The sequence below is a fragment of the Sporosarcina sp. D27 genome, from assembly GCF_000586555.1.
Classification (GTDB): domain Bacteria; phylum Bacillota; class Bacilli; order Bacillales_A; family Planococcaceae; genus Sporosarcina.
Window position 1 is genome coordinate 1 of sequence record NZ_AZUC01000047.1, and the last position, 115,343, is coordinate 115,343.

The following is a 115,343-nucleotide window of genomic DNA, read 5'->3' on the forward strand; positions in this document are numbered from 1 at the left end:
CCCTCGGAAAGCGTCCGCTCGGAGCGGAAATCAACTTTTCCTAGTCAATACTATTGTAAAAGAAAAAGACTGTAGACAAACCCCGTGATTTCTGGAGTTTGTCTACAGCCTGAAGACCGAAGCTTTCGCTTCGGTCCTTTTTTTATGCTTTCACTAATTCTTCTTCCGTTGCAGGAGTGTAACGAAGTACTGGCTTACGCGCAGCTTTCGTTTCATCCAAACGATTAATGACTGTTGTATGAGGTGCTTCTTGAACGATTCCAGGGTTTTCTTCCACTTCTTTTGCGATTTGAATCATCGCATCGATAAAGGAATCGAGCGTCTCTTTAGACTCTGTTTCAGTTGGCTCGATCATCATGCCTTCTTCGACATTGAGTGGGAAGTAGACTGTTGGTGGATGGAATCCAAAATCGAGCAGTCGCTTCGCCATATCGAGCGTCCGAACACCAAGTTTTTTCTGACGACGCCCTGATAAAACAAACTCATGCTTACAGTGCTGTGTATATGGAAGATCGAAAAATGGCTCCAAACGACGCATCATATAGTTCGCATTCAGAACTGCATTCTCCGTGACTGCTTTCAAACCATCTGGTCCCATCGAGCGGATGTACGTATAAGCACGCAAGTATATTCCGAAGTTCCCGTAAAACGGCTTTACACGACCAATGGATTGTGGAACGTCGTAGTTGAATGTGTAGACACCATCGTTCTTTTCTAATACAGGTTTTGGCAAGAAAGCAACTAGATCTTTCTTCACACCAACTGGACCAGAACCTGGACCGCCACCGCCGTGTGGCCCTGTGAACGTTTTATGCAAGTTTAAGTGAACTGCATCAAAGCCCATATCACCAGGTCGAGCCTTTGACATGACTGCATTCAAGTTGGCGCCATCGTAATATAACTTCCCACCTGCGCCGTGGACGATTTTGGCCATTTCCATAATGTGTTCTTCAAAAAGACCAAGAGTATTCGGATTTGTTAACATTAGAGCCGCAGTATCGTCTCCAACCTTCGCCTTTAAGTCTTCGATATCCACAAGACCGTTTTCATCAGAGTTAACGGTAACCGTATCAAATCCTGCAACCGTTGCAGATGCTGGATTCGTTCCGTGTGCAGAGTCTGGAACGAGCACTTTAGTACGCCCTGTATCTCCATTTGCTTCATGGAATGCACGAATCATCATCAATGCAGTCCACTCACCATGTGCTCCAGCTGCTGGTTGAAGTGTAACTTCATCCATACCTGTAATTTCACATAGATGTTCTTGCAAATCGTAGGCAATTTCCATTGCACCTTGTACAGTTGACTCATCTTGCAATGGATGAATGTTCGCAAAACCTGGAATTCGAGCAACCGCTTCGTTTATTTTCGGATTGTATTTCATCGTACATGATCCCAGCGGATAAAACCCTGTGTCAACTCCATGATTTCGGTTCGATAAAGCGGTATAGTGACGCATGATATCCAACTCAGAAACTTCTGGAAGTGCAGCATCTTCTTTACGAACTAACGAATCGGGCAGGAGCGCTGACAAATCTACTTGAGGAACATCCAAATCAGTTAGGCTGTATCCAATACGTCCTGGTTTTGAGACTTCAAAAATGAGTGGTTGGTTTTCGTTATGCATGGACGGCCTCCATTTCCTGCACAAGTGCATCAATCTCTTCTTTCGTCCGTTGCTCAGTCACTGCAAATAATGCGTGATTTCCCATTCCTTCATATGTCAAACTGAGATCATATCCGCCGATAATACCTTGCTCTAGCAATTGTTTGTTCAACTCTTTCACTGAACGCTTGCAATCTACTACGATTTCGTTAAAGTGTGAATTCCCTCCAAGAACTGTAAAACCAGCTTTTTCAAATGCTTGCTTAGCATAATGAGTTTTTGCATAGTTTTGGTAGGCAATTTCACGTGCACCAGTTTTACCTAGAGCTGTCATCGCGACAGAAGCTGCAAGTGCGTTCAACGCTTGGTTTGAACAAATATTGGAAGTGGCTTTATCGCGGCGAATATGCTGTTCACGTGCTTGCAATGTAAGTACATAGCCCCGTCGACCTTGATCATCTGTCGTTTCGCCGACAAGACGTCCTGGAACTTTACGCATAAGTTTCTTAGTTACTGCGAAATAGCCGCAATGCGGCCCACCGAACTGCTCAGGGATACCGAAGGGTTGTGCATCCCCAACTGTGATGTCTGCCCCGAGTTCGCCTGGAGGTGTTAAAATACCAAGTGCCAATGGATTGGATGATACGACAAACAAAGCACCATTGTCGTGCGCTAACTCACCGATCGCCTGTAATTCTTCAACTTGACCGAAGAAGTTTGGATATTGCACCAGAACAGCAGCCGTATCATCAGCCAACAATTTCTTTAATTCTTCGACATCTGTCACGCCATCTTTTTGCGGAATTGTGATTACTTCAATCTGCTGACCATCCGCGTATGAGCGAACTACATCTCGGGATTCCGGATGAACGGCTGCAGAAACGAGTAGTTTCTTTCTTTTCGTATGTCCTGCAGCAAGGGTTCCGGCTTCAGCAAGCGCAGTACCGCCATCATACATAGAGGAATTTGCAAGATCCATACCCGTTAACTCACAAATCATCGTCTGGAATTCAAAAATCGCTTGAAGTTCCCCTTGAGAAATTTCCGGTTGATACGGCGTATATGCTGTGTAAAATTCAGATCTAGAAATAACATGGTCGACAATGATTGGCTTGTAGTGATCATAAACGCCTGCTCCAAGGAAGGATGCATACTGTTTGGAATCCGCATTTTTCGCTGCTAATCTAGAAAGCTCTTTAAGTAATGCAGATTCGGATTTTGCTTCCTTAATGGCTAAATCCCTAGTGAAACGAACACTTTCAGGTATGTCTGCGAACAGTTCGTCGACGGAAGAAATTCCGATAACATTCAACATTTCTTCACGATCGGCTTCAGTCATTGGCATATAACGATGCATCATAAATAGTTCCCCTCTTTCCCTTTGTACGGAAATAGTATCCGTTTCACTTCATGAGCGCTTATAAAATGGTGTTTCTATAATTAGAGCTTTCAGCTTTTTATTTCTGACTTCCACTTCAAGTTCTTGTCCAAGTTCAGATACATCTTGGTTCACTAGCGCAAAGCCTATATTTTTTTTCAATGTAGGAGATTGTGTTCCAGTCGTTACTTCACCGACCAATTCGTCATTGTGATAAACGGGATATCCGGTACGCGGAATTCCTTTGTCTATCATTTCAATTCCGACAAGTTTGCGCGGAACGCCATCTTGCTTTTGTGCAGACAAAACTGATTTACCGAGGAAGTCCTCTTCCTTTTTCAATTTCACAACAAAACCAAGTCCAGCTTCCAGTGGTGATATTTCTTTCGACAATTCTTGTCCGTACAATGGTAAACCCGCTTCAAAACGAAGTGTGTCCCTTGCACCGAGACCTGCTGGAACTAATCCATCTTCTTTCCCTTCGGTCAATATTCGATCCCAGAGAATAATTGCCGCTTCAGGAGAACAGTAGATTTCAAAACCATTTTCTCCAGTGTATCCGGTACGCGATAACAACGTTTTTTCACCAGCAATATCCACATTGTCTTTAAAACGGAAGAAACGAATTTCTGCCAGTGGTTCATCTGTAAGGCGTTGTAGAATGGTTTCTGCTTTAGGTCCTTGCAATGCAAGTAACGCCCAGTTCTCCGACTGATTGTCAATTTGCACGTCTTCATTAGCCTGTTCTTTCATCCAGCTAACATCTTTTTCAATATTGGATGCATTTACAACTAAAAGATAGTCGTTTTCTCCCCGTTTATAGATTAACAAATCATCGATTGTGCCGCCATCTTCATAACACATAGCAGTATACTGCGCTTGCCCGTCTACTAATTTTGCAACATCATTCGTCACAAGCTTTTGCAAGAAAGGTAATGCGCCTTCTCCACTCACGAGAACTTCACCCATGTGGGATACATCGAAGAGTCCAGCGTTTGTTCGTACAGCTTCATGTTCTGCTTTTATGCTAGAAAACTGGACTGGTAGTTCCCAACCACCAAAATCGATAGTTTTTCCATTATACCGCACATAACTATCAAAAAGCGGTGTTCGTTTTAAAGTTCCTGACAACACAATCTCCCCCATTCATCTAAAAAAAAGAAAGAGACCCCCTTTTTTAAAAGAGAGCCCCTGTCCATCCTTCTGAACGCTCCATACTGCGGAAGCTAACTTCAGAGGTCGGCCACAATTGACCAACACTGTTCAGAGATGCGTCCAACATGAGTCTTTTTGCCTGAGAGATTCATGACGTTGTCACTTGCTCCTTCGGCGGCGCTTTGTGCGCTCTCTCCCCATGCATTCATCCGCACTATTCAATTGTTGCAAGATAGTTTAAGATTCCGAAAACTAATATCTTTCGACCCTATCTTACCAGTTTGCCGATTGAAGTGCAATTACTTTTGAGAGCCGCTTAATGGATCTTAAGGGATTTCAATTGAATCTGTCTCACTAGATAAACGTTCCATTTGGAATGCGATGTACTCTGTGACTTTACTAAGAGATCGCTGCCTTGTCTGAACTATGAAATGTGCAGATTGTTTATACGCATCGTAGCGTTTGTGGTAAAGTTGCTCGATTTCTGCACGGGATGAGCGCTGAACAATTGGCCTGTTTTTATCCGTTGCAATCCTTCGCCAGATATCTCGAAAAGGGGCGTCAAGGAAAAACACCAGTCCAGTTGCACGCATGAGCTTTCGATTTTCTTTACGCATAGCAACACCACCACCCGTTGCGATGATACACTTTTCGTCTCGAAAGGTTTGAAGAAATTCCGTTTCCATCTCACGAAATCGTTCTTCCCCAAAGGTTTCAAAAATTTGTGGGATCGTCATACCTGTTTTCTGTACGATTTCATGATCCATGTCATAAAAGGGGAGCTTTGTGAAAAAACTCAATCGCTTTCCGATTGCACTTTTTCCACACCCCATGAATCCAACTAGGTATACTTTGTTCATAAAATCATCCGCCCTGCATTTTTGTTATCGCTGCCTTCTCATAAACCGTTCCCAGCGAATCATACGTTCCATATAAACTATCATGCCACGAAACGAATGTAAAAAGAAAGAGGGAGACGAAAAATAATAATGCAAGTGCCATTAAAAGGACGACCCCATGTTCATCTTTCACTAAGACCAACCGCAACCCTCCTTTGGCGTTTGGTACCATCTTGAAGCGTTACAGAGACTACGAGTAATGGACCTTCATCAACGAAATTTACTTTTTGTACATTTGTTAGCAATGGAACATGACCCTGACTTCCAACTCTCCTTCGTATGACACCACCTACGTTGCTATACTCGGTATTAGCAGATGTATCCATCATAAAGGCGGTTAAAACCGTTCCATCAGTGTTGACGCCAATCGTTTTCACTGCCGAGAGATCTGTTTGCAAATCCACCATAAACAGCTCCCATTCAGTAGTTTGACTATCCGTTAACTGGTTATGTGTGGATTCTTTAAAGAGCAGGAACAGAATGATGAGGTGTAGGAACGCGGCCGCAATGAGCAGTTGAAACAAACTTTCAAGCAACGTATATCCTGACTCATACCGGTCTCCCTTCAAGGTATACAAATCATTTCTGTATTGTTGGCTGTTGGATAATTAACGCACAACCGATCATTTACTACTGTCCATTCATATTCGGTACCGTCTTCAGTTCGAACTCCTTCGCTAATTCCATAAGTCGTATAGAGCAAAGCCCCTTGATACATCGTTTCTTTTGCTCTCATCTCATGTTTTTTGTTTTCTAATCCTGATAGCATCCTAAACGATAAAGGCAGTAACGTACTAAAAATGACCATCATAATAGTTAAAGTTAAAATGGCTTCCGGCCAGGAATAACCCGATTCATTCATAGAGTAGCATCCTCCCCCTTTGGAACTGAAATTTAATCTTTTTCAATCCGCTTGAAGTTTCAAAAGTCATGGTCCCTGTTTTATACATATTTCCGTTTTTCTGAAAACTGATATTCCGTAATGTACTCGTGTTGTCAAATTTTAAGGTTGGTGGAAAGTTGGTTATTGTCATCACATTAGTATCAGAGTACGTCACCGAATACGTTTTCCCATCATTCGTGAAACTAAGCCACGTAGTCGTTTGATGCGCAATTGAATATGCCTGCATCTTTTGAATCGTCGCCTTAAATGCTTCTAGCCCGTCCCGTTCCGACTGCACGGTTGTCCAGCCACTGCTAACCGGCATAATAATTGCAGTTAGTACCCCTAAGATTGTGAGTACCAGGAGCAACTCCAAAAACGTCATACCTTGTTCAACCGAGTTGTTCATTCAGTTCCAGAAGCTGATTTAGGATTAATCACTTTTCCCTCAGCATTTATTGTTAGCTCGGTACCATCCGGACATTTCGCCTCTGCAGGTAAATAGTCTTTAGCAGTTAAATCATCAAGACTAGTAGGAATTTGTTTCGTATCCATTTTGTAAGCCTGCACTTGCCCTTCCACCATTTTCAAGTAGGCATCACATCCCTTTGTGTCAATGGATTTCGAGTGCTTTGTTACGTTAGGAATCGCAACTAAAATCAGCACAGAAATAATTAATAGTACAATCATCATTTCTATTAAAGTGAATGCTTTCTCATTGCGTAGAAATTTCATTGAATTTGCTCCTTTTACATGTTTTTTATCATTCCGTACACGGGCAATAAAAGTGCTAAATAAGCTGCGATTATACAAACGGCTAGAGCGACAAACAAAACTGGTTGCAACATGGCCATCATCCGATTCACCTTTCGATCGATTGTGCTCCCTAACTGCTCACTATAGAGCAACAATTCCTTAGCTAAATGGCCACTGTCAGATCCGTGTTTTGCAAAGAACGATAAGTCTCGCGTAAGTCCATCTGTAAGATTTATCGCGATATGAAATGGTTGTCCTTTTCCTGCTTCTTCATGAATTGATTGTGCAACTTGCGCTAGAATAGGATCCGTTTTTTGTTTCGTTAAAATAGTCATAGCTTCTTGAATTGAATTACCCGCTGCGAGTAAGTTTCCGGTTTCAGAAGCAAATAATCGCGTCAAAATGCTTCTATACATTTCACCAACTAACGGAAGCGCTACTACTCTTTTGATTTTTGCTGCTGGACTTAATCGTTTCAAATAGACTCTAGTAAATACTAACAAAGCCCCACCAACTGCGATTCCTCCTAATAACATATCAGGTGCCTTCGCTACAACACGGGGTAAGTACTTTTCAATACCTTGTGTTGTCACCGATCGCGAAGTTGCTAGCGTCTCGAAGTTCGGTAAAAAATAAATCTTGAATGCAATTAGCAATAACGCCATCGCAAACATGAGTACAACTGGGTAAGTCGCTGCTTGAATGAATTTCTGTTTTCTTAGTTGTGCTGCTTCTAGACGAAGGGACGCACCATTCAAGGCTTCTGCTAACCTTCCATCAGTCTCGGACAACTCCACGGACAATAATATCCTGTCTGGAAATCCGAGAACTCTGAGTACTTCTGAAACGTTGGCTCCTCCTCTAAAAATGTCATCGATTTCTTGTATCAAGCTCAAACTATTTAAACTGTGATGAGGAAGCAATAACGAAAAACATTCATGAATGGTATAGCCTTCCTGCAGTAATTCAGAAGCACGCAAAAGAAACATCGACTTGTTTTTTACAACGAATAACGAGTCCCTTTTGAGTGAAAACCAACGCTTATGGTGAATAGCTGGAGCTACTGTATTTTCTCGCAACTGCCTCTACGCTCCCTTCTTCAGAGAGATAAATCGGTTCTTTCTTACTAAGTGAGTCTTTAAGATACTCTAATTCTTCATCTTGATAAATCTCAAAAACAGCAGCCAGTTCGCCATCAGATTTACGAATGAGACGCTGAGCTGATATGCAAACAGCCGTCTGCCGTAGCTCCTCTGCTGAAATACCGAAATCCATCATCCTGTAAAAGCAGCCTAAAGGATCTTTTGCGTGGACGGTAGTTAAAACTAAGTGACCAGTTAAAGATGCTTGCACAGCAATTTTCGCTGTTTCAGCATCGCGAATTTCACCGATCATAATAACATCCGGCGAATGACGTAGAATCGCTTTAAGTCCAGCTGCATAAGACATACCCGCTCGTTCATTCACTTGAATTTGTAGTAAATGATTATGAGGATTTTCAACTGGATCTTCTAACGTAATTACGTGACGCTCTAACTCATTAACACAGTGTGCAGTTAACGAATAGATTGTCGTGGTCTTGCCGGAGCCAGTTGGACCTGTGATCATGAAAAGCCCTTGTTGCTGAGTAATAGAGTTTTTCAGCATTTCAGCCCATGATGGTTCGATACATAATTGATCAAGTGATACAATCCGGTCATGTTGTTGAATTCGTATAACTGCACTTTCATTTAAATGTATGGATGGAATTGTTGAAATACGAAATGAGTAGTTACTTTTGTTGAATTGTTTGTGGAAAGAACCGCTTTGAGGTTTTCGGCGGTCACTAATATCGAGGGAAGATAGAAATTTGTAAAAAGAAATCATACGGGTCGCTAACTGTGGGGGGAGTTTACCGATCCGTTCCAGCTTTGTACTTTTTTTGTGGAACAAGCCATAACCATCTTCAGTTGGCACAAGGTGAATATCTGTTGCATCCACATCAATTGCTTTTTGCAATAGTTGAAAGCATTTTTGTTCGATCACATTTTCTTGAGTTTCCATGTACACCCCTCTCTCTATAAACATAAGACCGCTTTATGTCTTGCCCATAGTATAATGCCCCTTATGACAAAAAGGAATAGTTTGAGCGAAAGTAACATTTTGGATACCCATAGTCGTATGTCGATTCAATTTTCATTTAATTTAAATTATTTTAAAATCACGGATCTGTCACATCGTGCCCTTTACTTTGAGTTTACTTTTGACAACACTATCCTATATAATAGAGAGGAGTTTATTGTATTGTTGTAAGGAGGGACGCACTTATGGATAATATGTTCAAGCTGTGTGGTTTCTGGACAGGGATTTTCGCAGTTATGTTTTTTGTTGGTCACATGGACCAAGTCGCACTTTTATTTGTCGCAAGTACTATTTTCTTCATGCTGCTCGGCTACATGAAACTTACGGAAAGAATGTACTTGTATATGTTTGGCGCGTACTTAATGTTATTTACAGTTGGGTTCACGTACTATGCAACATTCATTCACGTACCAGGAGCAGGACACTAAAAGTAAAAACAGCCGAAATTCGGCTGTTTTTTTAAAATCCATTTAGAAATGGATTTGAGTCCATCTCGTCTTTAGGAGTTGTTTTGGGCCCATGACCCGGGTAGACTTTATAATCTTCATCTAAAGTTAATAACTTCTGCTCAATCGCTGTCAGCAATTGATGTGTGTTCCCTCCAGGAAGGTCTGTACGACCAACTCCTTGGCGGAACAACGTGTCTCCGACAATAACGAACCGATTATCATGGAAGACGTAACTTACGCTTCCTGGTGAGTGGCCTGGAGTATGACGTACTTCGAATTCAAAGGGACCAAGTTGCATTGAGCCCTCACGTTCAATAATATGATCTGCCAGTTGACATACAACAGGTGTTAACATTGGATATTTCGCAGATCCATTTAACTCTGGATTGCGCAACCATAAATTTTCATCTTTATGGATGTATACCGGAATGTCGTATTGCTTACGTATCGGCTCAAGTGCTCCAATATGATCGAAGTGAGCATGTGTCAGTAAAATCCCTATCGGCTTCATATTTGCAGCTTCGATTGCTTCAATAATTTTCTCTGGCTCTTCTCCTGGATCGATTATTAGGCAATTACCGTCGGGATTACTAATCAGATAACAATTCGCTTGTATAGGACCGAGCGGTAAGGTTTTAATTTTCATAAGAATCGCCTCCTCTACTTTATAGTACGGAATCCTTGCAAAAATTTCAAACAATCGTCACGTTTACAACTCGACAAACTATCACCGAAACAGTACAATAGAAGGTGAGTATTGCTAACTAGGCATTCATCTGTTCTTTTTTGAAAGGAGTGTCATCATTCATGAATCTTTTAATGGTTATTTTTGGTCTTATTGCAATTTTAGCTGTAGTTGGTACCGTGCAAGGATTCAAAGAGCGTAATTTGCTCAGTATTGTATTTAACCTATTGGCAGCCGTAATTTTTGGTGGCTTTACAATTGCTACAATTGTTTTCCAAGGCTATCCACCATCCCTACATTAATGTCAATCGAAAAACATCTTTTGCTTAATTGCAAAAGATGTTTTCTTTTTTTATCTCCATATTAGACAACACACAAAACCCGATTGCGCGGTATAGCTCGCAATCGGGTTATTTTTTATTCTTCACCTTTTATTTCTGTCTGCTGTTCTGAATGATTACCTTGCCCATCTTTAAATCTTAGCAAGTCACCGTTAATGATGGTATCTGAGTACTCAAGCTCTTTGCTTGCTCGCTCTACATAAGGCGCACATAGCTCTCTATCTGTCGGTTCACCCGTTTCAGCATCATAACAAACCTCATGTGCATAAACGTATTTGTCAGTTATAAATCTGCCGTCTCTAAATATTACAAAGTCCTCATGTTCTTTCGAGAACAAGTCAGAACCGAACTGTAAATCATCTTTCGTATCAATTCCGGCCAAATTTAGTACTGTTGGACGAATGTCCATTTGACCTGCAAGTTCATGCATCACTTTCCCTTTACCATTGCCAGGAATGTGAATGAAGAATGGAACTTTTTGAAGTTCAGCATTATCATACGGCGTAATCTCTTTATTCAAATACATTCCCATTGCTTTATTATGGTTCTCAGAAATACCGTAGTGATCACCATACATCACAATAATAGAATTATCGTATAGACCATTTGCTTTAAGTTCTTCGAAAAATACTTTGATTGATTCATCCAAGTAGCGAGAAGTTTGGAAGTATTTGTTTAATGTTTTCGAATTTGATGTGTATGGAGGAATTAGCATATCCTCATCATCCAAATCGAAAGGATGGTGATTGGTTAAAGTCAGCATCCGAGTAGAAAATGGCTGTGGCATCTCTTTCATCATCTGTACAGACTGTTCAAAGTATGGAATATCTTTCATTCCCCAGTTTACAGCTTGACCTTCACCAATATCGTAGCTTTCCACATCATAGAACTTTTCTATACCAAGTGCTTTGTACATGATGTCACGGTTCCAGAAGCTCCGGTTATTCGCGTGCATAACGTTAGTAAAGTAACCATTGTCAGCTAGTTTTTCTGACATAGAATCGAATGTATTACCACTGTGTGTAAAGAACACGGCACTACCATTTCTCGGATATATCGAGTTTTCTACAATGAATTCTGCATCCGATGTTTTACCTAATCCTGTTTGGTGGTAGAAGTTATCGAAGTAGAAAGTATCTTTATCCTTTGTCAATTCGTTAAGGAATGGTGTAATCTCATGACCATCCATTTCTTCGTTAATAACAAAACTTTGTAGGGATTCAAGAGAGATTGTAATAATATTACGACCTTTTGCATCTTCGAACATTTCTACACTTGGTTCTTTGTGGTTCGCATGTACATAGTTTTCAACTTCAGAAAGCTCACTGCCATCAGCCAGGACACGCTGTGCATGCGACTTCGACTGGATGATCAAGTCATAAATGTGATAGTTGTACGTACCAATGTTTTTCACAAGTAGTTCGCGGTCAAAACTTCGTGTCAATAATTGAGGACGCTCTGCTTCAGCAAGACCTAAGTTCACCATGAACAAAGCTGCTGTTGCGATGAAATATAACCGACGACTCATTTTGAATTGATTTACAGTCTCAGTCGGCTGAGGAATAAATTTCACAGCAAGTGCCACAATAATTACATCCGTGAAAAAGAAAATATCAGTTCCGTGAATGTTTGCCATAACCGATGAAGACAAGTCTCCGAAGTTATTTGTTTGGAAAAGCGTTGGAATCGTTATGAAATCACTGAAGAAACGATAAAACACTGCGTTTGCAAACATTACAATCGATGTTAACGCACTGACAGTAATTATATAAATATTACGGCGTTTCGTTGTTTTGATGAATAGTGCTACTCCATAAACTAACAATAAAAAACTAAGCGGGTTTATAAAGAGAATGAATTGTTGAACCATGTTGTCTATACTCATATTAAAACTTGTCAAATAACCGAAGTAGGTTGTTAGCCAGGTTGCAAGAACTGCAATCACTAGCACAGAGTGTTTCGGCCAGTTAATTCTACTCATTCCATCTCGTCCTTTCTAAATCGTAAACATGTATCTCCTTATTTTAACGTTTTAGGACACACAAAAGTTTCACTTTAACAAAATTCATTGGAATGATGTGGTTACTTTTCAGGAGTTTCCACACATTTAGACAACTCATTTCGTATGAGTAATGATGCACTGATATAGTCCTCTTTCATGATAAGATTGTCATCATACAAATCTTTCAATTCTGACTGCATTAATAATATATCTGCTCTTCTATCACCCGTATAGATATATGCACCAAAACGCTTCATAAGTCTTATGACGTCCCAAAATTCTTTCAATCCTGTTTGTTGCATTGAATTTCACGCTCTTCTGTGATTATTTTCTTCACTGGTATATCATGACTTTCAATCGGTAATTGGTCGACAAGCTGAAGTTCAAAAGCTAAGGCTACAGTTTCTCCGGTGTAGGTTGAAAGATAACGATCATAATAACCGCCTCCATAGCCTATGCGGTACCCCTCTTTTGTGAACACAACTCCGGGAACAATCAGTAAATCGATTTCAAACTTATTCACAGATTCTGTTATGAATGGATTAGGTTCTTGTAAATCCAAGTAAACTGTCTCTAGTTGTTGAAAGGAAGTAATTTTTTTAAAATCCATTGTTTTTTGTTCCGGATTACATTTCGGAACTACAACATTTTTACCTAATTTCCAACAAGCTTCAATAATTGTACGTGTTTGAACTTCAGTCGAACGTGACATAGTAATAGCTACCGTTTCAGCTTTTATAAATTCTGCGGTTTCAAGGAAGCGCAAACGTATACAATCTGACTTTCTTTTATATTCATCCGCAGACATATTTTTCAATTTCAATAAACAATTTTTCCTGATTATAGTTTTCATTATATACTCTCTTCCCTTCTTTTTGAAAGAAAAAACCAAAACCGTGATAGGTTTTGGCATGAGCAATTATTTCGTTTCACGGTGAAGCGTTTGCTTCATTTCACGTGAGCAATATTTTTTCATTTCAAGACGTTCTGGATTGTTACGCTTGTTTTTCTTTGTGATATAGTTACGCTCACCACATTCTGTGCAAGCAAGTGTAATATTTACGCGCATTGTTGTCCCTCCCACTCATCAGCGATAGTAGAGTATTTATGAGCATGATTTATACGACTGTTCTATTGTATCATAAATCCAATGATTGTCTAGCAAGAAATCAAAATTCCTAATTGGTTTTTGATATGGTACCATTAAGTAAACTAACTAACCAAGGAGGGCGCTAATGTGTCACTGCCTATCACCCTTATGATTGTCGGGATAATCGCTTTATTCGTCTCCATCTTTTTTGGATCAAAACAATCGAATACCGACGAAATCGAAAATATTTCAATCAGTTTACACCAAGAAACTAGCCACTTGAAAAAAAGGTTGAAAGCACTAGAAGAGGAGCTAATGGTAGAGCCTGCCCCCCTCACTCATTCATCCCGATCTACCGAAATGCCAAAACCGGTACATACGATTATCGTAAGCCAGATTATTGCGCTTCACGGTCAAGGATACTCTATTGAGGATATATCCAAACGCTCTTCCCTCCCTTCTGAACAGGTACTCTCAGTCCTTCGCTCGAAAGGTGTGCGCGTATGATTCGACAACTCCTCCAACTTATAGGCGTCGGATGTTTAACTGCAGGCGCTGTTTTATTTTTCACTAACGGGGATATTTCTTCAGAAGACAAAGAGTATGTGAATCAGGACAAGGCAATTGCAGAGCTCAATCGAGAATTAGCGACTGTTAAAGCTGCTTTAGCGGATGCTCAAAAAGGAACCAAAGCTGATAAAGAAACTACAGTATCAACTCAAAAGTCCGACGAATCTGGGAATAAGGAATCTGGTATCAAGATGATTCTCACCCTATCATCCGGTGATACTTCTAAAGATGCTTCTGATTCACTTGAAAAATCGGGAATCATCAAAAGCGCATCAGAATTTGAAGGGTATCTAACAAAGAATGGTTTATCCGGAAAGATGCAAATTGGGCAGCACGAAGTGGATTCATCTATGGATTTTGCAGAACTTGCCAAAGAACTTACAACTGTAAAGCAATAATAAAAAGACAAGCTTAGTATCACTAAGCTTGTCTTTTTATTTTCGAATTCTATTTTTCAGTTCCGGCTTCCACTTTTATCGGCGGCTTAATAGTCTGTGTCTCTGTAGAGAAAATTTCAGACTCAGCTCTTTTTTTCTTCAGTGCAAAATACTCTTTGACAGCCGCTTGGGCAATGTCATTATTCGGATGGGCATAACCAGTTGTATAGGTTGACACGTGCGGCACAATAACGGAATATGCAATTTCAGGGTTCTCATATGGAGCAAAACCTACGTGAGCCACAGAAACTGTTTGAGTCCCCCATAGAGATCGGTCTTCGCCTTCATAATACCCTGCCTGTGCAGTACCCGTTTTCCCTGCAGCATCGAAATCTTCACCTTGGAAAATGTTGTATGCAGTTCCCTTTGGCTGATAGTACGTATAATGCATCCCTTTTTTAACTCGGTCAATTTCTTCAGGAGTATTATTAATTCGGTTGAGAATCTTCGGATCATTCTGTTCCAAGAGAGCTCCAAATTCTTTCCCATCTTTTGAAGGCTCATATACAGCCTTCAGTACTTGTGGTGCAATTCTATAACCACCATTTGCAACAGTGGAAACATACTGCGCAAGTTGAAGGGGGGTGTACGTATCATACTGCCCAATTGATAAGTCGAGTAATTTACCAGGTTCTTTGCGGTTTGGTTCTGGTGATGACCCAGACACTTCGCCTGGCAAATCGATTCCTGTTTTAACACCTAAACCGAATGAGGCATAACTGTCTCGTAATTTGTTGAATGCATCAAAATCGATTTTCAAGCTACCGCCTTTTACATAATTATAGTTTGCTATATCCATTGCAATTTTGAACATGTACACGTTGGAGGAGCGTCCAAGTGCTTCAATGTCATTAACGGGAATACGGGAATTTTGGTTAAAAAGAGATGCTTTGCGTTGTTTACCTACATAGATAGGTTCATCAATTTTCGTTTCTCCTATACGCAATGCATCATGCTGATAACCACTTAAAACAGTAGCTAACTTCACAGTCGATCCCACTTCATATGACGTACTGAACGTACCGAATGTGTAGTCTTGTACTGATAATTTACCCGTTTCTTTGTCTTTCACAATCCTTTTTCCAACCATGGACAATACTTCACCTGTATTCGGGTCCATCATCACTAAGAAGGCTCGATCTAATAATTGAGAGCCACCCATTCGTTTTGCTTTCAACAAATTATCTTCCACAATTTTTTCAAGATTTGATTGCAGTTCAGTATCCAATGTCAACATCAGATCTTTTCCTGGTTCCCCTTCACGAACTGTTTTGGTTTCTACGACTCTCCCAGTTCTATCCTTAATATTTTTCACAACTGTCTTCTGACCTTTTAGCAAATCTTCATAATATCGTTCAATGTAACTTTTACCTACTCGGTCATTCCGCGAATAACCACGTGATAGGAAATAGTCCAGATCAGTTTTAGGAATTCCTTCTAACGGGCTAGTCGTCGTTCCAAGGATTGCGCTATCTGACATCTTGACACGTTCCCAATCTGTTGTCGTATTGACTCCCGGAAGTGATCCAAGTTGTTCAGAGACCGTTGCAAATTCTATATCGGTCACATCCTCACTCTTAACGATTTGCGGAGTGTAGGCGTACCCTGACATCATTTCCCTGTAAATCGCGAGCACTTCAAGCTCACTTTCTGTAAATGAATCCAATTCTTCGTCTGTAATGCGATCCCGTGTCATCTTCGTAATTTCACGTTGCGCATCCTTTTTTGAGATGGATTCGTCATTTTGAAGCGCCAACTGCTCTTCCTCCGTAACTTTTTCCATCGCTTCATCAGGATGTAACAGAATCCAAAAGTCTTTTTTGTCACCCAGAGTGACTCTCGTCGTAGGTTTGTCAATTAACTTCGCAAGTTTTTTAGCAGTTTTCAACATCTCTTCAGACGTTGTAGAAGTTGTCTTCGTATATGTAATCGCATTTCGTGGTTCGTTATCAACGAGCAAATGACCGCTCCGATCAAAAATCCGGCCTCTTGGAACACTTGTGTTTACTGCGATTTCTTCTTTACGTTCTAATTCACTCTTATATTCTTCCCCTTTAACAATTTGCAAATATCCTAAACGAAAAATTAGCAACGAAAACAAAACGAATATAGAAAAGAACAAAAAGTTCATTCTGAAGGAAGTCAATTTGCGCTGGCGTACTTTTGCCTGATCGACTTTACGCTGATTTTTCCTCACGTTTTCCCCCTCCTTCATTAGGTGCACATCAAATGAATTATAGCATTAAAAACGAAAAAGCACACATCTTGACGAACAAGATGTGTGCTTGGTTGCATCATTCACTTACTTATTTTCTGTATAATGCTTTTGTACTTCATCCCAGTTAACAACATTCCAAAATGCTGAAATGTAATCAGGACGACGGTTTTGATAGTTTAAGTAATAAGCATGCTCCCAAACGTCAAGGCCAAGAAGTGGAGTCTTACCTTCCATTAATGGATTGTCCTGGTTTGGTGTAGACATGATTGAAAGTTCTCCGTTATCAAGAACTAGCCAAGCCCATCCAGAACCAAAGCGAGTTTTTGCAGCATTCGCAAACTCTTCTTTGAATTTGTCTAAGCTTCCGAACTTCTTGTCAATTGCTTCAGCTAGAGCACCAGTTGGCGCTCCGCCACCGTTTGGTGAAAGAAGTGTCCAGAATAAGGAGTGGTTCGCATGACCTCCGCCATTATTGCGAACTGCAGTACGGATATCTTCAGGAACTGCATTCAAATCTGAGATAAGCTCTTCAACAGATTTAGCAGCAAGATCAGCATGTCCTTCCAATGCATTATTTACATTGGTAACGTACGTATTATGATGCTTCGTGTGGTGAATTTCCATCGTTTCTTTGTCGATGTGTGGTGCTAGTGCATCATATGCATAAGGCAATTCAGGTAATTTATAAGCCATTTCCAATTCCTCCTTGAATGATTGAATTCTTTCCTACCCTTCAAGATTATCAAACTTCCCATAGTCATTCAATTATCTTGTCTTTTATGTGACGAAGAAGATGAAAATACCGATCATAACAATCATGACAACACCTTTGACGATAACAGATGTTAAAAATCCGACCAACGAACCAATTCCTGAACGAAAGGCTTGTTTAAAACCAGCACGCGTAATGAGTAATTCCGCAAAAACAGCACCAAGGAATGGTCCAATTAGAATTCCTGCGACCGGAATGACGAATGGCCCTATGAGAAGCCCAATCGTACTCCCCCAACCTCCAGCATTAGATCCTCCAAAGCGTTTAATACCGAAAAGGTTTGCAATCGTATCTGCTCCAAACAATAAAATAGTGAATAAAATTTGTATTGTCCAGAACTGCCAGCCCATGGAACTGAATGTATCAATTAGCCCGTAGAGCAAAAAGCCGCCAATGATGAAGAGAACGGAAGGAATGACCGGATAGATTAAACCAATAAAAGCAACAACGAAAAACAAACTTGCTACAATCCATGCAATCCAATCCATCCAACTTCCTCCTCCCTTATGCGCGTTTTCCTAAAACCGCTTCTGCAATATTGACAGCATGGTCTCCAATTCTTTCCAAGTTAGAGACAATATCGACAAATACAATACCAGCTTGTGCAGAACAGCCACCTTCATTCAGACGAATAATATGGCTCTTTCTACATTTGCGTTCCATTTTGTCTATTAACTCCTCTTGTTTAGCAACAGTACGTGCAAGCTCCCAATCGTTCGTATCTAATGAATCCACTGCTTTTTGTACTGTACCAATAGTCAGTGCAAACATCTCTGAAAGTTCTTCCAGAGCATCTTCAGAAAGCTTCACCTTATTAACTTCTCTAAAGTCAATGAGTTCGATGATATTCTCAAAATGATCTCCAATTCGCTCGATGTCGCGAACCGTATCCATCAACATGACGTGTCGAACGGATTCCACTGGCGAGATATTGACTGCAGAAATCTCAACTAGATAGTCCGTGATTTTACGGTCCAAATTGTTAATGGCATCTTCAATTTGATACGCCGTTTCTGCATGGCTCTTCTTACTACTCTTCAAGTATTCGAATGTTTCTTCTAATCCTTGGACAGCAAACGAACCCATACGAATGATTTCTTCTTTTGCTTGTCCAATAGCAACGGCTGGAGACTGAGTGATGAAATGAGGATCCAAATGTTTCGGTTTATATTCAATCGTCACATCCTCACCAGGAATGAGTTTCGTTACAAAATACGCCCAAGCACCGATGAACGGAAACTGGATTACTGTGTTCACAACGTTAAAGGTACCATGTGCGAACGCAATTTGCATTTTCTTATCGAGTCCAATTGTACTTGTAATCCATTCCACGTAAGCAGTGAAAGGAACAAGGAGAATCATGAATATGGCCGCTCCAAGAATATTGAACAAAACGTGGGTTGCAGCCGCACGACGGGCAGCAACAGACGCGCCAATTGAAGCTAAAATTGCGGTTATCGTAGTTCCGATATTGTCACCGAACAAAACAGGCAAAGCAGCTTTCAAATCGATAAGATTTTCCGCATATAAGCCTTGCAAAATCCCTACAGTCGCACTGGAACTCTGAACGATTAAGGTGAACACCGTCCCTGCAACCACTCCAAGCATCGGGTGGTCTGCCATCGAAACGGTCAAATCGGTAAAGGAGTCAAGTGTTTGTAAAGGTACCATCCCTTCACTCATGAGTTCAAGCCCTAAGAACAGTCCTCCAAACCCGAACACAACCTCACCAAAATGTTTTACCGTCAGTTTTGGGATGAAGAAAATCATGAACGCACCAACCGCCATAATTGGCAACGCGTAAGCACCTACGTCCAAACCGATGATAAATGCAGTAACGGTTGTACCGATATTAGCACCCATAATGACTCCAATTGCTTGTCTAAGCTTCATGAATCCTGCACTTACGAGACCGACTGTGATAACCGTAGTACCCGAACTAGACTGTATGAGACAAGTTACAATAATACCCACTAGGACACCCATGAAAGGGTTGGTTGTAAAACGGTCGAGAATTGAACGTAGCCTATCTCCAGCTACTTTCTGAAGACCGTCCCCCATGTATTTAATGGCGAAAAGAAAGATACCTAGTCCGCCAAGAAATTGAAACGCCACTTCCTGCCAATTAATATCCATGTAATGCGCAACCTCCAATAACGATATGTATACTCCCCTATTATTGTCGCCGACTTCTCATATGTAAATAGACAACGGTCAATCTTTACAATCCCTTAACATTTGACATGCTAAACTGGCTAATGTTGTGACAATCCCTACCCAATTACATAGTACCGATGCTAAACTAGCGATATACCCAGAAAGGAGTCACCGTTTTGAAGAACTATCAATTGTTTTTTGCTTCCATCCACGAGCCAAAAAAACTCGCAGCTTTCCGATTGCTACCTATCGGAAAAGTATTTCAATACGTATTTCTATTTGTAATTCTTTCAACCTTGGTGTCTTTTATACGATTCCTTACGGGAGATATTGATTTGTTCGGCTCTTCTCAAGAATTGATCGATTACGCAGCAACTGTCGGTGGTTTGCTCTATCCAATGGCATTTGTCCTTCAGCTTGTCATTAGCACGTTTTATTTATTCATCCGAGTTAGTTTCTTCGGGCTTGTTGGGCTTGGGCTTTTAAAAATTTTCAAGCGGCGCGGAGAATACAGGCATATGTGGCGTACTTCAGCTGTTTCACTCTCTGTCCCTATTTTAGTTTCTTTAGTTCTTGATATCGCCCACGTTGAAAATGCCTTTAATTTCCCAATAACTGCTGCGATACATATTGTGTATTTGGCAATGGCTGCAAATTATTACCCGAAACAACCACAATCAAAAGTAAGTCGCGCATAAATGTCTCCCTTCACGCATATCTTGTGCGAAGGGAGGCTTTTCTTATGAGACTACTATTCACCGCGCTAGCTGTATTCGCGCTTATCCATATGCTAAAAAGTGATTTGACAGAAGGTACGATTCAACTTGCAGCTTTCGCATCAGATGAACCCACTTGTGAAGAAGTGGACAAGCCAGTATCTATTGTTGTCACAACGGTTCAAGGCGATACGATTGAAACACTATTTGCACTCTATCCAGATCCAAGTTTGACTTTCATCGATCGATTGACGGTTTTTTATCAACTCAACCCTCATTTACAACTTCAGGACATTGTAGGTGGAGAGCAGATTGAAATTCCACTTAGTAGTGAAACCGTCACATTTTGCTCAAAACAATAGAGTGCGGAGGGCAGTTCCTTGTCTTTTTAGCACAATGATTGATAAAATGTACTATAGGAAACAGTAGTAATTCGAAGTAAGGAGAGAAAATAATGACTGAAATGATACATCGATCCAACACTCGTCCTGTTAAAGTCGGGAATCTTACAATTGGAGGAAGCAACGAACTATTCATCCAAAGTATGACGACGACTAAAACACATGACGTGGAAGCAACTGTTGCAGAAATTAAGCGTTTGGAAGAAGCAGGAGTTCAGATTGTCCGCGTTGCTTGCCCAGATGAGCGCGCAGCCTATTCAATCGGCGCGATTAAAGCACAGATTAACATTCCACTCGTTGTCGATATTCACTTTAACTATAAACTGGCACTGATTGCGATTGAGCAGGGTGCTGATAAGATTCGTATTAATCCTGGTAACATCGGGAAGCAAGCAAAAGTGGAAGCTGTTGTTAATGCAGCGAAAGCAAAAGGAATTCCTATTCGTATCGGCGTAAACGCTGGATCTCTTGAGAAGAAAATCCTTGAGAAATATGGCTATCCAACTGCTGACGGTATGGTTGAAAGTGCCCTGCACCACATTAAAATCCTTGAAGATCTCGATTTTCATGACATCATCGTTTCGTTGAAGGCATCTGATGTGAACTTGGCAATTGAAGCTTACAAGAAAGCTGCAGCTGCATTCGACTACCCTCTTCACCTTGGTATTACTGAATCAGGTACACTCTTTACTGGTTCCATTAAGAGTTCTGCAGGTCTAGGAGCGTTACTATCTGCAGGTATCGGTAACACTATGCGTGTATCATTGAGCGCTGACCCTGTCCAAGAAGTTAAAGTGGCACGGGAGTTATTGAAAGTATTCGGACTTTCATCGAACGCAGCAACGCTCATTTCATGCCCGACTTGTGGACGCATTGAGATTGACTTGATATCTATTGCAAATGAAGTGGAAGAATATATTTCACATATTAAAGCACCTCTTAAGGTAGCCGTTCTTGGCTGTGCGGTTAACGGTCCAGGAGAAGCTCGCGAAGCAGATATCGGAATCGCAGGTGCCCGCGGCGAAGGTCTTCTGTTCATGCACGGAAAAACAGTTCGTAAAGTTCCTGAAGAGACAATGGTTGAGGAATTGAAGATGGAAATTGATAAGCTTGCGGAAGAGTATTTCGAGAAAAAGAGACAAGAAGAACTGCTTGAAGAAAGTGGAGCGTCTAAGTGAAAAACTATCGATTCGGTATCGATATTGACGGAACTGTAACGACTCCATCCTCTCTACTTCCGCATATAAATAAAAAATTCGGATGTGAGCTCGTTTTAGATGATATTAAAGAGTATGATCTGACAACCGCTTTCGATGTCGATCCTACAGAATTTTACAAGTGGTATAAAGAGGCTGAACCAGAGATTTGTCTAGCATCCTCTACGCAAGAACAAGCTAAACAATTTTTGACAGACTGGCAGAAACAGCAAGCAGAGTTGTATTACATCTCTGCTCGCGGTTCTGAAGTGATGGATGTCACAATGGAATGGTTCAAGCGTGAGCAACTCCCCTATGACCATGTCGAGCTAATCGGCAGTCATCGGAAAATTGAAACCGCCCGCAAATTCGGAACAGACGTGTTCTTCGAAGACAAACACGATAATGCTGTCGATCTCCACGAGGAGCTCGATATTCCTGTCCTCCTTTTTGACACTCCATATAATCGGAACGCTATTCCCAATGGTGTCATCCGGGTCAATAACTGGAACGAAGCTAATGAATGGATACAGCATAATTTCTTTACAACTCGAGTGAACTAAAAAAGGAAAGGCTCAGTTTTTGAGCCTTTCCTTTTTTATTGGCATTGAGGACATTTTCCGTACACTTCGAACTTGTGCCCTTGAATTTCCACTCCAGGTAAGTTAACCGAGATGTGATCCATAGGACAAGATGGTATGTGCTTCGTTTTTCCACACACCGTGCATATAAAGTGATGGTGATGCACGCCCGGGTCACAGTGCATCCGATATTGACGTTCCCCATTCAGATCAGTTTCTTCCAGAATATCAAGTTCCGCAAACGTGGTTAAGTTTCTGTAAATTGTATCAAAGCTCACACCGGGATTGTCTTTTTTTAGAAATTCACCAACATCCATTGCAGCAGTATATCCATCTCGCTCTGCAAGAAACTCTAAAATCGCTTCTCTGTTTTTTGTTCTTTTGAAAGAGTGTTTCTTTAACGTTTCCCATGCCTTTTCTACATTCACAGTACTTCCCCCTTCCTTTTCGACGTACTTTGACCCGCCAAACGTTTACCCATTAACACAAGTAGTAATATGACTATCGCCGTCACTACAATCGTTCCTCCTGGCGCAATATCCAAGTGATATGCAGCGAATAGCCCAGTAACGACTGATATTTCTCCAAAAAGAATTGAAAGTAACATGGCAGATTTAAAACTTTTTGCCACCTGAATTGCAGCGGCAACCGGTAGGGTCATAAGAGACGATACAAGAAGGATTCCGACAATCCGCATCGAAGCCCCAATTACTAACGCCGTGAGCACCATGAAAAACATTTGGATCCCGCGACCTTTAATACCCGATGCCTGAGAATAATCCGCATCGAAGGATAACGTGAACAATTCTTTGTAGAACAAATAAATGAAAGCAAACACCCCGACTGCAAGGATTGAGACAACTAGTAAGTCTTGTCTGCTTACCGCAGAGACCGAACCGAACAAATAGCCTACAAGGTCTGAACCGAAGCCTTTAGCTAACGAAATGAATATCGCCCCGAAACCTATTCCTGCTGAGAGTATTATTGGAATCGCAAGTTCTTCAAAATTGCGGTAAACCCTTCGTAATCGCTCGATTAATAGCGAGCCGCCCACTGCAGCCGCCATTCCTAAATATATCGGATTGAGCCCTGCGAAAAACAACACTTGCTGACTTAAATACAAGCTTCCTGCAATCCCTGCGAGAGAAACATGACTCAGGGCATCAGCGATTAGAGCAAGACGCCTCACAACGATGAAGAGCCCAAGCATGGGTGCAATCACTCCGATAATTAAACCCGAGAAAAACGCATTCTGCAGGAATTCATAAGTAAATAATGCATCAATCATTGGAAGGGTCTCCTTCCTTCTGATGAACGAGACGGACAGAATGACCATACCAGCGCGATAGATCGTTATCATTCAGCTTCGCAAAGTCTCTTCTTCCACCATGGAAGTGCATCGTCCGATTCAAACAGGCAACGTGGGAAGCAAGATCAGTCACAAGGTCAATTTCATGGGAAACTAAAATAATGGCTATGCCATTGTCACGATTCAATTTTTCAAGCATAGAATAGAAAGAAGCCGAGTTTTGCTGATCCACCCCGACAGTCGGTTCATCCATGATAAGCAACTCTGGTTTTGCCGCAAGTGCTCGTGCTATGAAGACACGCTGTTGCTGTCCTCCAGAGAGCTCACCTATATTACGATCAGCGAATTCTCTCATATCCACTTCCATAAGCGCATTCAAAGCAGCTTCTGTATCCGCTTTTGAAAACCGCTTGAACAATCCCGTTTTTTTCGTCAAACCACTTCTCACAACTTCCAAAACAGTAGCTGGAAATCCTCTATTGAAAGAGTTTGATTTTTGGGATACGTAGCCTACCCGTTCTTTGTGGCTGACTGAAGAAATCGGCTCCTCGAATAGCTCCACTGATCCTTTATTCGGCTTTAGCAATCCTAATAGAATTTTTATGAGCGTCGATTTCCCAGATCCGTTCGGACCAATAAGTGCCCAGAATTCACCTGGTTTCACAGTTAAGGTGATATCTTTCAACACCGACGAATTTCCATAATTAAAAGTTACATCTGTTAATTTCACTAGACTTTCTTGCATACAACCATCCTTCTATTAATAGTAATGATTACGATTCACTTCAATGAGTATAAACGAAACGGCGCGGGCTTACAAATTTAAAGAAAGCTAGGTGACAATTTGGATTACACACGTTTGCTACTGGAGATGAAAAAAAGAAGCGATGAAGAGATGTTGAAGATGTCCAAGTCGTATGGATTAGACTTTACTGTAGAGGAAATCAGAATGCTAAGACCATTGTTAGATGAGATCTCGATGCATTGGATTTTGACAGGAGTCCCTGAAAGTTTCATTTCAAAGGTGGAACGGGTTTTAGGACAGAAACGTACGAATCAGTTATTGGAGGATTATTTGAATATGCGAAAGTAAGAAGAGACTGTTGAGCAAATCAGTAGTTACCGATTTGCTCGACAGCCTATTTCTTATCATACAAGTATTTTAAGCTGTAATGATTTCTTAGCATATCCACATCTAATCACCATTAAAGGCGACGACTATTAGGCGTTAGACTCTTCTTTCAATAGTGCGTCACGGTATTTAGTAGTGAATTCCCCACTTTTCAGCATCATAATTTCTTCTTTGTATGGTGCTGTTTTGTTTTTCTTGTCCGTACCGATGAATGGGGTTTCCAATATTTTTGGAACGTTTGTGAATGATGGATGATGAACGATATAGTGCAGTGGTTCAAAACCGATGTGACCAAAACCTATGTTTTCGTGGCGGTCTTTCCCTGCACCACGGACGTTCTTACTATCATTGACATGGACAACTGAAATTCGATCTCTACCAATGAAGTGATCAAATTCTTCCAGCACACCTTCGAAATCGTTTACGATATCATAACCAGCATCATGAACGTGGCAAGTATCAAAACAAACCGAAAGTCGATCGCTGTTTTTAACACCATCAAAAATCATTGCAAGTTCTTCAAAGCTTCTTCCGCATTCAGTTCCTTTACCTGCCATTGTTTCCAAGGCAATGCGGACATCCGCGTCTTCAGCTAATACCTCATTCAAACCTTCAATAATTTTTGCAATTCCCTTGTCTCTTCCTTCACCTACGTGCGCTCCAGGATGCAATACAATCTGATTTGCACCAAGTGCTGCTGTACGTCTAATTTCTTCCTGTAAGAAATCCACGCCCAGTCTGAAGGTTTCAGGTTTCACCGTATTTGCAATGTTAATGATATAAGGCGCATGGACGACCATAGAGGATAGTCCGTGTTCCTTCATATGCGATTGACCTGCTGCAATGTTCAACTCTTCGATTGGTTTACGTCGCGTGTTTTGAGGAGCTCCTGTATAGATCATGAAAGTCGAAGCACCAAATTCGAGAGCATCCTTACTTGAACCAAGTAACATATCCTTCCCACTCATCGATACATGGGACCCGATTAATATAGGTTGTTCACTCATTTTTTCTTATTCAGTCTCCTTTCACGCTTTTTAAAGCGATCCACTTCCGCAGCCCGCTTCTTTTTATAACCCGGTTTCACCTTTGCAGGTTTCCGTATTAATGAAGCAGCTTTTTTATCGATTTCGTCCTGTTCTTTCGGTCGATTTTTTCTTGAATGACGTTCTTTAAGCTGTGTCCATTCTCCATTTTTCACATCTTCATGTACGAATGGAATACCCATTTTCTCGATTTTAACGATCGCATCATCTTCAGAAGGATCAAATAATGTGATTGCGACCCCTTCCAACCCAGCACGCGCTGTACGTCCTACGCGGTGAATATAGAACTCTAAGTCTTCAGGAAGCTCATAGTTGATGACGTGACTCACGCCTGGGATGTCTATTCCTCGTGCTGCTAGATCTGTCGCTACAATGAATTGGTACTCCAGGTCACGAATTTGTTTCATCATCCGAGTCCGTTCGCGAGCGTTTAAATCACCATGGATTTTCCCTGTTTTTACACCTTGCGCAGCAAGATAGCCCGCAAGCTCATCTGCATTTTGTTTGGTATTTGTAAAAATAATTGCCAAATACGGATTAATCGCCTGGATGACGTTCATAAGCTTCTTTTTGCGGTCCATTCCTCTTACCGGGACGAGAGAATAGTGCATGCCTTCTGTCAAAGGTTTTTTTGTACCGAGCTGAATATGAACAGGTGAGTCCATATACTTAGCAAGAAATGGCTTCAGTTTTTCTGGAATTGTCGCAGAGAAAACATACATTTCCAAGTCACTTGGCATTTTTCCGGCAAATTGGTCGATGTCTTCAATGAAGCCCATATCAAACGCAAGATCGGCTTCGTCAATTACAAGGATTCGGGCTGTATGAATCGATAGCGCACCTGTATCCGACATATCCCGGATACGTCCAGGCGTTCCAACAACTAAATGAGGATTCGATTTCAATTTGTCAGCAGAGCGCTTCTTATCCGTTCCGCCAATCAATAAACTTGTGCGAACCTCTGAAGAAGCCGTCAGCTTTTTCAACTCATCAAATAACTGGATAGCAAGCTCGCGTGTTGGAGCCGTGATGACTGCTTGAAGCTCATCTGCATCTGTATTGATGCGTTGTAAAATTGGAATTAGGAAACTGTGGGATTTCCCTGTTCCTGTATGTGCTTGCCCGATTGCGCTCTGACCTTTTAATATGAGCGGAATCATTTCCTTTTGGATGGGGGTTGGACTTGTGAAGCCCAACTTTTCTATCGCTTCACGAAGAAAAGGTTTAAATTGGTAATCAGTGTATCTAGACATGTTCGTGTCCTCCTATCATTCGTTCATTGTAGCACGAAACTGTACCGCTGGTTGCTTTTTTCGCATAGGATACATTATCGACAAAGTACTCTTTGGGAAAGGAGATAATTATGAGATATCAATCTTTTTATCCATTTGCTAATCAGCAGCGGCAAGCTCCTGCTGGCCAACAGATGTTTCGCGGAAACTTTCAGCAGGCGAAACCCTTTACACAGGGTCCTGCAGCACCATTTGCACAAGGCCAAGCGAATCAGCAACCTTCCCCATTCGGAATGGATCCTGGGTTTGGTGGTCAACAGCAAACACAAGGTGGAGCACCTACAAGGGCAGGTCTTTCAAAACCTGAAATGTATATGGAAACCGCCAATCGTTTTATGACAACTGTGCAACAATATGCACCCATGGTACAACAGTTTGCACCAATGCTTCAAAATATACCCGCCATGTGGAAATTGTACCGAGGATTTCAATCTCTTCCGGATGCAGGGATAGCAGGAGCATCTGCAGCAGCATCTGTTGCACGCGGGGCAGCACCAGTACCCTCAGGACCTCGACCTTCTGTGCCTAAAGTGTTCCAGCCACCAATCTAAGACTTTGAACCTTTGAGTCATCTCCGCTATAATAGGGGTAGATCCCTTTAGAGGAGTGAGCTTAAGATGGAAGTAATGAAGATTTCCCCACGGGGTTATTGTTATGGGGTCGTCGATGCAATGGTGATTGCTAGAAATGCGGCACTCGACGAATCATTGCCGAGACCGATTTATATATTGGGCATGATTGTACACAACAAGCATGTGACGGATGCGTTCGAGGAAGATGGCATCATCACATTAGAAGGAAATAATCGTCTCGAGATTCTCAACCAAGTCGAGACAGGTACTGTAATATTCACAGCACATGGAGTCTCTCCTGAAGTACGTGAACTTGCACGTAAAAAAGGGCTAGTTTCAATCGATGCTACCTGTCCTGACGTAACTGTCACACATGACTTAATCCGTGAGAAGACGGCTGAAGGCTACGATATCATCTATATCGGCAAGGCACATCATCCGGAACCTGAAGGTGCTCTTGGTGTTGCTCCAGGCAGAGTTCATTTAGTTGAAAATGCACAGCATATTGAGCAGTTAACTCTTCAAAACGACAAATTACTTGTCACAAATCAGACTACTATGAGTCAGTGGGACGTCATTCACCTCATGGAAGACTTAAAAAAGAAATATCCTCACATTGAGGTCCATAAAGAAATTTGCATGGCGACACAAGTTAGACAAGAAGCAGTTGCCGAGCAAGCAGGCGAAGCAGATTTGCTGATTGTTGTCGGTGATCCGAAGAGCAATAACTCCAATCGGTTGACACAAGTTTCAGTCGAAATTGCTAATACCCCATCCTATCGAATTTCAGATGTCTCCGAAATTGAGTTAAGTTGGTTGGAAGGCGTCGACCGCGTGGCCGTCACAGCAGGTGCTTCTACACCTACATTGATCGTTCGTGAAGTGATCGAATTCCTTTCGAAGTTTGACCCTGCAGATCCGTCTACACACATTGCAGAGCGCAAGTTTGACTTGAACCGACTGTTACCGAAGATTAAGAATCCAACACCCGTTACACGGATTGAACCATATGTTTAAATGACTAAATCCCCCACTTCTCACTTGAGAAACTGGGGGATTTTTTTAAATAAAGGCAAAGGGTTCTGTATTTTGTTGGGATTGTAAAAACGTCACTTTGTAGTTTCGGTGTTCACATTTTGCAGCCATATGCTCTGCAACACCTTGAATCATCACTTTTTCAACATTATGACCAGGATCTACAACACATAAGTCAATTGCTTCAGCGTCTTGGGCGACATGGTAATACAAATCACCTGTTACTAACACATCTGCCCCAGCACGTTTAGCGGCATATATATATTTGTTTCCATCTCCACCTAAAACGCCTACTTTATGTATCAATCGATCCTTATCTCCTACAAATCTAACTGCAGGCACATCTAGCTTCTCCTTCACGTGGAGAGCAAACTGTTCAAGCGTCATACTCGACGGAAGCTTACCGACTCGACCTATTCCATATTCTTGATCTGATTCAAAAGAAGTTCGTTCAAGAATTTGAATCTGAGTGAGCCCTAGTTTCTCTGAAAGCAGATCATTCACACCGCCATTTGCTATATCTAGGTTCGTATGAGCTGCATACACGGACAAATCATGTTTGATACACTTCTCAATCATTCGTCCTTGTGGGGTATCTGTCCATATGTGTTTCGCAGGTCTAAATAAGGGAGGATGGTGTGCAATGATAAGCGTTGCCCCTCGCTCAATCGCTTCGTCGACAATCGATTCATTCACATCCAATGTGACTAAGACAGTGTCAACTGGTCTATTCAATTGACCAATATGGAGACCGATTGGGTCCCCTTCCATGGCTAATTTTTTTGGTGCCCACTCTTCAAATACTTGAATGATTTCATGACCATTCACGTTTTTCATGACTTCAACACCCTTTCAATCATATCCTTCGTTGCACTCAATTGTTTACGTTTCGCTTTTGCTTCTTCAGATTGCGCAGACTGTGTTAGCACACTAATCACACGTGATATCTCATTTAACTCACCTTGCCATTTATCTTGGAAAACGGCAGAACGTTCCTGTAAAAGAATCGGCCCCATTAGTAACTCTTCAGGGGTATAAGACTGATCACCTCTCTGCAGGACAAGGACTTCATAGATTTTATGATCCTCTTTAAGAATCGCTTCGTTCGATACTTTCCATGAATTGCTGACCGCCCAAACACGGATTGCCATTGCATGTATGTTCGGCTGTACGATAATTCGTTTGACCCCTTTTAACTTATCCGCATCGTTTTCTAAAATAGAGGCAATTAAGGAACCACCCATACCTGCAATGGTCACTGTTTCAACACCATCATCAGGATGAATAGCTTGCAGCCCATTAGCGAGACGTACAACAACCTTATCCGTTAAGCCTTCCTTTGCAACATTTCGCTTTGCTGATTCAAATGGTCCTTTAACCACTTCTCCTGCAATGGCTCTGGATATTTGCCCTTTTTGAATGAGCCAGCAGGGTAAATAAGCGTGGTCACTTCCTATATCTGCAAGGACAGTTCCTTGTTCAGCAAATGATGCGACCAACCGCAATCGTTCTGATAAATTTTTCGCGTTCACTCTTTGTTCCACCTTTCAGCAGACGGACAAACTGTCGTCGACTTCTTCCATTAATCTTATCGAAAATCAGACCTTTTTGCACGTATCAAACAAAAGAGCAATCAGGCAGCGGAGTTCCGCCACACTGATTGCTCTCTAGATTATCATTTAAGTGTTAGAATGTAATCGACCATTGCGTCAATGTTCTCATCTGGGATGAGTCCAGGTGGCATACCGCCTTTACCATTCTTGATGATTTCGTGAAGCTCTTTAGGATCTTTGTCCTCACCGTGAAGGCTCGGGCCAACAGCGCCTTCTAGATCTCCACCATGACATCCGATACATTTTTGCTGCGCTACAGCTTCAGCATCGAATTCAGCAGATGCGCCTTCGTCATCTTTTTTGCCTTCTTCCGTTGCTTCGCCATCTGCATCGGCAATCTCTTTTTGTTGATCAATACCATACATGGACATGAAGAAAATGAGTCCGATACCTAATGCGAAAATCAAAATATAAGGAACAACAGGATTTTTACTCAACGAACTTAACCTCCTTCACCAGAAACTATTCTGTAGTATATAGTGCACAACTCTTATTGTACTGTATTCTGGCTAAAATCGAAAGACTTATCAACAGACTTTTCTCTTTTGTGACATTTTGGACATACTTTGTGAACTTTTTTCGTTAACATCCAATTTGGCGTGCAATCACCATATGTTGGACTTCAGAAGTTCCTTCTCCAATTTCCAATAACTTCGCGTCACGCATATATCTTTCAACTTCGTATTCTCTCATATATCCATAACCACCATGGATTTGAATGGCTTCGTCTGCAACTTCCATTGCAATTTCAGAAGCATACAACTTACACATCGCAGCTTCTTTAGTAAACGGCTTTCCTTCGTCTTTTAACCAAGCCGCTTTATAAACCATATTTCGTGCAAGCTCAATTTTCATCGCCATATCTGCTAGCTTAAATTGTGTCACCTGGAACTCGGAAAGCGACTTTCCAAACTGTTTCCGCTCTTTTGCATATTGCATGGCACGATCATAGGCTGCTTGAGCAATTCCAACTGCCATTGCTCCAATTCCAATTCGTCCACCATCTAGTGTTACTAAAAATTGACGGAATCCGTTCCCTTTTTTCCCCAATAGATTCTCCTCAGGTACTTGTACATTCTCCATAACGAGTTCGGTCGTATTGGAAGCATGCAACCCCATCTTTTCATAGTTATCAATCACTTTGAATCCTTCTGCATCTGTAGGAACGATAATCGCGCTAATTTCTTTCCCACCTGTTTCTGTTTGTCCTGTTATGGCAGTCAGAGCAAGATTTTTAGCATAACTTGCGTTAGTGATATATACTTTTGAACCATTAATGGTATAAGTTCCATCTTCAAGTTTAGCTGTTGTTTGTGTACCGCCTGCGTCTGATCCTGCATTAGGTTCGGTAAGTCCAAACGCACCAAATGAGGTTCCTTCACATATCGGGCGCAAATATTTTTGTTTCTGTTCTTCTGTTCCAAATAAGCTAAGTGGCGCTCCCCCAAGCGAAATGTGCGCGGAATAAGTAATTCCGGTAGACGCACAAGCCCGACTTAATTCTTCAGTGACGATTGCGAAACTGATTGTGTCTGCTCCTGCTCCGCCATAATCTTCTGAAAACGGTAGTCCCATCATTCCCATTTCAGAAAGTTGTTTAAAGATTTCTACAGGAAATTCATTTGTCCGGTCCCTCTCAATTGCACCTGGTGCAACAACTTCGTTTGCAAACTCCCGAATTGTCCGCTGTATCATTTGTTGTTCTGTAGATAAATTGAAATCCATTATGACATCCCCTTTTTTGTGAACGCTTACAAGTTTCATTATACAGAATTAGTCGATAGTTTAACAGAAAAAAAGGATTTTCGCTCAATACGAAATGAGCAAAAATCCGATAATCATTAGTAACCCAGCAGCACCTGAAATTGTAAAATACAATAATTTTAGCAAACGTCCTGCAAATAGCCATAAAATGCTATTTAACATAAGAATACCTAATAACAACATTGTCTCGCCTTCAAAGAAAGAAAACCATACTTTAAGTGATATTGCGAGCAACATAAAAGCTGCAATAATATATGTAAAAGGAATGAGGGCAGAACGAAATGGTTTACTAATTATTAACCTTACTAGTAAACCAAGGACAAAAATGGATGCAGGTGCAATCATAATGATCGGATAATTCCCAATTGTAAACATCAAAGCAGAAAGACCTATTGCTAAAATTACCAACATGATCATTTTCTTCGTGACTGAATACCGCTCTTTTTCTAGAATAGCTTTTTCAACCTTTACATTCGTAGCTGCTTCTGCATCCCCTTGAGCGTATAACGTAATTAAAAAATCACAATAATGCTCTGGCAACAGACGATTCTTTTTCCAATAATGTATTTCTGATATAATGATTCGTTTACGCTGCGCATTCATAAACGTTCTCTCCTTCTACTGAAAAAAGACACCGGCAAGGAATTTGCCCGGTGCCAGTTTCTTATTCTAAAAAGTCTTTCAGACGCTTACTACGAGAAGGATGTCGTAATTTACGAAGAGCTTTCGCTTCGATTTGACGAATCCGCTCACGAGTTACTCCGAACACTTTACCAACTTCTTCCAAAGTTCTAGTTCGGCCATCGTCTAATCCGAAACGCAATCGAAGGACATTTTCTTCACGATCTGTCAGTGTATCCAAAACATCTTCCAGCTGCTCTTTCAACAATTCATAAGCCGCATGGTCTGAAGGAGACTGTGCTTCCGAGTCTTCAATGAAATCTCCAAGATGTGAATCGTCCTCTTCACCAATTGGTGTTTCAAGTGATACCGGTTCTTGTGCAATCTTAAGGATTTCTCGAACTTTTTCAGGAGTTAGTTCCATCTCTTCACCGATTTCCTCCGGCGAAGGTTCTCTTCCTAAATCCTGCAACAATTGACGTTGAACACGGATGAGCTTGTTAATGGTCTCTACCATGTGAACAGGAATACGGATTGTTCTTGCTTGGTCTGCGATCGCACGTGTAATCGCCTGGCGAATCCACCATGTTGCATACGTACTAAACTTAAAGCCTTTAGTATGGTCAAACTTTTCAACGGCTTTAATAAGACCCATATTTCCTTCTTGGATCAAATCTAAAAAGAGCATGCCTCGTCCTACATATCGTTTTGCGATACTCACAACTAGACGTAAATTGGCTTCTGCCAAACGTTTCTTAGCTTCCTCTTCACCTGCGATAATACGTTTAGCAAGAGCTACTTCTTCTTTACCGGTAAGCAAATCAACACGGCCAATTTCTTTTAAGTACATGCGGACGGGATCATTAATTTTCACACCCGGCGGAACGCTCAGGTCATTCAGGTCGAATCGTTCTTCATCTGCAGCAGGTTTGCCTGGCGCTTCTTCAGAACTTTCTTCTTTGCCTTCCATCTCAATACCAGCTGCCTCGATTTGATCGAGGAACTCTTCAAACTGGTCGGGCTCCATTTCAAAAGTAGCCAATTTTTCAGTGACTTCTTCAATTGTCAACTCGCCACTCTTTTTACCGGTTTCCAGCAAAGCAGCTTTGACTTCCTCCAACGTTGTCTCTGTTTCTCCAGTTAGTTCCTCTTTTTTAGCCATAATAACCTGTTCCTCCTTAGTACGCCGGTCGGCTTACATTGCCGATAATGATTTCCGGAGCTGTATGATCTCTCTCGCTAGCTGAAGTGCTGCGGGTAGATCGTTCATTTTTTCTGCATCTTTTGCTTCGTGCATTTTTTCTGTAATGAGTTGTTGAATTCTGTGTTTCTTTAAATGTAAAACACAATCTTCCACTTCTTGCTCCGCGCGTTCTGGGTCCCGTTCCATCACAGCTGCCTCCAACACAATCTTCCGAAGTTCACGGTCTTCGATCGTTTCTGCAAAGCGATGAAAATCAGGTGCACCATATTGCTCATAGAAGCCTGCTAAATGGATGTATATGGTAGCATAGTCATCATGAACAAACAGATCCTCATGGTGATTCTGAATCGTGTCAAATAAGGTCCCATCGTTCAGCAGATGACTTAGCAGTAGCCTCTCAGCGCGTCCTGTCGCGGAGAGGCTTTGCTTTCTTTGTTGAATGATCGGGATGACGGGCTCGGTAAAGCTGTCAGATTGTGACTTCTTTACAGCTTTACCAGCAGCTTTTGCATACTGCTGCTCGAGCGCATCGACCGATACATTTGTATCCATCGAAAGCTGCCTCAACATCATGTCTTTTTCTACCGGTGCTAAGACTCCCGCAAGTTCTTCCATCACTTCATGGATATATTGCAGTACATCATTTTCGTGTGATAGATTTTTAGACCTTCTTGCATACGCCATAATGAAAGACATATACGTATGAGGACGACCTAGGATTTTTTCTCGAAATGCTTCAATTCCATTTTCAGAAATATAATCATCGGGATCCATTTTATTAGGAAGTACTGCGATCTTAAGAGAAAACCCTTTGTGCATGACGAGCTCTGCAAAACGTTTAGAAGCTTCCCAACCTGCGTTGTCCCCATCACAACAAATAATAAGATCGTTAGTAATTCGCTTCAACTTGATCAGTTGAGTATCTGATAACGCTGTCCCCATAACTGCTACAGTATTTTCAATACCATTACGATCTGCAGACAACGTATCCATAAATCCTTCGAATACTATTACATTACCCTTTTTCCGAGCATTAAGACGTGCACGGTGAAAATTGTACAACAATCGACCTTTTTCGAATATAGGAGTCTCCGGACTATTTAGGTACTTCGCGTCTTTTTCGGTTTTCTCAAGCACTCTGCCAGAGAACCCGACTATTGTACCATGATCGTCATAAAGGGGAAAGATTACTCTTCCTCGGAACCGATCAAAAAATCCAGTTCCATTGTCACGTCGGATGACAAGTCCAGCTTGTTCCATCTCATTCATATCAAAACCTTGACGCTGCAAAAGGGAAGATAACGCCTCCCAGTCATCAAGTGCCCATCCTATACTATACTTTTCGATGTTTTCCCTTGTAAATCCTCTTTGTTCAAGATATTGATATGCTTTTTCGCCTTCCACCGTATTTAACAAGAGGTGATTATAGAAGTTTGCCGCGAATTCATGGGCTTCATACATCTGTTTGTGCGCCACATCTTTTTCTGACGTACTTCCCATCTCTATAGATGCATCGATCGGAATATCAAGTCGCTCAGCAAGCTGTACGACTGCTTCTGTAAATGGACGATTATCAATGTCCATTACAAAAGTAATTGCGTTCCCACTTGCCCCGCAGCCAAAACAGTGAAAGAGCTGTTTATCTTCAGATACCGAAAAAGATGGGGTACTTTCTCCATGGAATGGACACAACCCAAACCAATTCTTTCCTCTCTTCGTAAGTCGGACATGCTCACCTATTAGATCCACAATATCCGTCTTTGAACGAATCTCCTCTATCGTCTGTTCAGGAATTTTTGACATGCCATCACCATCTTCACTGTCTTTAAATTCGATGTATCCATTTAAAATCCTTCTTATTCGACAATTTTTTTATTTTTCTCCGAAACTGCTATTTTACAGGAAAGTATCTGTGAATACTAGTTATAGTTTCAAATGGAGTATTGAACGAAAAAAGAGGGACCCGCCTTATCGATGGAGGTCCTTCCTAATTTGCTCAAATTTCCGGCTATTCATATGCGATAAAATTACGTTCGCTGTCTCTTCCACTGCCCGATTTGAGACATCAATCACCGTACATCCGATTTTACTGACAACCTTATTGAAGTGAGAAATTTCTTGTTCGATTCTATCAATTTTCGCATAGTTCGCATCATCTTTCAGCCCTAATGCAATTAACCGTTCCTTACGAATCGAATTGAGTATCTCAGGAGAAATGACAAGTCCGAAACACTTATCAGGATCGATTTCATAAAGTTCTGCAGGGGGCTCCACCTCCGGAACAAGTGGAACATTCGCGACTTTAAAGCGCTGATGAGCTAAATATTGAGAAAGAGGAGTCTTAGAAGTCCTGGAAATTCCTACAAGCACAATATCCGCATTCAATACGCCACGAGGGTCACGTCCATCGTCATATTTCACAGCAAATTCGATGGCTTCAATCTTTCTGAAATAGTCTTCATCCAACTGGCGGACAAGTCCTGGTTCTTCCGTTGGCTTTTCATCTAATACTTGTTCAAGAGACTTCATAATGGGGCCTAGTAAATCTAGACATTGTACATCCCGTTCGCGACAACACTGTGTCAGCGCTTCTCTCATATCACTACGAACTAATGTATAGACGATTACTGCTTTTTGTTGTTCAGCAAGCCAGGCAATTTCTTCAAGCTGACTTTTTTCTTCAATATGGGAAAATCGCTTCATCGAAACCGTATCCAAATCTTGACGGAATTGACTTGCTGCTGCTTTCGCCACAAGTTCCGCGGTTTCACCAACAGAATCTGAAACGATAAAAAACTTGAGTTTTTTCATAGGACTCACCTCATAGCTCATGATCTTGTGCAAGTGTTAAAAACGCTGCAGTTATATTTGTTTTTGTAATTCTTCCAACCACTTCTAGACCTTCTTTTGCTGTCCCTATTACAGGTAATGAATCTATTTGCTTATCGATCATTTTTCGAGCAGCAGATAAAAGTGTGTCTTTCTTGTGACAGTATATAACATTTGGCATTCGGGTCATAATGACGTGTACGGGTATTTTTTCGAGCTCCGTATTCCCAATACTTGTCCTCAATAAGTCTTTTCGTGAAAGGACCCCTGTTAAACAGGCTTCTTCATCTACAACAAACAAGGTACCTACATCTTGTAAAAACATCTGGCAAATTGCATCATAAACTGAACTGTTTTCTGGTACAACAGCTGGAGTGGATTGAAAGTCACCAACTTTCATGCCAATCATTTCATCTCCCACGGAATGCACTTGCTTTTTACCCGAGTAGAAATAGCCGACACGAGGGCGTGCGTCTAAATAGCCCGCCATCGTAAGGATGGCTAAATCAGGTCGTATGGTAGCTCTTGTTAAGTTTAACCGCTCGGCAATATGTTCTCCGGTAATCGGTCCGTCCGCCTTGACGATCTCGAGGATCTCCGTCTGGCGCTTATTGAGTTCCATCTATGTCACCGTCCTAAGCGTTCAATTAAACAAATCTTACTTCAGTATATAACAAATCCAGTTCTATTGCGAAGAATCACGAACCGTGCTAAACTAAACTCATATTTGAATAGGCGAAGAAAGGTCAATAAGTACTGTCAGCAATAAGCGAACGGGGATAGTGAGAGCCCGTACTTGACATGAAAAGGCAACCTGGAGCCATAGTAAGCTTAAAGAGGACTGTTCAGTTGTACAGTCAATCGAGGTGGAACCGCGGGGCATTACGCACCCGTCCTCGGACATATGTCCGAGGATGGGTGCTTATTTTAATTGGAGGGATTATTATGTATACAATGGAACAAATTGTTAACGTTTCAAAACAGCGTGGATTCGTATTTCCTGGTTCAGAAATTTATGGAGGACTAGCGAATACATGGGACTACGGTCCACTTGGTATTGAATTGAAAAACAATATCAAACGAGCTTGGTGGAAAAAATTCGTTCAAGAATCTCCACATAACGTAGGACTCGATGCTGCAATCTTGATGAACCCTAAAGTTTGGGAAGCGTCTGGACATATCGGGAACTTCAATGATCCTATGATTGACTGTAAAAAGTGTAAAACACGTCATCGTGCAGACAAACTGATTGAAGATGCACTTGAAGCTAAAGGTATGGAAATTGTCGTTGACGGAATGCCATTTGAAAAGATGAAGGACTTGATCATCGAGCACAATATCGTCTGTCCGTCTTGCTCCGCATTGGACTATACAGATATCCGTCAGTTCAACTTGATGTTCAAAACGACTCAAGGGGTTACTGATTCATCTGCAAACGAAATCTTCCTACGTCCCGAGACGGCTCAAGGAATTTTTGTGAATTTCAAAAACGTGCAACGCTCCATGCGTAAAAAACTCCCATTCGGTATCGCTCAAATCGGTAAAAGTTTCCGCAACGAAATCACTCCGGGTAACTTCACATTCCGTACACGTGAATTCGAACAGATGGAACTTGAATTCTTCTGTAAACCAGGTGAAGACGAAGAGTGGTATGCCTTCTGGCGTGATGCTTCAAAGAACTGGTTACTCGACCTTGGTCTAAATGAAGAGAATATGCGTCTTCGTGAGCATAATGAAGACGAATTATCCCACTACTCAAAAGGAACAGTCGATATCGAGTTCAAATTCCCATTTGGATGGGGTGAACTATGGGGAATCGCTAACCGTACAGACTTCGACTTGAAGCGTCATATGGAATATTCCAATGAAGACTTCCATTACCAAGATCCTGTTACAAACGAAAAGTTTGTACCGTACTGTATCGAACCATCTGTCGGAGCTGACCGTGTCACTCTTGCATTCTTATGCGACGCATTTGACGAAGAGGTACTTGAAGGCGATGACAAACGTACAGTCATGCGGTTCCACCCAGCTTTAGCACCTGTTAAAGCCGCTGTGTTACCATTATCCAAGAAGTTAGCTGAAGGCGCAGGAGATGTGTATGCGGAGCTCTGCAAGCACTTCCCTGTACAGTATGACGACTCACAGTCCATCGGTAAGCGTTACCGCCGCCAAGACGAGATCGGAACTCCATTCTGTATTACGTATGATTTCGATTCTGAAGAAGATCGTCAAGTAACAGTGCGTCACCGCGACTCAATGGAACAAGTTCGCTTGCCGATTGAAGAGCTAAAAGCTTATATCGAAGAACGTATTGCATTTTAACTTCATTCAGCATGAGTCTCCCACTTCTATATGTGGTGAGATGAAGGCGCAATTAATTGAAAAAAACCGACAGAATCAGATTATTCATCTGAATCTGTCGGTTTTTCTTTAGTTGGTAATAGACTAGGTGTCCGATCGAGCTGATCCAGAAAAGACCGTGATTTCAATCTCAGTCCGACTTGTTCATCATAAATTTGACGAACCAGCTTTTTCATGAATTGCTTGGTCGACTTCTTTAACGAAAGAGAACCTACTTGTGTGATCGGTACAGTAGCAAATGTACGGATGAGTTTCAGTTGAGCAGGAGTTATTCTTACGATATATGGATCAGTATGGAAGCAGCGATGGCACAGAAATCCTATTTCCTGAAACGAAAATGCAAATTCTCCTTCAACCGAACCGCATGATGCACAATGATGCAACACCGGATGAATCCCTGCTACTGGGAGCATCTTCCACTCAACGAACAGCGCTATGGCTTCAGGATCATATCCTTCGTTAATCGCATGCAGTGCTTCGTATAACAGATTAAAGACGCCTGTCGATCGCTCACCATCATCAGTAAGTCTGTCTACCAACTCTACAATATAACTTGCATACGAAGTGGCTTCCAAATCTTCACGTATATGGCGCATGGAATCTATGGGCTCCCCTTGTTCAAGAGAACCCATCCCTTTTCCTGTGCGCAGTAAAAAGGATCCATAGACAAACACTTGAGAAATGGAAGACAAACGACTGGCGGGTTTTTTTGCCCCCCTGGCCATCGCTGTCAGCTTGCCTGCTTCCTTCGTTAAAATCGTTACAATCTTGTTGGTCTCACCGTAAGGCATCGTGCGTAGTACGATGCCTTCCCATTTGTTCATCATGACGTTCGCCTCCACTAGTGTGCGGGACGATCAATACTCGTCGTCGCGGAAGCCGAATTCCTTCAGCTGTCCTGGTTTGTTGCGCCAATCCTTTTGAACTTTCACCCACAGTTCAAGAAATACCTTGGAACCTAATAGCATTTCGATATCGCGTCTTGCTTTTGTACCGATTTGCTTCAATAAGGCTCCTTGTTTACCAATGACAATCCCTTTTTGGGAATCGCGATCTACAATAATGGTCGCCATGACGTTGACAATATTTTTGTCTTCATCACGAGCTATTTTCTCAATAACTACCGCTATCGAATGTGGAACTTCTTCGCGTGTCAGGTGAAGTACTTTCTCACGAATCAATTCTGAAATAATGAAACGCTCTGGATGATCTGTTACTTGGTCGTCCGGATAATATTTAGGGCCTTCTGGAAGATACTTGTTGATCGTCTCCATTAAGCGCTCAACATTATTGCCGTTTAATGCGGATAACGGAACAATTTCTGCGAAGTCATATTCATCTACATAAGATGTAATGATTCCCAGCAAATCATCAGGATGAACGAGGTCGATTTTGTTGATGACCAAGAAAACGGGTGTATCCGAGTTCTTTAGCATTTCAATTACAAAGCGATCACCAGGTCCGATTTTCTCGTTAGCATTCACCATAAACATTATTACGTCTACTTCTTTTAATGTATTCTTGGCAGACTTCACCATGAAATCACCTAGCTTGTGCTTCGGCTTATGGATTCCTGGTGTATCAATGAATACAATCTGTGAAGTATCGCCGGTAACGACCCCTTGGACCTTATTACGAGTTGTTTGAGGCTTATCACTCATAATGGCGATTTTTTGACCGACTACGCGATTCAAAAATGTTGATTTACCAACGTTAGGTCTTCCTATTATAGAAACAAATCCTGATTTAAATTTACTTGGCGCCATATTCGAGGTCCTCCTTACGAAACGCACCAGGTATCAGTTCTCCAACTGTCGTGTCCTGAACATCACCTTTAAGATTCGTTAAATAGACAGGCATATCTACAGAACAAAATTCAGAGATTACTTGTCGGCATGCTCCACAAGGTGAGATTGGTCCGTCTGTATCCCCTGTCACAGCTAGCGCTACGAACGAACGATTGCCTTCTGATATTGCTTTAAAAAAAGCAGTGCGTTCTGCACAATTTGTCATACTATAAGCTGAGTTTTCAATATTACATCCTTCAAATACGGTCCCGTCTTCCGTAAGTAAGGCAGCTCCCACAGGAAATTTAGAATAGGGTACATATGCATTTTGCAGTGCATGTTTTGCATGCTCCATTAGTTGTTGTTTGTCCAAAAATTTCACTCCATTCGTTTACATCAGCCATTTCGGCAAAAAGATTAGCAACCCAATTATCGCACTGGCGATAGAAAAAACAAGCACAGCCCCGGCTGCGAGGTCTTTTGCTTGTTTCGCTAAAGGTTGCCTTTCTTGCGTAACTAAGTCTACCACACGTTCAACTGCAGCATTCATTAATTCTAATGCAATCATCAGCGCAATAACAGCGGTAATAATTATCCATTCAAGTTGACTTAACCCTGTCCACCATCCTACAACTATCACAACAATCGCTGCCACTAGATGAAACTTTACGTTCCGTTCACGAGTTGCTCCATGCACAATTCCCATCCAAGCATAGGTGAATGCTTTGAAAAATGCTTTCACCGCATTATCTCTCGAGTCCGAACGACTTTAAGATTTCATCTTGTCGACCGAACATTTTCTTTTCATCATTTTCTGTCATGTGATCATATCCGAGCAAGTGCAAAAAGCCATGCAATGCAAGGAAACCAAGTTCTCGTTCTACACTATGCCCATAGTCTACAGCTTGGCGTTGAGCGGTTTCCACCGATATTAGCAAGTCCCCTAAATGACGTGGCATATCATCGGCTCCGATGATAGCCGCTTCTCCTTCGCCCTCTTCTTCAAGCGCAAATGAGATAACGTCAGTTGGCTGATCTTTCCCTCGGTAATCTCGGTTGACCTGTTTTATGGCGTCATCATCTAAAAAGGTGACAGACAGTTCAGTTCCATCTTCAAGCCCTTCTGCATCAGCAGCAAAAGAAAGGAGCTTCTGAATAAGTTGTTCTGCAATTTGCCCATCACCATTTATTTCATCAATAAAATCGATTTCCAACATACTACTCCCTCCTCTGTTTCCTCATTTCGGGTATTCAATCCGGCTATGAAAAATACCGTTCAACGTTTCACAAATCACTTGTTCCACTTTACGAATTTCTTTCAAGGACAACTCACATTCATCGAATTGGCCATCGTTAAGTTTGTCCTTCACAATCGATTTAACCAAACCCGAGATTTTTTCAGGAGTCGGTTCTTTCATGGAACGAACGGCCGCTTCACAACTATCTGCAATTGAAATGACTGCAATTTCTTTCGTTTGCGGTTTTGGTCCTTGGTATCTAAAGTCGTCCTCTACTACATCTTTCCCTTGTTCCTTCGCTTTAAAATAAAAGTACTTCAAGAAACTAGTTCCGTGATGTTGACGAGCGATATCTATAATTTGTTGAGGCATCTTCTTTGCGGCAAGTAAATCAGCGCCATCTGACGCATGAGCAATAATAATATCGCGACTTTCTTCAGGTGTTAGCTGATCATGAGGATTGACACCATGTTGATTTTCGATAAAATACAATGGTCTTACCGTTTTCCCGATGTCATGATAATAACTGCCAACTCGAGCTAGTAATCCATTCGCTCCAATTGCCTCACACGCCGCATCGGCTAAATTGGCGACCATCACACTGTGATGATACGTTCCTGGTGTTTCTGTCAGCACCTTTTTCAATAGCGGATGGTTTGGATTAGACAACTCGACTAGACGCATATCTGAAACAATTCCAAATATCGATTCAAAGAATGGCAACAAACCGATTGTAAGCGCAGCTGAAAGAATTGCCGAGCTGATAGCAGCTATTGCATAGAATATGATTTCTGAAAGCGTGTACGTAGATTGTGTCATAAGCAAATAAAACGCAACGTACAACAAGTTTGCAATGGCGACCGCCAAGCTTGTTCTCATAATCGTAAGACGTCTTCCACTTTCGCCAAGGACAATTAGTGCCGTTACACCGCTTAGTAGGAAGTACAATACTACTTCCATTTGCATAAGCGACGTAACACCTTCTTGTAAAATGAGACCACTTGCAGCGGCAATCATTACGACAGAGAGAATGGCTAATCGTTCATTCGTAAGAATTTTCACTAACAAAGGTGCTAATGCGACAGGAAAAAGAAATGAGACTTGGACATCGAACTCTTTTTCCAATAATCCTGTAAACTTCATCATTACAATAACCAAAAAGAAAATTGAGTAAAAGATGAGTAATGCTTTCTTTAAGACTTGTTTATCTTCTTTTCTTGACATGAAATGAATATAGACAAGCCCCGACAAAAGAACAATCAAACAAATTAATGCAACAATCGGTTTGATAGATGTTTGGTTTGTCAGCAAACCCGTTACTTCAAGCTGTCGGTATATTTCCTTGTCAATCACTTGACCTTCCCTTACAATCACTTGCCCTTGAAGAATTCTGGTAGGTTCTATACTGTCTCGAGCCTGTTTCAATCGTTCCTCTGTCAATTCTTCGTTTATAGTTTCTGTAGGGACAATTAACGGTCGCACTAGCTGAATCATCGTTTGAACTTGTCCATCAGGAATTTTTGAAGAAGTTCTGATTTTACGCTCCGCATCATATTGAGAGACCGTTACATCTTTCGCTTTAATCGGTTTCGATAGTTCCTCTGCCACAATTTTAGTAAGCTCAGAGCGCATCTCTAGTAATACTGCTTCACTTTCAGTAAGAAGCCCTGTTAAAACAGTTTCACTCAAATAAAAGTCTGGTTCCGTCTCTTTTAATTCTTTTAACTTATTATTCATTTCACGAATTGCCGCTTTTAGCGAGGTTGCTGAAACCGTCTCTTCTTCACTCAATGTACTTTTTTTCACTTCAAGAATATAGTCGAACAACGAGGTAGCGATTGACTGTCTATTGGTAGAAATCTCTTCATTGAACTGATAAACAGGTGGTTGTTCTTCCGCAACACGGTCACGCTCTTCTTCTGTTTTCACAGTATCCTCTACCGTTTTTAACGATCGGAGCGTACTTGGAGCAATTTGAAAAGGTGTTAACTCATAAGTCTCTTGCTTCACATCATCATAGATAATAAAAAATAGAAGGACTGCAGACAATCCAATAACCAACCAGGCAGTTACATGAAATTTTAAGGACTTGATAAGTTGGATCAACGGCTTTAGCATCCCTTGAATCCCCTTTCAGTCTGAAATACAAAAAGTATGTAAGGAGCAGCCCGGTTAGGACTGCTCTTCTTCGTATGCATCGATAATTTTTGCAACAATAGGATGTCGGACCACGTCAGCTGGCTCTAAATATTGGAAGTGAATTTCTCGAACTTTTGACAAAATGGATTCCGCTGCAATGAGTCCTGACTTTGAACCTTTGGGTAAATCTATCTGTGTCTTGTCACCCGTAATGACCATTTTAGAACCAAAGCCCAATCGAGTTAAGAACATTTTCATTTGAGCGTGCGTCGTATTTTGAGCTTCATCAAGAATGACAAACGCATCATCCAATGTACGCCCTCTCATGTAAGCAAGTGGCGCAATTTCAATGGTTCCACGCTCTATTAGACGTTCCGTATGTTCAGCGCCTAACATATCATGCAGCGCATCGTAAAGTGGACGTAAATAGGGATCGACTTTATCTTTTAAATCACCCGGCAAGAAGCCTAAACTCTCTCCCGCTTCCACAGCCGGTCGCGTTAAAATGATTCGTTTTGCAGAACCGGTTTTCATGGCATGAACTGCAAGTACAACGGCCAAATACGTTTTCCCAGTTCCAGCGGGTCCAATACAAAAAGTCAAATCGTTCTGCCGGATTGCTTGAACATATTCACGTTGTCCTATTGTTTTTGCACGAATCACTTTTCCTTTACTGTTCCGAGCGATTTCAACATCGTACAGTTCGGCAAAGTATTCAATAGTACCATTATTCACCATTTCAATAGCAGTTGCAACATCTCGTTGGTTTATTTGGATTCCCTTACGAATCACTTTCAACAATTGTTCTAAGAGTTGTTTCGCTGCAGCTGTATTCTCTTCCGACCCTTTGAGAGAAATCGTTTCACCTCGTGACAGTACAGCAACGGATAGATTTTCTTCAATCAGCTTAATGTTTTGGTCAGAAATTCCAAGTAACATGATTGCTTCGTTTGGATCTTCTAGATGTAGTTGAAGTTGTTGTTCACTCAATCAATCGTCTCCCCCTTGGGATATTGGTCTTTTTACCGCAATATTTTCGTTGATCAAAAAAAGTATAGTCCCTGTTACTTTATCACTATCAAACGTCACCTGTAAAATATTTTCATCTTTTATATCCTTTTCAAATGAGGTTTCAGATAGTAATTTATGTTTTAATAATGGGACTAAAAAATTTTTCTCCATTCCTTCTTCTAAAGTAATAGTTTTTATAGTATTATCCACTTCTTCGTTCCACTCTACAATCTTCCAAAATGGGTGATTTTCGGAATTTTGTTTCAGCCACGGTAAGTGCCATTCTATAAACACACGCTTCTCCCCAGCGGCACGGTATTGAACCGTTTTAGGTAATGAGAATTTGTACTCTAGCCAATAGTCCGCAAAAACAGCACCTTCTGCACCTACTACTGCCACCTTGTCACCTTGTTCTAATACGCCTGTAGCCAGCAGATCCCCTTTTTTAACGGTTTGGTTGAGGCGAGCTACCCTTTCTCCACTTTTCAGCTGAAAGCCTGTAATGACACCTCCAGTGCGCGCTGCTAGCTCACCAGGTTTTCCTGTTTTTTCAACCTTGCTAGAGGTTTTTGGTGAAATCATCGGAATCACAGTAAGTGTTGCACCCTTTTTTTCAAATCGCACCCAGGATAGATCAGGCTCATCAGTCATAATTTGGCTGCGAATCGTTCCTTCATCTGGTAACTGACGCAACATCTTCATCGGAACTACTGCTGACTTTTTCAAAGTTTGTTCTATCCGCTCAGCAATTTCAGGATGCTCTGCATCAACGTTAACTTGCCACAAAAACATCGAAGCGAGAAACGGGATGATGCAGAGTAGCAATGCGACCCAAGAATGGAATATTCTATTGATTGGGGTTCCATCACCTAAGCGCTCTACATGGACTTTTAACTTGAATCGTCGTCTATTTGCCCGAATGTACTTTAAGCCATTTTTGTCTGTGCGAAACCAAATAGCACCATCTATGTGTTCAAGTCTTGAAACACGTTTCTTATTCCGAATCATCTCATTGACCAGATGGGCGGGCTTACCTTCACCTTTCAATTCTACGTCATACAGCTTACGCTTCATACACCTCTCCTTCCTTCGCGTCTTTCGTAATTCGAAGTTCGTGTAACTCAGTGAAGGAGAGTAACGCTGATTTTTCCATTAGCATGTCAAAATGTATGTCAGTGCCTTTAATATGGATGACATAGCCTTCCTTACGTAACTTCGCATAGTCTTCGGAAATGATGACTAACTCATATCCACCCAGTACTTTGAGTGAAGTTAAATCTTCCAGTGAAACTAAAGATCCCATTTCAAATAGTTTTCTCAACGCATTGACCCCCTATACCATTCTTATGCTCGGTACAGGGGGTCAATGCGTATTGGTTTATTGTTTAGATTTTGGTGGTCCCAGAATTTCTGAAAACACGATCCCTCTCAGTATATCTTGTTTACTCGTAACATCCACATTAAGGGATTCACTCTTTACAAACCTCTGTTGGTCTGGATTATGTGTCGAAAGTCTACCTGAAGATCGAGAGCTTGTTTGTCTTTCCGGTCGAACTGGTTTTGGACTTACAGAATTCTTCCTAGGTGCTTCAGAAACTAAAACCGGTTCTGTCGGCACTGGTTGTTCCGCCACTGTTTTCCGCTGGTCAACTTGGATTTCCTTATAAATTTCGCCTGTAAGCTCTTTTAATCTTTTAAAAGGATCCATTTGTTCAGAGGTTGATGACTTTTGTGCCTGAGTCTGTTGAGCTCGTTGTGGCGTAGGCTGTCTTTCTGTCATTGGCTGCTTTTTAGGCATCTCTGTTTTTTGAGGTGTCCCTTGTTTCTGACTTTGATCGTCGCCCTTATTCTTTTTACCGAATAACGTACTGAGAAGTCCAATCGCAATCAGAATGATAATTTGTTCCATCAGCACATCCCCTTTCCGGGAAGTTGCGGTTAACCATTAGTTCTTTGGCTTATTGTCCTGATCTCCAGAACCGCTTATTTTCCCGATGGAATCTCTCATACCTGTATCTGCTTGAAGGTTCTTATAGTTCATGTAATCCATCACACCGATATTGCCGCTACGAAGCGCTTCAGCCATTGCAAGTGGTACTTCTGCTTCTGCTTCCACAACCTTAGAGCGCATCTCAACAACTTTTGCACTCATTTCTTGTTCGCTAGCAACTGCCATTGCACGACGTTCTTCCGCTTTTGCCTGCGCAATATTCTTATCTGCTTGTGCTTGCTCAGTTTGAAGTTCAGCACCTATGTTCTTACCGATATCAACGTCAGCAATATCGATTGAGAGTATTTCAAATGCTGTACCAGAATCCAATCCCTTTGTAAGAACTGTTTGAGAAATCAAATCTGGATTTTCCAATACTTTTGCATGATCGACCGAAGAACCGATGGTACTAACAATTCCCTCACCAACACGCGCAACAATTGTCTCTTCACCCGCACCACCAACGAGGCGGTCGATGTTCGCACGAACTGTAATACGCGCTTTCGCTTTTACTTCGATACCGTTCATCGCAACACCTGCAATGAATGGTGTTTCAATAACTTTAGGGTTTACAGACATTTGTACGGCTTGCAGCACGTCACGACCTGCAAGGTCAATTGCTGCAGCACGTTCGAATGTCAGTTCAATATTTGCACGTTGAGCTGCAATTAGTGCGTTTACAACGCGGTCAACGTTACCACCAGCAAGGTAATGACTCTCTAGCTGATTAATCGAAACGTCCACTCCTGCTTTGTGTGCTTTAATGAGTGGGTTTACAACACGGCTTGGAATTACTCTTCTAAGACGCATTCCCACTAATGTAAAGATGCTTACTCTAACTCCTGCTGAAATTGCGGAAATCCACAATGCAACGGGTACAAACGTAAAGAACACAGACAAGATGATAATCGCTACAACGGCGATTACTACGATCCCAATTAAACTACCACTGATCATCCTTCATTCCCCTCCATTTCTTGAAGTTCCCTGACTACTGTCCGAGATCCTTCAACTTTCACTATCTTAACATGCTTTCCTTTATCAATGTAGTTTCCTTCTGAAACGACATCGATTCGTTCTCCGTCTAACACAATTGCTCCCGATGGACGTAACGGTGTTAGAGTGACCGCTGTTTTACCAAGCCAATCAATGCGGTTTACATTCGAAACATATCCGCTTTCCGTATCCGTTGCGTCCATAAGAATCATTCTGTTCAACAAATGCAGTTTCTTTCCAAAGAATTTCATAATAACCACCATCCCCGTTGTAGCAATTATTAGTGCAATGAGCACAGAAATCGCCATATATGCAGGATTCGCACCTGCCATTATAATACTACCGGTGACAGCGACTGCACCTGCTATTCCTGCAATCCCATGGGGCAAGAACAACTCCGCAACAATCAATCCCGCACCAAGGAGGAACAAGAGAATCGCTTCATAGCCTGCTAAACCAGCTATCAAATGTCCGTAGAAAAAGAGTAATAGAGCTGAAATACCCATTGTACCCGCTACTCCAAATCCTGGGGAGTACAATTCTACGATTAACCCAAGACCTGCAATTGAAAGTAATATTGGAACAACTACAGGATTGGTAATGAATCGTGCAATCTGTTCACTAAATGTTGGATCGGTAGATATAGTTGTTGCACCTTCCATTCCAATTTTCGCCAACAACTCATCATAGGTAGCGACTGTTCCTTCACTGTAGCCTACTTCTGCGGCTTCACGATCAGTCAATGTTAATAACTCACCTTTACCTGCACGGAATTCCGGGAGATCTTCCTCAGGATTTGCCATAGCCAGTGCAAATTTAGGGTCACGTTTTTGTGACTCAGCTGCATTTTTCATATCTGCTGACCAAGCACTTCGAGCTTTTTTGTCTGCTGCATTGCCCGATCCGTCAATCACCGCTGAAGCACCCATTTTAGAACCTGGTGACATATAGATTTCATCTGCATGAAGGGCAAGGAAAGCTCCTGCTGATAAAGCCCGATTGTTAATGTACGCGACAATTTTTGGTTCAGTCTCATCCATTAGCTTCGCAATTTCACCTGCAGCATCTGTAAAGCCACCTGGTGTATTAATGTCAAGTACAATAACATCTGCCCCTGTTTTTTCAGCCTCATTGAAAGAACGCTTCAGAAATGCATGCAAGCCCTTTTCTACTTCATTATGAATAGGAACTTTGTAAACGGTTCCAGTTTTCGCTAGAGAAGTAGTCGAAAATGGAAGTGCAATAGCTGATACGATAAGTGTCAAAAGCAGAAATCCTCTAATGAGCTTCTGCAAAAACCTCACCTACTTTCTAAGTTGATTGTCCTTTAAGTATACCTATTATACGGACAAAACACACGTAAGTTTCACTCTGTGGAAAGTTTCTTGTGAATAATTTGCGACTCTTAACTTTTTAGCTTCAATGAATTCTATGAACTACTAACAAGAATTAACTTTATTTATGAATATAAAAAAGTAAGCCAGAAAATCCTAAGGATTTTCTGGCTTACGCGCATTTTACTGGGTTAACGTTGCTTTAAGCAAACAATATAGGAGTTAATCAGAATTTGCGTTTACGAGCAGCTTCAGATTTCTTTTTACGCTTAACACTTGGCTTCTCATAAAACTCATGCTTTCTTACGTCTTGTATCGTACCACTCTTTGATACAGTACGTTTGAAGCGGCGAAGAGCATCTTCAAGTGATTCGTTCTTACGAACAGTTGTTTTAGTCATCTCTTGTCCCTCCCTCCGAACACACTTCGAACATAGCATACTGCTATGTACTTGAAAATTATAACGTATTATTTTCTAACGGTCAATATAAAAGATGAAATTAATAGTCGGATTTTGACTGAAGGCCTTTCATGATTGCTACGCCGGAGCTTGCACCAATGCGTGTTGCACCCGCTTCTTTCATAGCAGTCAAATCTTCTAAACTACGAACCCCACCTGAAGCTTTAACGCCCATTTCAGGTCCGACTGTGCTACGCATCAATTTAACGTCTTCCACTGTAGCTCCACCAGTTGAAAATCCTGTTGAGGTTTTTACGAAATCCGCTTTCGCAAGAACAGACAACTCACAAGCTGTACGCTTTTCTTCATCGGTAAGTAATGACGTCTCAATAATTACTTTTACAATTGCTTTACCTGCTGCTGCGTTCACAACCGCTTCTATATCTTGTTGAACCGCTTTCGTATCCCCACTTTTTAAAGCACCGATGTTAATGACCATATCAATTTCACTTGCACCGTTTTCAATCGCATTTTTAGTCTCAAAAGCTTTTACATCAGATGTTGTTGCACCGAGTGGAAAACCAATAACTGTGCAAGTTTTTACAGGTGTCCCCTTAAGAAGTTCAGCAGCTGTTTTTACCCACGTCGGGTTCAAACACACTGAAGCAAATTCATATTGCTTCGCTTCATTACAAAGTTCCAACACCTGTTCTTTTGTCGCATCTGCTTTTAATAATGTGTGATCGATCATTTTTGCTATTGAATTCATATTTATGACCTCCTAGAGGATGTACGTACCTCTTACATCATATCAGAATCCAACACAATAGAAAAGAAACCACCAGGCACAATGCCCAGTGGTTTCCATTAATGAACTAATTCTTGTTCTTCTAATACTCGAACAAATTGTCCTTCGTTGTACGGATATCCCGCCTTCAATAATTTCACCCTAACAATTTTACCAACCATTTCCTCGCTGGCAGAGAACACCACTTTTAAGTAATTGTCGGTATAGCCTACATACAAATCACTTTCCGGATCTTCTTTGAATTTTTCTTCTGGAATGACTTCGAGAACGTCTCCTTCAAACTCGGATGCATACTGCTTTGCAAGCTGATCATTCAGTTCAATCAGGCGATGAACGCGCTCGTTTTTCACGTCTTCATCCACTTGGTCTTCCATGCGGGCTGCAGGTGTCCCCGTACGTTTAGAGTATGGGAATACGTGCAACTCGGAAAATCGATGATTACGGATAAAATTATATGTTTCCATAAACTCTTCTTCCGTTTCACCTGGGAATCCTACAATCACATCTGATGTGATCGCTAGATGAGGCAATGCCTCACGAAGACGATCCAGACGCTCTGCAAAGAATTCCATCGTATACTTACGTCTCATTCTCTTTAGAACAGTATTAGAACCGGATTGAATTGGTATGTGCAAATGGCGAACGATAATTGATGAGTTATTTAAAACCTCAATCACTTCATCCGTCAGCTGACTTGCTTCAATCGAACTAATACGAAGTCTTTTGAGACCTTTAACTTTTGTTTCGAGATCGATAAGCAACTTAGCGAGGTTATAGTCTTTCAAATCCTCACCATAGCCACCTGTATGGATACCTGTTAACACGATTTCCAAATATCCAGCATCGACTAACTGCTGCGCTTGGCGAACAACTTCTTCAGGATCACGTGAACGCATAAGACCACGAGCCCATGGAATTATACAAAATGTGCAGAAGTTGTTACATCCCTCTTGGATCTTCAAAGACGCGCGAGTGCGGTCAGTGAAAGCAGGTACATCCAGTTCCTCGTACACTCGATTTTTCATGATGTTACGTACAGCATTGATCGGTTGACGTTCCTCGCGATATTCTTCGATTAATCCAAGCAATTTTGTACGATCTTGCGTACCGACTACGATATCCACACCAGGGATCGCCATGATTTCCGCAGGTGAAGTTTGTGCATAACAGCCTGTTACACAAATGACTGCATCTGGATTTTGACGAACTGCGCGCCGAATGACTTGGCGGCTTTTTTTGTCACCAGTATTGGTAACAGTACATGTATTAATGACATAAACGTCAGAGTTTTTTTCAAAGTCAGTTCGTTCATAGCCAGCATCTTTAAAAAGCTGCCAGATTGCTTCAGTTTCATAGTGATTCACTTTACAGCCCAATGTATGGAAGGCAACCAATGACATCAGCTGCTCACCTCTTTCATTCAAATTCGTAAGACATAGCGGATAACACGTATAATGGCGCAGTTTCTGTGCGGAGAATACGGGGTCCAAGCGATACAGGTAAGAATCCAGCATTTCTTAAAATTTCAGCTTCAGCTCTTGAGAGTCCACCTTCAGGACCAAATAAGACCAGTATCGATTGTCCATGATACACCTTCTCGAGACGGACTGCAATTCTTTTTGAAGTTCCTTCTTTTGCTTCTTCTTCATCTGCAAATAGACAAACGTCGAAAGATTCTGCTTGCTTCAATATCTCTTTAAAAGCGAGAGGCTCGGAAATATTTGGAATGACTGTCCTGTGAGACTGTTCAGCGGCTTCTTTGGCAATTTTACGAAGCCTTGCTGTTTTTTTGTCTCCCTTTTTTTCGTCCCATTTTACGATTGAGCGCTCCGCTTGAAAAGGGATGATTCCGGTCATACCGAGCTCAGTCCCTTTTTGGGCTATGAGTTCCAACTTATCCCCTTTAGGTAAACCGCATGCTAAGGTAACTTGGACAGGAAGTTCACTCGTTGAAGATGCTCTACCTGTATCCTGTACAGTTACACCATTGTCATCGATCCGATGAATTGTGGCAATGCGACCAACGCCTTCTGAAACACAACAGATTTCTTCACCTTCACGCATTCGCATCACACGTGTAATATGCTTTTCGTCTTCACCAGTAATCGTTGCAAAGCCGTCTTCTTTAAACGGCTGATCAAGAAAATAGCGTTGCACGTTATTCCCCCCGTTTGCGGGCAACCAATGCGACCCAATCTTCCATTAAAACAGATTCAACGATTTCGAACCCTTTTTGAATGAGATCTTCTTTTACAAAGTCTTTTTTAGCCCCTATGATACCAGATACGATGAACAACCCATTATCCGCTAATAGCTGAAATGCGTCTTGCGAGAATGTAACGATCACTTCAGCCAATATATTGGCCACGATTAAATCTGCAGGCTCTTTGACAGAATCTAAAAGGTTGCCATGCACGACTTCAACTTTTTCATCACAACTATTTAACGCAATGTTTTCTTTTGCCGATCGAACAGCCACTTCATCCAAATCCAAAGCGAGCACTCGTTTAGCATTTAACAAGGTTGCACCAATAGCGAGGACGCCTGATCCTGTTCCTACATCAATGACGTAGTCTTCAGGCTTCACATACTTTTCAAGAGCTTGTAAGCACATGACTGTAGTCGGATGAGTACCTGTGCCGAACGCCATTCCTGGATCCAGTTCAATAATCAGCTCATCAGATTCCACTGGTACATATGTTTCCCAAGTTGGAACAATCGTGAAACGTCCTGAAATCTTCACCGGATGATAATACTTTTTCCAAGCAGTTGCCCAGTCTTCTTCATCCACTTCAGTGGTTGTAATAGCTTTCTTGCCAGTATCCAAATTGAATTGCTTCAGTTTATCAATCGATTCACTAATTTCCTGCACTGTTTCTTTTAAGAAACTGCTTGCTGGTAAATAGGCTTTCACTAAAACGCCTTCAGATGGAAAGTCTTGTGGATCCAAGTCATAGATTTCGCCGAAGCGATCTTCATGAGTACGTTCCGGTTCTCCTGAATCTTCAATGACTACACCACTTGCCCCTGCCTCATGAAGAATGTTGGCAACTGCCTCAGTTGCCTCATTTGTTGTGTGGATCGCTATTTCAGACCATTTCACCTACACTCAGTCCCTTCAATCACCTTTAATCGATCGTTTGATTTTATCAAACAGTGAACTTGAATATTCTCCCGGAGCATCCCCATCGATTGAAGCGAATTCCCGAAGCAGTTCTTTTTGTTTTTCCGTCATCTTCTTAGGTGTCAGCAATTTCACTATTACATGTTGGTCACCTATTCCATGTCCATGAACATTTTGAATCCCTTTTCCACGTAAACGGAATGTTGTTCCTGATTGGGTACCAGCAGGAATTTTCAAATTCACAGATCCATGAATCGTTGGTACTTCTATTTCATCACCAAGAGCAGCTTGAGGGAATGTCAGCGAGACTTCCAAAAGGATATCATCCGCTTCACGAATGAACTTCTCATGTGGCCGAACACGGAATACGATATACAAATCCCCTGACGGTCCACCATTTACACCCGCTTCACCTTGACCCGACACGCGTAATTGTTGCCCATCGTCAACACCTGCCGGAATTGTAACCTTGATTTTTTTACGTTTTTTGACTCTACCGCTACCATGACAAGTTTCACACTTCTCAGGAATGATCTTACCTGTACCTTGACAGACGTTACATACTTTTCGATTCACCATTTGACCCAGTGGCGTGTTTTGCGTAACTGAGATTTGACCAGTACCGCCACAATTTGTACATGTTTTCGCTGATGTGCCTTTTTTGGCACCACTTCCATCGCAAGTATTACAGACTTCTTCACGTGGTATTTCAATTTCCGTTTCTTTACCGAAAGCAGCCTCCATGAAATCGACGGTCATTGTATATTGAAGATCGTCTCCTTTACGTGGTGCATTCGGGTCGCGGCGACGTCCTCCGCCACCACCAAAGAACGAACTGAAAATGTCATCAAATCCGAATCCATCTCCACCGCCACCAAAGCCGCTGAATCCGCCTCCGCCAAAACCTTGGCTCGGATCTGCATGGCCATACTGGTCATAAGAAGCACGCTTATTTTCATCACTTAGGACTTCAAAAGCCTCTGTAACTTCTTTGAACTTATCTTCCGCCCCTTCTTCTTTGTTCAAATCTGGGTGGAACTGTTTGGAAAGTTTACGATAAGCTTTCCGTATCTCTTCTTTAGTAGCTGTTTTCGGCACTCCAAGTATTTCATAATAATCCCGTTTGCTCATTCATCTACACTCCCGAAACTCATTTAGCGTTGTGTGCATTGTAACACTTTTTGAGTAAGTTTGGTAACAAACGAAAAAGCCAAAGCCGGAATATCGGACTTTGACTTTTCCGTCAATCAGTTATTGATTTAGTTTTTCTTGTCGTCTTCTACTTCTGAAAAATCAGCGTCTACGACACCATCATCAGAACCAGTTGTGTTTTCGCCTTGTGCATTCGCTTCAGCTTGAGCTTGTTCATACATTTTCATTGTCATTTGTTGAACAACTTGTTCAAGAGCATCTTTCTTCTCTTTCATTTCATCAAGATTGTTAGCTTCAATTGCTGACTTCAATGCTTCTTTCGCATCTTCAACACTTTTCACTTCTTCTTCAGATACTTTACCTTCCAAGTCTTTCAATGTCTTTTCAGCCATGAATACGAGTTGGTCTGCTTCGTTACGAAGGTCTGCTTCCTCTTTTTGCTTCTTATCTTCTTCAGCATGTGCTTCTGCATCTTTAACCATGCGATCGATTTCATCGTCAGAAAGACCTGAACTAGACTGAATTGTAATATTTTGTTCTTTTTGCGTACCCATATCCTTCGCTTTAACTGTAACAATACCGTTTTTATCAATATCGAAAGTTACCTCGATTTGAGGTACGCCACGTGGAGCTGGTGGGATATCCGTCAATTGGAAACGACCAAGCGTTTTGTTGTCAGTTGCCATCGCACGCTCACCTTGAAGGACGTGGATGTCTACAGCTGGCTGGTTATCAGCAGCAGTTGAGAACACTTGTGATTTACTTGTTGGGATCGTTGTATTTCGGTCAATTAGTTTTGTAAATACGCTACCCATTGTTTCAATACCTAGTGATAGTGGTGTAACGTCAAGTAACACTACGTCTTTCACATCACCAGTTAGAATTGACCCTTGTACAGCCGCACCCATTGCTACTACTTCATCAGGGTTAACACCTTTAAATGGCTCTTTACCTGTTTCTTTCTTGATTGCTTCTTGAACTGCTGGAATTCTTGTAGAACCACCAACTAGAATAACGCGATCCAAATCAGAAGGAGAAAGATCAGCATCTTTAATTGCCTGACGAGTTGGAACCATTGAACGCTCAACAAGTGAAGCTGTCAATTCGTCGAACTTCGCACGAGTTAACGAAATCTCCAAGTGAAGTGGACCAGCTTCTCCTGCTGTAATGAATGGAAGGGAAATTTGTGTAGATGTAACACCAGACAAATCTTTCTTCGCTTTTTCAGCAGCATCTTTCAAGCGTTGCATCGCCATCTTATCTTTAGAAAGGTCAATTCCATTGTCTTTACGGAACTCTTGTACTAGATAATCGATGATTACATCATCGAAGTCATCTCCGCCTAATTTGTTGTCCCCAGCAGTCGAACGTACTTGGAATACCCCGTCACCAAGTTCAAGGATTGAGACGTCAAACGTACCGCCACCAAGGTCATAAACTAGGATTGTTTGATCTTCTTCTGTTTTATCTAAACCATATGCTAGTGCTGCTGCAGTTGGCTCGTTGATAATACGTTCAACTTCAAGTCCAGCAATTTTACCAGCGTCTTTTGTTGCTTGACGTTGCGCATCGTTGAAGTATGCAGGTACTGTAATAACAGCTTTAGTTACTTTTTCACCAAGATACTCTTCCGCGTATCCTTTCATATATTGAAGAATCATCGCAGAAATTTCTTGTGGTGAGTATTCTTTATCTTCCACTTTTTCTTTGTAGTCTGTTCCCATGTGACGCTTAACGGACATCACCGTGTTCGGATTTGTAATTGACTGACGCTTAGCAACCTCACCGATTTGACGTTCTCCATTTTTAAACGCTACAACAGATGGTGTTGTGCGGTTACCTTCCGGATTTGGAATTACTTTTGCTTCTCCACCCTCAAATACTGAAACTACTGAGTTTGTTGTTCCTAAGTCAATACCGATAATTTTACTCATATCTAAATTCCTCCTAATTTTAGTTCATTAAAGTTTTTAGTTGAATAGTTATTCGTTCACTTTAACCATTGCAGGGCGGAGTACGCGATCTTTCAACGTATACCCTTTTTGCAATACTTCAAGCACCGATCCTGATGGGAAATTCTCATCGGAGTCTGTCATGACGGCTTGATGGTAGTTCGGATCGAATTCAATACCAGCTGCTTCAATTTCAGTTAATCCTGATGATTTCAAGGCTTCTTCCAAACTACGGAATACCATTTCCATACCAGTTAGCAATGACTTTGCATCGTCACTTTCAGCTTTAACAGAAAGTCCACGTTCGAAGTTATCCAAGACCGGCACAAGGTTCGTCAATACCTCTTGTGAACGGTATTTTTGTAACGCTTCTTTGTCTAGCGTAGCTCTTCTACGGGCGTTATCCAAGTCTGCTAAAACTCGTAAACGTCTGTTCTCTTCGTCCTGCAACTTTGTTTTCAACTCTTCAATTTCAGCATCTTTTAGCTCTTCCGCTGTTAGTGTCTCTTGTTGTTCTTCCACTTCAACTGATTCACTTTCAACTGTATCAGGAGTCACTGCTTCGTCCTGCTGTACAGAAGTTTCAGTTTCCAGCTCTTCAGATGTTTGGCCTTTTTCTGTCATGATTCGTTCCTCCTATCCGTTCTTCCTTCAATCGTGAGTCTTGCAAGTGCAGTAGAAAGATCATCACTTAAAATATCAAGCAATGTAATTACTCTGCCATAATCCATACGTTTCGGCCCAATGATTGCAATCGAGCCCGTCATATCCGTACCAACTGCATAGGCCGTCGTTATGACACTAAAATCATCTAGTGTTTGCTCATTGTTTTCTGAACCGATCCGCACTTGGATGCCTGCAAGATCATTTTTGAACAGCGTGAGCGGCATTCCATGCTCAATTGCTTCTAAAAACGTTTTTACTTTTTGAACATCATTAAATTCTGGTTGCTTCATCATGTTCATCTGACCGCTGTAAAATAGACGTTCCTCTGTTTTTCCTGCCATGGCGTCTTGAATGGAAGTAAGAATTGTACCCGCATTTTTGACATGCCGTTCAAACAGCAGTTTCGATTCTGTAGCTAGTTTACGCGGAATTTCAGACAGCGGAGTTCCAACGAGTCGCTCATTCAAGAGATTGACCATTTTCTCAATATCTGAAGGCGACAATCCGTCTGTTGCATCAAATACGTGATTTTCCACTCTTCCGCTATTCGTTACCATAATGGCAACTGCTTTCGATCCTGATAAAGGAACTATTGAAAACCGTTTTACCTTGTGAGCCGTTGTATCCGGCCCAAGTAGAACTGTAGTATAGTTCGTCAGTTCCGAGAGAATAGATGCTGAATTCCTGATGAGAACTTCCGCTTCCAGTACTTTTTCCTGAAATATGGAACGTAATTGAAGGTTGTCCTCCATTTTTAGCTTTTGAGGTGTCAGCAAGTGGTCGACATAAAATCGATATCCTTTTTCAGAAGGAACCCTTCCGGAAGATGTATGGGTTTTCTCAAGAAACCCCATCTCTTCAAGATCCGCCATCTCATTTCGGATGGTTGCCGGACTAAAAGGAGCTTCCTCCTTTTTGGAAAGTTGCCGGGAGCCCACTGGCTGAGCGGATTCGATGAAGTCGTTAACCGTCAGTTGCAAAATAAGCAATTGCCTGTTTGTCAACATAATCATCACTCCTGTTAGCACTCCTTTTAAACGAGTGCTAATACTACTCATAATTTATCAAATGACAAAGACAGTGTCAAACATTTGAATCTGGTTTCATCCAAGAAATTGTTGAAATGCTTCGTTTCCTTTAAAAATTCCGTTCCTCGTTAGCCTGATTCGATTCTCATGCAGTTCGAGCAAATCTTTTTGTATGAGATTTTGGATGACTCCACCGTATTTTTCATCCATTGTAATTCCGAATTTTTCAGCGAAGTGTTGTATAGAAACCCCTTCTGTTTTGCGAAGTCCTAGAAACATTTCTTCTTCCATACTTTCTTGAAGAGTTACTATATTCTCTTCTTTTCTCGGCAATTCCCCAGTTTTAACATGTTCCATGTACCGTTTTAGCGGAGCGATGTTTGCATAGCGTACGCCTTTGAGATAACCATGGGCCCCCGCACCGATTCCAGCGTATTCATCGTTTTCCCAATAAATCATATTGTGAATTGACTCACTGCCAGGAATCGCAAAGTTACTGATTTCGTACTGTGATCTTCCTGCGCGCTGCATCCGATCGATAAGTTCTGCAAACATAACCGTCTCTTCATCTTCCCCTGGTAACGGGAGTCTTCCTTTATTCATCAAGTTATAAAATACTGTCTTTGGTTCAATGATAAGCGAGTATCCCGAGTAATGTGGTAGGTCAAGCGCAAGTGCTTGGTCTAGCGTATCCTTCCATTGTGCTTGTGTTTGACCTGGCAACGCATAAATCATATCAATGCTGATGTTTTCAAAACCAGCTCGTCGGGCGTTGTTGACAACGTCAATCGCTTGCTTTGGACTGTGAGAACGACCGATTTTTTTCAGTAGGTCCTCATCAAATGATTGAACTCCTAGACTTAACCGTTTCACTTGACCATTTTTTAACACGCTCAGTTTATCCATTGTTAACTCATCGGGATTCGCTTCAGTTGAAAACTCCGTTAAAGCTTTGACATTTACATAGCTATGAACAATTTCAAGTAAACGTTCTAACTGTTTTGCTGTTAATGCTGTTGGAGTTCCACCTCCGAAGAAAACCGTTTCAACTTTCGTGAAATCAGCCCCACTTTGTTTTAGCAACGACAATTCCTTGTCTATCGTCTCAATGTATTCGTCCACTGGTTGGTTCTCAAAAAACACTTTGTTGAAATCACAATAGTGGCAGATTTGGTGGCAGAATGGGATGTGGATGTATATACCTCTCATTAGTTGCTTTCCCTCCTGTAAACGCCAAACAGAGGGCTATATGCCCTCTGCTCATGCAGCTTATTACAATTACTCTTCGTCCATACGTAGGACGGCCATGAACGCTTCTTGAGGAACTTCTACAGATCCTACTTGTTTCATCTTCTTCTTACCTTCTTTTTGCTTTTCAAGAAGTTTTCTCTTTCGTGAAATATCTCCGCCATAACATTTCGCAAGTACGTTTTTACCCATTGACTTAATCGTCGAACGCGCAATGATTTTCTGTCCGATTGCAGCTTGTACTGGAACTTCGAATTGCTGACGCGGGATCAAGGATCTCAACTTCTCAACAATCGCTTTCCCACGATCGTATGCGAAATCACGATGAACGATAAAGCTAAGCGCATCGACAGTCTCGCCATTCAATAAGATGTCCATCTTATTAAGTTTGGATTTCTTATAACCGATTAATTCATAATCTAAGGATGCATACCCTTTAGTACCCGATTTTAACTGATCAAAGAAGTCATAAACAATTTCCGCTAGTGGTAGTTCATACAAAATGTTAACACGGGAAGAATCCATATAGTCCATTGTAAGGAAATTACCTCGTTTTTTCTGACAAAGCTCCATAACAGCACCAACATAATCGTTTGGCACCATGATAGATGCCTTAACATAAGGCTCTTCCACGTATTCCGTTTTTTGTGCATCTGGCATCATTGACGGATTGTCGACTTTCATTTCACTACCATCCGTCAAGACGACATTGTAAATTACGCTTGGTGCCGTTGTGATTAAGTCGATATTGAATTCTCTCTCAATCCGCTCTTGAATGATTTCCATGTGGAGAAGCCCTAAGAAGCCACAACGATACCCGAAACCAAGAGCTTGAGAAGTTTCCGCTTCGTATTCCAAAGCAGAGTCGTTAAGCTCAAGCTTCTCAAGCGCTTCTCTTAGATCATTATACTTGGAAGTATCTATCGGATATAAGCCGCAGAATACCATTGGATTCATCTTACGGTATCCTTCCAAAGCTTTGTCAGCAGGGTTTTCAGCAAGTGTTATCGTATCTCCAACTCGCGTATCCCCTACTGTTTTAATTGCAGCTGACAAATAACCAACATCCCCAACTGTCAATTCATCTCGTGGTGAGATCTTTGGAGTGAAAACACCAAGATCGACAACTTCAAATTCTTTTCCAGTTGCCATCATGCGAATTGTATCTCCTGGTTTAACGGTGCCTTCCATGATTCGGATGTTAACGATGACACCCTTGTACTGATCGTAATGGGAGTCGAATATCAATGCCTTCAGTGGGGCACTTGGATCTCCTGTTGGAGCTGGAACTTTTTCAACGATTTGTTCCAAGATTTCTTCAATCCCGATTCCTGCTTTTGCTGATGCCAAGACTGCTTCTGATGCGTCGATGCCGATTACATTTTCGATTTCGTCTTTCACACGCTCTGGATCCGCTGCTGGCAGGTCAATCTTATTGATTACAGGTAAGATTTCAAGATCATTATCTAACGCTAAGTAAACGTTTGCTAAGGTTTGTGCTTCAATTCCTTGTGCTGCATCCACTACGAGTATCGCACCCTCGCACGCTGCAAGACTTCGTGACACCTCGTACGTGAAATCGACGTGCCCAGGAGTGTCGATTAAATGGAACGTGTATTCTTCACCACTCTTCGCAGTATAAGCAATCTGTACCGCATTCAATTTAATCGTGATTCCACGTTCCCTTTCGAGATCCATCGAATCTAACGTTTGTGATTTCATCTCACGAGCAGTAATGGTTTCAGTTTTTTCAAGTATTCGATCTGCGAGAGTGGATTTCCCGTGATCGATATGAGCAATAATTGAAAAGTTGCGTATATTTTTCTGTCGATCCAATTTCTGTTGATGATTCATCATAATTCTCACTCCTAATTCGGCTAGTATGAATTATAGCAGAAACCGAGCAGGGGTGTTACACATTTCCTTTTTACTATAGATTAAATGCGTATTTCTTTTCAAACTAAAAAAGAGAAGCAGTATTCACTTCTCCTTTCTTGTAACACTGCTTCAGTTAAATACTATCTGTTACTCCCTATCATTCTTCCGCAAATATTGAAGCGGCCGCTTCTGCAATGACAGCAACCGTTCGATTTAGTTCTTCTTCATTATTCCCGATTCCACCTAGTTCCACCAAAACAAATCCTGGATGAAGATCCTGATTGTACTTACCATCCACTCCCGTACCACCTTTTACAATAATATTTCGCGTAATGCCTGGAACTCGAGTTTCCATTCCTTTATTCAACCGCTTAGCAACTTCATAATTTTTGGTATAGTTCTTATGTTCTTTTCCGATGACAAATGCTACTTTTGCATACCTCTCCCCATCCACAGTTACCGTTGTTTTGTCCGCACCTACCGAGTCCCGGTGGATATCCAATACAATGTCATAGTTTTTATTTGCAAGTGTTTGTTGCAAATATGGACGAATCGTTTTGTATGAACGGTGGTAAGGAATACTCTTTTCCGCCATTACTTTTTGAATATCTACTGGTAACAAATCAGCTTCCACACCATACGCAGCAAACTGCAATTGAAGTTTCTCTCCCAGTTTCGTGATATTTTCTGTTTTGTGAGAGACAGCAACTTTTCCATTTGCAGCGAGTGTAATCGGCTCATAGGCTTCTTCAGAATGCGTAAAATGGATTAAGACCTTCTTATCGTTCGATGGTTTAGGTGCTTCCAGTACATTGGATGCGTAAACAATGTATGCTTTTTGTTTTAGCAGCACTGAGGAACTGTCCGATTGTTTTGCGGGAAGCAATTGAAGCAAGATTGGAAATAGAAATAAGATTAATACAGCAAGAGTCCAGATTTTTAGTGTCTTTTTCAACAGTCATCCCCCCGTCTCAGCTACTATATGCGGGGGGAAGCCCATCAAGAACTCTGTTTTACACTGCGTATCCAAGTTTCAAGAGAACTCGATAGTGCCAAAGAATAATGCTGCACCCAACTATCAATTTCTTTAGGAGAGATGAACGTCTTCAACTGATGATTCGACAAGACTTCTTCAAATAACTGTACGCGCTCTTCGTGCGGCCAGGATGCCCAATCTCCAAATACAGGAATTAAATTTTTTCGATCTGCACTTTTGGTATCAGAATGAAGCCATGGTGTGACAGAAAGCCTCGAAGAAGGTTTGCTTTCTTCCTCAATTTTAGCAGCCATATATCCGAATAATGTATCAATTGCATCTGCAATTAGCACAGGTCCATCTACTACGGTTGGTATACCGATTGCTACAACTGGAATTCCCAACGACTCCTGAGAAACTTCTTTACGGCTATTACCAACTCCTGAGCCTGGGTGAATCCCGGTATCGGTAAGTTGAATTGTCCTACACAACCTCGAACTATCACGTGCAGCAAGTGCATCAATGACAATGAGTAAATCGGGATTCACAACGTCGACAACTGCTTTAATGAAGTCAGCTGTCTCTAAACCCGTTTGAATCGTGACTCCGGGTGAATACACATATACATCTGCTCCGTCATCTTTATAGTAATCCGGAACAACTGTATTGAGCCGCTCCATAGTGAGTGGACCGACTGCATCTGGTGTCACATCCTTGTTTCCGAGTCCGATAAACAAAATCTTACTATCTTCCTTGAGATTTAAAGGTTCAGTCAATTTTTTAAGTTGCTGCGTCATCGATTTTGCCAATTTCGTTAAACCTACGTTATCATCTGCATGTAACAGTGGATCAGTTAGAGTAATGTATGTTCCTTTCTTCTTTCCAATCCGTTTTTCACCTTCTTCATCTACAACAACGGTCGTCAGAATGGTTCTTCCCTTTTTTTCTTCGTTGAACTGAATACCAGCTGACTCATCTAGCTTTTCTTTTTCCTCGGAAGTTTGGTGTCTCACCATTTCTTCACTCTCAACGACTAAATCCGTCCTGTAAAAGTCGTAGTTTTCCATGACCATCACCTCTATTACAAGTGTGTACGCGATGGTTACTTTTTATGCTTTGTTGTTTTTTTGACAGTAGATTCCCCATGTCTGCGTTTTGTTGTTGCATAAATGGTGTGAATTTGATAAAATTATTTTTGTTATAAAGAGATATCCGAGAGATCGTGGAAACACTCTTCTTACCTGATTTCTGGAGGTGAATGAAATGCCAAACATTAAAGGTGCAATCAAACGCGTTAAGCAAAGCAACGCGATTAATGAACAAAACTCACGCACAAAGTCTGCAATGCGTTCTGCTTTGCGTAAAGCTGATGTTGCAATTGACAACAAAGCTGACAATGCAGAGGAATTGAAGCGCGCTGCTATCAAATCATTGGACACTGCTGCCGGTAAAGGCCTTATCCATAAAAACACAGCTGCACGTCAAAAAGCACGTCTTACAAAAAAAGCTTTGTAATTTTTAAAGCTGTCCGTCATTGACGGACAGCTTTTTTTGTTACAACTTTTCCATAAAAAAGAGTTCAAGGACCCTTTCACGGCTACCCGATGTGGATTTTAATTTCAAATCGATAGATGCCAGCTTATCCAACGCCCGTAACAACCGTTGTTCTGAAGGACTGTTTCGATTATTCATAACTAGTTTCACACGATAGGGATGTACGTTAAGGGTGTTAGCTATTTGTTGTTGATGGTACCCTTTCCTTTTAAGCGTTCCTACATGTAGCATCAATCGAACTTGTCCAGCGATTAACGAAGTCATCGCAATCGGTTCTTCTCCACTTCTCAACAAATCATGGTATACCGCTAATGTTTGCGCACGATTTCCAGAAATATACGTATCCGTTAACCTGAAAATCTCTGTTTCCGGCGACCTCGGTACTAAGCTATCGATAACTTCTTTCGTCACCTTCCCTGATTCCTCTAAAAAAGCTGCGATTTTTTCAAGCTCCTTTGAGAGCTGCATCATATTTTCACCTGTTGTTTCAACCAGGTAATCCGCTATTTCCCGGTCCATACTAATCCCAAATGAAGTCGCATTTTGTTGTACCCAAACCGTTAGGTCACTTCCAGTCAACTTGTTTGCTTCGATGACAACAGCTTTTGACGTCATCATTTTTGTGATTTTTTTCCGTGTGTCCAACTTCTCGTAAGGCGCGGTAAAAATAACTGTAGCTGTTGGAGAGGGATTTTCGAGCCATGCCGCAAGTTGGTCTATGGGGTGCTCGATTTTATCTTTCCCCCGTTCCTTAGCCTTTAAGAATGACGCATTTTTTGCTACAATCACTTTTCGATCCTGTAAGAAAGGGAGCGTATCCGCTTCTTCAATGACTCGATCGACTGATGTTTCCTCCAAGTCGAAGTACATGATGTCTTGCTGCTCTATACCCGGTGTCCCAGTAATGATTTTAGACAATGTTTGTTGTAACAAATACAATTCTGTTCCTGTTAGTAAGTAAATTGGTTGTTCAGGGTTTTTTCCAATTTCTTTCCACGCTGCTGATACCATTTGCAATCACCTCATTCACTACTTTTAAGTATACATGACAGATGAGGTGTATGGAGAATTTGTGACAAATTGAAACGCAATTGCCATATCTCAGTTTTACTATGGATTTTTAAGCCCCTTTGTTCTATACTTGAAGTTGAATCAGGAGGTGTAGCAATGAACGAATTCGAAAAGGACGTCCAGTCCAAACGTAACGATCTTCTTGACTCAGGTGTTGGCTTCATTGTATCTTTCGTAGGTTTCTCTTTAATTTGGGTTATTGCTACGATTGTCGAAGTCGCTGCACGCTGATCAGACAATAGTTGAACTAAGGAAAGACTCCACAACTCGGAGTCTTTCTTTTTTTATCTCGTAATAGAGGATTTCAACACTTCCCCGTCCATCTGCAAAATGACCGTTCCATGCTCTGCTGTTGAAAACACCTTCACTTTATGTTCTGAGAGTCGATCAATTACTTCGTCATGAGGGTGCCCATACCGATTATTACGGCCAACCGAAATCACTGCTATGTCAGGCTGCAGGAAGTTCAAGAGCTCTTGCGTAGTCGATGTTTTGCTTCCATGGTGGCCAACTTTCAAAATAAGAGGGGAAAGTTCTGTATGTCCATATTTCTTAATGATCTTCTGTTCTCCCTCCATTTCCAAATCCCCCGTGAATAACAAGTATCCGTATTCATTTTTCATAAACAATACGAGTGAACTGTTATTATGAGAGTACTTTTCATCGAATGGCGACAAGTACGTAAATTTTGTTTGACCAGTCTTCCAACCTTTCCCTGCTTGCATGGTCACGGCTCTAGCATTTTGACGCTTTGCTTCTCTTAAAACTGGAATCATATTTTCTTCTGTCAAACTTCCAACAGGAGCATGCACTTCCTTAACCCTTAGTTCTTGTAGTATTTCATCCGCACCTTCCATGTGATCGTCATGCGCGTGCGAAATAATCAACTTATCAATCGTACTAATTCCTTTTCCTTTTAAATACGGAACGACAATTTGCCTACCTACCTCAAACTGGTTATCTGGAGTTTTCCATGTAGGAGGACCAATAGAAACTGTTCCACCAGCATCAATGACGTATACTCCTTTTCGATAGCCCAGTTCGATGACTATACTATCTCCTTGACCCACATCCAAAAAAGAAACATACGTAGTCGGATCTAAATATGGTTTGACTTGGAAGAGTAGCGCCGGAATGAGAACAATTACAAGTGCTAGCAGTTTGCTATTCCATCGTTCAATCACTATAAAGGCACAGGCAATACTAACAACCATCAATACCAACCATACTGCTCCAGGCTTACCGGCAGTCCACACTTGCCAAGGCAAACCTGCCAACCAACTGGTAACAGTTGCGATGGAGTTACGGAAAGGTTCATATATAAAAAACAGTGGTGCAGCAGCTGTTCTGGAAAGTAACGACACGATGAGTAGAACAATGTTGCTCGGAAGAATTACTATTGAGTATAAAGGAACGTATAGTAAATTCACGAGAAAGGATGAAAGTGATAACTCAAAGAAATGGACCAATAAAATCGGCGCTAGCGCAACTTGTGTGATTGCGGTCACACTAGCAGAGATCATAAGAACTGATTGTTGTTTCTGCAGATAACGTGCTGAATACAGCAATGAGAAGGCAGCCATATAAGATAGCTGAAATCCTGGTTGAAACAAAACATATGGCTTTAGAAATATAAAACCTAATGCACTCAACGCTAATGCATCGTCCATTTTCAATTTCAACTTTCCAGATGCTGATAATAGCAACAGCATCGTAACAGACACAGCACGCCAGACGGAAGGTGCCCCACCTGCCAATAGTGCATAGCAAGGCAACAAGAACAGTAGTAGGGTATCAGTCGTCTCGATCCTCAATCGCATTCGTTTGGCAACTAAGCGGAGCATGACCGTTAACAAACCGACATGAAGTCCTGAAATTGCGAACAAATGGGTGATGCCTAAGGTTCTGTATTCGGAGGATAATTCTGCATCCATACCACTCCTATCACCAATCAATAATGCTTCGGCTTCGGTTTGCAAAGAAACAGGAAACGTATTTTTTATATGAGCTTTAACCGCATTACGCCTCTCTGTTAACCGAGTCGATGGTCGATTAACTTTTCCACGTACAGTCATTTGCGTTGCACGAAATAGATACATGGCACCATTCATACGGAGATAAGAAGCCATGTCAAATGAAAACTCATGGGCAGGTGATTCTGGTAGTTCAAGTGTGCCTTGCACAGAAATTGCCCTACCCGCTAAAGGAGTCTTCAGTAGGCGATTTTTTTCTTCTTCACTTCCAATGTTGTACGAGACATAATAAGGAACGCCCTCTGAATCTTTCGCGAATCCTTTTACTTTACCCCCGTCAATTTTAACGGTTTCACTCCATTGCATGGAGCGTATTATTGTCTCCTCGGTCTGTATAGGCGTGTGTGTAGATAGATAATTTATGAAGTAACAATAGGAAAGTGAACAAACTGCTAGCAGAATAATTAAATTGGGGATGTCTTTTTTACTTGTCAGTATGAGGGGAAGTAGAAGAAGGTTAAGCCATAACAATTCAGTAATGCCGTATGCAGCCATAGCTGATACGGCTACTGAGATTGTCCAGTACATCAAGCGGGTTCTAGGAACTAATTTCCAAATAATTCTTGTGCACGTTCTGAAAAACTTTTCAGGTCGTTTTCAGAAACATTGGCGTTTTGCATCGTGTGCAACATATCGTTAAACAATTTCTCTTTAGATGCTTTCTCAAAATCTAAGGCATGTCCATCAAATGGGATATGTTCTACATCAATCTCTGCATGTTTAAACAATTCAATTGCATAATCATTGTTGCGATAATCCATGCCGTAGTAGACCTTTGAAATACCAGCTTGAATAATTGCCTTTGAACATTGCAAACAAGGGAAGTGTGTCACATATAACGCAGAACCCTCAGCCGGAATTCCATACTTGCCACATTGTAACAAGGCGTTCATTTCCGCGTGAATCGTACGAATGCAATGATTGTCAACGACGTAGCAGCCTTTATCAATGCAATGATCTCCACCAGAAACTGATCCGTTATAACCACCAGCGATGATTCGATTATCTCGGACAATGACGGCACCAACAGCTAGCCGTGTACACGTACTTCGGACTGCAAGTAAGCTACATTGCGCCATAAAAAACTGTTCCCATGTAATTCTTTCCATAAGGTCGCCTCCAAACTTTCACCAAATACTACACTATATATTAATTCACTGTTATTGAATCAGACAGTGCGTCAAAAGTCTTTTGCCCGATACCAGAAATATTTTTTAAATCTTCAATTGTTTGAAAAACACCTTGTTCAGTTCGGTGTTTCACAATTGCAGATGCTTTGGCAGGACCGATTCCTGTCAGCGTCATCAATTCGGTTTCATCTGCAGTATTAATATTGACCAATGCGGCACCCGACTCGTCTTTTTCGTCCGAACCACCAGTCAAATTTTCAAAAACCGGAAGTTCTTCACCGATAAGCGGCACGTAAATCACCGCTTCATCCGTTAAGCGCTGCGCATGATTCAAAAGTCGACTGTCCGCGTCAGAGGTGTACCCACCTGCAGCTGTAATGGCATCGATTAGCCGCTGCCCTTCTTGTAATGTGTACACGTTAGGGTGAATAACTGCCCCCTTCACATCCACGATAATTAGTTCAGGTGTCTGAGGTGCAGGATCAGCAACCAGTTCAACGTTTTCATGTCCAGGAGTCACTTCAAGTGGAGTTTTTGAAGTTACATCAAGTGAATCGTACAAACTTTCATCAGGAAAATGCTCGTCATCTCCTTGTCCTCGGGGAAAGAACAAAAATACTGAAATGATCGCCGCTATTGCAAGAGGAGTGGTGACTTTCCGCCATTTCCCAAAGATTAGTTCAGAAAACAGAGTCAGTCATCCTTTCTAAAAGTTGATAGCTCATGGAGACCTCTCTACTATAACGTATCCGTTCATGAAGCGGTACTGTTATTTGCGGACTTGAAAAAATATTCTCTCACTTTCTAGTTCAGGTGCTTCATCGGACCAATCAGCAAAAATCCGTTCCACAGTGAAACCGGTTTGCTCAAGTAATTCAACGTATTTCATGATCGGAAAAGTCCGCTGATAATGGACTTCGTCAAAACGAGAATATCGACCATCTTCTTCACGCACAAAAAAAGCAAGTTCAGATTGGACTGAATGAGGTTCTTCTCCTTCTTCAGTTTCCCATATGTACGAAATATTATCGCTAACATACGTAAATGGACTTTCCATGAATAGCTCATCTGTTTTAAACGTTGAATGCACATCAAACAGCAATAATCCACCTGGAAGTAGCACATCGTGGATGCTTATAAAAGTTTGAGTCACTTCAAGCTCATTTTCTAAATAATTCAACGAATCAATCGGAATTACTGCCGCATCATATCGGCCTGATACATCCAAACGCTGCATAGCTTGTTGTGAAAATTTTAGAGACGGAAAACGCTCATTCGCGCGCGATACAGCAACAGCCAGCATTTCTTCTGACAGATCAATTCCCGTGACGTCAGCTCCTCTTTCAGCAAGAAGAACGGAAAGAATCCCGGTGCCGCAAGCGACATCCAGGATCTTTTTACCTGATAACCCATGTAACGCAATATCGACTAAGTCCACGTATGCTGGATATGGAATATCTAACATCAGCTCATCGTATACAGACGCAAATTGAGCGTACATCATTGTACAGAGTCTTCTCCAATTTCGATCATTGGTGCATCGCCCCAAAGTCTTTCTAAGTTATAGAAACCACGCTCATCCTTATGGAAAATATGAGCAACAACGTCTCCTAAGTCAACGAGGACCCATCGACCTGATTCCATACCTTCAATACGTTTTACATCATAGTTTTCTTCAGAAGCTTTGTCGGCAATTTCACGAGCAATCGCTTGAACTTGACGTTCGGAATTAGCATGACAGATGACAAACTGATCTGCTATTAAAGATACGCCTTCCATATTGAGTACGACAATGTCTTCTGCACGTTTATCGTCCGCTGCTTTAAATGTTACTTCTAATAATGTTGGCATTGTTTCACTTCCCTTTCACTTCACAAAATAATTGTAGCACTCAATGGAGTCCGGGTATACTGGTACCTGTTTTCCAATTAAGTGTGTAACGCTGTGTATAATACATGTACGCATCGCTTGGTGTAACGGACCTTCTGCACTTAGCCGCAATTCCTCTACGCCAGGATAGTTTCGTCCAGGCTCGATCATATCTGCAATATATATAATCATTTCTAATTTCGACATCGCAGCTCTGCCAGTCGTATGAAAACGAATCGCATTTAGTATGTCTTCATCGTGCACTTTGAATTCCTTAAAGGCAATGATAGCACCCGCTGGAGCATGCCAAAGTTCTTTATGAAATTCAAACAGCAATGGGTCTACGCCTTGCGCGAGTAAAAGCTCTCGCATATCTTCTGCATCCATAAACTTTGCAATATCATGAAACAGCGCAGCAGTTTCTGCCGCATCTATTGACTCACCATGCATTCGGGCAAGAGATTTAGCTGTTTCCGTCACACGTAGCACGTGCTGAAAGCGCTGAAGGGGCATCCGCTGCTGCAATTCCTGAATGAGGTTACTAGGCTCCATACAAGCCCTCCTGACGAATGTAGCGATCTACAGATTCCGGTACGAGATACGCAGTTGTTTTATGCTGTGCATACTTAGTTCTAAGAAGAGTCGAGGACATATCGATCAAAGGTGTCTCAATATATTGAATCGGATAATCGGTAAGGCTCACTGAACCCGGTCTTTTAACACCAACAAATTGAACCATCTTAACCAAATCATCAATCCTATACCACGTATGCAAAGAATCGACCATATCTCCCCCGATAATAAAATAAAACATCGACTCAGGTTCTTTAGCGAGCAATCTCTGCATCGTATTAAACGTATAAGAAACGCCACCAAAATGCACTTCCTCATCGCAAGTGCAGAGGTACTCATTTCCAGTCACCGCTAGCTCTGCCATTTCAAGACGCTGAACCGGTGTAGCAGTATCGGAAAGCTGCTTATGTGGAGGGATCGCTGTTGGCATCAGTCTCACCTCATCTAATTCGAGAGCTTCACGAACTTCACTCGCCATTATGAGATGTCCTATATGTGGTGGGTTAAAAGTACCGCCAAGAATACCGATTTTCCGCATTCCGTCACTCCTTATGGTAAAACAATCTTTTTCTTTTCTGTCGATTCCTTGTAAAGGACAATCGTTTTACCGATAATTTGTACTACTTCCAAACCTGCTTGTTCAGAAAGTACGTCAGCAATTTCCTCTTTGTCTTGTTCACAGTTTTGTAGAACAGACACCTTGATAAGCTCTCTTGCTTCAAGCGCTTCTTCAATCTGTTTTATAATTGCTTCTGTCAACCCGCTTTTACCGATTTGGAAAATAGGTTGTAAATGATGTGCTTCACTACGTAAGAAACTCTTTTGTTTACTTGTTAGCATGTTGATCCTCCATTTGTTGTGTTATTCGTTTCATCATTCCAACAGTGTCTGGGAGAATGCCTGTCCATTTTTCAAAAGCGAGTGCTCCTTGGTGGACAAACATACCTATCCCATTCGCTGTCTCCGCTCCTTTTTTCCGAGCAGTTGCTAAAAATTCTGTCTCAAGAGGATTATAGATAATATCAATGACTGCAGTCCCCGGTATGACATTAGAAGGATCTAGGGGCATTCCCTCAGAAGAAAATAACATTCCAACAGAAGTGGTTTGTATAATGATGCCGAAACGGGCAAGCTGCAGTTCCGCTTCAGCAATCGTTAGATAAGTTGAATTGGCTAATCGTTCACTGATTGCGGTAGCATTTTTCAATGTCCGATTCGTGAAGGTAATCGCGCCATATCCAGCGCTACGTAATGCAAAGGCGATTCCCTTTGCTGCCCCTCCGGCACCAATTATTAAAATCTCATCTTTTTTACGCCCACTACCGTATTTTTCTTCTAATGCCCTGACGAACCCACTTCCATCTGTATTCGATCCAAGTAACCATCCATTTTCCCCAGTTACTACCGTATTGACTGCTTCCATATGAGTTGCAGCTTCATCAACACTGCCTAGGAAAGGGAGTATATCACTTTTATGTGGAACCGTCACATTCCAACCACTGCATCCTAATAATTGTAGACTTGCAATAACAGAAGGAAGTTCCTTGGTCTTTGCATGTACGGGAATATAGGTAGCATCAATACCGTTTTCCTTGAGCCAGTGATCGTGCATGCCGGGAGACATCGATTGTGCAATTGGATCTCCTATGACTGCAAACCATTTTTTCATCGTAAGTCCTCCTCTGTCAGATTAATGACGGCCGTAAGACCACGTCTACGCCCCGAGGCGCATGAACAGCAACCACTACATTTGCATGCTGAACAGTAATCCAACCTAGACCTGAAATGACAATGTCCGTTTTTGCTTTCTTAATAGAAAACTCATGACGAACAAGTTTAGGGAAACGTTCTAGCGACTCTGGTCCTGGTGGTGACAACATGTCTCCGAGATGTGTTTCATATAAAGCATCCGCATTTTCCAGCTTCGTCCTGTGAAGCGGAAGCGCATTTGAAGAGTGTACGTTAAATGAAGAACGCTCTCCCTTTATAAAGTCAAAGCGAGCTAAACCACCAATGAAAAGCGTTTGCTCTGCATTCAATTGGAAGATCTTTGGCTTGATTTCCTTTTTGGGAGTGATGGCTTTCAGTTCGCTCGGATCTAAATAATGTGCCATCTGATGATTATTAATGATTCCAGGAGTATCATAAATTGCTTTGCCATCATCCAATGGAATCTCAACAAGATCTAAAGTTGTTCCTGGGAAATGTGAAGTTGTAATGACTTCACCTGTGCCTGTAGCTTGCTTAATGATTCTGTTAATAAATGTCGACTTTCCAACGTTTGTACATCCTACCACATATACGTCTTGACCTTTACGTAATTCATCAATACGTTCGAGTGCTTCAGGAACGCCTTGACCTTTAACAGCAGAAACCAGCATGACTTCAACAGGTTTTAGTCCCAGCTTGGCGGATTGTTCTTTCATCCAGTTAATCAGTTTGTTACGATTCACCGATTTTGGCAATACGTCTGCTTTGTTTCCAATCAGCACGATATCTTTTTTACCGACAAAGCGTTGTAAACCATGAATCCAACTGCCATTAAAGTCAAAGATGTCCACAACAAGGACAACAAGACCTTTTCGATCACCAATACCATTTAAAATAGCTAGAAAGTCATCCCCAGATAGTGAAACTGGTTGCAACTCATTATAGTTTCTTAAACGGAAACAACGCTGACAAATTACCTCTTCCTTTTCGAGCGAAGCGGGTGGTGCATACCCTTCTTTTTTAGGGTTTTCTGTTTGTATGCCAATACCGCATCCAATGCAAGTGAGTTCCAAATCTATTCCTCCCACGAAATCATTCCTTTTCGTTTCAACGTTTTCAATATTCGACGTTCCAGTTGACGATTGAATTTCGTCATGAAGCCGTCAGAACTTGCCACAGGTACAACGAGAATCGTTTGTAGTCCGAATCTATTGCCCCCAAGGATGTCGGTCATTACCTGATCCCCAATCATCACAACTTCCTCTTTTCGCAGTCCCATCTGATCGAGTGCTTTCCTGAACGCTTTTGACAATGGTTTTCTCGCTGAAAAGATGAAAGGCGTTTCAATTGGCTCACAAAACGACTTTACACGTAGCTCATTATTGTTCGATAAGATTGTTACTTGCAACCCTGCATCTTGCATTTCTTTTATCCATGTAGCAATCTCGGGTGTTGCATCCGGACGATCCCAAGCGACCAACGTATTGTCGAGATCCGTGATAATTCCTTTAATACCTCTATTTATAAAATCAGTAGGTGAAAGCTGATAAACATCCTTTACATATTGATCCGGCAAGAAATAACTGTACATCCTATCCACTCCATTACTGTGCTGATTCGCACTTATTATACCATACCTAAGAGATAATACTTGCAGACCAAACGAGAGCAGTCATGCTTTTAAAAACTGCCTGTCCGCCAAAATCAGCGGTGATACGCCATCTTTTACCCGCATAGGATGTCAGACAACGACACAGGAGGTGGTTCATTTGAGCGGCTTTGTTATGGCGCTAGTACAATTATGGCTTGAGATTCCTGCGGTTCTAGGGTACATCCGTGGGCAGGCATTTAAACGCCCACTCTCAAAAGAGGAAGAAGCCGATTGTCTCGAACGTCTAGCACAAGGTGATGAAGACGCCCGTGATGAACTGATCGAGCGCAATATGAGGCTCGTTGCACACATTGTTAAGAAGTTCCATCCTAAACACGAACAGCTTGACGATTACATTTCAATTGGAACGATCGGTCTCATGAAAGCAATTGCGAGCTTCACACCAGATCGTAAAACCAAACTTGCAACGTACGCAGCACGATGTATTGAGAACGAAATATTAATGTTCTTAAGAACACAGAAAAAGACTCAAAAAGATATCTCTTTAAACGAACCCATTGGCACAGATAGTGAAGGCCAATCTTTAGAAATAGCAGATTTACTCCAAACGGATGAAGAGTCTCCCCACGATCACGCGGAAATGAATGAACGAAAAGAGCGGCTTTACCGTCACCTTCATAATTTGGAGGGGAGAGAACTTGAAATCATCCAGAAACGTTTTGGTCTTCTAAACGACAAACCGATGACACAAAAAGAAATCGCAGATGAACTTCAAATTTCAAGAAGTTATGTGTCAAGAATTGAAAAAAGAGCGATTGTGAAGTTGTATCAGCTGTTCAAACGTGAACAAGACTCCAAGTAACCTTGCATGTCAAATTAAAAAACGTCTCCAGCATTCGTACCCTCGCTGGAGACGTCTACACTGATTATCATCAATCAGCTTTCACTTCAAAATAGATCACGCCTGTAAGAGCAGCTGTGACAATAAATGCACCCAACATTAAAAATAGCATACGAGTTCCTCCTCGCTCCATGAATTAGGTTTTACTTCTTCTATCTAGTTTACCACGAATGGATTAAAGTTTCGAGATGACTTCAAGCACAACTTCTGAAGAATGTTGTGCCGCCGCAGGTAGAAATTCATCGAATGACAAGGAGGATTCTTTCCCAGCAATATCTGAGAGCGCTCTAATTACAACAAAAGGGACCTGGAATTCGTGACACACTTGTGCAACTGCAGCAGCTTCCATTTCTGCAGCAATCATTTCAGGAAACTGTTGCTTCACATTTAATACACGCACAGGATCACTCATAAACACATCTCCTGAAGCGATTAACCCTGAAGCATGCGAATGTTTGCCAATTTCTTCGACTGCTTTTGCAGCAACTTGTAGAAGCTTTTCGTCTGCACTGTATGTGACCGGCCCACCCGGTACTTGACCGAGTGCGTATCCAAAAGCAGTTACATCTACATCGTGATGCGTAACATCCTTCGATAGCACAACTGTTCCGACCTCTAAGTTTTCACCTATACCGCCTGCTGATCCAGTGTTCAAAACTACGTCAGGTTTGAATAGTTGAAGCAATAAAGTTGTCGCTACAGCAGCGTTCACTTTACCAATGCCACTTTTTACGAGTACGACTTCACGATCCCCAAGCGTCCCTTCACTAAATTCATAACCAGCGATAACTTTATGACGAGCTGCCTGTAACTGATTTTTGAGTATGGTAACTTCCTCTTCCATTGCTCCGATAATTCCAACTTTCATAGTAGTATCTCCTATCCCTCATTACCTATTAGTAGTTAAAATCGAGTGTGTTCAAAACGTCCATTTGCGTCGGTTTCCAACCTTCGCCGTCAACCCATTCCAAATAGACTCTAAATTTTTTTGATTTGTCTTTTGAAGAGACAATCCCAATAGACTTCTGTGGGCTTCCCCCATTTTTAATCTTCAAGAAAATCATGTCATTTTCAGCCATTCCTGTTGCATACGCTAGTGCCTTCTTTTTCTCCTGCCAGTCTACTGATTTCCCATCATACTGCGAAACGTGATTACCTGTCTGTGACGTTCCTACAGGCTCCCAAGACGCATTTGAAACTGTTTCGTCAACGACGGCATCTTCACTAGCTGTATATGTAACAGTTCCTTCTTTTTCATTATCTTTCTTTTTTGATGAATCATCACTTTGTTCGCTATCATCTGATTCGTCACTGACAGTTCCTTCTTTAGAAGAGTCATCGCCTTCTGCAGACTGGTCTGAATCCTCTTCCGTGTCCCCATCATCAGATCCTTCAGTACTATTTTCAGTACCACTCGCTTCATCTTCCGGAGTTGTTTCAGTTATAGCTACTTCTTTTTCTTCTGGTGTGCTATCACTTGAAAGTATTTTCACTCCCACGAGGACAATTAACAAAACAACGATGGCAATCATCCAATTCAACATCTTATTCCCTTTATTGTTTTGTCGTTTCCGACGCACCCTCGAAAATTCCGGTTTTTGTTCACTCACTTGAAATCATCTCCCTTAGTTCCACGCTTCAAACGATTGGACGTTTCTGCATGCGTGATGTTTCACAAAAAAAGCCGCCTTTATTTCGAAGGCGGCATCTCTATGTTACTTCACTTCTGTGATTTCAACTTGCATTTCGCCACCCGGTGTTATGATTTTCACTTGATCACCTTTTTTTCGACCAAGAATTCCTTTGGCGATAGGTGAATCATTGGAAATCAAGCCTTCTAACGGGTCAGCTTCAGCAGATCCTACAATCGTATACGTTTCAACTTCCCCGTCTGGGATTTCCTTAAACGTTACTGTACTACCAAGTTGCGCTTCTTCAGTTCTTGTATCTTCTGATATGATAACAGAATTGCGTATCATAGATTCAAGAGATGAGATTTTCCCTTCAATGAAAGCTTGGTCTTCCTTTGCAGAATCATACTCGGAGTTCTCAGACAAGTCTCCATAACTACGCGCGATTTTAATACGTTCTACAACTTCTTTACGTTTTACTGTTTTTAGAAATTCGAGTTCATCTTCTAATTTCTGTTTGCCTGAAATAGTCATTGGATATTTTTTTTCAGAAACCATTTCCTCACTCCTCAATTTGCAAATCATCAAAATAATATGTCGCACCTCAAAGAAAGGTATGCGACATAGTGTTTACTATATGAATATCTGACAACATCATATTACATATCATTACCAGAATCAAGAATTGTTTTTATTTTCGTTACCATTAGGTCTATTGCGACTTCGTTTTGACCACCTTCCGGAATAATTATGTCTGCATAACGCTTTGTAGGTTCGATGAACTGATTATGCATAGGGCGAACGACACTCATGTACTGATCGATGACGGATTCAATTGTTCTACCTCGATCGTTGATATCTCGTAGAATTCTTCGAATAATCCTCAAGTCCGCGTCCGTATCGACAAATAATTTAATGTCCATCAGATTTCTTAACCGTTTATCTTCCAAAATCAAGATACCTTCTAGGATAATCACATCTTTAGGTTCAATCGCAATCGTTTCACTTGAACGTGTATGCAACGCATAGTCGTATACTGGCTTGTCAATCGACTGACGAATAAGAAGTTTTTCTAAATCGTCTATTAACAAATCAGTATCAAAAGCAAGTGGATGGTCGTAATTGGTCGCAAGTCGCTCTTCAAATTCTAAATGTGACTGGTCTTTATAGTAAAAGTCTTGTTCAATAACGACTACAGAATGATCTTGAAAAACTTGATGAATCTTTTTTGTTACACTAGTTTTCCCTGAGCCAGAGCCTCCTGCAATACCGATAATTAAGGGTTTTTGCGTTCCCATCTTCCTAATTCCTCCTCTGTAGCTGGTGCAACTTTATAAGTTTTTACGAGCGATTAAAATTCCATCTCCTACAGGAAGTAAGGAAGTTTCATACGCAGGATTGTCCATAATCCATTCTGTAAATGCTTTTAAATTTCGAATCATCGTGCGATTGCGTTTTGGCACTTCCTGATCTTCTAAAAATACCATTCCATGCATAAACATATTATCACAGTAAATGACACCACCCGCCTTGACGACAGGTTCATACTTTTCAAAGAAGCGTTTGTACTGCCCTTTAGCTGCATCGATGAAACAAGCATCAAAGTATTCAAATGGAAGCAACGCTGTGTCGAATGTCAGTGCATCATCCTTAAACAAGGTAATCCGGTCATTCAACTTGGCACGATTGATGTATTGAACTGCTTTTGCATGCCGCTCTTCGTCCCTCTCAATGGTGGAAATATGCAATCCAGGATTCGATTGCGCGAGACGTATCGCAGAATAGCCGATTGCACTCCCTATTTCCAGCAAGGTTAAGGGCTTTTGAATACTTAACAAGCCGATAAATGTTTCAATTCCACTGCGTTCCATGATAGGTACAAAATTCTCTTCAGCGTCCTTCTCCATTTCTTTGACAATCGGATCCACTTCCTTTTCGAAGTTTAACCGGTACGTTTCATAATTTGTCATTATACAAACTCCATCCTGCTATTTTACTTGCCATCAATATACTCCGCTTTTAACTTCAGATGTTCATCATACGTCTTGGCGAAGTGGTTTTTCCCAGTTTTATCTGCTAGGAAATAAAAATATTTTGTATGAGACGGATCGATTACAGCTTCAATCGATGCTGCTCCCGGTGCTGCAATTGGACCGGGCGGCAATCCTTTGTTCTGATACGTATTGTATGCGTTCTTTACTTCTAAATCTTTGAGCGAGACTTTATCTTTATGTTCGCCTAGAGAATATAAGACGGTTGGATCCGTTTGTAGAGGCATCCCCTCTTCCAAACGATTATAAAAGACACTCGCTATTGTTTGGCGATCCGCTTGGGCAGTTGCTTCACGTTCTAATAAAGATGCAAAAGTAAGCAACCAGTGGACTGATTTCTTATTTTCGTCAAGTGAAGCTAAATAAGGTGTAACATTTGCTCGCGTTCCTTCAATGAGTGTCTCGACTACCGTCTGCACAGTAGGTTCTTCCTCATAAAATGGATAAGTGGCAGGGAAAAGATAGCCTTCCAACGGATGACGAATGTTTTCATTTTTCACTTCATCGGTAATAACCTCTGGATATAAAGCTTGTAAATTCGTAATCGTCTCGTCGGAGTCAATATAGGTCAGAAACTCTTCTTTTGTTATGGTTGTTTTTGCTGCCACTCGTTCAGCAATTTGTTCAACTGTTAATCCTTCAGGAATCGTCATCGTAAATACAGGTGTACGATAGACTTTGCCTGTTTTTAAACTCTTCAGAAGTTCATCAGGCGTCATGGACTTAGACAAACCATAAGTTCCTGCTTGAAAGTCTGATTCGTTATTCACCTTCGCATAATATTTGAAGATTTTCGCATTTTTAATAAGACCTTTGTCCTCAAGAATTTGAGAAATCGTATCTAGCCCTGAACCAATAGGAACTTCTACTTCTACCGTCTTTTCGGACTCGGCATCCATTGGCTCAAGTGCACTTTTTATGTATCGATAAGTGAAGAACCCACCCACCGCAACAAGTAGAATCAATGCAATCGCAATCCAAAAAACAATTTTGCGTATGACTTTAACTTCTTTTTTCTGTTCTTGCATACGTTCAAACATCACTTCTTTTTTTGAACCCTTCGCCATATGGAAGGTCACCTCTTTCTCGTTGTATCACAGGCTAGCTGCATTAACGCTACCAATTGTCTGCAATGAAAAAAACGGAACGGTGTGCACCGTTCCGTACGTGCGCATATGGCTTACTCGTCGTCTTCGTCTTGCTCGTCTAAGAAAGTACCGAAAACTTCTTCGATCATTTCCCATTCTTCGTCAGACTCAACAGGCATTAGATCCCCGTCTTCACCGTCTTCTGAAGGGACAAAGCTTGAAGCAAAGATTTCAATTTCTTCATCGTCGTTTTCAGGCTCGTCGCCAAGTACGTGATAAAGCACGTATGATTTGCCATAGTCTTCTGATTCAAATGTGAAAATTACTTCACATACATGTTCTTGTCCTTTTTCGTCTACAATTGTCATTGTTTCCATTCCGTGTTCCATTTGATCACCTCATGTAGTTTTTGAGTCAAGATATCCTTGAAGAATCATGACTGCTGCCATCTTATCGATGACAGTCTTTCGTTTTTTCCGACTAACGTCTGCTTCGATTAACATCCGTTCTGCAGCCATTGTTGTCATCCGTTCATCCCAAAGGATTGCAGGCATATTAAATTTTTCTTCTAGCAACTGGGCATATCTTTCAGAAGCCTCTGCTCGAGGACCAATCGAATTATTCATGTTTTTAGGATGACCGACAACGAAAGAACTGACGTTATACTCTTTAACAAGTTCTTTAATACGCTTCATACCTAAATTACCCGATTCTTCGTCAATTTGAACTGTTTCAATTCCTTGAGCCGTCCAACCCATGGCATCGCTAATTGCGACGCCGACTGTTTTAGATCCTACATCTAAGCCCATCGCTCTCACTTCTTACTGCCTCCGTTTTCACGGACATAGAACTTCACAAGTTCCTCCAAAATTTCATCCCGTTCCAATTTACGGACCATATTACGTGCGTCCTCATGGCGTGGGATATAAGCAGGATCGCCTGAGAGCAAGTAGCCTACAAGCTGGTTAATGGGGTTGTATCCTTTTTCCTCTAATGCCTTGTACACGTGGAGCATCACCTGTTTGACCTCTTGCTCCATCGATTCCTCAGGAAAATTGAACTTCATCGTTTTGTCATATGAATTCACAATCGACACCCCGCTTTCAATTTGTCCGATCGGCTTACCAATACTATGACCCTCACAAGCCACAAATTTGGAAGCCGGATTCAGTTAAACAGATTTGACATAATCATACACGGAAAGGAGCGCTTCATCAAGTTTTGAGACGTCTTTTGCTCCAGCCATTGCCATATCAGGACGGCCCCCGCCTTTACCTCCGCATAATGACGCCGCATGGCTGACAATTTTCCCTGCATGCTGTTCACCTTTTAAATCAGCAGTTACGCCAGCCGCCAACATCACTTTGCCCTCTGAAGCCGCACCTAAAACAATTACACCTTTTTCTATTTTTTGTTTTAGCTCATCAATCATTTGACGCAGTGCATTATTGTCTTTTGTATCGACACGGGCAGCTATGACTGTCATATCGTCAATCTGTTTTGCGTTTGCTAACACATCCGTCAACTGGCTATTTCCTAGTTTTGCAGATAAGGAATCATTTTCACGTTGCAAATCTTTGAAATCTCCAAGGAAAGATGCCGTTTTTATTGCAAGCTCTTTCGGATTGGACTTCATAAGTGACGAAGCCTCAATTAAAACAGCTTCCTCCTCTTTAAATGAACGATACGCTTGTTTCGCAGTCACTGCTTCAATTCGTCGCGTTCCTGCTCCGATACCGCCTTCAGATTCAATCTTGAAGACTCCAATTTCGCCACTTGAATGGACGTGACATCCACCACATAACTCTAGAGAGTAGTCTCCAACCGATACTACGCGTACAACGTCACCATATTTTTCTCCAAACAATGCCATAGCGCCCATTTCCTTCGCTTCTTCAATCCCTTTTTGTTCAATTGAAACCGCGATATCTTCCCAAATCTTCTCGTTCACAATCTGTTCGATTTGTTCTAGCTCTTCTTTAGTAACTTGTCCAAAGTGTGAGAAGTCAAAGCGAAGGCGATCAGGCCCAACATATGAACCTGCCTGGTTGACGTGCTCCCCTAATACTGTTTTCAAAGCTTTATGCAATAAGTGTGTTGCCGTATGATTTTTCACAGTGAGAGCACGATCAGACTTATTCACCTGTGCACGCACAAACGTCGCGGGTGTCACTTCACCTGAACGGACAATCGCTGTATGCAAATGCTGCCCATTCGGCGCTTTTTTTACTGATACCACTTCTGCAGAAAACGAATCATTTGCAATCATTCCTTTATCTGCAATTTGACCCCCACTTTCTGCATAAAACGGAGTTCGGTCAAGAATGAATTGGATTTCGTCTTCTACAGTTGCTCGCTCAGCAAGTTCACCATCTGTTAAGAGGACAACAATTTTCGATTCACTCTCTAATTGCTCATAGCCGATGAATTCACTCGATTCATGAATATTTCCAAGCACACCTGACTGAACGTGCATGGAGTCAACGTCTTGACGAGCGTTTCTTGCACGCTTACGTTGTGCTTCCATTTCGTCGTGGAACCCAGCTTCATCAACCGCTACGCCTGCTTCTTGAGCAAATTCTTCGGTCAATTCGAACGGGAATCCGTAAGTGTCATAAAGTCGGAATGCGTCTGCACCAGAAACAGTAGGCTGTTCTGTAGATTTCGCTTTCTCCAAAATACCACTTAACATGCTCATGCCTTCCGTCAATGTTTCATGGAATCGATCTTCTTCGTTTTTAACGACTTTCATGATGAATTCCTGTTTTTCTTTTACTTGTGGATAGAAGTCTTCCATCTTGTCAGCAACAACCGGAACAAGGTCATACATGAATGGACGATCGATGCCGAGTTGTTTCGCAAATCGAACGGCACGACGTAGGAGTCTTCTGAGTACATATCCTCGACCCTCGTTAGAAGGGAGCGCACCGTCACCGATAGCGAATGCAACGGTACGGATATGATCCGCAATTACCTTGAAAGCTGTATCTTTTACATCGTCTTTACCATAAGTTTCACCCGAAACTTTTTCCACCGCGTGAATAATTGGCAAGAAAAGGTCCGTATCGAAGTTAGTCGGCACTTCTTGTAAAACAGATGCCATCCGCTCCAGACCCATTCCTGTATCAATGTTTTTCTTCGGTAACGGTGTATACGTATGGTCCGGATTATGGTTGAATTCCGAGAACACTAGGTTCCAAATTTCCAAGTAACGGTCGTTTTCTCCACCAGGGTATAGTTCAGGGTCAGAGAAGTCGTCTCCATATGAAGGTCCACGATCATAAAAGATTTCCGAGTTCGGTCCGCTTGGTCCTTCACCGATATCCCAGAAATTTCCTTCCAGACGGATAATACGTTCTTCAGGTAAGCCGACTTTATCTCTCCAAATCGTGTATGCTTCTTCGTCTTCAGGATGGATCGTGATGGATAGCAACTCCGGATTGAACCCAATCCAATCTGGATGTGTTAGAAACTCCCATGCATAAAGGATAGCCTCTTCTTTGAAGTAGTCCCCAATTGAAAAGTTACCAAGCATTTCGAAGAAAGTATGATGGCGAGCAGTTTTACCAACGTTTTCGATATCATTCGTACGGATTGACTTTTGTGCATTGACGATTCTTGGATTTTCAGGAACAACCCGTCCATCAAAATATTTCTTAAGTGTCGCGACACCGCTGTTGATCCATAATAAAGAGGCGTCGTCGATTGGAACTAGTGGTGCGGACGGCTCGACACTATGCCCTTTTGCTTTAAAGTAATCTAAAAATAAACTACGTATTTCAGATGCTGTAAGTGATTTCATCATCAATTCCTCCTTGGATATAAGCTTTCAGAAAAAATTAGGTGCAGGTAATTCTGTTGACTAAAGTTGAAAGTATCTGTCTTAAGGGTACATCAAGACAATTCATGTAACTAGCTGAAAATAAAAAAACTCCGCCCCTGGAAAGGGACGAAGTGTTGTTCGCGGTACCACCCTCATTGCCGAAAATATAGACTCCGGCATCTTGAGTTGCCATAACGCGGCATACGGCGGGGTTTACCCGCACTCCGGAGCAGCTTTCAGCATTCGCTGTGTGAGCTCCCTTTCAGCCTGGGGAAGCCTCTCTTTCCACACTCTAACATGCATACTTTCTCCATCAATGTGTTTTGTATTCAAGCTATACTTGGATTATAAGGAAGTCGGAAAGTGTTGTCAATTCACAGTCTGCATAAAGTCGTATGGACTTTCTCCGTTCATCCCTACCATCGGGTCCACATCCAATACAGTTTCGCTGGATAGAACCTGCGGCAATTCCTTGTGGGGTTGGACTAATTTCTCAGTTGTAATAACTGATTCCGTTTGAAGGACTGTTTCCGACTCTGTGGCATTCGTGGCATTCGTTTCTACCGCTGCGGGGGCGTCTACTTCAGCACTAGACGGCTCGTTAGCTACAGGTTCCGGACTTTCTCCGCGAAGGCGTTCTTTCAAAGTTGTCTGCCGTTCACGCTCATCCATCCTGGATATCCCTTCTTTAAATTCGTTTGGACTGCCACATAAAATGAGAAAGTTTTTAGCTCGAGTAATCCCTGTGTAAAGTAGATTGCGCCGAAGCATTTTCCGGTGGCTACGAACAACTGGCATGATAACTGTAGGAAATTCACTCCCCTGTGACTTATGGATAGAACAACAGTATGCCAGTGTTAACTGATTCAGATCCGTCCGTTCATAAGTCACTTCAATTCCATCAAACGATACAACCATCAGATCTTTTTTCTCGATTGTTTCCTTGGCTTTTAAGATTGCGATCACTTCACCCATGTCACCATTAAACACATTACTTTCAGGCTGGTTGACGAGTTGAAGCACGCGATCGCCAATTCGGTAAACAACATCTCCGAAAGTGACTTCTTTACGACCTGCAGAAGCTGGATTCACCATTTCCTGAATCATGGTATTCAACGCATCGATGCCCGCAGGACCTTTGTACATAGGGGCAAGCACTTGAATATCTTTAATAGCTTGACCTTTAGTTAACGCATTTTTAACAATTTGACTTACAACTGTCGTTACTTGGTCTGCATCAGTACGGATGAATGAGCGATCTGATGTTTTCATCGCTAAATCGCCAAGTGGTTCAGACTTCTTGATAGCGTGAGCCAATTCGATAATTGTAGATCCCGCACTTTGCCGATAAATTTCAGTCAGTTCGACGACAGGAATTGTTCCGGACTCCAAAAAGTCACGTAACACTTGACCTGGACCAACAGATGGTAGCTGATCCTGGTCTCCGACAAACAGGATCTGGGCGTCATTATCGATTGCTTTCAAAAGCTGATGGGCAAGCCACGTATCGAGCATCGACGCTTCATCAATAATGACAAGTCTAGCTTTGATTTCTCGCTCGGTTTCTTCTTCTTTCTCTTGTCCCGTGAAGCCGAGAAGCCGATGTATCGTCATCGCGGGAAGTCCCGTAGATTCTGATAGCCTTTTCGCAGCACGGCCAGTAGGAGCTGCCAAAATGATCGGAAAAGGTTCTTCTTTTTTCGCATATTCCTTTGGATCGAGTGTCAGTCCATGCAACTCCGCGTATACTTCAACAAGACCTCTCACTACAGTAGTTTTACCAGTTCCTGGTCCGCCCGTTAAGATCATAGCCGGAGAATTGAGGGCTTGTTCAATCGCAGCAATTTGCGTTTCCGCATAGTTGACTTCAAGACGTTCTTCCGTTTCACCAATTGCTTTTCTCATTTCTGAAGACGGAAATGTATTTTTACGATCTTGATCCAAAATCCGCTCCATTTTCGAAGCGATTCCTAGTTCTGAAAAATACAATGAAGGCAAATAGAGTTTGCGCTGTTCTGCACTCAACCGGCTTTCCTCCACAAGTTCAATAATGGCATTGGATATTAATTTGAAAGGGATTTCCTCAGGCTGGCTAGATTCCAATAGACGTTTGACTTCCGGTAACACTTGAACGGCTTCCAAGTACACATGACCACTCGAGAGAATCCCGGTATTGATCGTATGTAGGATCGCTGCCTGAATCCGAGAAGTATGTGTACCTGTGATTCCTAGTTGCCTGCCAAGTTCGTCCGCACGTTGGAATCCGACCCCTTCCACATCTTCAATAAGACGATACGGATTTTCAGTTAGCTTTTCAATCGTCTCTTCCCTATAGGTTTGATAAATCCGCATGGCAACTTGCGGTCCAAACCCCCACTCGTTCAATTTGACGATGGTCCGTTCCAAACCAAGGTTATCTCGGAGGACGGAAACGAGTGTCTCTTTCTTTTCAGCATTGAGACGAGGGATTTCATCCAATATGCCTTCGTTTTCCATTATTTTGCGAATCGCATCAGGACCCAGGTGATTGATAATTGTTTCAGCAGTTTTTCGTCCAATCCCAGGAAACAGGTCTCCTGATAAGTAGTGGATTAACCCTGTTTCAGTTGCAGGCAATTCTTTTTGAAACGTTTTTACATCAAATTGCTGACCATATGTTGCGTGATTGATGAGTCTTCCCGTAAACCGGTACTCTTCCTCTTCGGATAGTTTTGGAAAGTTCCCTTTGACGACAATTTCTTTTCCTTCAAACGAACAATTTGTTTTCCGCACTTTGAGTTTAGCAATCGTAAACAAACTATCAGGGTTATGGAAAATCGTCACGACCGCTCTGCCAATTAAAAAAGGTTCTTCTTGAACTGCTGAATCGGTTTTTTCCATGGTCTAGCGTCACCTCACTCGTCAGCGGATTCGTGTTCTTCCCCCATTTGAATCATGTCGTAGATATATCTTGCTTGGACATGCTCTGGGTCAATCATGTATGCACGTTCTAAATGATGTAACGCCTGTTCCTTGTCTTCTGTAGAAACTGCATATAAGAACCCTATGTTGAAGTGAGCGTCAGAGTTCTCTGGTTCTACTTCTAAGATCGATTTGAATTGGTCTTCGGCTAGATCATAGACACCTTCGTTCGCTAGTAAAATCCCATAAGACAGGCGAATTTCAAGATCTTCTGGAGCTAGTTCAAGCGCCCTTTGTAAATAAGGTAATGCCAAGCGACCTTTTTCTGCTCGCTCCAAACTTTTCCCTAACATGAAATAAGCGTCTGCTTCTTGAACACCGCAGGAAATTGCTTTTTCGTAAAGCGTTGTTGCTTCGTCGTAACGATCTTGGTTAAAGTAGAGGTTGGCTAACCCGTAATAGGCTGTTCCCATTTCACCATCTAGCGTGAGTGCTTTTTGGAAAAACGGTTCTGCTTTTTCGATATCTCCAATGGATGCAAATACGTTCCCGACGTTTACATAACCGACCGGATCGTCAGGAGCTTCTTCAGCTGCTTTAATGAATTCTTCCACTGCTTTTTCAAAGTTACCTGATTGCAACGCTTCTATCGCTTGTTCATTGTGTCCCATTTTTACTTCTCCCTTATCCGACATAGTCGAGTGTTTTTCCATTTTTAATGACTGTATCGATTGTTCCCCCACCAAGGCACTCATCGCCATCGTATAAGACGACAGCTTGACCTGGTGTAATTGCACGGACTGGCGTGTCAAATACAACTTCAGCAGTTGTCGGTCCTGTCATTTTTACAGAGACACCTGTATCTGCTTGGCGGTATCTGAATTTAGCTGTGCACTTGAACTCTTCTGGCAAAGTCCGTGCAGTTGTGAAGCTCACTTCAGTCGCTGTTAAACTATCCGAATAGAGCGCATCGTGGTGGAAGCCTTGTCCAACCAATAATGTATTGGCTTTAAGATCTTTTCCAATTACGAACCAAGGCTCTCCTGAACCACCGATTCCAAGACCGTGACGTTGTCCAATTGTATAATACATCAAACCGTCATGACGACCTTGTTTCTCACCCGTCATCGTTTTCATATCGCCTTGTTGAGCCGGCAAATAGTTGGATAGGAACTCTTTAAAATTTCTTTCCCCAATAAAACAAATACCTGTAGAGTCTTTTTTCTTAGCTGTAGCAAGACCAGCCTCTTCCGCGATTTCACGGACTCGACTCTTTTCCATGTCGCCGATTGGAAACATAACTTTAGACAATTGTTCTTGGTTCAGTTGGTTCAAAAAATACGTCTGATCCTTATTCGCATCAACGCCACGAAGCATCGCAACGCCATCTTCCGTTTCAGCTATTCGGGCATAGTGGCCAGTTGCAAGGAAGTCTGCTCCAAGATTCATCGCATGTTCTAAAAATGCTTTGAATTTAATTTCTTTGTTACACATTACATCTGGATTCGGCGTTCTACCAGCTTTGTATTCATCCAAAAAGTACGTAAATACTTTATCCCAATATTGCTGTTCAAAATTGACAGCATAATAAGGAATACCAATTTGGTTACATACGCTAATGACATCTTCGTAATCTTCGGTTGCCGTGCAAACACCAAACTCATCGGTGTCATCCCAGTTTTTCATAAAGATTCCTATGACTTCATAGCCTTCTTGCTTTAGCAGATAGGCAGCGACAGATGAGTCAACGCCACCCGACATTCCTACGACGACTCTTGTATCTTTTTTTGCTTTATCGATTCTCATTTATAATTCATTCCTTTTAGGTGTTATTTCACAGTACGTTTGACGACGAGTGCGATCCGTTCTGCCGCTTGTTGTACGTCTTCTTCTGATAAGCCATAGCCAAAACTGAAACGGACAGAGCTTCTAAGACGCGGTGATTTTGCTCCATACATCGCGAGCAAAACGTGTGAAGGATCTAAAGAACCTGCTGTACAGGCAGACCCGCTGGACACGGATACTCCTTCTAAATCTAAATTGACGAGCAAAGACTCAATATCTGTTCCCGGAAAGTAAACATTGAAAATATGTGGAAGAACAGGCGTACCTTCTTCCGTAGTCGGTTCGTATTCGACCTCCGACTGTTGGAATGCTTCTTTCATGATCGTTTGATACGACGTATAGCGTACCGCTTTTTCAAGTTGTTCATCAGCAGAAAGTTGAACAGCTTTAGCAAATGCAACGATTGCAGGTACGTTTTCAGTTCCTGCCCTTCGTTTCCGTTCCTGTGACCCCCCATGCATAATCGGAGAAGTGTCTATCCCTTTACGCTGATAAAGGAAACCAACGCCTTTCGGACCATTCACTTTGTGGGATGAAACCGACAGTAAGTCAACATGTAACTCGTTCACATTGATAGGAAGAACCCCATAGGCTTGAACAGCGTCTGTATGGAACAGCGCTTGATGATCATTTAACAGTTCGCCTATTTCTTTGATTGGTTGAATCGTGCCGACTTCGTTATTGCCATACATGATTGTAACGAGGATTGTATCCTCCCGTAGTGCTTCAGTAACTTGTTGAACAGTCACTTGTCCATTGCGGTCCACCGGCAAATACGTCACGTCAAACCCAATTTTTTCGAGCGCTTCGCACGTTGTTAATACCGCATGGTGCTCAATCGTCGTGGTAATAATATGTTTTCCGAGATGTCTTCTGCTCATTGCAGTTCCAGTGACCGCCAAGTTATCCGCTTCCGTCCCACCTGATGTTAAAATGATTTCACTCGGTTCAGCATGAATTGAGCGAGCAAGTTGTTGCCGCGCATCGTCCACACTCTTTCTAGCAGTTCTCCCGTGACTGTGTACACTGGAAGGGTTTCCAGGAACTGATTGCATCGTTTTCATATAGATATCTGCCACTTCAGGCCGTATAGGTGTTGTCGCTGCGTGATCTAAATAGATAGGTGTTTTCATGCTTTTAACTCCTTTAAATATAAAACATATAACCGTCTGATTTAGGTTTGTTTCTTTCAGATTGTATTAAGTCCTCAATTGTTGTCGTGTCTAGTACTTCCCGAACAGCTTCGCTGATTTTCAGCCAAAGCGATTGTTGTGGGATATCAGTTTCTTCAAGTCCTTCTACAAGTTGGATAGGACCTTCAAGAAGTCGAATGACATCCCCTGCAGTCATTTCACAAGGCTCTTTCGACAGTTTGTAACCGCCGTAAGCCCCTCTGATACTCTTCACCAGACCACCATTTCGAAGCAATGGGATAAGTTGTTCCAAATACGCCTCTGACAGTGTTTGTTCTTCCGCTATTTTGCGTAACGGAACTGGACCTTCTCCATATCGTTTGCCAAGTTCGACAATAATGGTTAATCCGTATCTTCCTTTTGTTGATATTCTCATAAGCCATCGTCCCTTTTTTGAAATTGCTTCAGATAGTATATCATATTCGAACACTCGGCTTCCTTGAAATGACTTCAAGCTACTGCACATGTATACTTATCTCAACAGAACACTTTTGAATGGAAGTAGGGATACCATGCACAACGAACCTCTAGCATTTAGAATGCGACCGCGAACCATTGACGAAATTGCTGGTCAACAGCATGTCATCGGTCCTGATACGGCGCTTTATCGGATGATCAAAAATGGACACGTGCCCTCTATGTTACTTTACGGAGAACCGGGTATTGGAAAAACGTCTCTTGCCTATGCGATTGCCGGTTCAACGAATTTAACTTTCATTCCATTAAATGCAACGACTTCAGGAAAAAAAGATATTGAACGTGTTGTAGACGAAGCTCGAATCACAGGGAAAGTCATTTTGTTTTTAGATGAAATCCATCGTTTTAACAAACTTCAGCAGGATACTCTCTTACCACACGTTGAAAACGGATCGGTTGTGTTGATAGGTGCGACTACGGAAAATCCTTTTCATGATGTCAACCCTGCCATCCGTTCCAGATGCGGTGAAATTCTACAGTTGCAGAGGCTTGAAAAAGCAGATTTACTCGTGTTGCTGAATAGAGCCCTTAACGACGAAACCCGAGGCCTCGGGAAACAACAAATTGAAATCTCAGATGAGCAAATCGGAAAAATTGCTGAAGGCGTCAATGGGGATGCTCGCAAAGCACTGACATTACTCGAATCACTTATTTCTGCATCTGACGAAGAAAGTGGAAAAGTCATCATCGAAGATTGGCTGATTGAGAACCTGATTGGAAGAATTGGGGTTTTTGGTGATAAAAACGGTTCTCATCATTATAATCTTCTATCCGCTTTGCAAAAATCTGTCAGAGGTAGCGATACGGATGCCGCACTCTATTATTTAGCACACTTACTTGAAGTTGGAGATTTGGTCTCTGTCAATCGCAGACTGCTTGTCATGGCTTATGAAGATGTAGGGCTTGCTGCACCAGAAGTCGGTCCACATGTAGCTGCTGCAACGGATGCCGCTATCCGATTAGGGTTGCCTGAAGCACGGATTCCACTCGCGAATGCTGTCATCGAAATGTGCCTCGCTTCCAAATCTAACTCCGCTTACAAAGCATTAGATGCTGCCATTGCTGCAATTCACCAAGGGAAGACCGGTGATATCCCAATGCATTTGCGTGATACACATTATGCTGGTGCTGAAAAATTAGGACATGGCGGATACATCTACCCACACGATCACCCGATCGGCTCTTTCGGTGGGTGGGTAAATCAGTCCTATTTGCCGGACTCTATCACGAACCTACAATTTTACACACCTGTTTTAGCAGGTGAAGAGAAAAAATCGGCAGCTATTTATGAACGATTAAAAGAGTTCAGAAAGAAAAAGTGAACGATCAGTAAAAGGAGATGACGGATGCATGTCAACAAACCAGACAGCAAGCGAAGCACGTAGATTCCAAATTCTCGAGCTATTGAAACAAGCTAATAGACCGATCACAGGAAAAGAAATTGGCGAACGAACAGGTGTTAGTAGGCAAATTGTGGTTGGAGACATTAATTTGTTGAAAGCTGTGGATGAACCGATTGTTGCAACAAGTAGAGGATATTTGTACATGAATGAACAAAAAGCTGCCAACCAAATCGAAAGAATTGTGGTGTGTCAGCATTCTGCAAACCAAACCGAAGAGGAACTGACGATTTTCGTGGATCATGGTGTGACTGTTAAAGACGTCCGGGTGGAACATCCTGTATATGGAGACTTAACTGCCTCGATTATGGTGACAAACCGCATGGAAGTAAAAGAATTCCTCAAAAAGATCGCAGCGGCCAATGCCGTCTACTTATCCGCTCTATCAGAAGACCATACACACTTACATACTGTGATGGCGGATAATGTAAAACAGCTCGACCAAGCATTTGTAGCGCTACGTAAAGCAGGCATCCTCGTTGAGTGATGCCTGCTTTTCGCACATTCAGTTTTATAAAGATTGTCCTGTTTCAATTTCCAATTGCCGAACAAACTGTTTCATGAACTGATGTCGATCTTCTGCGAGTTGTTTACCTCTTTCTGTGACCATTAAATCTTTTAACAAAAATAATTTTTCATGAAAATGTGTAACGGAAGCCGTTTTTTTCGATCGGTAGTCATGTTCTGACATGCTTGTGCGTATACTCTCTGTCGGGTCATATATTTTACGGCCTTTCGCACCGCCGTAAGCAAAAGTGCGTGCAATTCCGATAGCTCCGATAGCATCCAATCGATCTGCATCCCGAACGATGGCACCTTCAGGAGAATCTATTTCTTTTGAATTGCCTCCACTAAAGGATACTGATTCTATTGTGGCTAACACGAGTTCAGAAAGAGCTTGAGGAACAGCTAATTCCTTCAATATTGCCGCAGCTGAAGTTCCGGTGAGTTCTGCATACTTTGGATCATCCACATCATGCAGATAGACCGCCAACTCCACAGCTGTCCGATCCACACCGTCAATTTCTTCCATAATTTCATAGGCATTTTGTAAAACCCGTAAAATATGGTCAAAATCATGACTTGCATCAAATTTTTCGTATATTTCTTTCGTTTTTATAGCACACTGTACACTATATGTCATTTTTTAAAATCACACCTTTTTTATATTTTCCAAAAATCTGATAGTGCGTTTGACCTTCATAAAAGGTTGCGGTATAGTAAACTTAACCATGGTTTAAATGGGAAGACATCTAACGCCGAGGAGGAATATTTATGTACCACGGTAAAGTCAAATGGTTCAGTAATGAAAAAGGGTACGGTTTCATTGAAGCGGATGACGGACAAGATGTTTTCGTCCATTTCACAGGCATTATAGCAGAAGGATTCAAAACGTTGGATGAGGGACAAAATGTCTCTTTTGAAATTATAGAAGGTAATCGTGGTCCTCAAGCGGCAAATGTCTCTTCGACCGATTAATGATCACTCATCATAATATGTAAAGATCCCTCTGATTCAATCAGTGGGATCTTATTTCATTAATTTATTCATTTCAGACCCAAGAAAGCGAAGTTGGTCGCCCACAGTGCATTCCCGTATACAAAACTTGTGTGCTTCCGTCTTACCACGTTCTTGTGTCAAATGCTTTTTCACTAGACATCCTTCACAATACATATCAAGTAGTTCATCTATTTCAGAAATAACAATAGTTTTCTTCATAAGTCACTCCCATCAGACCTTTAAGGTAATTGTATGTTTTCTTACGGGAGGATGCAACTAAACAGGAGGCACATTCACATGATTGAATTATATACAGACGGCGCAAGTGCAGGAAACCCTGGAAAAAGTGGGATTGGTATTTATATTACAGGCGAAGGCCACTCCATTAAACTCTCAGAATCGATCCAACCGTGTGATAACCATTCAGCGGAGTTTCTAGCGCTCATCAGAGGGCTAGAGGAAGCTACGAAATTAACGTCCGGAATTCTTTCTGTCAGAAGTGATTCTCAACTCGTGGTGCAAGCCGTAGAAAAAGAATTCGTAAAAAATGACCTTTATAAACCCCACTTAAAAAAAGTACTCGAGCTCACAAAGAACTTCGAGTACTTTTTCATCAAATGGATTTCAGATGATACGAATCGGGCAGCAGATGCGCTCGCTCGCCAAGCGATTCATAAGCAGCGATGAAACTAGTCCTATTCAACTTTCATAAATGTCACTTTCCGTTCACAGTCATCATATAACACCCATTCTTTGTTATCGACAACTGAGCCTACGTTTACCGTCACGGATTTCTGAGGAAGCTCAATCGGCACAAAGTAATGGAACTTCTGCTCCTCACCTTCTACAGACCACGATGATTTGTGTGTATGACCGTGTACCACTAAAGGTTCACCTTGCGTCACCTGTTGAGGGGGTGACTCATTGTACGGCCATTGGTGACCATGAATAAGCAAAGCATCACCAATCCTCATTCGTTCCGGTAAATGAGAAATCTTTTGCAATAACGGATCAGCTGACCGGGAAACGAGGAGGATCCGCTCTTCCTGATTTCCTCTGATTGAAGGAAAGTCAAGAAGTTGTTCGAAACCAACTGGATTGAGCATGACCTCGCTGAGTAGCGGATAGGTCGTGCCATCCAGTTTTTTCTTACCAATTGTACATTCGAACAAATCTCCGACACCGACTATTTTTGCATCTGGTGCTATCTTTTCAATTTGCTCAAGTACCATTTTCAATTCATCCAAAGAGGAATGAATGTCACTAATAAATGCTACCTTCACAGCGAATCATCCTTTTTAAAAACTCCTGTTTCAACTGCTAGGTCTCCACCAGAAATCCAATCACTATAACTTCCGGCATATAACCTGACATTCGAATACCCTTTTTCCTTTAGCATGGCGTAAAGAGGTGCAGCAGTCACCCCACTCCCACAATAGACGGTAATCGGTTGGTCATGCTTGGCCATCTTTTCTAATCCATAAACAGCCTCACCCGATGTTTCAAAGCGTCCATTCTTTGTTAACTGAGCCCAGTCAAAATTTTGCGCTCCAGGGATGTGACCTGCTATTGCATCTAGCGGCTCATGCTCCCCACGGTAACGCACGGCTGCCCTTGCATCTAGCAGTAAGTTCTCACCATTTGCTTGTACTAGGTTCTTCACATCTTCTTTTGACGCTAAAATGGAGTCATCCCACTCTGGTTCTACTGTTGAGCGTTCAGGAGTTACAACATTCGCATCTGTTGGAAAGCCAGATTCTACAAGCTCCTCATAGCCTTCCAAAGAAATGGACACATTTTTAAATCCTCCAAATTGCAACATCCACCATGCACGAGCAGCGAATGGCTCCCCTCCATTATCGTAAATGATGATTTCATCATCCAAATGGAGACCACTCTTGCGGAATAACTCAGTTAGTGTTTCCTTATCAGGCATAGGATGGCGTCCGCCACTTTTTTGCATATCTGATAAGTCTTTTTCAAGATCCCAATGAACCGCATGTTGAATGTGACTTTGACGATAGAGATTCGCTCCCAGTCCAGGATCTTGAAGAGAGAATCGTGCATCTATCCATTTACGCGGTTGGTCATTATTAAGTGTACCTATAGATTTAAATACATTCACTTAAACCAGCTCCTTCTGTTGAAGTTTTCCATAGATTGTCCGCCACTCTGACAGCTGCTCATGACTTTCCAAAAGATTTCGTTCAGCTTCAAGTTGAGCCAACGTTTCTGTTAATAAATGATCCGTCAATGCGGTTGCAGAATCGTCAATCCAATTGTTGGTCCATTCTCCTAAACGTTGCTTTTCTTGTTCTAAATAGGTTGTGGCATCTTTCTTCAGTAGTTCTGTCAATTGCTCTCGAAGCGCATTCCTATCGCCTTTTTCAAAGAACGATTTGGCATTTTTAAAGTGTCGATTCACTGTACTATAGCGCGTGATTTGCTCGAATGGCGCAACAAACTTCAGCATTTCTGCATCCTTTGAATCGAATGGAGACGGCGACAGCGCACTATCCATTTCAGCTAGCCAACGCTGTTCAGTCCGTTGTCGTGCGTCAACTTGTTTTTTCATAAACCTCAGCATTCGTAAATTTGTCACCTTAAGTTCTTGTACAAAGTCAAAGCCCGTCATTCCTATCGTTTCATCTAGTGCTAAACGTAGTGCTTCTAAAGCTTGGTGACGAACAAATAACGACGGTGTATAGCCTTCTTTAAAGAAATCTGGGAATCTAAGAAATACTCGTTGATGGATGTAGAAAATAAGTTCCCTCAACTCTTCTTCAACGGACTTTTTAAGAACTGGTGCAAAACTCTCTCGATAATGTTCTCTGACACGTTGTTCAAAAACAGCTAATTCTTCTAATCGTTCTGCTTTCCGCTCACGGTTTTTCTCAGTCCGATCAATGAGATCAGCTAGACGCTCGACCGTTTTCGTAGTCTCTTCATCCAATGCTTGAACGGCTAATGCATTTAAATCATTTTCTAAAAACGAATAAAAACGAGTTTCAAAAGCATTCATTTTCGACTCGGTTTCTCCTTGCTGCTTTGCTTCAAGCGCTTGCAAGCTAGAGATTCCATGAACGCGTGGGTTTCGAATTCCGAATTTCACAAGTTCCTCTGCTACAAACCCTTTTACTTCCTGTGCTTCTTCCTCATTTGAAGCCAAGTCGATTGCATTAACTACAAAGAACATCTTGTCCATTTCAAACGCATCTTTCACACGTCCAAGCTGAATTAAAAATTCACGGTCCGCTCGAGAAAACGCATGATTATAATAAGTGATAAACAAAATTGCATCGGCATTTTTAATATACTCAAATGCTACGTCTGTATGTCGGGCATTAATCGAATCGGCGCCCGGAGTATCTACCAAGGTAATTCCTTGGCGTGTTAGTTCGCAGTCATAATATAAGTCGATTGATTCGACAAAACAACTCCGCTCCTCTTCTGCTACAAAGCGGACGAATTCATCTCGCTCGGCAGTCAACACGGTGCCAAGCAAATCTCGATATGTTGGGTAGCCCGCTTGGAATGCACGGATGAACGATTTATGGATATGAAGTGATTCTTCAACTAGTTCTAATTGTAACGCTTCTTTTGCACGCGTAAACGCTTCTTCAAGTGTTGAAATGGATAGACCGAGCGTCGAAAATGCGTCCACCGTATCTTGAGTCAATTGCTCAGGTGCTTTAAAGTGAATATCCGCTGTTCCATCAGCATGTGCGTCGGAAGTCGGTCGAATCCGGTTAATGGCTGCGGTTGTGGGATTTGGAGAAACAGGTAGTACCGCTTCGCCAAGCAACGCATTTGAGAAAGATGATTTCCCTGCACTGAACGCTCCAAACAATGCGACTGTAAACTCTTGCTGTTCAAGTCTTTTCGACTTAGATTGCAAGTATACAGAAAGCTCTTTAAATCCTGGAATCTGAACCACTTCGTCTGCTACTTGTTGCGCGCGCTTGACGACGAGTTCATGATCCCCGTTAAACATTTCCTCGGTTCGTTCATGAACGGTGAGATCTTGCTTAGTTTGCTCCTGGATGACTTCAGTTTCTTGCTGTTGCTGTACATCGAGAATTTCAGGCTCGGATTGAGCTCTCCATTCTTCTTTTAATCGATCCAATGAGGCTAGCTCCTCTTTCGACCATTCATGTTGCTGACCAGATTCAAATAATTGAAGGTATGTAGTACGTGATTTAACAAGATGGATTGCAGCTAACTTCAGCTCTGAATCGTTAAGTTCTTGTTGCAATCGTACGGAAGCACTCTCCCCTTCACGCTTCACCACATCTGATACCCGGACTTTCCAATCATCTGTTTTCCTCTTGTAATCGTTCAGAACTGCTTCACGCATTTGACTTGCTGCATTTAAAATCAGCTCGCCAGTCAAAATATCCGGTGTTGTCAAAGATGAAGCAATCTCGCTAAAACGGAATGCCAGATCCATTTCATCGATTTCCAATGATCGTTCATCGGTTAACAAGCCAACTTGTTTCAGTACGTTCTTCATAAGTGATCGAAGATGAACCTCAATTTGAGTATGGGCTAACTTTTCCAATGACTCACTAAGTGACTGAAGTCTCCGATCGCGTTCTTCCTGTGTCTTTTTGGCACTAAAGAAAAGACCGACTTTAAAATGACTCGTTTGCGACTCTAAATACTCTTTTAGCAACTCTCTTGTTTCATAAGGAGTCAGAGTAGCACTCTGTAGAAGTTCTTTTCGCTCTTTCTCGAAGTGCAGATGGAATGCATCTCCTTGCATGAGCGATAGACGCATTCGTAGCTCTTCAGTTTCTAGTTCAAGTTCATTTGTTTCAGACCATTCCTCATCCGTTATCTCAGGATGAGTATCAATTGTTTCTTTAATCTCTTCTTTTAAAAAGTCAATATGCTCTGCAGTTAACTGCGCGAGAGCGTTTTGTGCATTCCGCTCAAAATGTTCATCACGATGCTCAATCGATCTATTCACAATTTCTTTCACAGAATCAAAGTCATTTCCTTCTAAATCAAGCTGCTTGAGAGATGTGAAAAATATCCCTTTCGGCTCGACACCCCAAAGTGAAAATGAGTGCCGTACTGATTCCTTGAATTCATCAAATGACAACTCGTTTGAACGGTGTTTGTCAATTTGGTTGACAATTAAGTAAACATTAGGATTATAACGCATCAGTTCTTTGGTGAATCGGAAATTCAGTTCAGACTGAACATGATTGTAGTCCATCGTATAGAATACAACATCAGCTAAATGGAGCGCAGATTCTGTCGACAATCTATGGGCATCATCTGTTGAGTCAACACCAGGTGTGTCCATTACCGAAATTCCTAAGGGTAGTTTTGACGCAGTATGTCCAATTTCCAACGAAGCGATGGATGCTCCTTCTTTACTCATCTTTTTAACTGCTTGTGAGAATCCTTCGCCAATAACTTTAACTGAAGTCCCATCTTGTCGATGCACAATAGCGAAGTCCTCTTCATCCTTATGTATTTTAACGATATTAGCACTTGTTGGAATAGGACTAGATGGCAACAGATCCTCTCCTGTAAGAGCATTGATCATCGATGATTTCCCTGCTGAAAAGTGACCTGCAAATGCAATAGTATAGTCATCTTTCAATAGTTTCTTCGCAAGCATTGTAGCTTTTTGAAACCTTTCCTGATCCCCATCTTCTTTACAAAGAAGACCAAGTACTGCGGTTTCGTCTAAAAAATCTTTATGCTGAGTCATAAACACTTCGATCCCTTCTGCTAGAGCTTTGTCTATCATACCATTATTTATTGTTCACACTCTATTCATATATTCTACGTTTATAATTATAGAAATACTCTATACAATTGATGAATCGGATGGTATCATTGGACTATTATTACCTGTTTAAGGGGTGTCTAAATGACTGATTCAAAAACAATCCAACATATATTGAATAGTACTATCCAATCTCTAACTACAGTTATCCCTGTTAAATTCGATGTTCTCCCACCTTCTCTCACCACTCAGCCATATGAACAAAAAGAACTAAGTGTACTTATTGCACTGCTTGGTGACGTACGTGGAAGACTTATTATCGATACAAACGAATCGACAATTTCACAAATTGGCGAAGCGATGTTCGGCATGTCGATTGAAGGCGAAATGATCGAGTCGTTTACCGGTGAACTCGGAAATATGGTCGCTGGAAATCTGTGTACCTTGCTTGAAAAGGATGCACTGACACTGGATATTTCTCCACCAACTGTTTTAACAGGTGAGACGAAGTTCTATGGTTTCCAACAAGCATTTAAATTACCACTGAATTTTAACAATGCTCCACCTTCTAATGTGTTACTGACAATCGACGAAGCTTGAAAAAGGTTAATAAACGATGAATCATAACGACAAAACAAAAAGCAACACGGCAACGCCCTGTTGCACAGACTGTAGACAAACGCCATAAATCATGGGGCTTGCCTACAGTCTGTTTTTTTACAATAGAATTATCTATGAAAAGTTGATTTCCGCTGCGAGCGGACGCTTTCCGAGGGGCTTGCTCTCAGCCAATCGAACAGCGAAGAGTTCGATTTGCCGTATTTTAGCGAACTTTGCTGAAATTAAGGCAGCACTCATCTCCCTCGCTTTGCTCAGTCCAGGGTCTTCGAGCTTCGCTTATCCCTCCGGAGTCGCCGCTCTCCGCTACAATCAACAATGTCACTCAATTATCAAATGAGGTGATGGAAATGATGATGGATAATCAAATCTAAGAACGAGAACAGAAGGAGATGCTTACAATCTAACAGTTAGTTCCGCAAGACCATCTGTTCCGTAAATTAGATGCAGTAATTGATTTTCCCTTTATTTATCCATTGGTTGAAAATCTATATTCCCTATGTGGGAGAACCAGCATTGATCCTGTTGTTCTCAAAAAATGTCATCCATTCATTAAATTAAGCCCTCCTTGGCTTGCCCATCGCACACCAAGCTTCTCTTTGGCGTCGACAAAGACACGTTCAACGGTCTCTTTACATTTATATAGACTTCTTTGATTTCATATCGGTGTCTCAGGCCTTCTGTTACATCTAGTAAGTCTTGCCAGCAGGAAATGGAGCCTCAATTGCATTGTTTGCTTGAATGAAGTGAATGTGTCCACGGACATTCAGTTGATTGAAGTGCAGGACGGCGACTCCTGGGGATCAGCGAAAGCTGTCACGAAGAACAGCTTTTGCGAGTAAAAGCGAAGCGTTAGGAGCACGTGTTTTCGAAGACCCCGCAGGAGTGAAACGACGAGGAGGCTGAGGGCAAGCCCCCGGAAAGCGCCCGTCCGGAACGGAGATCAACGGCCTGTCATCCTTCATTTCCAGCGTCAACAATGCAAAAAGACAAAAGGGATGGAAATCAAATCGATTTCCATTCCTTTTGTCTACAGTCTGAAGCAACACGGCCAACGGCCTGTTGCTTTTTGTTTTGTTTTATTTACATATCTATCAAGATTTCACTTTTGGAGCCACGGGAAAAATCGAATCGAATGTGGGTACTAATTTAGATTCTTCAGGGTTCAACAAAATATGAACAGAACCTGAATCTGTCGCAGTCCGGATAAGTCGACCAACACCTTGACGTAAACGGAGTAACATATATGGTAAGTCCACTTCTTCAAACGGCGCTGTTGCATGGCTACGCTTCGCATTGAACAACGGGTCGGCAGGTGGCAAAGGTAAATCATAAATGACCACTCTTGTTAATGCATCGTGAGGAATATCCAACCCTTCCCACAAATGATAGGAGCAGAATGCAGACCATTTTTTAGATTGGAACTCTTTAACGATAGACGAGAGTTCACGATCTCCTTCAAACGCTGCGAAAGGAAGTTGTCCTTCTGGCAGGTGCGCTCGGAAGTTTTCCATAGACTGTTTCGACTTAAACAACACGAGCGTCTGTTCACCATCATTCAATAATTCGACAAGTCTATTCATTTTTCCATCTTCAGATAACGATTCTATGGTAAGATCCATAACTTCGTCGTAATCATATGGAGATTCAATTGAAAATGAAACGGAATGCTTAATACCTAGATTATTTGCAATAAACGAAAAATCATTTTGTACAGACAATGTAGCTGATGAGAAAATAATTGGTAGTTTTTCTGAAAATAATCGCTCCTGTAAAACATCTGTTACAAGGCGCGGCATAATAACTAGTGTCAATTCCCCTTCTCGATCTTCTGCCCAATCGACTGCTTCCGCATTATCCGAAAACAACTCTAATGAGAATATATATTGTTCGAGGTATTCTTCTACCATTCTCAAGTCATATTCTGGTATCACATAGAGCTCGCTATCAAAGACAAATTCTTCGAGTAATGCATTAGAAAGACGAACAGCTTCACGTGCTGTATTCACGAGTTCGGGAGACTTTGAAATTGCAAGTCGTTCCTCCCCATCTTCCTGAGCACATTCAGAGAGGTAGTCAAAGAACAGTTCATGACATTCCATCAATTGTTCCATTAGTTGAAGCGTTTGTTCACGAACACCATCTGTCATGACACGCTCTAGAAGTCCGAGTAGCGTGCTATCTTGTACTTCATAAGTTAGGGCGCGTTGTGCAGCGTATTCAAGTAGATGTCCCTCGTCAAAAACAGCCATTGAAACCTCCGGGAGTAATGGAAGTTGCCCCTGTCGTTTTCTTGACTCCTTCGTCCATAGGTGTTCCATAAAGAAATCGTGGGAGCAGATAATGAGATCAGCTGCTTTCCGATATTCACTTCTGTGAATCGTTTGCCCACAACGATTTCGTAAGTCACATCCACCACATTGTTGAATTGGATGGTAATTGATCGTCTCCCACTCGCCATCACTTAGATCTGGATAGGAAGAGCGCTCTCCGTATGGATACACTTCTGATAACGAGGCTGGGCCATAAACGAATTCTGGGAGGCTGTCTTCTACATCCCCGGCATAGTCTTCGCCGAAACGATTCATTTCTTCCAAACGCTTCAGGCAAAGATATTGGTCACGTGATTTTGCAAGTCGTACGTCTATTGTGAGCTCTAGCGCTTCACCGAGCTTACGGATATCGCCTTCCTCTTTTACAAGTTGGTCGATTAATGTTTCGTCTGCGCAAGAAATAAGCGCTGGTTTTCCTGTGTAACGAGCATAGGCGATGGCAGGAAGTAGGTAAGCGATAGTTTTACCGGTTCCGACACCAGCTTCAGCGAATAATACTTCTTTTTCACGTAGAGCTTGCTCAATTTGGAAAGACATATAAATTTGTTCATCCCTGCAGTCGAATCCTTTTTCGGTGAGCTCATCATATAAGGTATCTCCGATCCACTCGTTGAGTGATTCGTAGAATGTTTTGTCGCGTGTGAGTGCAAATGGTAACTTTCCTGTCATAGTGAACCCCTTTCTATTACATAAGAAAAGAGAGGAGAATCCTCTCTTTTTGATCTATTTAGATTAGCTTCGTTTGCCCCAGAACTGATAAAGATCTGTGCGGATGAAACCATTGAAGAGTTTACGTTTCTTAGTAGCTCTTTTGCCATACATCGTCTCAAAGTTTTCAAGAGAAGAAAGCATATAGACAGACCATGATGGGTAAGGTTTCATGATGTTCCCCAATGTAGCGGTTATGTCTTCAGCCTCTTCTAGTTCACCAAGACGTTCTCCGTATGGTGGATTTCCTACTAAAACGCCGTTTTCACCTTCAAGTGAGAGGTCTGCAACGTTGCAAACATTCCAATTGATAATATCTAAAAACCCTGCTTCTGCAGCATTTTTCTCTGCGACTTTTATCATCGCTGGGTCCCAGTCAGAACCTGAAATCATCAGTTTACGATCATAATCTGCGACGTCTTCCACTTCTTCACGCACTCGGTCCCATACGCTTTCAGCCATCCACGGCCACTGTTCGCTCAAAAACTCTCGATTATAGCCTGGCGCTAAATTTTGTCCTAGCATTGCAGCTTCAATCGGTATCGTACCTGATCCACAGAATGGGTCGACAAATGGTCGATCGGGGTTCCATTTTGTCAATTTAACAAGTGCTGCAGCTAACGTTTCTTTTAACGGTGCATCCCCCTGTCCCACGCGATATCCACGTTTGTGCAGACCGGCACCGCTTGAATCGATTGTTAGTGTCACCTTATCTTTTAAGATCGATACTTCCAATTTGAATAATGGACCCGTTTCGTCTAAAAAACCGACACGACCATGAACGGTTTTAAGTTTTTCTGCAATTGCTTTTTTAACAATTGCCTGGCAATCAGGGACACTGTAAAGAATCGACTTAACGGATTTACCTGCAACTGGGAATGTTGCATCCACTGGAAGAAATTCCTCCCACGGCAATTCTTTAGTTTTTTCAAATAGTTCGTCGAAAGTAGTTGCTTTAAATTCCCCTACGATAATTCGGACGCGGTCAGCAATGCGTAACCACATGTTCGCTTTTGCAATTGCATGGGCATCGCCAGAAAAGTAAACTTTCCCATTCTCTGTCAACGTTTCATATCCTAGCGCTTTCACTTCTTCTGCGACGAGTCCCTCAAGCCCCATCGCTGCAGTTGCTACTAATTTGTATTCTTTCATGAATCGTACACTTCCTCTCCACTATTGAATCACTTTATGTACGTACTATATATGAACAAACCTGTTTTCTAACGCAGAAATGCTCTCCATAAATACAGGAGAGCATGATTGTATACATTAAGTACCATCAGGAAATTCGTAAGCCATGTTTTGTTCCCTTGTACTCGAACGGTTTACACCTCGTACTCAGGGTGGTAATCATCTATCTACAGACGATTGTCTGTCCCTTCCTCCGTTCATTTCCTTCGGAAGAGCGCCCCTACCATAATTTGGGTTTCTCACTCGCGGGGTTTACCTCGTTCCACCTGTATCGTTTCCGATACAGCTCCGTCACTGTGGCACTTTTCAGGAAACGTTTTCCATATCCTAAAAGGACTTAGGAATTATTTCCGCCGTCAGCTGAGTAAACAGCGCCCCGGCTTATTTTTTGGCCGGGCACGAACACTACGGACATCTCAGTACCGTGTGAGCATGGACTTTCCTCTCCAGTGTCTTGCACTGCAGCAATTACCTGAATTTCCGTCATGGCTTGATAAGTATACAGTAGAACCCCACTTTCCGCAAGGGAAAGTGGGGTTCATCTTATTCGTTTCCTGAAAGTTTACTTCCAAACACAGCTTTTTCCAAATTAGAAATACGTTTCAGCAGGTCGAAGTTTGTTGTACCAGGAGCGCTCGATGCTGGTCGTTTCTGGACAGTAGATAACTCATTTTGAAGTTCTCCGTTTTCGCGTTCAAGCTCAGCGATCCGTTTTTTAAAACTTTCGTAGTCATGAATCACACTATCTAAAAATAAATCAACTTCTTCCTGATTATAACCGCGCATACCTGTTTTAAACTCTTTTTCAAGAATCGTTTTTGAATCCAATTTAATATCCATTCAACAACGTCCTTCCGTCAGTGATAACTGCTCTAAGTATAGCATATCCTGTCCAATTCTGTCTGCTTACGTCAAGATTAGAAGTGTTAATTTGTCGAGTCCTGCGCTTGCCCGGGAAATAATTTTCTCTTAAGTCTCATTTCCCGTTTTGTGAATTCCGCAATCATACGCTTTGAAAACGATGCAGACAATGAGGAATCACGTGCAAGCAGACCCTTGGCAACTCCACAAAGTTGTAGCGCCTTCGTGCAGTCTTTGTTTTTGTGCTCAAGGATTTTCGCCATTTCCTCAAGTGCAATGATTCGTTCACGTCCAGTCGACTTCGTCATACAGACACCAAACGCTTCTAGTGACTCTTTAAATTTCCCTTCTCTTTTTAAAAGAAACCCAAAATGGAAGTGAGTCGTCGGATGTTGAGTCCCATATTCCTCGATTACCTGCTCTAAGACGGCAGTTGCTCGACTATGTGATTTTAAATCAGCATACCATTTACCAATATTCGTTTGGCTAATCGCAGTTCCTGATAACTCCTCTTGTAAAAGAAGCTCAGTTGAACGAATATACAACGTGACAAGTGACAAAATATCGTACTCATTGTGTAGTAAAATCTTCATCAGCATTTCTGCGCGACCATTTTTCACTGCATCTTGATAGATAATCGGTGCCAAATACCCTGGCATATCGTCTTCCCGCACAAAACCAAGTTGTTCCTCTTCAACTGCAGGCAACTTGAAAGATTCCATTTCATGTTTCCATATGCGTCTGGAACCGTGGAGCAAGTCGATCTGATCGTGCTTCGGCAAAGGAGGGAGTAAGTTCCGATTCATCGTCCACCTGGTATCCAATTGGGGCACATCGAAACTCTTTCCGTTATACATGACAAGCGTAACCGGCTTTTCCCATAATCCAGTCGCATAAAGAAACGCTGCTTCATGAGCAGGACCAGGCAGTACATATTGGGTCATTCTAAAACCGTTGCCTCGTTGCTCGATTAAACCGATTAGAAAAATAAGTGTACCGGTCCCCTTCAAACCCGTAGTTTCCGTATCAAAAAAAAGGAGTCGTTTGTCTGGGTCTGGTGCTAAAGGATGCCGTTCCCCTGAGCTCTTCCATTTTTGCAATGTGGCTGTTAACTCGGTCAATTGATATCTCCCATGTGTATAAGATTCGTCATAGTCCACAACTTTCTTATAAACGGTGCCGTACTGATTGGTCTCTTTTTCGAGACCTGCTGCCATCCACTGTGATTCGTAACTAGGAGATGACGCTTGAACGATCTTTGAGGTTTCTTTCTGAGTTGAGGAGTCAGCTTTAGCCTTTTTCAACAACCCTTTCATCTTCATGAGATTTTGTTCATAGGACACACGCGTCACCGCCTGCCAAACTCTTCAAAAGCTCCTCAGCGCCTAGCTTCAAATTTGTATCAGATTCAGGCGGACCTGTACAAATTGGACAGCCCCCTTCACATTCACATGAACTTACGTGCGAGGCCGCCTGACGAAGCAATGAATGCCATTGGTCAAACATCTTTTCACTCAATCCAATTCCTCCAGGATAACTATCGTAGATGAAAAATGTTGGTTTTCCTGTATGGACCGCTTTCACTTGCGGTACTACATGAATATCAGTTCTGTCACACTGCACAAACAAAGGAATAAAAGATTGCATCGCATGGGCTGCACCGGTCATGGCATCAGTCAAGGTAGCTTCTGTCCATCCTTCAGGCACATCAAATGCTAGCCATGTGGATGCTGTATGGAGCTCTTCTGCTGGCAAATGAATAGGACCAGAACCGATATTGTCATGAGAATCGAATCGAATCTTCTTAAAAATTGTTGGGATGGCAAGAACGGCTAAATCCCCGAAAGCCACCGTCTGCGATTTTTGTTTCTGTTTTTTATCTTCACTGATCACTTTCAGCTCAACAGCTAAATTGGCATCTGTGAAATAATCGACATCCACTTCTGTCACATACGCCTTCTTTTCTTCCCAATCTAGCATTTCAACTTGGAATTGAGTACCTTGGTGCAAATAGATCGCTTCTTCATGTAATAGTGTCATTGCACTGAATCGGTCCATTTCTCCAATGACCGTCGTTTCTTTAGGTCGGGTTTTATCAATAATCACTACATTTTCTTGAGAAGCAGAACGTAAACTTACTTCACTCGCAGGAAAACGCTCTGTCATCCAATGCCAATGATTCCCCGCCAATACGAGAACTCCTTCAGACGCTAAAAATTCCAATAGCTGTTGGACATCGAACTCTGCATACTGATCGTCCATCGAAAATGGCAGTTCAAATGAAGCACACCGTAGATGATCCATGAGAATGACAATATTGTCAGGGTGAATATGCGCTTCCTCTGGTGATCCACCCAATAAGTAATCCGGATGCTCGATGATGTATTGGTCCAACGGCATAGACTGCGCGACATAAATGATAAGTGCGTCATCTTGCCTTCTTCCTGCTCGACCTGCTTGTTGCAACGCACTTGCGATATTACCCGGGTAACCCGTCATCACACAAGCCTGGAGTTGACCAATATCTATACCAAGTTCCAAAGCATTTGTACTGACTACTGTCTTTATCGTCCCATCACGCAGTCCTTTTTCAATTTTACGCCGCTCTGAAGGAAGATAACCTCCACGGTACCCCATGATTGTCTCATCCATCAATTTCTTTTTGGTGAGTTCTTTCATATACGTTACGAGCATTTCTACACGCACTCTGCTTTTCGCAAAGATGATGGTTTGAACCCCTTCTCGATAAAGACGGGAAGCAATATCACGAACTTCCAAGACAGCACTCCTACGAATTCCGAAGGTTTCATGGACAACGGGTGGATTGTAAAACAAAAAATGCTTTTTGCCAGCAGGTGCTCCGTTATCCGCAATGAGCTCCATCGAGGAATTCGTCAAGTTTTCCGCCAGTTGTTGAGGGTTTGCTATGGTTGCAGAAGTACAGATGAACACCGGATTGCTTCCATAATATGCACAAATTCGTTTTAAGCGTCTTAACACATGGGCAACATGTGTACCAAACACTCCCTTATACGTATGCAATTCATCAATCACGATATACTTCAAGTTTTCAAAAAGTGATACCCATTTTGTATGATGGGGCAAAATACCGGAATGCAGCATATCCGGATTAGTTAACACGATATGACCTGATTTACGAACCTTCGTTCTAAGACCTGGTGCAGTATCTCCGTCATACGTATAACTTAGAATCGTTTCTCCGCTCGCTTCAATAAGTTCATGTAGATCAGCTAGTTGATCCTGCGCAAGTGCTTTTGTTGGAAAGAGATACAATGCTCGCGAGGCTTCATTCTCCAATATGCTTTGAAGAACAGGTAAATGATAACAAAGTGATTTACCTGAAGCCGTTGGAGTTACCGCTGTATATGATTTTTTTTGTTGTGCGAAGTCGAATGCTTTCCGCTGATGGCTATATAATTGATAAATCCCTTTATGTGAAAGAGCCGTTTTTAATGAAGGATGCAATTTCTTGGGAAATGGAGCATAGATGGCATCTTTTCCTTCCGTAACTTTATAATGCTTTACATTCTTCGCAAATTCCGGATCTTGTTTCAACTCATCAATAACTGATTGGAGATTTACGTTATTTGCCATCTCCGCCCTCCTCTTTCTCTTTAACTAATGCGATACGAACGGTATTCAATGTATAACTGGCAGATTGAATGGATTGAACAAATCGCTTCTTCCCTGTCTTTTGATAAAAGGATTGAACGGTAAATTGTTTCATCAGATCATTCAGCGTTGAAATTTGAATAGGACGTACGTATTTCGGCCGACTTGTACGAATCCATTGTTGTACGAGTTCGTCCCATTCATCTATCATCCGATGCCAGTGATCGGCATATGGTTTAACTTCTTTATAAAAGTCGGGTTCGCGATTTTCATTTCGCATGTCGCTATGCCGAACTAAGCATTCATCACACACTTCAAGTAATTGTTCTGTTAAATGCTGTAACCTCATACTACTTGTCACCTTTCTACTACTTCTATTTTAAGTTTATCAAATTAGTGCTTTTAGTTCCAACATTGACGAACGTGCATTCCTCTCTAAAAGAGAGAGCATTTTATAGTTTGCAACCTAATCAACGTTTTAACGTCTCAATATTGTGGTATGATACACTGATGATGTGAGGTGAGTATGTTGGCGATACGCTATCCAAATGGCAAAAAATATATACCTACTACAACGAATACTGCTGCCAAACCAACTTCATTATCTTTCAGCAATCGAGGGAAAACGTTGGAAGATGAACTAAATGACAGTAACGAGTATTATACTAGTAGAGGGATCGCAGTCATTCATAAAAAACCCGTACCTATTCAAATTGTAAACGTCCGTTACCCGGCTAGAAGTGCAGCAGTAATTACTGAAGCATACTTCAAGACCGCTTCCACAACTGATTACAACGGCGTATGGCAAGGGAAATATGTCGATTTTGAAGCGAAGGAGACGAAAAACAAAACTTCTTTTCCTTTACAAAATATACATGATCATCAAGTTGAGCATATGTCTCAAGTACACAAACAAGGTGGTATTGCATTTCTAATTATCCGTTTTTCTCTCTTAGATCGCTATTTCGTCTTACCTTTTAGAAATTTCATCGGAACATGGACGAGGATGATTGAGGGTGGTAGAAAATCGATTACTCTTTCTGAACTTGAGGAATTATCGGTCGAAATACAGCCGGGCTATCAACCACGTCTAGACTATTTGAACGCTTTAACCGGTATAGTTGAACAAACAACCGGCGAACGAATCGAAAGGCAGGAATCCTAATGGACAATAACACTCCAAACTCAAGGACCGCACGCAGACAACAAGCAGAGGCGGAACAGAAATCGTCACGGAAACATAAAAAAACACCTAAAAAGAAAAAAGGTCTCGTTAAGACCATATTGAAAGCAATCGTCGTTATCGGGTTACTATTCTTCGTGGCAGGTGCAGGATTATTCGCCTATTATGCGAGTACGGCACCAGCATTAGATGAAAGTCTACTTAAAGATCCGCTATCTTCCAAAGTATTAGATCGTAACGACAACGTTATTTACACGACTGGTAATGAAAAGCGAAAATATATACCATACGACCAAATTCCTAAAGAATTAGAAGACGCAATTCTTGCAACGGAAGACTCTCGTTTTTACAAACACCATGGAATTGACCTATGGCGCCTTGGTGGTGCTGTCCTTGCCAATTTTAAAAGCGGTTTTGGCTCTCAAGGGGCTTCGACCTTAACACAACAAGTTATTAAAAACTCATTCTTCACGAATGAAAAAACATTAAAGCGAAAAGCACAGGAAGCATGGCTAGCATTTAAGCTAGAACGAAATTATTCTAAAGAAGAAATTTTTGAAATGTATTTCAACAAAGTTCTCATGTCAGGTAACAAATATGGATTTGGTACAGGTGCTGAGTACTTTTTCGGAAAAGAGTTAAATGAACTGGAGCTTTCTGAGATGGCAATGTTAGCAGGGATGCCTCAATCACCAAATGCTTACAATCCATTCAAACACCCGGAACGTGCACAAAAGCGCCGTGACATCGTATTGAGACTCATGAACCAGCATGACAAGATTACAAAAGAAGAAATGGATACTGCAAAAGCAATTCCAGTCACTGCTTCTCTTCTTCCTGAAGAAAAACGCGAGAAACCAATGGATATTAAATACCAAGCATATATTGATATTGCTATGGATGAACTCCAAAAAGCAGGATACAAAGATATTGAGGCAGATGGGGTTACCATTCAAACTGCCCTCGATCCAAACGCACAAGAAGCTGTCGAAAAAGCACTTGCAGATTCTAGTAACTTTGAATCAGATACAATTCAAGCAGGTATGACAGTTGTCGATACCAAAACAGGCGAGATTGTGGCAGTTGGTGGAGGACGTGATTACAAATTATTTAACCATAACTATGCAAGCGACCAAAAACGACAGCCTGGGTCTTCCATCAAACCAATTTTAGACTATGGCCCTGCAATTGAATACTTGAACTGGTCGACTGGTCAGACAATCGTAGATGAAAAAACAAAAGGTATAAAAGCAAATAATGTCGATGGTAGATTTAAGGGTCCAATTACCATGCGTCAAGCAGTGTATGAATCCCGCAACATTCCAGCGATTAAAACATTTGAAGAAGTTGGCACTAAAAACGCTGCTGAATTCGCAAATTCACTAGGGTTACCAGTTAAGGAATTATATCAATCCGATGCAATTGGTGGAGCTAAAAATGACTTCTCTACTCAACAAATGGCTGGAGCATTTGCTGCATTCGGAAACGAAGGTATCTACAATGCTCCCCATGCAGTGAAAAAAATAATTTTACGAGATGGTAAAACTGAAATCAATCTTGCTCCAGATCCAGTTTCCGCGATGAAGGATTCCACCGCTTATATGGTGACAGATATGCTTCGGGACGTGATGACAAAACCAAATGGAACTGGAACAAAAGCAAACATTCCTGGAATGGACATTGCGGGGAAAACGGGTACAACCAACTATTCAGCTGCAGACAAAAAGAACTACAACATTACTGGCCAATACAGTGTTCCTGACTCTTGGTTTGCAGGATATACAACCGACTATACGATCGCCGTTTGGGGAGGACATGAAAAACGAAATGAACCAATTGTCGGCTTCCAAGGCGGACGTGATATGCCTAAAGTGTTATTCCGTCAAGTGATGAGAGATATCACTTCTGGCAACTCTCCTAAGAAATTCAAAAAGCCTAGCTCTGTTGAAGAGGCTGCAATTGTCGCTGGATCTCAACCACTTCAGTTGGCAACTAACAGCACACCAAGCAACTTAAAAAGTGATGAGCTATTTGTTCGTGGAACTCTTCCTGAGCGCACATATGTAGAGGAAGAACCTGAGGAAGAAGTGACGGAACTTGAAGCGCCTACTGATTTAAGTGCAGAATATGACGCCGATAATCAGGAAATCGACTTAAGTTGGAAACACAATGAACCTGATTCTGATGATTTTGATGGCGATGTATCATTTGCAATTTCAGTTTCTGTAGATGGTGGAGGTTCCCAATCACTTACTGAGACAAACGATAATTCCTTCACATTCGGGAATGTCGAACCGGGTCATACGTATACGTTCTCTGTCATTGCAAAAGCAAATGATCTTGTTAGCTCCCCTGCTTCGACAACGCTTATGATTCAGGCAACTGAAGAAGAAGTACCGGAAGAAAATCCTGATGATGAAAACCAAGGGGACTCTGATCAGGACAATGGGGATGACGGTCAAAATAATGGATCGAACAATGAAAACAATAATGGAAATAACAATAACGGAAACAATAATAATGGCAATGGGAACAACAATGGGAATAACGGAAACAATAATGGCAACAACGGCAATGGTTCAGACGGAAATAACTCCGAAAATAATGGAGATGGTAACAGTGGTGACGACTCCGGTGGCGTCAGCAGCACCCCTCCGAATAAGTCGGACTCCAATACAGCTAGTTCGTCGAAACCTTCTGCGACCAAGCCAGATGATACAAAGACATCAGACGAAAACTAACAACAAAAACAGCGACTTCGTAAATACGAAGTCGCTGTTTTTTTAATTGGTAACAAATCTGGCAATCTTCTTTCTTAATTCCGTATAGAGCAAACTCAATTGAATGAGCGCAAAAGGACTTACTACCTTATCCTTGATGAATTGAAGGCGCTCTTCCCCATTCAATGGTTCCATCTTTGTACGACGATCAGAACCACCGACTGGTGCACATACCTCTAATAATTCTTCATAATTAGCAATGGCAATCGCCATCGACTCAGAAGCATTGGATTGCTTCTGGTCATAAAGCTGTTGAATTTCAGGTTTTAGAGACTCCCATTTATCAAAGTAACTCATTACTTGGTCTTTTGTTACAGTGGGTTTGGAATTATCCATTATTCTTCATCCTCTTCTTTCCTTCTCGACATACAGAAAGCAGTGGACATTCCGGACAGTTCGGTCTTTGGGCTTTACAGTGATATCGACCGAAGAAAATAAGTTGATGATGCGTCTGTGTCCACCGTTCTCTTGGTGTCCACCGCATTATTTTCTCTTCCACTGCCAAGACTGAGTCTTTCCATCGGTTCATTGCCAAACGCTTTGCTACACGTTCAACGTGTGTATCGACAGCAAGTGCAGGAACACCAAACGCATTTGAGACTACAACATTCGCCGTTTTCCTTCCCACTCCTGGGAGTGTTGTCAGAACGTCGCGATCTTCAGGAACTTCCCCTCCGAATTGAGTTAGAAGCATGAGCGACAACGCTTGGATATTTTTTGCTTTGTTCCGATAGAGACCAATCGAACGAATGTCTTGCTGCAATTCTTCGATTGGAACTTCCAAATAATCTCCTGGCGTTTTGTACTTCTTAAACAACTCTGCAGTTACACGATTGACCAGCACGTCCGTGCATTGAGCGGATAAAAGTGTCGCAACGACCAATTCAAAGGCATTTTCATGTACTAGCTCACAATGCGCATCTGGAAACATCGTATCAATTTCCTCTAAGCAATAGTGCCACTCGGTTTTTGTTAACATTTCACTCACCCATCCCGATCTTCAAGCCAGTTGTAAAGAGGAACCCGTTTCACAGTTCCTTGTGCTTTTCCCTGTCGAATAGATTGCGTAGAGGAGCGAAAGGCTTTGGTTTGTTTTTCGACATCTGCAAGTGTCGTTACGTTTTTCTTTTTCCATTCAAACAAAATGCGATCGATATAACGCATACTTAGTTTCTGAGCAATTACAGCCTCTTTTAAAGCCGCTTTTATAATATCAATGCCGTGATGATCTTGGTCAATCCACATCGCAATCGTTTCACATTCCATAGGAGAAAGAAGTCGTCCGAATTCTTGTTCGAAAATGTGAAAGATTTGCCCTTCTTCTTCCTTCTCTTTTGCTTCAACTGTTTTATTCTGACTCCCGATTTCACATTCCAAAATTGCTTCCCATAAGGGAACTAGTGAAAATTGTTCAAACAGCACTCCATTAGAATCACTAGTTTGGGCAATTTTCAAGTATCCCTTTTGCATGAGACGTTGCAATACTTGGGATACCTCGTTCTCTGTAAGGTTCATCCGTGATGAAAAATCGGAGGGCGTCGGAAACTCAATCTGTTGAGCATGGTAGGCTTCCATTTGTAAAATGAGCATGGCATCCGAATCTTGGATACCTAGTTTTTTATACGAGTTAAAAAAAAGCTGGGGAATAGTTACATTCCCCTGCTCAATCCACATTCGGAGCCGTTCATCTTGTTGCATAAGGCGAACTCCTCCTTGTTGCATTATTAAGGATACAGACGGTTGAGTAGACGTGGGAACGGAATTGTTTCCCGCACGTGCTCGACTCCTGAAATCCAAGCGACAGTACGCTCTAATCCAAGACCGAAACCAGAGTGAGGCACTGCACCATATTTACTTAATTCTAAATACCATTCGTATGCAGAAGCATCTAACTGGTGTTCTTCAATACGTTGCTTCATAAGTTCATAGTCATGAATACGTTCAGATCCACCAATGATTTCTCCATATCCTTCAGGGGCGATCAAGTCTGCACATAGCACAACATCATCACGATCAGGATGTGGTTGCATGTAGAACGGCTTAATGCCGATTGGATAATTCATGATGAATACAGGTAGATCATAACTTTCCGCAATTGCTGACTCATGTGGCGCTCCAAAATCGTCACCCCATTGAATATCATCGAATCCTTCTTTGTGAAGGAACTCAATTGCATCGTCATACGTAATACGTGGGAACGGCGCTTGGATTTTTTCCAATTTCGAAGTATCCCGACCTAAACGCTCTAGCTCAAGCTTGCAGTTTTGAAGTACAGATTGAACAACGTGTGCCACATATTGCTCTTGTACCTCTAAACTTTGCGCATGTTCTACGAACGCCATTTCAGGCTCAATCATCCAAAACTCGATTAAGTGACGGCGAGTTTTCGACTTTTCAGCTCGGAATGTTGGACCGAATGAAAATACTTTACCAAGTGCCATCGCAGCAGCTTCCATGTAAAGCTGACCTGACTGTGAAAGATAAGCATCCTCATCAAAGTATTTAGTGTGGAACAACTCTGAAGTTCCTTCAGGAGAAGAACCTGTCAAAATAGGTGGATCGATTTTGATAAATCCATTCATGTGGAAGAATTCATACGTCGCACGAATAATTTCGTCACGGATTTTCATCACTGCATGTTGTTTACGTGAACGTAACCAAAGATGACGGTGATCCATCAGGAATTCTGTTCCGTGCTCTTTAGGCGTGATTGGATAATCTTCTGCTACTTTAATCACTTCTATTCCTTTGACTTGCAGTTCATACCCAAAGCTTGAACGCTCGTCTACAGTAACCTCACCTGTTACATACAAAGATGTCTCTTGTGTTAAACCTTTTGCAGTAGCAAATAATTCTTCACCAGCATCTTCCTTAACAACAACCCCTTGTACAAAACCAGAGCCATCACGTAATTGTAAAAATGCAATCTTGCCGCTTGACCGTTTGTTGGCAAGCCATGCACCCATTCGTACTGTTTCGCCTTCATGATCAGGCATTTCGTGAATCA

123 protein-coding genes, 1 other RNA gene, 1 riboswitch and 1 other annotated feature (1 of these 126 running past the window's edge) are annotated in these 115,343 nt (G+C 41.8%); of the genes, 22 read left to right on the top strand and 102 right to left on the bottom strand.

Translation table 11 applies throughout. The annotated features are described in order from the left end of the window. Nucleotides 1–142: 142 nt before the first annotated feature. The 11 genes from gcvPB to comGA form a co-directional block, all read right to left on the bottom strand. Entirely contained in the window at nucleotides 143–1,627 is a 1,485-nt protein-coding gene (gcvPB, locus tag N693_RS0110515) for an aminomethyl-transferring glycine dehydrogenase subunit GcvPB (protein WP_025784738.1), read from the bottom strand. Further along, complete coding sequence (gene gcvPA / locus N693_RS0110520; protein WP_025784739.1) at nucleotides 1,620–2,966, bottom strand: aminomethyl-transferring glycine dehydrogenase subunit GcvPA; 1,347 nt, start codon at nucleotides 2,964–2,966, stop codon at nucleotides 1,620–1,622. The genes gcvPB and gcvPA overlap by 8 nt, the downstream gene beginning before the upstream one ends. Nucleotides 2,967–3,014: 48 nt before the next feature. After that, nucleotides 3,015–4,130 carry a glycine cleavage system aminomethyltransferase GcvT gene (gcvT, locus tag N693_RS0110525; RefSeq protein ID WP_037593140.1) on the bottom strand — a complete coding sequence of 372 codons (1,116 nt, stop codon included), beginning with the start codon at nucleotides 4,128–4,130 and terminating at the stop codon, nucleotides 3,015–3,017. Between the two features lie 126 nt (nucleotides 4,131–4,256). Beyond that, nucleotides 4,257–4,348, bottom strand: a riboswitch (glycine riboswitch). Nucleotides 4,349–4,465: 117 nt separating this feature from the next. Continuing rightward, nucleotides 4,466–4,999, bottom strand: a complete 534-nt coding sequence (locus N693_RS0110530; RefSeq protein WP_025784741.1) for a shikimate kinase — start codon at nucleotides 4,997–4,999, stop codon at nucleotides 4,466–4,468. A gap of 4 nt (nucleotides 5,000–5,003) precedes the next feature. Further along, the gene (locus tag N693_RS20230; RefSeq protein WP_156028912.1) at nucleotides 5,004–5,180 is read right to left on the bottom strand and encodes a hypothetical protein; all 177 of its coding nucleotides are present in this window, start codon (nucleotides 5,178–5,180) and stop codon (nucleotides 5,004–5,006) included. After that, entirely contained in the window at nucleotides 5,161–5,607 is a 447-nt protein-coding gene (comGF, locus tag N693_RS19185) for a competence type IV pilus minor pilin ComGF (protein WP_025784742.1), read from the bottom strand. Before comGF ends, N693_RS20230 begins: the two co-directional genes overlap by 20 nt. Further along, nucleotides 5,604–5,900, bottom strand: a complete 297-nt coding sequence (locus tag N693_RS0110545; RefSeq protein WP_025784743.1) for a hypothetical protein — start codon at nucleotides 5,898–5,900, stop codon at nucleotides 5,604–5,606. Before N693_RS0110545 ends, comGF begins: the two co-directional genes overlap by 4 nt. Beyond that, nucleotides 5,893–6,330, bottom strand: a complete 438-nt coding sequence (locus N693_RS0110550) for a prepilin-type N-terminal cleavage/methylation domain-containing protein (RefSeq protein ID WP_025784744.1) — start codon at nucleotides 6,328–6,330, stop codon at nucleotides 5,893–5,895. Before N693_RS0110550 ends, N693_RS0110545 begins: the two co-directional genes overlap by 8 nt. Next, nucleotides 6,327–6,656, bottom strand: a complete 330-nt coding sequence (gene comGC / locus N693_RS0110555; protein WP_025784745.1) for a competence type IV pilus major pilin ComGC — start codon at nucleotides 6,654–6,656, stop codon at nucleotides 6,327–6,329. Before comGC ends, N693_RS0110550 begins: the two co-directional genes overlap by 4 nt. Nucleotides 6,657–6,670: 14 nt before the next feature. After that, nucleotides 6,671–7,756, bottom strand: coding sequence for a competence type IV pilus assembly protein ComGB (comGB, locus tag N693_RS0110560; RefSeq protein WP_025784746.1), 1,086 nt, complete (start codon nucleotides 7,754–7,756; stop codon nucleotides 6,671–6,673). Beyond that, nucleotides 7,719–8,720, bottom strand: a complete 1,002-nt coding sequence (comGA, locus tag N693_RS0110565; protein ID WP_025784747.1) for a competence type IV pilus ATPase ComGA — start codon at nucleotides 8,718–8,720, stop codon at nucleotides 7,719–7,721. The genes comGB and comGA overlap by 38 nt, the downstream gene beginning before the upstream one ends. Before the next feature lie 263 nt (nucleotides 8,721–8,983). On the opposite strand from comGA, the gene N693_RS0110570 reads away from it, so the two are divergent. Beyond that, entirely contained in the window at nucleotides 8,984–9,226 is a 243-nt protein-coding gene (locus N693_RS0110570) for a DUF2626 domain-containing protein (protein ID WP_025784748.1), read from the top strand. Nucleotides 9,227–9,257: 31 nt separating this feature from the next. Here the strand turns inward: N693_RS0110570 and N693_RS0110575 are convergent, their stop codons facing one another. After that, the gene (locus tag N693_RS0110575) at nucleotides 9,258–9,893 is read right to left on the bottom strand and encodes an MBL fold metallo-hydrolase (RefSeq protein WP_025784749.1); all 636 of its coding nucleotides are present in this window, start codon (nucleotides 9,891–9,893) and stop codon (nucleotides 9,258–9,260) included. Between the two features lie 161 nt (nucleotides 9,894–10,054). Between N693_RS0110575 and N693_RS0110580 the strand changes: the two genes are divergently transcribed. Then, nucleotides 10,055–10,234, top strand: a complete 180-nt coding sequence (locus N693_RS0110580) for a DUF2759 domain-containing protein (RefSeq protein WP_025784750.1) — start codon at nucleotides 10,055–10,057, stop codon at nucleotides 10,232–10,234. Between the two features lie 115 nt (nucleotides 10,235–10,349). On the opposite strand, the gene N693_RS0110585 is transcribed toward N693_RS0110580, so the two are convergent. From N693_RS0110585 to rpmG, 4 genes are all read right to left on the bottom strand, one after another. Continuing rightward, the gene (locus tag N693_RS0110585) at nucleotides 10,350–12,254 is read right to left on the bottom strand and encodes an LTA synthase family protein (RefSeq protein ID WP_025784751.1); all 1,905 of its coding nucleotides are present in this window, start codon (nucleotides 12,252–12,254) and stop codon (nucleotides 10,350–10,352) included. 101 nt (nucleotides 12,255–12,355) lie between these two features. Continuing rightward, nucleotides 12,356–12,577, bottom strand: a complete 222-nt coding sequence (locus N693_RS0110590; RefSeq protein WP_253271185.1) for a YqgQ family protein — start codon at nucleotides 12,575–12,577, stop codon at nucleotides 12,356–12,358. Then, entirely contained in the window at nucleotides 12,559–13,128 is a 570-nt protein-coding gene (locus tag N693_RS0110595) for a 5-formyltetrahydrofolate cyclo-ligase (protein ID WP_037593142.1), read from the bottom strand. The genes N693_RS0110590 and N693_RS0110595 overlap by 19 nt, the downstream gene beginning before the upstream one ends. A gap of 66 nt (nucleotides 13,129–13,194) precedes the next feature. Further along, the gene (rpmG, locus tag N693_RS0110600) at nucleotides 13,195–13,344 is read right to left on the bottom strand and encodes a 50S ribosomal protein L33 (protein ID WP_025784754.1); all 150 of its coding nucleotides are present in this window, start codon (nucleotides 13,342–13,344) and stop codon (nucleotides 13,195–13,197) included. A 168-nt stretch (nucleotides 13,345–13,512) separates the two neighbouring features. Between rpmG and N693_RS0110605 the strand changes: the two genes are divergently transcribed. Next, nucleotides 13,513–13,872, top strand: coding sequence for a hypothetical protein (locus tag N693_RS0110605; RefSeq protein WP_025784755.1), 360 nt, complete (start codon nucleotides 13,513–13,515; stop codon nucleotides 13,870–13,872). Next, on the top strand, nucleotides 13,869–14,333 hold the full coding sequence (locus N693_RS19680) for a hypothetical protein (RefSeq protein WP_025784756.1): 465 nt from the start codon (nucleotides 13,869–13,871) through the stop codon (nucleotides 14,331–14,333). The genes N693_RS0110605 and N693_RS19680 overlap by 4 nt, the downstream gene beginning before the upstream one ends. 49 nt (nucleotides 14,334–14,382) lie before the next feature. Here the strand turns inward: N693_RS19680 and N693_RS0110615 are convergent, their stop codons facing one another. The 4 genes from N693_RS0110615 to N693_RS0110630 form a co-directional block, all read right to left on the bottom strand. Continuing rightward, nucleotides 14,383–16,569: a penicillin-binding protein 2 gene (locus tag N693_RS0110615; RefSeq protein ID WP_025784757.1), complete on the bottom strand. Its 2,187-nt coding sequence runs from the start codon at nucleotides 16,567–16,569 to the stop codon at nucleotides 14,383–14,385. Between the two features lie 105 nt (nucleotides 16,570–16,674). After that, entirely contained in the window at nucleotides 16,675–17,283 is a 609-nt protein-coding gene (sodA, locus tag N693_RS0110620; RefSeq protein ID WP_025784758.1) for a superoxide dismutase SodA, read from the bottom strand. 84 nt (nucleotides 17,284–17,367) lie between these two features. After that, nucleotides 17,368–17,850, bottom strand: coding sequence for a DUF456 domain-containing protein (locus tag N693_RS0110625; protein WP_025784759.1), 483 nt, complete (start codon nucleotides 17,848–17,850; stop codon nucleotides 17,368–17,370). 16 nt (nucleotides 17,851–17,866) lie between these two features. Beyond that, nucleotides 17,867–19,498: a Na/Pi cotransporter family protein gene (locus tag N693_RS0110630; RefSeq protein WP_025784760.1), complete on the bottom strand. Its 1,632-nt coding sequence runs from the start codon at nucleotides 19,496–19,498 to the stop codon at nucleotides 17,867–17,869. Nucleotides 19,499–19,695: 197 nt separating this feature from the next. Between N693_RS0110630 and N693_RS0110635 the strand changes: the two genes are divergently transcribed. The 4 genes from N693_RS0110635 to N693_RS0110650 all read left to right on the top strand — a co-directional run bounded on the left by N693_RS0110635 (nucleotide 19,696) and on the right by N693_RS0110650 (nucleotide 22,395). Continuing rightward, nucleotides 19,696–20,217, top strand: a complete 522-nt coding sequence (locus N693_RS0110635) for a DUF1189 family protein (RefSeq protein ID WP_025784761.1) — start codon at nucleotides 19,696–19,698, stop codon at nucleotides 20,215–20,217. A gap of 44 nt (nucleotides 20,218–20,261) precedes the next feature. After that, nucleotides 20,262–20,597: a hypothetical protein gene (locus tag N693_RS0110640; protein ID WP_025784762.1), complete on the top strand. Its 336-nt coding sequence runs from the start codon at nucleotides 20,262–20,264 to the stop codon at nucleotides 20,595–20,597. 92 nt (nucleotides 20,598–20,689) lie between these two features. Further along, nucleotides 20,690–21,814 (top strand): flavodoxin-dependent (E)-4-hydroxy-3-methylbut-2-enyl-diphosphate synthase, encoded by a 1,125-nt coding sequence (ispG, locus tag N693_RS0110645; RefSeq protein WP_025784763.1) that lies wholly within the window; start codon nucleotides 20,690–20,692, stop codon nucleotides 21,812–21,814. After that, the gene (locus tag N693_RS0110650) at nucleotides 21,811–22,395 is read left to right on the top strand and encodes a nucleotidase (protein WP_025784764.1); all 585 of its coding nucleotides are present in this window, start codon (nucleotides 21,811–21,813) and stop codon (nucleotides 22,393–22,395) included. The genes ispG and N693_RS0110650 overlap by 4 nt, the downstream gene beginning before the upstream one ends. 35 nt (nucleotides 22,396–22,430) lie before the next feature. Here N693_RS0110650 and N693_RS0110655 read toward each other — a convergent pair whose 3' ends face one another. From N693_RS0110655 to N693_RS0110665, 3 genes are read right to left on the bottom strand one after another with little or no spacing between them, the layout of a single operon-like run. Continuing rightward, a complete protein-coding gene (locus N693_RS0110655) occupies nucleotides 22,431–22,841 on the bottom strand; it encodes a Fur family transcriptional regulator (protein ID WP_025784765.1) in 411 nt (136 codons plus the stop codon). Next, entirely contained in the window at nucleotides 22,838–23,701 is an 864-nt protein-coding gene (locus tag N693_RS0110660) for a metal ABC transporter permease (protein WP_025784766.1), read from the bottom strand. Before N693_RS0110660 ends, N693_RS0110655 begins: the two co-directional genes overlap by 4 nt. Continuing rightward, nucleotides 23,694–24,467, bottom strand: a complete 774-nt coding sequence (locus N693_RS0110665) for a metal ABC transporter ATP-binding protein (protein ID WP_025784767.1) — start codon at nucleotides 24,465–24,467, stop codon at nucleotides 23,694–23,696. The genes N693_RS0110660 and N693_RS0110665 overlap by 8 nt, the downstream gene beginning before the upstream one ends. A gap of 99 nt (nucleotides 24,468–24,566) precedes the next feature. Between N693_RS0110665 and N693_RS0110670 the strand changes: the two genes are divergently transcribed. Further along, nucleotides 24,567–24,815: a hypothetical protein gene (locus N693_RS0110670; protein WP_025784768.1), complete on the top strand. Its 249-nt coding sequence runs from the start codon at nucleotides 24,567–24,569 to the stop codon at nucleotides 24,813–24,815. Nucleotides 24,816–24,943: 128 nt separating this feature from the next. Here N693_RS0110670 and N693_RS0110675 read toward each other — a convergent pair whose 3' ends face one another. Both N693_RS0110675 and N693_RS0110680 read right to left on the bottom strand, forming a co-directional pair. After that, nucleotides 24,944–25,846: a deoxyribonuclease IV gene (locus N693_RS0110675; RefSeq protein ID WP_025784769.1), complete on the bottom strand. Its 903-nt coding sequence runs from the start codon at nucleotides 25,844–25,846 to the stop codon at nucleotides 24,944–24,946. A gap of 11 nt (nucleotides 25,847–25,857) precedes the next feature. Beyond that, entirely contained in the window at nucleotides 25,858–27,153 is a 1,296-nt protein-coding gene (locus tag N693_RS0110680) for a DEAD/DEAH box helicase (protein WP_025784770.1), read from the bottom strand. A gap of 110 nt (nucleotides 27,154–27,263) precedes the next feature. Here N693_RS0110680 and vrrA point away from each other — a divergent pair, with 110 nt between their 5' ends. Continuing rightward, the gene (gene vrrA, locus N693_RS19195) at nucleotides 27,264–27,743 is read left to right on the top strand and encodes a VrrA/YqfQ family protein (protein WP_025784771.1); all 480 of its coding nucleotides are present in this window, start codon (nucleotides 27,264–27,266) and stop codon (nucleotides 27,741–27,743) included. Between the two features lie 66 nt (nucleotides 27,744–27,809). Further along, nucleotides 27,810–28,781 carry a 4-hydroxy-3-methylbut-2-enyl diphosphate reductase gene (locus tag N693_RS0110690; RefSeq protein ID WP_025784772.1) on the top strand — a complete coding sequence of 324 codons (972 nt, stop codon included), beginning with the start codon at nucleotides 27,810–27,812 and terminating at the stop codon, nucleotides 28,779–28,781. A 45-nt stretch (nucleotides 28,782–28,826) separates the two neighbouring features. Here the strand turns inward: N693_RS0110690 and N693_RS0110695 are convergent, their stop codons facing one another. From N693_RS0110695 to N693_RS19200, 9 genes are all read right to left on the bottom strand, one after another. Beyond that, nucleotides 28,827–29,636: a Nif3-like dinuclear metal center hexameric protein gene (locus N693_RS0110695; RefSeq protein ID WP_025784773.1), complete on the bottom strand. Its 810-nt coding sequence runs from the start codon at nucleotides 29,634–29,636 to the stop codon at nucleotides 28,827–28,829. Then, nucleotides 29,633–30,331, bottom strand: a complete 699-nt coding sequence (locus tag N693_RS0110700) for a tRNA (adenine(22)-N(1))-methyltransferase TrmK (protein ID WP_025784774.1) — start codon at nucleotides 30,329–30,331, stop codon at nucleotides 29,633–29,635. Before N693_RS0110700 ends, N693_RS0110695 begins: the two co-directional genes overlap by 4 nt. 143 nt (nucleotides 30,332–30,474) lie before the next feature. Beyond that, entirely contained in the window at nucleotides 30,475–30,849 is a 375-nt protein-coding gene (gene cccA, locus N693_RS0110705; RefSeq protein ID WP_025784775.1) for a cytochrome c550, read from the bottom strand. A 145-nt stretch (nucleotides 30,850–30,994) separates the two neighbouring features. Beyond that, on the bottom strand, nucleotides 30,995–32,137 hold the full coding sequence (locus N693_RS0110710; protein ID WP_025784776.1) for an acyl-CoA dehydrogenase family protein: 1,143 nt from the start codon (nucleotides 32,135–32,137) through the stop codon (nucleotides 30,995–30,997). Nucleotides 32,138–32,221: 84 nt separating this feature from the next. Beyond that, complete coding sequence (locus N693_RS0110715; protein ID WP_025784777.1) at nucleotides 32,222–32,779, bottom strand: hypothetical protein; 558 nt, start codon at nucleotides 32,777–32,779, stop codon at nucleotides 32,222–32,224. A 61-nt stretch (nucleotides 32,780–32,840) separates the two neighbouring features. Beyond that, the gene (gene rpoD / locus N693_RS0110720) at nucleotides 32,841–33,959 is read right to left on the bottom strand and encodes an RNA polymerase sigma factor RpoD (protein ID WP_025784778.1); all 1,119 of its coding nucleotides are present in this window, start codon (nucleotides 33,957–33,959) and stop codon (nucleotides 32,841–32,843) included. Between the two features lie 33 nt (nucleotides 33,960–33,992). Then, the gene (dnaG, locus tag N693_RS0110725) at nucleotides 33,993–35,804 is read right to left on the bottom strand and encodes a DNA primase (RefSeq protein ID WP_025784779.1); all 1,812 of its coding nucleotides are present in this window, start codon (nucleotides 35,802–35,804) and stop codon (nucleotides 33,993–33,995) included. Nucleotides 35,805–35,969: 165 nt separating this feature from the next. Beyond that, nucleotides 35,970–36,812, bottom strand: a complete 843-nt coding sequence (locus N693_RS0110730) for a pyruvate, water dikinase regulatory protein (RefSeq protein WP_025784780.1) — start codon at nucleotides 36,810–36,812, stop codon at nucleotides 35,970–35,972. A 10-nt stretch (nucleotides 36,813–36,822) separates the two neighbouring features. Further along, nucleotides 36,823–37,452: a helix-turn-helix transcriptional regulator gene (locus tag N693_RS19200; protein WP_037593146.1), complete on the bottom strand. Its 630-nt coding sequence runs from the start codon at nucleotides 37,450–37,452 to the stop codon at nucleotides 36,823–36,825. A 323-nt stretch (nucleotides 37,453–37,775) separates the two neighbouring features. Here N693_RS19200 and N693_RS0110740 point away from each other — a divergent pair, with 323 nt between their 5' ends. Further along, nucleotides 37,776–39,155, top strand: coding sequence for a glycine--tRNA ligase (locus N693_RS0110740; protein WP_025784781.1), 1,380 nt, complete (start codon nucleotides 37,776–37,778; stop codon nucleotides 39,153–39,155). 80 nt (nucleotides 39,156–39,235) lie between these two features. On the opposite strand, the gene recO is transcribed toward N693_RS0110740, so the two are convergent. The 25 genes from recO to gpr form a co-directional block, all read right to left on the bottom strand. Next, the gene (recO, locus tag N693_RS0110745) at nucleotides 39,236–40,021 is read right to left on the bottom strand and encodes a DNA repair protein RecO (protein WP_025784782.1); all 786 of its coding nucleotides are present in this window, start codon (nucleotides 40,019–40,021) and stop codon (nucleotides 39,236–39,238) included. A gap of 30 nt (nucleotides 40,022–40,051) precedes the next feature. Further along, entirely contained in the window at nucleotides 40,052–40,960 is a 909-nt protein-coding gene (gene era / locus N693_RS0110750) for a GTPase Era (RefSeq protein ID WP_025784783.1), read from the bottom strand. After that, complete coding sequence (locus N693_RS0110755; RefSeq protein ID WP_025784784.1) at nucleotides 40,947–41,354, bottom strand: cytidine deaminase; 408 nt, start codon at nucleotides 41,352–41,354, stop codon at nucleotides 40,947–40,949. Before N693_RS0110755 ends, era begins: the two co-directional genes overlap by 14 nt. Nucleotides 41,355–41,372: 18 nt before the next feature. Then, complete coding sequence (locus N693_RS0110760; protein WP_051508739.1) at nucleotides 41,373–41,687, bottom strand: diacylglycerol kinase family protein; 315 nt, start codon at nucleotides 41,685–41,687, stop codon at nucleotides 41,373–41,375. Nucleotides 41,688–41,727: 40 nt separating this feature from the next. After that, the gene (gene ybeY, locus N693_RS0110765; protein ID WP_025784786.1) at nucleotides 41,728–42,198 is read right to left on the bottom strand and encodes an rRNA maturation RNase YbeY; all 471 of its coding nucleotides are present in this window, start codon (nucleotides 42,196–42,198) and stop codon (nucleotides 41,728–41,730) included. A gap of 21 nt (nucleotides 42,199–42,219) precedes the next feature. Further along, entirely contained in the window at nucleotides 42,220–44,337 is a 2,118-nt protein-coding gene (locus N693_RS0110770; protein WP_025784787.1) for an HD family phosphohydrolase, read from the bottom strand. Nucleotides 44,338–44,391: 54 nt separating this feature from the next. Then, nucleotides 44,392–45,348: a PhoH family protein gene (locus N693_RS0110775; protein WP_025784788.1), complete on the bottom strand. Its 957-nt coding sequence runs from the start codon at nucleotides 45,346–45,348 to the stop codon at nucleotides 44,392–44,394. Further along, complete coding sequence (locus N693_RS0110780; RefSeq protein WP_025784789.1) at nucleotides 45,349–46,443, bottom strand: sporulation protein YqfD; 1,095 nt, start codon at nucleotides 46,441–46,443, stop codon at nucleotides 45,349–45,351. Continuing rightward, a complete protein-coding gene (locus N693_RS0110785; protein ID WP_025784790.1) occupies nucleotides 46,433–46,690 on the bottom strand; it encodes a hypothetical protein in 258 nt (85 codons plus the stop codon). The genes N693_RS0110780 and N693_RS0110785 overlap by 11 nt, the downstream gene beginning before the upstream one ends. A 57-nt stretch (nucleotides 46,691–46,747) precedes the next feature. After that, nucleotides 46,748–47,278, bottom strand: a complete 531-nt coding sequence (locus N693_RS0110790) for a hypothetical protein (RefSeq protein WP_025784791.1) — start codon at nucleotides 47,276–47,278, stop codon at nucleotides 46,748–46,750. A 36-nt stretch (nucleotides 47,279–47,314) separates the two neighbouring features. Further along, nucleotides 47,315–48,316, bottom strand: a complete 1,002-nt coding sequence (floA, locus tag N693_RS0110795; RefSeq protein WP_025784792.1) for a flotillin-like protein FloA — start codon at nucleotides 48,314–48,316, stop codon at nucleotides 47,315–47,317. After that, nucleotides 48,313–49,650 carry a nodulation protein NfeD gene (locus N693_RS0110800; RefSeq protein ID WP_037593148.1) on the bottom strand — a complete coding sequence of 446 codons (1,338 nt, stop codon included), beginning with the start codon at nucleotides 49,648–49,650 and terminating at the stop codon, nucleotides 48,313–48,315. Before N693_RS0110800 ends, floA begins: the two co-directional genes overlap by 4 nt. A gap of 265 nt (nucleotides 49,651–49,915) precedes the next feature. Further along, nucleotides 49,916–50,089, bottom strand: coding sequence for a 30S ribosomal protein S21 (rpsU, locus tag N693_RS0110805; protein WP_025784794.1), 174 nt, complete (start codon nucleotides 50,087–50,089; stop codon nucleotides 49,916–49,918). Between the two features lie 100 nt (nucleotides 50,090–50,189). Beyond that, the gene (deoC, locus tag N693_RS0110810) at nucleotides 50,190–50,858 is read right to left on the bottom strand and encodes a deoxyribose-phosphate aldolase (RefSeq protein WP_025784795.1); all 669 of its coding nucleotides are present in this window, start codon (nucleotides 50,856–50,858) and stop codon (nucleotides 50,190–50,192) included. Between the two features lie 98 nt (nucleotides 50,859–50,956). Beyond that, nucleotides 50,957–52,297, bottom strand: coding sequence for a tRNA (N(6)-L-threonylcarbamoyladenosine(37)-C(2))-methylthiotransferase MtaB (gene mtaB, locus N693_RS0110815; protein WP_025784796.1), 1,341 nt, complete (start codon nucleotides 52,295–52,297; stop codon nucleotides 50,957–50,959). Between the two features lie 16 nt (nucleotides 52,298–52,313). Continuing rightward, nucleotides 52,314–53,054, bottom strand: coding sequence for a 16S rRNA (uracil(1498)-N(3))-methyltransferase (locus N693_RS0110820; RefSeq protein ID WP_025784797.1), 741 nt, complete (start codon nucleotides 53,052–53,054; stop codon nucleotides 52,314–52,316). Nucleotide 53,055: 1 nt separating this feature from the next. Beyond that, entirely contained in the window at nucleotides 53,056–54,000 is a 945-nt protein-coding gene (gene prmA / locus N693_RS0110825; RefSeq protein ID WP_025784798.1) for a 50S ribosomal protein L11 methyltransferase, read from the bottom strand. Nucleotides 54,001–54,015: 15 nt separating this feature from the next. After that, nucleotides 54,016–55,152, bottom strand: coding sequence for a molecular chaperone DnaJ (gene dnaJ, locus N693_RS0110830; RefSeq protein ID WP_025784799.1), 1,137 nt, complete (start codon nucleotides 55,150–55,152; stop codon nucleotides 54,016–54,018). 128 nt (nucleotides 55,153–55,280) lie between these two features. Continuing rightward, nucleotides 55,281–57,107, bottom strand: a complete 1,827-nt coding sequence (gene dnaK / locus N693_RS0110835; RefSeq protein WP_025784800.1) for a molecular chaperone DnaK — start codon at nucleotides 57,105–57,107, stop codon at nucleotides 55,281–55,283. A 48-nt stretch (nucleotides 57,108–57,155) separates the two neighbouring features. Then, nucleotides 57,156–57,749, bottom strand: a complete 594-nt coding sequence (gene grpE, locus N693_RS0110840; RefSeq protein WP_025784801.1) for a nucleotide exchange factor GrpE — start codon at nucleotides 57,747–57,749, stop codon at nucleotides 57,156–57,158. Then, nucleotides 57,746–58,798, bottom strand: coding sequence for a heat-inducible transcriptional repressor HrcA (gene hrcA, locus N693_RS0110845; protein WP_025784802.1), 1,053 nt, complete (start codon nucleotides 58,796–58,798; stop codon nucleotides 57,746–57,748). Before hrcA ends, grpE begins: the two co-directional genes overlap by 4 nt. Nucleotides 58,799–58,894: 96 nt before the next feature. After that, a complete protein-coding gene (gene hemW / locus N693_RS0110850; protein ID WP_025784803.1) occupies nucleotides 58,895–60,028 on the bottom strand; it encodes a radical SAM family heme chaperone HemW in 1,134 nt (377 codons plus the stop codon). A 69-nt stretch (nucleotides 60,029–60,097) separates the two neighbouring features. Then, entirely contained in the window at nucleotides 60,098–61,921 is a 1,824-nt protein-coding gene (lepA, locus tag N693_RS0110855) for a translation elongation factor 4 (RefSeq protein WP_037593222.1), read from the bottom strand. 181 nt (nucleotides 61,922–62,102) lie between these two features. Next, nucleotides 62,103–62,900 carry a stage II sporulation protein P gene (spoIIP, locus tag N693_RS0110860; protein ID WP_051508733.1) on the bottom strand — a complete coding sequence of 266 codons (798 nt, stop codon included), beginning with the start codon at nucleotides 62,898–62,900 and terminating at the stop codon, nucleotides 62,103–62,105. Between the two features lie 44 nt (nucleotides 62,901–62,944). Next, a complete protein-coding gene (gpr, locus tag N693_RS0110865) occupies nucleotides 62,945–63,988 on the bottom strand; it encodes a GPR endopeptidase (RefSeq protein WP_025784806.1) in 1,044 nt (347 codons plus the stop codon). A gap of 196 nt (nucleotides 63,989–64,184) precedes the next feature. On the opposite strand from gpr, the gene rpsT reads away from it, so the two are divergent. Further along, nucleotides 64,185–64,436: a 30S ribosomal protein S20 gene (rpsT, locus tag N693_RS0110870; RefSeq protein ID WP_025784807.1), complete on the top strand. Its 252-nt coding sequence runs from the start codon at nucleotides 64,185–64,187 to the stop codon at nucleotides 64,434–64,436. 39 nt (nucleotides 64,437–64,475) lie between these two features. Here rpsT and holA read toward each other — a convergent pair whose 3' ends face one another. After that, a complete protein-coding gene (gene holA / locus N693_RS0110875; protein ID WP_025784808.1) occupies nucleotides 64,476–65,486 on the bottom strand; it encodes a DNA polymerase III subunit delta in 1,011 nt (336 codons plus the stop codon). A 156-nt stretch (nucleotides 65,487–65,642) separates the two neighbouring features. On the opposite strand from holA, the gene N693_RS19985 reads away from it, so the two are divergent. Beyond that, nucleotides 65,643–65,777 carry a YqzM family protein gene (locus tag N693_RS19985; RefSeq protein ID WP_025784809.1) on the top strand — a complete coding sequence of 45 codons (135 nt, stop codon included), beginning with the start codon at nucleotides 65,643–65,645 and terminating at the stop codon, nucleotides 65,775–65,777. A 53-nt stretch (nucleotides 65,778–65,830) separates the two neighbouring features. On the opposite strand, the gene N693_RS0110885 is transcribed toward N693_RS19985, so the two are convergent. The 11 genes from N693_RS0110885 to N693_RS0110935 all read right to left on the bottom strand — a co-directional run bounded on the left by N693_RS0110885 (nucleotide 65,831) and on the right by N693_RS0110935 (nucleotide 74,452). Next, nucleotides 65,831–67,885, bottom strand: coding sequence for a DNA internalization-related competence protein ComEC/Rec2 (locus N693_RS0110885; RefSeq protein ID WP_025784810.1), 2,055 nt, complete (start codon nucleotides 67,883–67,885; stop codon nucleotides 65,831–65,833). Between the two features lie 239 nt (nucleotides 67,886–68,124). After that, nucleotides 68,125–68,688: a ComE operon protein 2 gene (locus N693_RS0110890; protein ID WP_025784811.1), complete on the bottom strand. Its 564-nt coding sequence runs from the start codon at nucleotides 68,686–68,688 to the stop codon at nucleotides 68,125–68,127. A gap of 40 nt (nucleotides 68,689–68,728) precedes the next feature. After that, nucleotides 68,729–69,322 carry a helix-hairpin-helix domain-containing protein gene (locus tag N693_RS0110895; RefSeq protein WP_253271186.1) on the bottom strand — a complete coding sequence of 198 codons (594 nt, stop codon included), beginning with the start codon at nucleotides 69,320–69,322 and terminating at the stop codon, nucleotides 68,729–68,731. Between the two features lie 156 nt (nucleotides 69,323–69,478). Beyond that, the gene (locus N693_RS0110900; protein ID WP_025784813.1) at nucleotides 69,479–70,213 is read right to left on the bottom strand and encodes a class I SAM-dependent methyltransferase; all 735 of its coding nucleotides are present in this window, start codon (nucleotides 70,211–70,213) and stop codon (nucleotides 69,479–69,481) included. Further along, nucleotides 70,210–70,560 (bottom strand): ribosome silencing factor, encoded by a 351-nt coding sequence (gene rsfS / locus N693_RS0110905; protein ID WP_025784814.1) that lies wholly within the window; start codon nucleotides 70,558–70,560, stop codon nucleotides 70,210–70,212. Before rsfS ends, N693_RS0110900 begins: the two co-directional genes overlap by 4 nt. 15 nt (nucleotides 70,561–70,575) lie before the next feature. After that, entirely contained in the window at nucleotides 70,576–71,130 is a 555-nt protein-coding gene (yqeK, locus tag N693_RS0110910; protein WP_025784815.1) for a bis(5'-nucleosyl)-tetraphosphatase (symmetrical) YqeK, read from the bottom strand. Further along, entirely contained in the window at nucleotides 71,120–71,689 is a 570-nt protein-coding gene (locus tag N693_RS0110915) for a nicotinate-nucleotide adenylyltransferase (RefSeq protein ID WP_025784816.1), read from the bottom strand. Before N693_RS0110915 ends, yqeK begins: the two co-directional genes overlap by 11 nt. 11 nt (nucleotides 71,690–71,700) lie before the next feature. Further along, on the bottom strand, nucleotides 71,701–71,991 hold the full coding sequence (gene yhbY, locus N693_RS0110920) for a ribosome assembly RNA-binding protein YhbY (protein WP_025784817.1): 291 nt from the start codon (nucleotides 71,989–71,991) through the stop codon (nucleotides 71,701–71,703). After that, entirely contained in the window at nucleotides 71,978–72,820 is an 843-nt protein-coding gene (gene aroE / locus N693_RS0110925) for a shikimate dehydrogenase (protein WP_025784818.1), read from the bottom strand. Before aroE ends, yhbY begins: the two co-directional genes overlap by 14 nt. Before the next feature lie 16 nt (nucleotides 72,821–72,836). Further along, a complete protein-coding gene (gene yqeH, locus N693_RS0110930; RefSeq protein ID WP_025784819.1) occupies nucleotides 72,837–73,940 on the bottom strand; it encodes a ribosome biogenesis GTPase YqeH in 1,104 nt (367 codons plus the stop codon). Next, nucleotides 73,937–74,452, bottom strand: coding sequence for a YqeG family HAD IIIA-type phosphatase (locus N693_RS0110935; protein ID WP_025784820.1), 516 nt, complete (start codon nucleotides 74,450–74,452; stop codon nucleotides 73,937–73,939). Before N693_RS0110935 ends, yqeH begins: the two co-directional genes overlap by 4 nt. A gap of 178 nt (nucleotides 74,453–74,630) precedes the next feature. Here N693_RS0110935 and sigK point away from each other — a divergent pair, with 178 nt between their 5' ends. Continuing rightward, nucleotides 74,631–75,335, top strand: coding sequence for an RNA polymerase sporulation sigma factor SigK (sigK, locus tag N693_RS0110940; protein WP_025784821.1), 705 nt, complete (start codon nucleotides 74,631–74,633; stop codon nucleotides 75,333–75,335). Between the two features lie 214 nt (nucleotides 75,336–75,549). Here the strand turns inward: sigK and mtnN are convergent, their stop codons facing one another. The 15 genes from mtnN to cymR all read right to left on the bottom strand — a co-directional run bounded on the left by mtnN (nucleotide 75,550) and on the right by cymR (nucleotide 90,282). Continuing rightward, nucleotides 75,550–76,242 (bottom strand): 5'-methylthioadenosine/S-adenosylhomocysteine nucleosidase, encoded by a 693-nt coding sequence (gene mtnN / locus N693_RS0110950; RefSeq protein ID WP_025784822.1) that lies wholly within the window; start codon nucleotides 76,240–76,242, stop codon nucleotides 75,550–75,552. 28 nt (nucleotides 76,243–76,270) lie between these two features. After that, the gene (locus N693_RS0110955; protein ID WP_025784823.1) at nucleotides 76,271–76,984 is read right to left on the bottom strand and encodes a YrrS family protein; all 714 of its coding nucleotides are present in this window, start codon (nucleotides 76,982–76,984) and stop codon (nucleotides 76,271–76,273) included. Between the two features lie 105 nt (nucleotides 76,985–77,089). Further along, a complete protein-coding gene (gene greA, locus N693_RS0110960; protein ID WP_025784824.1) occupies nucleotides 77,090–77,563 on the bottom strand; it encodes a transcription elongation factor GreA in 474 nt (157 codons plus the stop codon). A 101-nt stretch (nucleotides 77,564–77,664) separates the two neighbouring features. Further along, on the bottom strand, nucleotides 77,665–78,303 hold the full coding sequence (gene udk, locus N693_RS0110965; RefSeq protein WP_025784825.1) for a uridine kinase: 639 nt from the start codon (nucleotides 78,301–78,303) through the stop codon (nucleotides 77,665–77,667). Nucleotides 78,304–78,336: 33 nt separating this feature from the next. After that, nucleotides 78,337–78,975, bottom strand: a complete 639-nt coding sequence (locus N693_RS0110970; RefSeq protein WP_025784826.1) for an O-methyltransferase — start codon at nucleotides 78,973–78,975, stop codon at nucleotides 78,337–78,339. A gap of 23 nt (nucleotides 78,976–78,998) precedes the next feature. Next, nucleotides 78,999–80,123, bottom strand: a complete 1,125-nt coding sequence (mltG, locus tag N693_RS0110975; RefSeq protein WP_025784827.1) for an endolytic transglycosylase MltG — start codon at nucleotides 80,121–80,123, stop codon at nucleotides 78,999–79,001. 113 nt (nucleotides 80,124–80,236) lie between these two features. After that, on the bottom strand, nucleotides 80,237–80,533 hold the full coding sequence (locus tag N693_RS0110980; RefSeq protein WP_025784828.1) for a DUF1292 domain-containing protein: 297 nt from the start codon (nucleotides 80,531–80,533) through the stop codon (nucleotides 80,237–80,239). A gap of 9 nt (nucleotides 80,534–80,542) precedes the next feature. Next, the gene (ruvX, locus tag N693_RS0110985) at nucleotides 80,543–80,962 is read right to left on the bottom strand and encodes a Holliday junction resolvase RuvX (RefSeq protein WP_025784829.1); all 420 of its coding nucleotides are present in this window, start codon (nucleotides 80,960–80,962) and stop codon (nucleotides 80,543–80,545) included. Further along, a complete protein-coding gene (locus N693_RS0110990) occupies nucleotides 80,959–81,231 on the bottom strand; it encodes an IreB family regulatory phosphoprotein (protein WP_025784830.1) in 273 nt (90 codons plus the stop codon). Before N693_RS0110990 ends, ruvX begins: the two co-directional genes overlap by 4 nt. An 84-nt stretch (nucleotides 81,232–81,315) precedes the next feature. Beyond that, nucleotides 81,316–83,946: an alanine--tRNA ligase gene (gene alaS / locus N693_RS0110995; protein WP_025784831.1), complete on the bottom strand. Its 2,631-nt coding sequence runs from the start codon at nucleotides 83,944–83,946 to the stop codon at nucleotides 81,316–81,318. A gap of 140 nt (nucleotides 83,947–84,086) precedes the next feature. Further along, nucleotides 84,087–84,293, bottom strand: a binding site (T-box leader). A gap of 43 nt (nucleotides 84,294–84,336) precedes the next feature. Continuing rightward, on the bottom strand, nucleotides 84,337–86,847 hold the full coding sequence (locus tag N693_RS0111000; protein WP_025784832.1) for an ATP-dependent RecD-like DNA helicase: 2,511 nt from the start codon (nucleotides 86,845–86,847) through the stop codon (nucleotides 84,337–84,339). A 14-nt stretch (nucleotides 86,848–86,861) separates the two neighbouring features. Then, nucleotides 86,862–87,539, bottom strand: a complete 678-nt coding sequence (locus N693_RS0111005) for a lipopolysaccharide assembly protein LapB (protein ID WP_025784833.1) — start codon at nucleotides 87,537–87,539, stop codon at nucleotides 86,862–86,864. Nucleotides 87,540–87,552: 13 nt separating this feature from the next. Then, nucleotides 87,553–88,674 carry a tRNA 2-thiouridine(34) synthase MnmA gene (gene mnmA / locus N693_RS0111010; RefSeq protein ID WP_051508734.1) on the bottom strand — a complete coding sequence of 374 codons (1,122 nt, stop codon included), beginning with the start codon at nucleotides 88,672–88,674 and terminating at the stop codon, nucleotides 87,553–87,555. A gap of 23 nt (nucleotides 88,675–88,697) precedes the next feature. Then, nucleotides 88,698–89,846 carry a cysteine desulfurase family protein gene (locus tag N693_RS0111015; protein ID WP_025784835.1) on the bottom strand — a complete coding sequence of 383 codons (1,149 nt, stop codon included), beginning with the start codon at nucleotides 89,844–89,846 and terminating at the stop codon, nucleotides 88,698–88,700. A 13-nt stretch (nucleotides 89,847–89,859) separates the two neighbouring features. Next, nucleotides 89,860–90,282 carry a cysteine metabolism transcriptional regulator CymR gene (cymR, locus tag N693_RS0111020; RefSeq protein WP_025784836.1) on the bottom strand — a complete coding sequence of 141 codons (423 nt, stop codon included), beginning with the start codon at nucleotides 90,280–90,282 and terminating at the stop codon, nucleotides 89,860–89,862. Nucleotides 90,283–90,418: 136 nt separating this feature from the next. Here cymR and N693_RS0111025 point away from each other — a divergent pair, with 136 nt between their 5' ends. Both N693_RS0111025 and N693_RS0111030 read left to right on the top strand, forming a co-directional pair. Beyond that, nucleotides 90,419–91,705, top strand: a complete 1,287-nt coding sequence (locus N693_RS0111025; protein WP_025784837.1) for a replication-associated recombination protein A — start codon at nucleotides 90,419–90,421, stop codon at nucleotides 91,703–91,705. A 28-nt stretch (nucleotides 91,706–91,733) separates the two neighbouring features. Beyond that, nucleotides 91,734–92,270, top strand: a complete 537-nt coding sequence (locus N693_RS0111030) for a transcription repressor NadR (RefSeq protein WP_025784838.1) — start codon at nucleotides 91,734–91,736, stop codon at nucleotides 92,268–92,270. Nucleotides 92,271–92,294: 24 nt separating this feature from the next. Here N693_RS0111030 and N693_RS0111035 read toward each other — a convergent pair whose 3' ends face one another. Then, on the bottom strand, nucleotides 92,295–92,927 hold the full coding sequence (locus N693_RS0111035) for an HD domain-containing protein (protein WP_025784839.1): 633 nt from the start codon (nucleotides 92,925–92,927) through the stop codon (nucleotides 92,295–92,297). Between the two features lie 131 nt (nucleotides 92,928–93,058). Between N693_RS0111035 and N693_RS0111040 the strand changes: the two genes are divergently transcribed. Continuing rightward, nucleotides 93,059–93,262 carry a cold-shock protein gene (locus N693_RS0111040; RefSeq protein WP_025784840.1) on the top strand — a complete coding sequence of 68 codons (204 nt, stop codon included), beginning with the start codon at nucleotides 93,059–93,061 and terminating at the stop codon, nucleotides 93,260–93,262. 51 nt (nucleotides 93,263–93,313) lie between these two features. Here the strand turns inward: N693_RS0111040 and N693_RS0111045 are convergent, their stop codons facing one another. Continuing rightward, complete coding sequence (locus N693_RS0111045) at nucleotides 93,314–93,502, bottom strand: zinc-finger domain-containing protein (RefSeq protein ID WP_025784841.1); 189 nt, start codon at nucleotides 93,500–93,502, stop codon at nucleotides 93,314–93,316. A gap of 78 nt (nucleotides 93,503–93,580) precedes the next feature. Between N693_RS0111045 and N693_RS19205 the strand changes: the two genes are divergently transcribed. Then, complete coding sequence (locus N693_RS19205; protein ID WP_037593157.1) at nucleotides 93,581–93,970, top strand: ribonuclease HI family protein; 390 nt, start codon at nucleotides 93,581–93,583, stop codon at nucleotides 93,968–93,970. An 8-nt stretch (nucleotides 93,971–93,978) separates the two neighbouring features. On the opposite strand, the gene N693_RS0111055 is transcribed toward N693_RS19205, so the two are convergent. From N693_RS0111055 to N693_RS0111065, 3 genes are read right to left on the bottom strand one after another with little or no spacing between them, the layout of a single operon-like run. Next, on the bottom strand, nucleotides 93,979–94,566 hold the full coding sequence (locus N693_RS0111055) for a metallophosphoesterase (protein ID WP_025784842.1): 588 nt from the start codon (nucleotides 94,564–94,566) through the stop codon (nucleotides 93,979–93,981). Next, complete coding sequence (locus N693_RS0111060; RefSeq protein WP_025784843.1) at nucleotides 94,563–95,408, bottom strand: sulfurtransferase; 846 nt, start codon at nucleotides 95,406–95,408, stop codon at nucleotides 94,563–94,565. Before N693_RS0111060 ends, N693_RS0111055 begins: the two co-directional genes overlap by 4 nt. Next, a complete protein-coding gene (locus N693_RS0111065) occupies nucleotides 95,409–99,011 on the bottom strand; it encodes a dynamin family protein (protein ID WP_051508742.1) in 3,603 nt (1,200 codons plus the stop codon). Nucleotides 99,012–99,173: 162 nt separating this feature from the next. Between N693_RS0111065 and N693_RS0111070 the strand changes: the two genes are divergently transcribed. Continuing rightward, nucleotides 99,174–99,629, top strand: a complete 456-nt coding sequence (locus N693_RS0111070) for a chemotaxis protein CheX (protein ID WP_025784845.1) — start codon at nucleotides 99,174–99,176, stop codon at nucleotides 99,627–99,629. 1,112 nt (nucleotides 99,630–100,741) lie between these two features. Here N693_RS0111070 and N693_RS0111075 read toward each other — a convergent pair. The 7 genes from N693_RS0111075 to N693_RS0111100 form a co-directional block, all read right to left on the bottom strand. Beyond that, nucleotides 100,742–102,649, bottom strand: coding sequence for an ATP-dependent DNA helicase (locus N693_RS0111075; protein WP_025784846.1), 1,908 nt, complete (start codon nucleotides 102,647–102,649; stop codon nucleotides 100,742–100,744). A gap of 63 nt (nucleotides 102,650–102,712) precedes the next feature. Beyond that, entirely contained in the window at nucleotides 102,713–103,840 is a 1,128-nt protein-coding gene (locus N693_RS0111080; protein ID WP_025784847.1) for a class I SAM-dependent RNA methyltransferase, read from the bottom strand. Nucleotides 103,841–103,975: 135 nt separating this feature from the next. Further along, nucleotides 103,976–104,359, bottom strand: an RNA gene (gene rnpB / locus N693_RS19995) — RNase P RNA component class B. A gap of 63 nt (nucleotides 104,360–104,422) precedes the next feature. Next, the gene (gene gpsB / locus N693_RS0111085; protein WP_025784848.1) at nucleotides 104,423–104,719 is read right to left on the bottom strand and encodes a cell division regulator GpsB; all 297 of its coding nucleotides are present in this window, start codon (nucleotides 104,717–104,719) and stop codon (nucleotides 104,423–104,425) included. 86 nt (nucleotides 104,720–104,805) lie between these two features. Then, complete coding sequence (locus tag N693_RS0111090; protein ID WP_025784849.1) at nucleotides 104,806–106,083, bottom strand: ribonuclease H-like domain-containing protein; 1,278 nt, start codon at nucleotides 106,081–106,083, stop codon at nucleotides 104,806–104,808. Continuing rightward, entirely contained in the window at nucleotides 106,073–108,355 is a 2,283-nt protein-coding gene (locus N693_RS0111095) for a DEAD/DEAH box helicase (protein ID WP_025784850.1), read from the bottom strand. Before N693_RS0111095 ends, N693_RS0111090 begins: the two co-directional genes overlap by 11 nt. Further along, nucleotides 108,345–108,722 (bottom strand): YppE family protein, encoded by a 378-nt coding sequence (locus N693_RS0111100; protein ID WP_025784851.1) that lies wholly within the window; start codon nucleotides 108,720–108,722, stop codon nucleotides 108,345–108,347. The genes N693_RS0111095 and N693_RS0111100 overlap by 11 nt, the downstream gene beginning before the upstream one ends. Nucleotides 108,723–108,902: 180 nt before the next feature. Here N693_RS0111100 and recU point away from each other — a divergent pair, with 180 nt between their 5' ends. Continuing rightward, entirely contained in the window at nucleotides 108,903–109,538 is a 636-nt protein-coding gene (gene recU / locus N693_RS0111105; protein WP_025784852.1) for a Holliday junction resolvase RecU, read from the top strand. Beyond that, nucleotides 109,538–112,297 carry a penicillin-binding protein 1A gene (locus N693_RS0111110; RefSeq protein WP_025784853.1) on the top strand — a complete coding sequence of 920 codons (2,760 nt, stop codon included), beginning with the start codon at nucleotides 109,538–109,540 and terminating at the stop codon, nucleotides 112,295–112,297. The genes recU and N693_RS0111110 overlap by 1 nt, the downstream gene beginning before the upstream one ends. A 42-nt stretch (nucleotides 112,298–112,339) precedes the next feature. On the opposite strand, the gene N693_RS0111115 is transcribed toward N693_RS0111110, so the two are convergent. The 4 genes in view from N693_RS0111115 to asnS are tightly spaced (at most 26 nt apart) and all read right to left on the bottom strand, a layout consistent with a single transcriptional unit that may run on beyond the window. After that, nucleotides 112,340–112,672, bottom strand: a complete 333-nt coding sequence (locus N693_RS0111115) for a YpoC family protein (RefSeq protein ID WP_025784854.1) — start codon at nucleotides 112,670–112,672, stop codon at nucleotides 112,340–112,342. Further along, nucleotides 112,665–113,315 (bottom strand): endonuclease III, encoded by a 651-nt coding sequence (nth, locus tag N693_RS0111120; RefSeq protein ID WP_025784855.1) that lies wholly within the window; start codon nucleotides 113,313–113,315, stop codon nucleotides 112,665–112,667. Before nth ends, N693_RS0111115 begins: the two co-directional genes overlap by 8 nt. 5 nt (nucleotides 113,316–113,320) lie before the next feature. Next, a complete protein-coding gene (locus tag N693_RS0111125) occupies nucleotides 113,321–114,034 on the bottom strand; it encodes a DnaD domain-containing protein (protein WP_025784856.1) in 714 nt (237 codons plus the stop codon). Between the two features lie 26 nt (nucleotides 114,035–114,060). Beyond that, a protein-coding gene (asnS, locus tag N693_RS0111130) for an asparagine--tRNA ligase (protein ID WP_025784857.1) crosses the window boundary here: on the bottom strand, nucleotides 114,061–115,343 show its 3' portion. 13 nt of this gene lie beyond the right edge of the window; 1,283 of the gene's 1,296 nt are visible here — the last part of the coding sequence; its start codon lies beyond the right edge, outside the window; the stop codon is at nucleotides 114,061–114,063.

Coding starts and splice junctions, on each gene's coding strand:
- mltG (WP_025784827.1), bottom strand. CDS start 80,123: ATGGCGAAGGGTTCAAAAAAAGAAGTGATGTTTGAACGTATGCAAGAA.
- rpsU (WP_025784794.1), bottom strand. CDS start 50,089: ATGACTAAAACAACTGTTCGTAAGAACGAATCACTTGAAGATGCTCTT.
- N693_RS0110580 (WP_025784750.1), top strand. CDS start 10,055: ATGAATCTTTTAATGGTTATTTTTGGTCTTATTGCAATTTTAGCTGTA.
- recO (WP_025784782.1), bottom strand. CDS start 40,021: ATGATGAACAAATGGGAAGGCATCGTACTACGCACGATGCCTTACGGT.
- N693_RS0110680 (WP_025784770.1), bottom strand. CDS start 27,153: ATGTCTAGATACACTGATTACCAATTTAAACCTTTTCTTCGTGAAGCG.
- N693_RS0111080 (WP_025784847.1), bottom strand. CDS start 103,840: ATGAAAGAATACAAATTAGTAGCAACTGCAGCGATGGGGCTTGAGGGA.
- N693_RS0110900 (WP_025784813.1), bottom strand. CDS start 70,213: ATGATGTACGCTCAATTTGCGTCTGTATACGATGAGCTGATGTTAGAT.
- N693_RS0111045 (WP_025784841.1), bottom strand. CDS start 93,502: ATGAAGAAAACTATTGTTATTTCTGAAATAGATGAACTACTTGATATG.
- N693_RS0110695 (WP_025784773.1), bottom strand. CDS start 29,636: ATGAAAAACGTGAATGGTCATGAAATCATTCAAGTATTTGAAGAGTGG.
- lepA (WP_037593222.1), bottom strand. CDS start 61,921: ATGAATCATCAACAGAAATTGGATCGACAGAAAAATATACGCAACTTT.
- comGA (WP_025784747.1), bottom strand. CDS start 8,720: ATGGAAACTCAAGAAAATGTGATCGAACAAAAATGCTTTCAACTATTG.
- N693_RS0110715 (WP_025784777.1), bottom strand. CDS start 32,779: ATGAATGCGCAGCGTAAACGAATCATTATATCAGAAATACATTATTGG.
- N693_RS0110970 (WP_025784826.1), bottom strand. CDS start 78,975: ATGACAAATTATGAAACGTACCGGTTAAACTTCGAAAAGGAAGTGGAT.
- N693_RS0111115 (WP_025784854.1), bottom strand. CDS start 112,672: ATGGATAATTCCAAACCCACTGTAACAAAAGACCAAGTAATGAGTTAC.
- N693_RS0110760 (WP_051508739.1), bottom strand. CDS start 41,687: ATGGGAATTGTGCATGGAGCAACTCGTGAACGGAACGTAAAGTTTCAT.
- N693_RS0110790 (WP_025784791.1), bottom strand. CDS start 47,278: ATGGAACAAATTATCATTCTGATTGCGATTGGACTTCTCAGTACGTTA.
- dnaG (WP_025784779.1), bottom strand. CDS start 35,804: ATGTCAAAAATTCCTGAACAGACGATAGAGGAGATTCGTTCAAAGACG.
- N693_RS0110740 (WP_025784781.1), top strand. CDS start 37,776: ATGTATACAATGGAACAAATTGTTAACGTTTCAAAACAGCGTGGATTC.
- N693_RS0111005 (WP_025784833.1), bottom strand. CDS start 87,539: ATGGGACACAATGAACAAGCGATAGAAGCGTTGCAATCAGGTAACTTT.
- N693_RS0111070 (WP_025784845.1), top strand. CDS start 99,174: ATGACTGATTCAAAAACAATCCAACATATATTGAATAGTACTATCCAA.
- N693_RS0110660 (WP_025784766.1), bottom strand. CDS start 23,701: ATGATTGATGCATTATTTACTTATGAATTCCTGCAGAATGCGTTTTTC.
- N693_RS0111075 (WP_025784846.1), bottom strand. CDS start 102,649: ATGACAGGAAAGTTACCATTTGCACTCACACGCGACAAAACATTCTAC.
- N693_RS19205 (WP_037593157.1), top strand. CDS start 93,581: ATGATTGAATTATATACAGACGGCGCAAGTGCAGGAAACCCTGGAAAA.
- N693_RS0111000 (WP_025784832.1), bottom strand. CDS start 86,847: ATGGAAAAAACCGATTCAGCAGTTCAAGAAGAACCTTTTTTAATTGGC.
- N693_RS0110730 (WP_025784780.1), bottom strand. CDS start 36,812: ATGAAAAAACTCAAGTTTTTTATCGTTTCAGATTCTGTTGGTGAAACC.
- hrcA (WP_025784802.1), bottom strand. CDS start 58,798: ATGTTGACAAACAGGCAATTGCTTATTTTGCAACTGACGGTTAACGAC.
- rpoD (WP_025784778.1), bottom strand. CDS start 33,959: ATGGCTAAAAAAGAGGAACTAACTGGAGAAACAGAGACAACGTTGGAG.
- N693_RS19985 (WP_025784809.1), top strand. CDS start 65,643: ATGAACGAATTCGAAAAGGACGTCCAGTCCAAACGTAACGATCTTCTT.
- N693_RS0111025 (WP_025784837.1), top strand. CDS start 90,419: ATGCACAACGAACCTCTAGCATTTAGAATGCGACCGCGAACCATTGAC.
- N693_RS0110530 (WP_025784741.1), bottom strand. CDS start 4,999: ATGAACAAAGTATACCTAGTTGGATTCATGGGGTGTGGAAAAAGTGCA.
- N693_RS0110575 (WP_025784749.1), bottom strand. CDS start 9,893: ATGAAAATTAAAACCTTACCGCTCGGTCCTATACAAGCGAATTGTTAT.
- N693_RS0111030 (WP_025784838.1), top strand. CDS start 91,734: ATGTCAACAAACCAGACAGCAAGCGAAGCACGTAGATTCCAAATTCTC.
- cymR (WP_025784836.1), bottom strand. CDS start 90,282: ATGAGAATATCAACAAAAGGAAGATACGGATTAACCATTATTGTCGAA.
- rsfS (WP_025784814.1), bottom strand. CDS start 70,560: ATGCCAACATTATTAGAAGTAACATTTAAAGCAGCGGACGATAAACGT.
- dnaJ (WP_025784799.1), bottom strand. CDS start 55,152: ATGAGCAAACGGGATTATTATGAAATACTTGGAGTGCCGAAAACAGCT.
- N693_RS0110915 (WP_025784816.1), bottom strand. CDS start 71,689: ATGCGGAAAATCGGTATTCTTGGCGGTACTTTTAACCCACCACATATA.
- N693_RS0111065 (WP_051508742.1), bottom strand. CDS start 99,011: ATGACTCAGCATAAAGATTTTTTAGACGAAACCGCAGTACTTGGTCTT.
- N693_RS0110545 (WP_025784743.1), bottom strand. CDS start 5,900: ATGAATGAATCGGGTTATTCCTGGCCGGAAGCCATTTTAACTTTAACT.
- rpsT (WP_025784807.1), top strand. CDS start 64,185: ATGCCAAACATTAAAGGTGCAATCAAACGCGTTAAGCAAAGCAACGCG.
- N693_RS0111095 (WP_025784850.1), bottom strand. CDS start 108,355: ATGGCAAATAACGTAAATCTCCAATCAGTTATTGATGAGTTGAAACAA.
- sodA (WP_025784758.1), bottom strand. CDS start 17,283: ATGGCTTATAAATTACCTGAATTGCCTTATGCATATGATGCACTAGCA.
- N693_RS0110640 (WP_025784762.1), top strand. CDS start 20,262: ATGAGACTACTATTCACCGCGCTAGCTGTATTCGCGCTTATCCATATG.
- ybeY (WP_025784786.1), bottom strand. CDS start 42,198: ATGTTGGAAATCGATTTTATTGATGAAATAAATGGTGATGGGCAAATT.
- yqeK (WP_025784815.1), bottom strand. CDS start 71,130: ATGGAGCCTAGTAACCTCATTCAGGAATTGCAGCAGCGGATGCCCCTT.
- gcvPB (WP_025784738.1), bottom strand. CDS start 1,627: ATGCATAACGAAAACCAACCACTCATTTTTGAAGTCTCAAAACCAGGA.
- holA (WP_025784808.1), bottom strand. CDS start 65,486: ATGGTATCAGCAGCGTGGAAAGAAATTGGAAAAAACCCTGAACAACCA.
- N693_RS0111110 (WP_025784853.1), top strand. CDS start 109,538: ATGGACAATAACACTCCAAACTCAAGGACCGCACGCAGACAACAAGCA.
- N693_RS0111100 (WP_025784851.1), bottom strand. CDS start 108,722: ATGAGGTTACAGCATTTAACAGAACAATTACTTGAAGTGTGTGATGAA.
- rpmG (WP_025784754.1), bottom strand. CDS start 13,344: ATGCGCGTAAATATTACACTTGCTTGCACAGAATGTGGTGAGCGTAAC.
- N693_RS19680 (WP_025784756.1), top strand. CDS start 13,869: ATGATTCGACAACTCCTCCAACTTATAGGCGTCGGATGTTTAACTGCA.
- yhbY (WP_025784817.1), bottom strand. CDS start 71,991: ATGCTAACAAGTAAACAAAAGAGTTTCTTACGTAGTGAAGCACATCAT.
- N693_RS0110980 (WP_025784828.1), bottom strand. CDS start 80,533: ATGGAACACGGAATGGAAACAATGACAATTGTAGACGAAAAAGGACAA.
- N693_RS0111125 (WP_025784856.1), bottom strand. CDS start 114,034: ATGCAACAAGATGAACGGCTCCGAATGTGGATTGAGCAGGGGAATGTA.
- ispG (WP_025784763.1), top strand. CDS start 20,690: ATGACTGAAATGATACATCGATCCAACACTCGTCCTGTTAAAGTCGGG.
- N693_RS0110590 (WP_253271185.1), bottom strand. CDS start 12,577: ATGCAACAAACAGGATTGAAAGAATTTTGGGACGTCATAAGACTTATG.
- mnmA (WP_051508734.1), bottom strand. CDS start 88,674: ATGAGAATCGATAAAGCAAAAAAAGATACAAGAGTCGTCGTAGGAATG.
- greA (WP_025784824.1), bottom strand. CDS start 77,563: ATGGTTTCTGAAAAAAAATATCCAATGACTATTTCAGGCAAACAGAAA.
- N693_RS0110585 (WP_025784751.1), bottom strand. CDS start 12,254: ATGAGTAGAATTAACTGGCCGAAACACTCTGTGCTAGTGATTGCAGTT.
- N693_RS0110890 (WP_025784811.1), bottom strand. CDS start 68,688: ATGGAAAGAATTACATGGGAACAGTTTTTTATGGCGCAATGTAGCTTA.
- hemW (WP_025784803.1), bottom strand. CDS start 60,028: ATGAGAGGTATATACATCCACATCCCATTCTGCCACCAAATCTGCCAC.
- N693_RS19200 (WP_037593146.1), bottom strand. CDS start 37,452: ATGGAACTCAATAAGCGCCAGACGGAGATCCTCGAGATCGTCAAGGCG.
- mtaB (WP_025784796.1), bottom strand. CDS start 52,297: ATGTCATTGGTTGCCTTCCATACATTGGGCTGTAAAGTGAATCACTAT.
- N693_RS0110710 (WP_025784776.1), bottom strand. CDS start 32,137: ATGGATTTCAATTTATCTACAGAACAACAAATGATACAGCGGACAATT.
- floA (WP_025784792.1), bottom strand. CDS start 48,316: ATGATCAGTGGTAGTTTAATTGGGATCGTAGTAATCGCCGTTGTAGCG.
- N693_RS0111040 (WP_025784840.1), top strand. CDS start 93,059: ATGTACCACGGTAAAGTCAAATGGTTCAGTAATGAAAAAGGGTACGGT.
- N693_RS0110780 (WP_025784789.1), bottom strand. CDS start 46,443: ATGAAGCGTAAGCTGTATGACGTAGAATTGAAAGGTGAAGGTAAGCCC.
- N693_RS0110770 (WP_025784787.1), bottom strand. CDS start 44,337: ATGCTAAAGCCGTTGATCCAACTTATCAAGTCCTTAAAATTTCATGTA.
- comGC (WP_025784745.1), bottom strand. CDS start 6,656: ATGAAATTTCTACGCAATGAGAAAGCATTCACTTTAATAGAAATGATG.
- gpr (WP_025784806.1), bottom strand. CDS start 63,988: ATGGAAAACTACGACTTTTACAGGACGGATTTAGTCGTTGAGAGTGAA.
- gcvPA (WP_025784739.1), bottom strand. CDS start 2,966: ATGATGCATCGTTATATGCCAATGACTGAAGCCGATCGTGAAGAAATG.
- N693_RS0110935 (WP_025784820.1), bottom strand. CDS start 74,452: ATGTACAGTTATTTCTTGCCGGATCAATATGTAAAGGATGTTTATCAG.
- vrrA (WP_025784771.1), top strand. CDS start 27,264: ATGAGATATCAATCTTTTTATCCATTTGCTAATCAGCAGCGGCAAGCT.
- aroE (WP_025784818.1), bottom strand. CDS start 72,820: ATGAAAAAATGGTTTGCAGTCATAGGAGATCCAATTGCACAATCGATG.
- udk (WP_025784825.1), bottom strand. CDS start 78,303: ATGGGAACGCAAAAACCCTTAATTATCGGTATTGCAGGAGGCTCTGGC.
- grpE (WP_025784801.1), bottom strand. CDS start 57,749: ATGACAGAAAAAGGCCAAACATCTGAAGAGCTGGAAACTGAAACTTCT.
- N693_RS0110885 (WP_025784810.1), bottom strand. CDS start 67,885: ATGCAATGGAGTGAAACCGTTAAAATTGACGGGGGTAAAGTAAAAGGA.
- gcvT (WP_037593140.1), bottom strand. CDS start 4,130: ATGGGGGAGATTGTGTTGTCAGGAACTTTAAAACGAACACCGCTTTTT.
- alaS (WP_025784831.1), bottom strand. CDS start 83,946: ATGAAATCACTTACAGCATCTGAAATACGTAGTTTATTTTTAGATTAC.
- gpsB (WP_025784848.1), bottom strand. CDS start 104,719: ATGGATATTAAATTGGATTCAAAAACGATTCTTGAAAAAGAGTTTAAA.
- N693_RS0111015 (WP_025784835.1), bottom strand. CDS start 89,846: ATGAAAACACCTATCTATTTAGATCACGCAGCGACAACACCTATACGG.
- N693_RS0110595 (WP_037593142.1), bottom strand. CDS start 13,128: ATGAAAACTATAATCAGGAAAAATTGTTTATTGAAATTGAAAAATATG.
- era (WP_025784783.1), bottom strand. CDS start 40,960: ATGGCGCCAAGTAAATTTAAATCAGGATTTGTTTCTATAATAGGAAGA.
- N693_RS0110550 (WP_025784744.1), bottom strand. CDS start 6,330: ATGAACAACTCGGTTGAACAAGGTATGACGTTTTTGGAGTTGCTCCTG.
- N693_RS0110665 (WP_025784767.1), bottom strand. CDS start 24,467: ATGCAAGAAAGTCTAGTGAAATTAACAGATGTAACTTTTAATTATGGA.
- N693_RS0110570 (WP_025784748.1), top strand. CDS start 8,984: ATGGATAATATGTTCAAGCTGTGTGGTTTCTGGACAGGGATTTTCGCA.
- deoC (WP_025784795.1), bottom strand. CDS start 50,858: ATGAATTCAATAGCAAAAATGATCGATCACACATTATTAAAAGCAGAT.
- N693_RS0110625 (WP_025784759.1), bottom strand. CDS start 17,850: ATGGATTGGATTGCATGGATTGTAGCAAGTTTGTTTTTCGTTGTTGCT.
- N693_RS0110690 (WP_025784772.1), top strand. CDS start 27,810: ATGGAAGTAATGAAGATTTCCCCACGGGGTTATTGTTATGGGGTCGTC.
- N693_RS0110630 (WP_025784760.1), bottom strand. CDS start 19,498: ATGGATATTAATTGGCAGGAAGTGGCGTTTCAATTTCTTGGCGGACTA.
- mtnN (WP_025784822.1), bottom strand. CDS start 76,242: ATGAAAGTTGGAATTATCGGAGCAATGGAAGAGGAAGTTACCATACTC.
- dnaK (WP_025784800.1), bottom strand. CDS start 57,107: ATGAGTAAAATTATCGGTATTGACTTAGGAACAACAAACTCAGTAGTT.
- N693_RS0111035 (WP_025784839.1), bottom strand. CDS start 92,927: ATGACATATAGTGTACAGTGTGCTATAAAAACGAAAGAAATATACGAA.
- nth (WP_025784855.1), bottom strand. CDS start 113,315: ATGTTAACAAAAACCGAGTGGCACTATTGCTTAGAGGAAATTGATACG.